Raw genomic sequence first — 112002 nt, 5'->3', positions numbered from 1 at the left:
CACGTTTTTTCTCTAGTGAGACGCCGCCTTCTTTGATTTGTTGAACGACAGAATCATAATCACGCGGGTCCACAATCACAGTGACGTCCTGATGGTTTTTAGAAGCAGCACGAAGCATACCCGGTCCGCCAATATCAATGTTTTCAATCGCTTCTTCATACGTGACATCGTCTTTGGAAATGGTCTCTTTGAATGGATATAGATTCACAACGACAAGATCAATTGGCTGAATGCCGTGCTTTTCAATCTGTGCCATATGCTCATCGTTTTCTCTCACTGCTAACAGTCCACCGTGAATGTTCGGATGAAGCGTTTTGAGTCGTCCGTCCATGATTTCTGGGAAGCCAGTCACTTCAGAAATACCAATGACATCAATGCCGTTCTCTTGAAGAAGTTTGTGTGTACCACCAGTTGAAATCACTTCAACGCCAAGTTCTGTTAGTTCTTTCACAAAAGGTACAAGATTTGTTTTATCGGAAACACTGATTAATGCGCGTTTGATCGTCATGCCTTTGTCACCTCATTAAGATAATTCTAAAAGTGATTTGATCACTTTTGGATATAGTGTATGTTCTAATTCATGCATTCTTTTTTCAATGGATTCAAGGTCTTCCCCTTGTTCAATATGAATGGCTGCTTGATCAATAATCGGGCCGGTATCCATGCCTTCGTCGACATAATGAACCGTGATGCCAGCCACTTTGACTCCTGCTTGATAGGCTTGTCCAATCGCATCGAGTCCAGGAAATGCTGGCAGTAAAGAAGGGTGGATATTCACGATTTTCCCTCTAAATGCATCAAGCAATGTCGGACCGATCAGTCGCATATACCCAGCGAGGAAAATCCATTCCACTTCATGCAGCTTCAGCTGTTCAATGATGGTTTGCTCAAAAGCGGCTTTACTCGGGAAAGCCTTCGGCGTAAAAGAAAAGGATGGAATGCCCTCTTTCTCTGCCCGCTCCAGCACCTTCGCACCCGGTTTATCACAGATCACAATGGCGGCTTTTGCCGGCCACTGTTCTTCTTTTAAAGTATCAATAATGGCTTGAAAATTTGTCCCGCTTCCAGAGGCGAAGATCGCAAACTTTTTCATGAGAGGCTTCCACCACCGAAAGTGACGCCTTCTCCTTTTTGAACTCGTCCGATAAGAAAGGCTTTCTCTCCGTCTTGTTCAAGTCCGCTGATCACATCGACGAGATCATCCTCTTTGACGGCTAGGACAAAGCCGATGCCCATATTAAATACATTGAACATCTCTTCTGCTTTCAATTGCCCTTTTTCTTGAATAAAGGAGAAAATAGGCGGGACCGGCCATGAGCCGTTATCAATCTCCACACCAAGTCCTTCAGGCAGCATACGTGGTAAGTTCTCAATAAAGCCACCGCCTGTCACATGTGCCATACCGTCAACCTTGCCAGCTTTCACTTGTTTAAGAACAGGCTTGACATAAATCTTCGTCGGTTCAAGCAGCTCTTCTCCAAGCGGTCTTGTAAAAGGTTCATACGTTTGGTGAAGGTCTAGACCTGCGTCTTCCAGCAATACTTTTCGTACAAGAGAATAGCCATTGCTATGAATTCCGCTAGAGCTGAGTCCAATCAGCAAATGACCTTCCTTGATGTTCTCTCCTGTGACGATTTCATCCTTTTCAACGACACCTACAGAAAATCCAGCAATATCATATTCTTCTTCTGTGTAAAGACCCGGCATTTCTGCTGTCTCTCCGCCGACAAGCGCTGAACCAGACTGCTCGCATCCGTCAGCTACACCTTTGACGATGGATTCAATTTTCAAAGGATCTGCTTTTCCAACTGCTAAGTAATCTAAGAAAAAGAGCGGCTCTGCCCCTTGTGCAAGTACATCGTTCACACACATAGCAACAGCATCTACACCGATCGTATCGTGTTGATCCATTAAAAATGCCAGCTTTAATTTCGTACCAACACCATCTGTTCCTGAGACAAGAACGGGCTTTTTGTATGGCAGTTCAGATAAATCAAACATACCGCCAAATCCACCTAGAGCCCCCATGACACCTGCTCTTTTTGTACGTTCTACGTGTGTTTTCATTCGTTTAACGGCTTCGTATCCTGCTTCGATGTCGACACCGGCGCTTTTATATGCTTCTGACATCCCATTCACTCCTTTTATCTGCTTGTCTTTCATGTATTTTCGGCAGAATGAAAGAGCAGCATATCAAATCACGTTGACTGCTGCTCCATTATTCGATTATTTCGTCAGGACTGTTTCCTTCACATGAGGAAGGACAGTATCTTCATAAATTTCGGTCGGGTATTTTCCAGTAAAGCATGCTAAACACTGACCACGCTGCGGATCATCATACTTTCTGCCAATCCCGTCCATTAAACCGTCTACAGATAAAAATGCAATGGTGTCTGCACCGATTTCCTGTCTAATTTCTTCCACTGAATGAGATGATGCAATCAGCTCTTCGTGTGTAGACGTATCAATTCCATAAAAACACGGATGAGCGATTGGCGGTGAACTAATGCGTACATGCACTTCCGTCGCTCCCGCTTCTCTTAGCATCGTCACAATCCGGCGGCTTGTGGTTCCGCGTACGATGGAATCATCCACCATGACGACACGTTTGCCTTCGACCACCCCGCGCACAGCAGACAGCTTCATGCGCACGCCCTGCTCACGTAATGCTTGAGACGGCTGAATAAATGTCCGGCCGACATAACGATTTTTAATTAAACCTAGCTCATATGGAATACCTGTTGCTTCGGCATAGCCAATCGCTGCAGAAATACTGGAGTCTGGTACACCTGTCACGACATCTGCTTCGACATGTGCTTCTTCTGCAAGCTTCTTGCCAAGATTCTTTCTCGCACTATGCACGTTGATGCCATTGATATTGCTGTCCGGTCTTGAGAAATAAATGTATTCCATGCTGCACATGCTGCGGTTAATGTTCATTGAGAAGCGCTCAGATTTTAAGCCTTCATCATTAATGATCAGCATTTCGCCAGGCTCTACATCACGTAAATAGGTAGCACCAACGACATCAAAGGCACATGTTTCAGAAGCGACAACATAAGCATCCCCAAGCATACCAAGTGAAAGTGGGCGTAATCCGTTCGGATCAAGCGCTACGATCATTTCTGTTTCCGTCATGATTAAGAAAGCATAAGCCCCTTTTAGCATAGACAGAGCATTTTTGATTTGATCCTTCAAATCCATATATCCGCTGCGCTTAATTAAGTGAGCGAGCACTTCGGTATCAGAAGACGTTTGAAAAATACTTCCTTGGTTCTCTAGCTGCTGTTTTAATTGCGTTGCATTGACCAAGTTTCCATTATGAGCAAGGGCAAGACTGCCATTGTTTTGCGAGCGGAAGAAGAGGGGCTGCACATTCTCAAAGCCGCCTCCGCCTGCTGTCGCATACCGAACGTGTCCGATCGCACCTTTTCCCTTTAAATCCTTAAGCTCACCATTTTGGAACACTTCCGTAATCAGTCCAAGGCCTTTGTGTGACGTCAGGTTTTCACCGTCTGTTGCAATAATTCCCGCACCTTCTTGTCCTCGGTGCTGAAGGCTATGCAATCCGTAATATGTGATTTGCGGGGCTTCTTCGTGTCCCCAAACCCCAAAGACGCCACATTCTTCGTTTAAGCCTCTGATTTCAGCAAGCATGGGATCGCTCCTTTCCATGCGCGTTCAAGCTCGTTGACTGCCGCATGAACCCATTGTTGTCCTTCTTGATTTTTGACAGTGAATACACCATCATTTGTGACCGTTCCGACTTCTTTTGCATCTTGCACAGCCGCAGCAAACGCTTCGCGGTTTTCTGGTTTCACTGTGACGACAAAACGTGACTGTGATTCACTGAATAGTGATGCAGCGCTGTTTAGATCGAGCTGGATATCAGCGCCAAGACCATCTGTTCCAAATGTACTTTCAGCTAGAGCTACACCAAGACCGCCTTCAGACACATCATGTGCTGACTGAACAAGTCCGTTTTGAATCGCTGCTAACAGGGCTTCTTGACGCGCCAGTTCTACATCCAAATCAATTTCTGGTGCTTTTCCGTAGATACGGCCTTCTGTCATTTTTTGAAGCTCACTGCCTGCGAATTCTTCCTTCGTTTCACCAATGACGAAAATCACATCGCCTGCCTGTTGGAACGATTGAGTCGTAATATGAGCTGTATCTTCAATCAAACCAACCATGCCAATAACTGGCGTTGGGTAAATGGCCGTTCCATTTGACTCGTTATATAAAGAGACGTTACCGCCGATGACCGGTGTGCTTAATGTACGGCAAGCTTCGCTAATGCCGTCAGCAGACTTTTCAATCTGCCAGAAGATTTCTGGTTTCTCCGGGTTACCGAAGTTCAAGTTATCTGTTACTGCAAGCGGACGAGCGCCTGAGCAGACAATGTTACGTGCGGCTTCTGCGACGGCGATTTTCCCGCCGACCTCTGGATCAAGGTAGAGATAACGCGCGTTACAATCAGTTGTCATCGCAAGAGCTTTTTTCGTCCCACGGATTCTGAGCACGCCCGCATCAGAGCCAGGTGCAACGACAGTGTTTGTACGAACCATATAGTCGTATTGATCGTAAACCCATTCTTTACTCGCAATCGTTGGCTGTTTTAACAGCTGTTTCAACGTATCTGCTGCATCTGTGATCGCTGGAGCTTCCACTTTTGTTTCTAAAAACTCACGATAGTAAGCAGGCTCACTTGATGGCTTGTGATAAACCGGTGCTTCTTCTGCAAGTGCATCAACTGGAAGCTCACACACTACTTCTCCTTGATGGAGTAAACGAAGCATTTTATCATCTGTCACATGACCGACTGAGACTGCTTCAAGATCGTATTTTTCAAAAATATCAATGATTTCTTGCTCACGGCCTTTTTCAATGACCAACAGCATTCTCTCTTGGGATTCAGACAGCATCATTTCATACGCTGACATGCCTGTTTCACGCTGAGGGATCAGGTCTAGGTTCATTTCGATACCTGAACCGGCTTTACTTGCCATCTCTGCACTTGAGCTAGTTAAGCCAGCCGCTCCCATATCTTGAATGCCCACAAGCGCATCATTTTTGATGACTTCAAGGCATGCTTCAAGCAAAAGCTTTTCCATGAACGGATCGCCGACTTGAACCGCTGAACGTTTTTCTTCTGATTCATCAGAAAATTCTTCAGACGCAAATGTTGCACCGTGAATCCCGTCACGTCCCGTTTTAGCACCAACGTACATGACCGTATTGCCAACACCTTTTGCCTGCCCTTTCTTGATGTCTTCATGGTTGATTAACCCTACACACATCGCGTTAACGAGCGGATTGCCTTCATAACTTTGATCAAAATGAACTTCTCCGCCGACTGTTGGAATACCGATACAGTTTCCATAGCCTGCAATCCCTGCCACTACTTCTTCAAACAAGTACTTCACGCGCGGTGAAGTCAGTTCACCAAAACGAAGAGAGTTTAATACCGCAATTGGACGAGCCCCCATGGAGAATACATCACGGATGATTCCGCCGACACCTGTTGCCGCTCCTTGATACGGTTCAATTGCAGATGGATGGTTATGTGATTCGATTTTAAATACAACCGCTTGGTTGTCTCCAATATCAACGATTCCAGCGCCTTCCCCAGGACCTTGAAGAACATGCTCTCCTTTTGTCGGAAATTTGCTTAAAACAGGCTTTGAGTTTTTATAACTGCAATGCTCTGACCACATGACAGAAAAGATGCCCGTTTCTGTGTAGTTTGGCAGCCTGCCAATAATGGATTCGATTAAAGCGAATTCTTCATCACTCAATCCCATTTGCTGATACAATTTCTCTTCTTTAATTTGCTTGTGACTTGGTTCAAGCAGTAGTGACATGAGTGTCCCTCCAATTTTTCACGATAGATTGAAACAATTTAAGTCCGTCTGCGCTGCCTAGTAATGAGTCAACCGCGCGCTCAGGGTGCGGCATCATGCCGAGTACATTGCCCTGTTCATTCGTTACACCTGCAATTCGATTGACACTGCCGTTAATATCGTCACCGTAAGTGAAAGCGATTTGGCCTCGTTCAATCATCTTCGCTAACGTGTCTTCGTCACAGTAGAAGTTACCTTCACCGTGTGCTACAGGAATCGTAATCGATTCACCTTTTTGATAACCGCTTGTAAATTGCGTTTCGTTGTTCTCTACAATGAGTTCAACTGGACGACAGATAAATTTTAGATCTTTATTCCGTCTCATTGCACCTGGCAAAATGCCAAGCTCTTGAAGAATTTGGAACCCGTTACAAACACCAAGAACAGGTTTTCCTTCCGCAGCTGCTTTTTTCACAGCCGGCATGATGTTAGAAAAACGAGCAATCGCACCGCATCTTAAGTAATCCCCATAAGAGAAACCGCCTGGTACGAGTACACCGTCAAAACCATCAAGACTCGTTTCGTCGTGCCATACATATTCAACTTGTTCACCTAACTCATCTTGAATCGCATGGTACATATCGATATCACAGTTAGAGCCAGGCAAGACGATCACTGCAAACTTCACTGTGCGACAACCTCCTCCACCTCATAGCGGTAATCTTCAATCACCGTATTGGCAAGCAATTTTTCACACATTTCTTTGACCACTGTATCTAAGTCACGTTCTGATTTCTCAATGACTAGCTCCATATATTTCCCGATACGGACATCCTTTACTTCCTGATAAGACATGCTGTGCAAAGCGTGCTGCACGGCACTTCCTTGTGGATCAAGAACGCTCTCTTTTAAGCTGACAAAAATTTTCACTTTATACATGTTTATGGCCTCCAAGTCTTTTGAAAATTTCTTCGTATGCATTTGTTAAGCCGCCCAGGTTTCGTCTGAACACGTCTTTATCAAGCTTTTCGTTTGTGTCTTTGTCCCAAAGCCTGCACGTATCAGGTGAAATCTCATCAGCTAGCAAAATACGATTCTCGTGATCTATTCCGAATTCAAGCTTGAAATCAATTAAATTCACATGGCAATCTGAGAAGATTTGCTTCAATTCTTCATTCACTTGTCTTGTGATTTGTTTCATTTCCTCGACCTGCTCAGGTGTCGCTGCATGTAAAATGCGAATATGATCTTCTGTAATGAGCGGATCGCCGAGTGCATCATCTTTGTAGTAAAACTCGATCAAAGGTGTGTCCAGTTTCGTTCCCTCTGGAATTCCAAGACGTTTTGACATACTGCCTGCCACCACGTTTCGCACAACGACTTCAAGCGGTACAATGTCTACCTTTTGAATGAGCTGTTCTGTTTCAGATAGGCGTTTCACAAAGTGATTGTTGATCCCTTTCTCATGTAGCATTTGAAAAATCAAGCTAGAAATTTCGTTATTCAGTCTGCCTTTTCCTTCAATTTCCGCTTTTTTTTCACCGTTAAATGCTGTAGCTGAGTCTTTATATTCGACATATAAAATATGCTCGTCATCGGTCTGATAGATTCTTTTCGCTTTGCCTTCGTAGAGAAGTTCTTGTTTCACAGTCATTCAGATTGGCCTCCTAATTTGAATGTTGGCAATTTTCAGGATTAGGCGCCTGACTAGCAGGCGGCCCATTTCTTACGCAAGACCTAGACGTTCGAAAATCATATCGACATTTTTCAAGTGATAGTTGTAATCGAAGCAGTCAGCGATTTGTTCAGGTGTTAAGCGTGAAGTGATTTTCTCTTCTGCTTCCACTAATGAACGGAATGGTACTTGTTTCTCCCAAGCTTCCATCGCCTTTGGCTGAACCGTGTCATATGCTTCTTCACGTGCCATGCCTGTATCAATGAGTGCAAGAAGAACACGCTGAGAGTATATCAAGCCAAGTGTGCGGTCCATGTTGCGTTTCATGTTTTCAGGGAACACCGTTAAGTTTTTCACAATGTTAGAGAAACGGTTCAGCATATAGTTCAGTGCAATCGTTGCATCTGGTAAAATGATGCGTTCAGCAGATGAATGAGAAATATCACGCTCATGCCAAAGCGGTACATTTTCATAAGCAGTCAGCATATAACCACGGATGACACGGGCAATCCCCGTCATATTTTCAGAACCGATCGGGTTTCGTTTATGAGGCATCGCGGATGATCCTTTTTGTCCTTTTGCAAAGAACTCTTCTACTTCACGTGTTTCACTCTTTTGAAGACCACGAATTTCAACAGCAAATTTCTCAATGCTTGTTGCCACTAAAGCAAGGGTTGCCATGTAATCTGCATGACGGTCACGCTGCAAGGTTTGGGTTGAAATTGGTGCAGCTTTGATGCCAAGTTTCTCACATACATATTGCTCAACAAACGGGTCGATGTTCGCATATGTGCCAACAGCACCAGAGATTTTGCCGTATTCGATGCCGGCTTTTGCTTGTTTAAAACGTTCTAAGTTACGCTTCATTTCCTCGTACCAAAGAGCAAGCTTCAAGCCAAATGTTGTCGGTTCAGCGTGTACACCATGCGTACGGCCCATCATGACTGTATATTTGTGCTCTTTTGCTTTTTCTTTTAGTATGTCAACAAATCTCTCAATGTCCTTGAGCAGAATATCGTTCGCCTGTTTTAATAGATATGAAAGCGCCGTATCCACTACGTCTGTAGATGTTAACCCGTAATGAACCCACTTTCTTTCTTCTCCTAGAGATTCAGATACAGCACGCGTAAAGGCAACCACGTCGTGGCGCGTGTCTTGTTCAATCTCCAAAATACGTCCAATATCAAAGCTTGCATTCTTGCGCATTGTCACAACGTCTTCTTTTGGAATAACACCAAGTTCTGCCCAAGCTTCACAAGCGAGAATTTCTACTTCAAGCCATGCATTAAATTTGTTTTCCTCTGTCCAGATTGCTGACATTTCTGGTCGTGCGTAACGTTCGATCATTTCCCGTTTCCTCCATCTCTTTCAGTCCATATCTTTGTGATGTTTGCCATCCATTCATCATCAAGCTGTTTCATAAATGTCATATGCCCCATTTTGCGGCCGGCTTTCACTTCATGTTTGCCATATAGATAAAGCTTCGCTTCCTTTAAAAGCTCAGGATGTTCTTTTGGGATGTCCACTTCATCGCCCAGCAAATTCACCATCATACCCTCTGATAAAAGAGCTGTTCCGCCAAGCGGCAAACCGCATATGGCGCGAATGTGCTGTTCAAACTGACTCGTCTCACATAAATCCAATGTGTAATGTCCAGAGTTATGCGGGCGCGGTGCCAGTTCATTGACGAGCAGCTTCCCTTCATTTGTCAGGAACAGTTCAACAGCAAGCGTACCGACCAGCCCTAGCTTTTCAGCAAGCGTTGTTGCCAGCTCTTTTGCTTTCTCCTGAATGCTGCCATCTACCCGTGCAGGCACGATGCTTTGGAATAAAATATTGTGCTTATGAATGTTCTCAGCGACTGGGAATGTCGCAATTTCCCCATGAACAGACCGCGTCACAATCACGGACAGTTCCATTTGGAAAGGAACCCAGCTTTCTAAAATGCACGTTCCATGCGTAAGAAGTGCAGCCGCTTCATGAAGCTGATCCTTCTCTTTGATGACGTACTGTCCTTTACCGTCGTAACCGCCTCTGCATGTTTTCAGCACAGCTGGCAAACCAAGCGCATTTACTGCATCTTTCAGCTCCTTCTCATCATGAACGATGCGATAAGGGGCGACTTCACAGCCTGCATCTACAATCCCTTTTTTCTCCGTTTCACGGTTTTGGGTTAAAAGAAGGAGTTCGCTTCCTTGCGGTAAATACGCCTCTTCCTTCAGCTGATTGAGTGCATCATAATCAATATTTTCAAATTCATATGTGACCACATCGCTGATGTCCGCCAGCTGCCTGATCGCTTCAAGGTCACTGTATGCGGCTGTGATTTCTGTATCAGCAACCTGTCCACAAGGAGAAAGTGTGACAGGGTCAAGGACTGCTGCCCGGTAGCCCATTTGCTTTGCACTGACGGCCATGTATCTGCCAAGCTGTCCGCCGCCGATGATACCAATGGTTGCGTTTGGAAAAATGGTCTGCTTAGCCAAGCTGATCACTGCTTTCTAATACAGTTTGTTTTGTTTGCTCTCTTCTTTCTTCAAGGCGTGCTGCAACGGCTTCATCGAATGCTGAAATCATTTGTGCAGCTAGAAGCCCTGCATTTGTTGCACCGGCTTTGCCGATTGCCACTGTGGCAACAGGTACACCGCCTGGCATTTGAACGATGGATAATAAGGAATCCAGCCCGTTTAATGCTTTTGATTGTACGGGCACACCAATGACCGGCAGTGTCGTTTTTGCTGCGACCATCCCCGGTAAATGTGCTGCGCCTCCAGCACCGGCAATAATGACCTTGAGTCCTTTACCTCTTGCTTCAGTCGCATATTCAAACATCAAATCAGGTGTCCGATGTGCGGATACAACCTGTTTTTCATACGGAATGTTTAATTCCTCTAAGATATCGCACGCATGTTTCATTGTTTCCCAATCAGATGTACTTCCCATGATGACACCTACAAGCGGCTTCATTTTGTCCCCACCTTTAAGCTATTATTCGATTTTGTATCGTTTGACACGCTTCCCAAACCTAAGTAGCTTGTCAAACGCCGAACAAAAAGGCCCGGTTTGTATTGCATTGTTAGGAAGCAACACAAACCGGGCCATGGTAAGCGCTGTTCGCTTTTAAAACGCCATGTCAGTTTTGTTCACTATCCTGCATAGTCCAGTCATTTACGGTAACTGGGTAGAAACTTATGGGCCATATTCCCAAGATTATATGAGGCTCGTGTTTTGATTTCATGTTTATCTTAACAACGGATGTTCATGATGTCAACGGATTTATCGAACAATCTATGAAGTCGTCGTTTTAATGTTCGGATTTAGAGTATTTTTCCCTCAAATACGATTTTTTTCCCAATCGGAATGATCTGAATCGACCCATTTTCCTTCTTTTCCTGAAAGATGGGCTCCTCCATTCGTCGGACAGGTGAGTAGCCTTCCTCCGCCATCTGAGACAACACTTGTTCAATCGTCATGTTGTCTTCCACGTAGAATTTCTTTTTCTTTGGTTTTGCGGTCATTCTTTAATTCTCCTTTTCTTCACAGCCTTCACCCAGAAGCCGCCATGAATCGTTTTGGGCTCATACGAAATGATAAACGCCTTTGAATCAAGCGTTTTAATCGTTTCATATAATTGCAGTTCATATTTTCTCGGTGTTAAAATTTGCATCGCTGACCGGTCTCCTTCAAGACCTCCTACTACCCAGTTGGTGACGCCATATCCTTTTTCTCTCAATTGTTTTGGGAGATCTAGATCGATTTCTTTTGTAATCACGTTCACAGTAATGTAGCCAAGTGCCAGCTTCTCTTCAATTTTCATCCCGACAATGATTCCAATTCCATAACCTAGCGCATACGCAATGACATTTTGTACTTGATCTAAGTTATCTAATACGATACTCAAACCAATGACATAAATCAGCATCTCGACAGTACCAGCAAAAGCGGCTGCATACCTTCTGCCTTTCATTGTTAAAATTAAACGCATAGTGGAAAAAGAGACATAGACAATGTTAATCACTAAAATAATCAAAACCATGGTGAACGCATTGGATAAAAGTTGTTGAAGCACGATTCGAACCCCCTGCACTAAAAATCAAATAAAGCACCCCATATTCTACTAGAGAACAAACCTTGATACAATCAAATTTGCGCGAGAAAAACACATATATCTTTCGACAACAAGGGGTGGTCTTTGTTACCAAGAGTTTACCCGTTTTTTCCTCTTCTCAACATGAAAAACCTCCTTTTTCAAAAGGAGGCTTTAGATGGTTGATAAAGGGCTAAAATATACTTTATTTTAACCCTTTGTCTTCTTTTCAGCGTGATAGAAACTTTTGAATTCTAAGAAGGACGAGTACCAGCGTGAAGCGAATTTCACATTCGTGAGCACCGTCACGCAGGATTACAGTCGATTCCAAAGATTTGTCTACACGCTGAAACGTGTTTTTATCCAAACCGAACTGGAACAAGTGATGGGATCAAATACTCTCCGACAATGCCCCATAAAAGGGCAATGATGACGAGCTCAATCAACAAAAAGACCCAGCCGGCATACATCAAGTCTCCCCGTACAGCATCTTGCTCTGATTGAATGGAGCGGAAGAGCACAATGGCAATCAGCTGAAGACCAAAAAACATCATGACGGATAAAATCACCGTTACATATGGAATATTCAGCATGGCAAATACAAGCCAAAGGATAGATAAAACCAAAACCGGCACAAGCACGGCACCAAACTTCATGATCACTTCTTTCAGCGATATGTTCCCTTTCAGCATGTACTTACCGAGCACCCAAACCGTCAGCATCATCAGTGTCAACAAAATGAGTGTAAAGACCGCTACCTTCAAAAAGGCGTCACCAAAAGAATAATGAATACCAAAACCTAATAAACGGGTCTTTGACGCCTTTAATTGAACGTAGTTGCCTAAAGCAAAAAACACACTGAATAACACAATTGAAATCCAGGCGTACTTCATGCGTAAAGTGTCCGCTTGATGGATCGCACGGCTCGGTGATTTTAACATTGCGAGCCCATATGAGCCATAGCGCTTAAACGCACCTCCTACACTTCTTGCAATGCGCTGAATGGCTGAACGCTCTTCATCAGCTGGCTTAGCCGTTCTTCCACGTTTTGCAGCGCTGCGGCTGAGGCGGGACTGCCTCGTTTCTTGATCTATTGATGGCTCTTCATTTTCGTTTTTCGTTTCAGATGTGACCTGCTCTTGATCTTTCTCTAACATCCCATATCAACTCCTATCTCAGACAATCCGCACAGGCTCAGGTGACCTGTCCGGATGACTCCTATTAAAGTAGCGGAGTCTCTCTATTCAGTCAAGATTCCTTGACGTTCATACGAATAGACGGATAAAAGAATGAAGAGGTTTTAAATGGAGAGAAAATAAGACAAAACAAAAAAGCTGATGAGTGGATCAGCTTTTCATCATCTTTCATAACTTTTCATGAACGATAGCGCCCCTGCTTTGCTTTCTGAATCCGAAGATTCTCCTGGTGTGCGGGGAAACGAGTCTTTTCTGTCGTATCGACTTGTGTAATTTGTCCATTATGAATGGTGATCACCACCGACCCGTATTCAATCCCTTTTAAGGCAGATAAAATAAAATTCAGCTTTTGTTCATCCATCGCTCATCCCCCATCCCACTAATTTTGCTTTCGCTCTTTTAAATAGAGAACCTCATTTTCCAGCTCATGAATCGTATAATGCATGAGCGCTTCATGTTTTTCTTCATGCCCCCATAAAAGGAGCTGCTCAATCAATACCTGCTTTTTCCGCTCAATCACCTGCCTAAGCCAGCGTGACAAGTCATCCCCTCCCGTTATGATGAATGCAAGAAAAAAGGCACTCTGAACCCTTCTATAGAAAAAAGGAAATCAAAGCGCCTTTGGTGATCCAATCAGCGAATTATGTCTTTTTATCATAAACACATAATTCCTATAAGTCAACTATGTTTTTAAAATTTCCCTACAAAAAACAGCAGCCTCCATGAGCTGCTGTTTCAGACAAACCATTAATGATTTAAGAAAGCAAAATATAGAATAAAGATGACAAACAGTCCGTACATAATTGGATGCACTTCTTTTGCTTTTCCTTTAAAGATCATGGTGATCGGGTAGAAAATGAAACCAATCGCAATCCCTGTTGCAATACTATATGTGAGTGGCATCATAATCATGGTTAAGAAGGCCGGTACCGCAATTTCAAAACGATCCCATGCGATCTTTGCAAGAGGTGCTACCATCAGTGCACCGACAATGATTAAAGCAGGTGCCGTTACATTCGATGTCACGACAGATAATAGTGGCGAGAAGAACATCGCAAGTAAGAAGAAAATACCTGTCACGACAGCTGCAAAACCAGAGCGGGCACCCGCAGCAACACCTGAACTAGATTCAACATAAGACGTCGTCGTTGATGTACCAAGAACAGAACCGACGACGATAGAAGAAGAATCCGCCAGAAGCGCTCTTCCTGCACGAGGCAGCTCATTATTTTTCATTAAACCAGCTTGTGTCGCCACAGCCACAAGTGTACCAGCTGTATCAAAGAACCCAACGAATAGGAACGTTAAAATGACCACAAGCATTTGAATGGAGAAAATGTCTGGTAAGTGAATCAAAGCTTGACCAAAGGTTGGAGACAAACTTGGAATGCTTCCGATAATTTGAGATGGAACTGGCACAAGACCAAAGATCATTCCAGCAATAGCTGTCACAAGCATCCCAATGAAGACACCTGCATTCACTCGAAGAACCATTAAAATGACAGTCACAACGATTCCAAATACCGTCAACAATACAGGACCACTATGAATGTTTCCAATCGAAACGAGCGTATTATCGTTATTGGCAATAATACCGGAGCCTTGAAGACCCACAAATGTAATGAACAAACCAATCCCTGCACCAACAGCCAGCTTCAGCTCACTCGGAATAGCATTGATGATTTTTTCACGAAAACCTGTTAAAGAAAGGGCAACGAAAATCAATCCTGAAACAAACACACCGGAAAGTGCTGCCTGCCATGAGATTCCCATACCAAGAACAACTGAGAAAGCGAAGAACGCATTCAGCCCCATACCTGGTGCAATCGCAATCGGGTACCTGGCGATCAATCCCATCAGGAAACAACCTGCCGCAGAAGCTAACGCTGTAGCTGTAAAGACAGCCCCCTGATCAATTCGTAATTTATCTGGAAAATCCGGTACTGCTACTAAAGCAAGTGTGATCGGATTGACAAACAAGATGTAAGCCATCGACAAAAATGTCGTTAAACCGCCGATGATCTCTCTGCGATAATTCGTACCTAACTCATCAAACTGAAAAAACTGTTTCAAAGCCAACTGACTCCCTTCATGTCCTTTTGCTTTAGTCTGCCCCATTCACAAGTCAAATAAAAAACGCCCCAACAGTTTTTGGGACGCTTGACTACAATGTGAATTCAGACCGTGACATCAAACAAGAACAATGCATGATTTATATCAAACGAGTGTGAATTGACGTAGTCAAGCCATTTACGGTAGCTTGGTAGAAACTTGCGGGCCATATCCCCGCCATTATACGACTTCTATCTATTTGATTTCTGTGTCTATTGTACCAACTTCATTTTTAAAACACAATACAAAAAGCGAACATTTTTCAAAGAAATGTCCGCTTCATTCGTCTTATTACACGAATTTGGAAAATCACATCTAGTTCTTTATACACCCATCACTGAATTCTGGCAAAAACCGTTTCTGCTACATCGAAAAATGCCTTCACAGCAGGAGAAGCTTGCGTGAGCGATGGACAGGCAAGCGCCACCTCACGATGATGCGATACATTCAGATGACTGATCTGCACAAGTTGCTGCGTTTTTAGGAATAATTCAGGACCTATCGTCACACCAAGTCCTTCCCCAACCATGCGGGCAATGGTCGTACAATCATGCACTTCAAATAAAATAGACGGCTTGATTTGCGCCTCTGAAAAAATATCCTCTACATGGGATTGATACATGCCAGTTGGCATAATAAATGGTTCATCTGCTAATTCTTCCATGTCTACAATTGGCTGCTGCTTAAAACGATGATTTTCGTGATAGGCGACCACCATTTTATCTTTCATAAGTGGCAATAGATGAAACGCTTCATCCGCTTTACCTTTTACAACAAACCCAACATCAATAATGCCAGAATCAAGCCACTCCAATATTTCTTCATAATTTCTGACGATCTGCGCATCTCCATCCCGGTTGCGGGACAGCTCATCACCATCTATTCTCTTTTTTATGCGGTGGGTGCCCTCTTTTTAGTCATGGCCACATCGAAATTGAATCGAAAAAAGGTTCTTTTATCGGCGATTTCCATGTTTATAGCAGGGAATGTGCTTGCCTTTTTTAGCCACCACTTTATGCTGCTCATGCTCTCACGGGTCATCATGGCCATGAGTGGCGGCTTATATATTGTACTCGCAACAAATTATGCAGCGCAGCTCGCCCCGCCAGAAAAAAAGGGGAGTGCGATGGCCACGGTGATCACTGGATTTACAGTTTCACTAGTACTCGGTGTACCGATTGGAACATTTTTAGCAGGATATGTAGATTGGCATGCCATTTTTCTCATCATTGCAATAGGAACCGCTTGTCTCTTGTTTCTTCTGTATCGATTATTACCGCCTATGGAGGGACATTCCCATGTGCCATTCAAACAGCAAATGCAAATTCTTCAAGACCGTAGGGTGTTAAGCGGCTTAGCCACGACAGCCTTTTGGATTTTAGGTTACACAATGGTATTTGCCTACATTTCGCCATTATTGCGACAGACATCCGGATTTACGCTCGAAATGACAAGCATTGCCTTGCTCGTCTTAGGGATTTCTGCTTTTATCGGATCACGCTTTGGCGGATACGCCGTCGATCAATGGGGACCAAACCGAACCATTTCAATCAGCATCACGGTTCAGATGCTCATGCTCTTTGCATTATCTTTTACACAATTTTCTGTAGTTGGCGTCTTCATCACGCTCGCCATTTGGGGCACCGCCACATGGACGACAACACCAGCGAAGCAATTTTATCTCATCTCCCTAAAACCCGAAACATCAGAAACTGTGCTGAGCTTTAATACAGCGATTATGAATATTGGCATGATGCTCGGCTCGTCAATGGGCGGTCTGATTATTCAATATACAAATGTAACGAATTTAAGTTGGATAGGCGGGCTAGCCAGTTTTGTTGCGTTGATGTTGATTCGGTACTCGTTCAATCGTCATCGACTGGCGCATCAACAGATAAAAAGCGAACATGTGTAATCATGTTCGCTTTCTTATTTATCGATTAGCTTTTGATGTTTCTTTTTTGACTGGAATGGTTACCGTTATCGCCTTCTGTGGTGCCAACATGTTCAGTTCAGTCAAATCAAGATAAAGCCCATATTCTTTAAAAGAAAAATGGTTTAATGATAAAGTCTCTAAATTCTTATCATCAAATTCAAAGGTGGATTGCATGGAAGCTGTCTTTAAACTCGTCACCTTCGCATGGTTCCCCTTCAAGTAATATCCGCTTTCATAGTCTGCTTGTGGATCGGGCCATGATTTCATCTTTTCAACATCGCCTAATCCAATGAATTCACCTATATTCTCCATCACATCCTGATCTAATTCTTTTTGATCTACTCCAGTAAATTGATAATCAACATTCACAGAACGGTCTTTTTGCTCTATCTTAATGATTTTGATTCCGATGCCATGGTGTTTTGTTTTGAACTGAACAGGCAGCTTTGTCTTGAGAGGAATGATGTGGCTGTATTCTCGTTTGTATCTCACATCTGTGTAAAATGTCAATTCAGTCGCCTTTGGATTGATCGGCTGATTCAAAATTGTCAAATGATCTTTTCTAGTTTTGTCAGAAGTCAGTTGTTTTTTTCTTAAAACGGTTCCAATCTCAAGCTCATACTCATTACCTAAATTATCCTTCATTCTATCAATACTAACTCTATCATCTTTGGCAAAACCATTGTAATCAATGGCATATTGAATAGCAGAGCCATTCACTCCATTTTCTACCTTTACATTTCTTATTTGATAACGGCCGTTTAAAATAGACACGTCTTTTTGTCCCACTAATAAGGTGGTTTTTTGCTTGACAACAGGTAATTTGAAGCGCCAATTCCCTACAATATCCCCAATCTTCGAAATGACAAGTGGCACTTGCTGACCTTGTTTGATCGTCTGTCCATTTGTATAGACTTCTGTCTGCCCAACATAGCGGCCATCTTTCATTTTTTTCAATCCTTGATTGTCGTAACTCGGTTGGAAAGTGTCATTTTTATGATCGAAGTTGTTGACTATGAATGGTATAGAATCTTCCTTTGTATTCAAGTTCTCCACAGTAAACGTATAAACAAGCCGCCCGGCATCATAATACACACTGTTCACTTTCACAGTAACCCCTCTTGATTCAGCCCCCTCATTGACATGCTTCACCAACTCACTCTGAAAAAGAGACATTCCTACTTTATCGTGAAACATCATATATAACTGTCCAACAATCGGGACACGTGCCATCGCTGTATTAAGAGAAGGACAAAGGAAGCCGGATGAAAAATAAAGAACGATTAGTACGATGGCAGAATATATTGGCGTTCTCCAATTCCATTTAAACCAATTTCTTTTCTTTTCCGTTTTCACATCTCCTATTGCTTGGCGAACCGCAGAGGTCACTTCAACCTTTGGTACATCAATCTCTTCATAAAGCTTTTTCATTTCTTTTCGTTCCATCGACACTCTCCTCCTTCTCCAATGTGTGCTTTAATAACTTTCTTGCTCGATACAAATGAGTTTTGATTGTTCCTTCGGGCACACCCATCTGTTCAGAAATCATTGAAATCGAATAATCTTGAAAATAAAATAGCTGAATCACGAGCTGATATTGCTCATCTAATACATCTAGTGCATTTTTTAAATCGAGCTTGTCTTCCAAAAAATCATGACGCTCAACGCTCTCATGATGCTGTTCAAACGGAACAACATCTTGCTGCTTTTTCTTCATCGCAAAAATCGTATGAATCAAAATTCTCGTCAGCCAGCTAGAAAAATAAGCCGGTTCTTTTAATCCAGATAGATGCTTAAACGCTTTAATGACCGTCTCTTGAACAGCATCTAACGAATCCTCTTTATTTCTTGTGTAGAGAAAAGCCGTTTTATATAAACGCTCTTGATACATCAGCATTAATGTCTCAAATGCCGGGACATTCCCTTTTTGTGCTTTTTTAATTAGACGCACTTGCTTCATCTCATCCACACCTCCTACACCTGTTAGAGCAAGGTTTCTCACAAACGGTTTCAACAAACAGAAATTTCTTTTACTTAGCATATGTCGGACAAAAATAGAGAAAGTGAAGAATGGAGTCGAAAGAACAAGTTGGATATTTGATATAATTGAAGAAATATCTACAAAAAGGAGTATGTCGATTGTTTCGATTCGAAGAACCCACGTGTGCTAGCTGTCAGAAAAAAATAGAAGGAAACGAAGAAGTGTACGTCAAGCTGGTCTATCCAAAGAGAAAAGGAATGACAGAGGTGAAGGCTTGGCTGAGAAATGAAGGGGTTTTTTATTGTAAGGCATGTTATGAAAAAACAGCATAAAGACGAGCATTTCAATAGAATGCTCGTTTTTACTTTCTACTATTTCACTCCCGCTTACTGCGAAGTTCAATGAGTGCTAGTGTCTCGTCATTGAAAAAGAACTCCAAAATGATGCCATTTGATTGATCTTGGTATTGTATACCTTTGCTATACCCTTCGACAAACCAAAGCTGCTTGAATTGATTTCCATACATTTGTATCACAGATGAATAATCTGCACCAATTGTAACACCCTTAGATGTTTGAAAACTTTTTTGAGTTGACTGATTGTAAATAGATGTTACTCGATGATGTCGATCAACTGATACGACAAAATCTTCATTTTCTTTTTCCATGTAGACCGTCTGTTTTTGATGAGAGAATTGAGAATTCTCAACAAAATGATGATCTCCCTTAAATGTTTGACCGATCTTAAAATGACCTATCGATTCATCTGTTAAAGTGATAGAGTGAAAATTAAAAAACATAGCTATCCAGACAACTAGTATGGCTCCACCTAAAACAGAACCTATTATCACTAACACCTTAGAACGAAAGGCTCCCTTTTTAAATAAATAAATCATTAAAGATACGGTGATCATCATGATACAAATCATGATCAGAAAAATGCCCATTTCTTTTATCCTCTTTTTTTTTAGTAAAATTCGAATGTAAATGATTACCCCAATGATAAATTCATATTATATCAGAGCATTCCACAAATTGTACCAATACAGGTATAATTTAAATAAAATAAACTATAGGAGATACATATGACTAGACATAAACTGATATTTCCACAATCATTTCCAACGATACAGACCGAAAGACTGATCTTAAAACAAGCAACGATCACAGATGCTGAGAATATGCACATCTATTTATCCAATGAAACCGTGTGCCGCTACATGGGTATTGATGCACATGAAACCATCGAAGACACAAAAGGAGAAATCAAGTGGTATGACAATATCTTCAAAGAACAAACAGGCATCCGCTGGGGCATTTCTCTAAAAGAAAATCCAGCCATCATCGGCAGCTGCGGCTTTCTCAATCTAGAAAAACAGCACCGCCGTACGGAAATTGGCTATGAATTACACCAAGATCATTGGCGAAAAGGCATCATGAAGGAAGCAATTACTGCGGTGTTGCGGTATGGATTCCAGGAGATGAACTTGAATCGGATTGAAGCGATCATTGATCCAGCAAATACGTCTTCTGTTCAATTATTGGAGAAGATACATTTTGTACAAGAGGGTTTATTAAGAGAGTATGAATTGGGTCAGAAGGGATTCGATGATGTGTATATGTATTCAATTTTGAAGAGAGATTACGAAAAATCCTATTAAACAGAGGAGAAACAAATGAAAACGGATATTCATTTCATCCAAAAGCCGCAACCAGAGTATGTTTCTTTTCACATTTATGAGCTGAATCCGGCGGTTGAAAAACTTGTCCAGCAAGTGGAGCAGTCAGCCCCCTATTTCTTAGCACAAGAACCCACGAAAGAAAGAGTGAAAAAGGTCTATTATCACGACATTTTATATATAGAAAGCGTTGATAAAAGGTCGTTCTTGTATACATCAGATGGAGTGTTTCTCTTAAAGGAAAAGTTATTTGAACTTGAAGAACGGCTTGAAGCGCACGATTATGTCAGGATTTCAAAATCGATGATTCTGAATATAGATTCTATTGCCGCTATTTCTCCTAAAACGAGTGGCCGTTTTGAAGCAAGCCTTACAAATAAAGAAAAAGTAATGATTTCACGTTTTTATATCCAAGCATTAAAAGAGAAGCTTGGATTACGGAGGAAGTGAACTGGATGAAACGTTATATCACAAATCTTTTGATCACATTTTGTATGATCTTTACTGCACTCGTATTGATTTACTGTTTCACGTTTGGAACGATGCCCATCTATATTTTACAAGCCATCATGTTCAGTTCCTTTTTTTCAAGCGCCCTGACCTTCTTGCTATACCCAAAACAAACGTACAGCCATAAACGGATTCTTTTTCAACAAATTCTATATATCGTCCTTGTGATGTGTATGATTATGACCACCATCATCATCGTCAGCGGTGAAATCAGCCCCCTTTCGTTTATCGTGAATTTCCTTGTGGTCATGGCTTTATTCTTTGTGATCAAGTACCTATTGTATAAAAAAGATCAAGCAACCGCTGAGGAAATCAACGATCTTTTACAGCAGCGAAAGAAACGAACAACATCTTAAAGCGCATCTTAGGGCTAAATATTGACATGTTAGGAAGATTTCATTGTGACTTCTGCATGATTCCACTACTCTGACGTTAGAGGAGGAATCAACACATGAAACCAATCACAATCATTCGAAAATCAGTACTTCTACTGCTCTTTTCTTTAATCATTCCAACAAGTGCAGGTGTCTATTTATCCATCAAAGAAGTAACCGACCCGATGACCATCTATCTCATCAATGGCTGCGCCATGCTAGCTGGGTGTCTTTTACTTCTATTCATTATTCAAAAAAGTCGTTTTCACTTGAAAGAAATAGGTTTTAGAAAAGGCTCTCTCGGGATGTGGATATTTCCGATCCTGATCATCGAGGCCATTCCGTTTATTGCTGGATTCAACAAGGATTTAACTGTTTCTTCCTTTCTAGCACTTTGTTTCTTCATGGTTTGTGTCGGTCTTTTTGAAGAAGGAATCTTTCGAGGCATTCTGTTTCAATATTTAAAACAAATTAACTTGAGCACTGCCATATGGGGCTCCGCCGTACTATTCGGTCTCGGTCATGCTGCGAATCTACTAAGCGGAAAAAGCCTCACATTAACAGTGGCACAAATCTTATTCGCCTTTTTATTTGGATTCGTCGCAGCCGAAATCGTTGCACTCACGAACAGCTTGCAATGGGTGATCGTATGGCATGCTGTTCATAATATCGTGGATCAGATGACAAATGGAAATACGCCTGTCGGAATGCAAATGCTTTTACTATGCATTCAATGTGTCATTTTGCTTGTTCTTGCGGTGGTGATGTGGAGAAGATTAAAAATGCGAACCATCGTCAATAAATTTATTTTCTACAATGATCGAATGCAGTAAGCAGGAGAAAAGAATTGATACGGCTTACTTTCACAATATTATTTAACTCAAAGATTTATATAATAGATATGATGACCTTCTAGTAATTCTGTCTTTGATTATTAGTAAATATAATAGAATAAATTATTAGATGTTACTTGAAACTAGTGACAGAAATGATATGTAACGCCTTTTCCTATGTATCGCTTTTATCTATTCTTTATGAGTTAAACAGGTCATAAATAAACCACTTAATTCACAACTAATTTAGATGATATAGGTAGAGATACGTTGGAAAAATCTGAATAGTCGCAAGTGTTTCAAGAAACTCTATACGGTTAAAAGAACAAAAAAAGCTACTATGGAGAGATAAAAATAGTCTGAAATATATTAACCTCAGGGTTAGATTTTGCTTTATGTGATGAACTTATTCCAAAGCACTCGATTTCAAATAACACATTTTCTCTGTAATTGATCTATTCTCGTCAAAACCTTAGTTTAACTCAAACTAGATGTTTATATTTTATTTTGCATCTAAGTTAAAAATCATTAAAAAAAGGCGTAGTATCATCGCCTTTTTTTAATTTACGATTTATTTTTAGGGAAGTCTCTCATTGATTTACCTGCGTACTTAGGATTGTCTGTCCAGCCACTACTTATGTTCCTTTCTTTACACGTTCGATAAGCTTCTTCTCCAATTAACAATCTTGTTTTCTCTAAATTTTCAGGTTTGGCGTTAGATTTAATACCATCATGAGGAATCCATTTTAAAAAATAAATTTTATTTTCTTCTTCAACAATTTTTCGATAGGGAGCAATATCTGCGGGAACAAGACGATTATTTTCTGATATATTATGAGGAACTCTGTCATTAATATGATTTAGAAAAGCATTAGTGCTAAATTTATTATTATCATCTCTCTTTAAACCTAATATCTCACATAATCGATAATACTTATCTTTTTCTATGTAAGAGTTAACTTTAAAACCTTGTTTAACTTCAAATTCTAAATAAAAATTCTTTCCTCTAGCTGCTAATATTAATTTAAATGGGGATTTATCAACAAGAAAAAGGCATTTAAATAGTACTCCCTTAAAAAAGAATTCAAATTTAGATCGATCAATATTTTTACTTTTCATATCCTTATAAAGTAATTTCAAATTATTTAATTCCAAACAGTCTACCTCCTATTTTATTAAAATCATTACGTTTATATTTTTACGTTTTAATTCCTTGAAAGGTTTCATTTGCATATATTTGGACTGAGCACCAAAAACTGAAAAAGCCAATTCCTTATATTGAAGGAATTGACTTGGCCAAAGCACCACAATTTTATATTTGTCACATAGGCCATAAAAGTGAATTATAATGTCTAAAATTAAATTATACTCTGTATATAAATCTTTAGTATATTCTTTTATCTGCTATATTTCATCTTTAGTACAACTTTATACTATTTTACGTTTCAATCCACAAATTAGTAAGCTTGATATCATCACTAGCTGGCCGGAGTGATTTCTCTTTATCAACTTTTACGAATACAGGAACTTGCATAGCATTACCTGTTATAATCGCTTCACCTTGTCCTAGACTAGGAATCATCTGATACGAACTTTTATCAAGTGTAGGCATAGTGTTTTCAAGCATTCTTAAATCTTTCTCATTCACTAAACGATGAATCAAATAATTATGTGTTTGTGAAAGAATCGTGGGTGAAATATCTGCGGGCCTCTGACTGGATAAAGTTAAGTAAAAACCAAACTTTCTCCCTTCTTTAATAATTTCTTCAAAAATAGTTAATCTATAATCTTGCCAGTCATCTCCATTATTCTTATACTCAGAATTTAAAATGTTATGAGCTTCATCAATAATTAAGTGTTTAGTTTGATTAACACTGTTTCCCGAAACTATTTTTTTTTGCTCATCATATATCATTTTAGATAATAGCATAGGGATTAAACGAGTGATTTCTTGATTTGCATGAACAAGTGAAATAATATTTATCATTTTATAATCGTCGATAGCCTTATCTTTTACTTCAATAACTTTCTCAAGACTCTGAAAAGATGAATTGATTCGGCTAAACAACGGATTTAAATGTTCACGATTTACTTTACCCCAAGCAGTTCGATGGACCCGCTGAAATTCTAAAAATATTTTCAATTGGTTTAGTGGTGTAATTTCCATACGCTTAAAACACATAGTAAGACTTTCAGATATTGCTTGAATTTTTGATCTATTAAGAGAATCTTGCGAAATTCCCTCTTCGGAACCACTATTGAACCAGATTTTTAATGAGGGAATACTATAATCCCCAGTATTATATTGCACAATTTGGTCTAATTCTGAAAACAGAGAGGAGTCTTGCAAATAGTTTTTTGCTGTGTCTATCCAGTCTTGCAAACTATCCTGATTAGCAGACTTGCCAGATGTTAATATCTTCTTAAGAGTTCCTGTTGCATATACACCAAAACAAAAATTGGTCTCATGAGAAACTTCATTAAATCTGGTTATCGAACTTCTTAGAAAAGGTACTTGTGTAGCCGGTCTTGCATCAAAAAGGATTGATAGAATGTCTGCATCAAAAAGGTATTTCTTTTTAACTGGTAATTTTCTCCCTTCGCACAGATTTCGAGTATTAATTTCAAAGATTTCTTTATCTTCTTCATCAACACCAAAAACCCCTTTTTGAGTCGCTCCATCAATTTCTGATGATGAATATTCTCCATTAAAATCAATTACAAAGAATTGAGATTTATTTATCATTTGATTATAAAATTTCGATCTAAACAGCTCCAAATATAATTTATGCAAACTATTAGACTTTCCACTTCCTGTGTTCCCAAATATACCTATGTGAGAAGCAAAAAACTTATTAATTGATAATTGAATTGGTTGATTTTCTAAAATTGATTTTCCAATTTTAATTGTTGATTCATTATTTTCAATTCCATAAATAATTTTCAACTCTTCTATACTAGTGAGAGAGACCTCATTACCAATCATGGGTACGTATTGACTTGTTACTTGAAATTTCCCATCTTCAATGACTCCTTTAGTTTTCACAGAAACAATTCTATTTATTGAATTTTTAGAATATCTGTTATCAAATTCAGTACTTTTTATTGAGTTTTGTTGATCAATTACTTTCTCATTTGAAACAGTTACTATTATTTTAATCTCATTTTGATTAATAGTAAGATAAGCTCCAATTTTGGGTCCTGCCAATATTTCACCATACCAAATGAATTCTGCGTCATTTGACATGCTGTACATTCCAACTTGTGATACATCACTATCAACAGAAGTAATTACTCCTAATTTTTTCTTAGGACTTTCCATCTTTTAAGTCCTCCAACCTTATACCAGAAAATAGATCAGTTAAATTTATTAAGTTAAAACTGTGCCAGATCTCTTCATCATTAATTATGTTTTTTGTTTTATATTCATCACAGAAATTTTCAGGAGTTAAAATAGTAAAATTACTTCGTTCACCCTTCCATCCTAAATTTGATAAAAAGGTTGCTCTATCATTATCACTGAACCCAAAAACATACACCATTAATTCTGGGTTTTGAATAGCTCTTTTAACCATCTTTGCAATATGCTTATCTTGAAAAGAAAATCCAATTACAAATAAAACTGCTTGTGGCTTATCTAGCTCTAACTGAAAAACCCTAAGCATCTCATGAAAATGATTATTATAAAACGTCTCTTGTTCTTCATATCCTGTAGGTTTTACAATAAGTGGATTATCAACAACACTATTTCTAATATACACTGAATCATTATTTATTTCCCAATTCATAGAACCATGAGGTTTTATTAGTGTAAGTGATGGTATTTCATTTGTATAATTATCGTTTAATCCCTTATATGATACAGTTCGATTATAATTAGAGCCATCAAGTTCTCTTTCAAAGTAACCACTAGCACCATCATTAACCACAAATCTATAATTTTTTAGTACTTTGTCAAAAGCTTTCTCAATGAATAAATCATAGTTTGTCGTAAAAAGATTTGCTGTACGAGTAGTTTGCCTTGAATTTGACATGTTAAGTATATCTATTATAGTTGAAAGAAAATTTATATAATTATTCAATGTAATAGATATTTCGCTACATTCTTCAACATTATTTAATAAATCTTTACTTACTGCTTTAACTTTTTGTTTTAATTTTTCATTTCTTTTTTCATAATCTTTCTCATCAATCATTCCCATTAAAGGTATAGCAGGTAAGGAGTTACCTGAACCAATTAAAAAATTCAACTGCTTTGTAATAGCCATTTTTCTAAGTGTTTTTACTAATTCATCATTGTTATTACTCATCCGTTCGTCAACCATATTGCCCTCCTACTCGACTATTGATTACCAGATTACTACAATTATACAACACTTCACAAAAATGAACTTACGTTGCAGAATATTTTTATGATAAAAATCACAAAATTTACACAGATGATCTTCACATAATATTGAAATTTGGTTGGAAATTCATAGATAACAAATTTATATTTGGAAAATCACCTTTAAACTCACAAATCTCCATTAAATATCATTAAATATCATTTAAGTTACCATCTTACTTCTACTCTATCGCGCAGGTCTTACTCGTTATATCATATACCCCGCGGTTATCATGCTTCCTTGACGATACGATTTGGTATCTTCTCAAGCACTTCTTCAAGGATACTCTTGCCCAGTCACTCGTCATACAGCGCGGAGGCCAATTGTGTAGTTAGTATGTTCTTTCGTCATCCAAGACCGAAGCTAAGGAAATTCCTTTACGTAGAATTGCATCCAATTCCCGGACGATATCTAATTTTTCTACAGAAATTTCAACCAGTCCACGGATACCTAGGACTAAAAGATCCATTCTACAATCGCAACATAGCACAAAAAGTGAAGTTTCCTAAAAAGCATTTCCGCTATACTAAACTCGTAAGGCAAGGATGTGCTCGGTTGTCATATCAAGAACATGAGAAAACGATTCAAGAAACATTGAATTATATTGAACAGCATCTGAAAGATGATTTAACGCTTCAAACTCTAGCGAAACACACTGGTTATTCTAGGTTTCATTTTCACCGTATTTTCAAGAAAGTGATTAAAAAGTCAGTTGTTGATTATATACGGGAACGTCGAATGACCCAAGCGGCGAAGGATTTAATTCATACGGACCAGAGGGCGATCGATATCGCATTGCAGTATCGTTTTGGTTCACAGGAATCCTTTCCTAGAGCCTTTAAGAAGATATATGACATGTCACCCGCACATTATCGGAAGTTATTAAGAAATGTCATTGATGAGGAGGAAACAAATATGGCTGATCATCAGAACACACCTGCTAGATGAATTATGACAAGGATACCCCACCTGACTATGAAACAGGTTTGGATAACAGAATTGTACACAGTGGGACTAACTCCGCTTATTTAAAATCAAAAGATGAAAAAGCTCGAGGTTTCGCAACATTGATACAGCAAAATAAGTCTGATCGTTACCGAAGAGAACGCCTTCAATTTTCTGCCTTTGTCAAAAGCGAAGATGTGAAAGGTTTAGCTGGTTTATGGATGAGGGTTGACCACTCTTCAGGTGAAATTCTTGCGTTTGACAATATGATAAACCGTCCTATTACAGGAACAACTGGATGGAATCATTTTAGTGTAGTATTGGATGTTCCAGTAAAAAGTGAAGTCATTGCGTTTGTAATATTACTACATGGTCAAGGTCACATTTGGATGGACGAACTTAGTTTTAAAACTGTAGATGAAAGTGTGCCAGTGACAGAACAAAACGCTGTGGATGATTTAGAGGATACACCCGTCAATTTAAATTTTGAAGGCTAGCAGACTGAAGTTAGGAGGAAGTTGATTGCTATGAAAAAGATTGGTGCGATTTTATTGCACTCTGTTAATTCACTCACCTTTATTTAGTGCTTTGGATTTTTATTTGGTGAAGAGAATACCACATTAAAACAGAAGTAACTTAAAGATAAGCAACCACAGGACAAAAAAAATCAATTAAAAAAGATATCCCTACCACTATCACTTTTTTGTCATCTTGGTATAATAGAAAAAATCAGAAAAATGAGAATGCGATGATAAGGAATAGTACTTGCCGAAATGTTTTCAGAAAGTTGCTGGTTGATGAGAAGCAATAACATAAAGGTAGGGAACTCACCTTAGAGTAGCCTTAGTGAAATGAAAATGATTGATGTAGTTAAGGTCGGCACCCCGCCGTTATACGGGAAGGATATAAGATCAAACAATCTGTATCCGAATAAGGGCATGATAATGTTTGTTTATCATGAAACAGGGGTGGTACCGCGTAAGAAGAAGTCTTTCGTCTCCAATGAAAATATTGGAGATGAAGGACTTTTTTTATTCTATTTACTAGGAGGAATCGATGATGTTTAACCACAAAAAATACGAAAAGAAATACTTTTTGCCACCGAACCTTACTTATGATTGGGTGAAAAAAGAAACATTAGAACGTGCTCCGATATGGTGCAGTGTGGACTTACGGGATGGAACTCAAGCATTACCTATTCCTATGAACTTAGAAGAGAAATTGGACATGTTTCAGTTACTAGTAGAGATCGGTTTTAAAGAAATTGAAATCGCATTTCCAGCTGCTAATGATACGGAGTTTAAGCTATTACGGACACTGATTGATCATCATATGATTCCAGACGATGTCACGATTATGGTGATCACACAAGCAAGAGAGCATATTATCCGCCGAACCTTCGAAGCCATTAAGGGGGTACCGAAAGCGATTGTTCATTTATATAATTCGACGTCAGAAGCGCAGCGCAGACAAGTATTTCAGAAAACAAAAGATGAAATTAAACAAATTGCCATTGATGGCGCTATTTTAGTAAAAGAACTGGCCGAAAAAACAGAAAGTGATATTTATTTTCAATATAGTCCTGAAAGCTTTCCAGGAACAGAAGTGGATTATGCATTAGATATTTGTAATAGTGTTTTAGATATTTGGAAACCGACACCACATCACAAAGCGATCATCAATATTCCGACAACAGTTGAATATTCAATGCCTCATATCTTTGCAAGTCAGATTGAGTATATACACAAAAATCTGTCTTACCGAGACAGTGTGACATTGTCTGTTCACCCTCATAATGACCGTGGCTCTGGAGTGAGTGATGCAGAATTTGGTGTGCTAGCTGGCGCAGAAAGAGTCGAAGGTACATTATTTGGTATAGGTGAACGTACAGGGAACGTAGACTTGATTACCTTGGCGATGAATATGTATTCACAAGGTTATGATCCAAAATTGAATTTCAATAACCTAGAAGCGATTCGTAAAAAATATGAAAAACTAACAAAAATCACTGTTCATGAGCGGCAGCCCTATTCTGGGGAGATGGTTTTCACCGCATTCTCTGGGTCACATCAAGATGCGATATCTAAAGGTATGAAATATAGAAAGGAACATCATGTTGATAAATGGGACGTTCCGTATATCCCAGTTGATCCAGTTGACTTGGGGAGGAATTATCAAACGGATGTAATTCGAATCAATAGCCAGTCTGGAAAAGGCGGCATAGGCTATATCCTAGAAACAAATTATGGCATTCAACTTCCTTATCAAATGAATGAAGCCATGGGATATGCAGCGAAGAAAGTATCTGATCAGACAAATAGGGAATTGTCTGTCGAAGAAATATATCATGTTTTTGAAGAACAGTATGTTGATTTTCACCCTCATTTCCAGCTGCTTGATTATCAATTTCATAAAGGAGAGAAGCAAGAAGTCACCTTAACTTTGCTGAGAGATCATCAGCAAATAGACATACAAGGAACTGGCACTGGAAGTTTAGATGCAATCAGTAATGCGTTAAAAGCACATTTTCATCTCGAGTATGATTTGGAAGTCTATGAACAGAATTCTTTGGGCAACGATTCTCAAGCAAAAGCCTGTGCACAGATTGGTATTTCAAATCAAGGAAAAATGCATTGGGGTGCTGGAATTGATAAAGATATTATTGAAGCAACAGTAAAGGCCCTGGTGGTTGCAGTAAATAAACTAGAGGTTTGGATGTAGATGGAAACAGATAAACTTGAAAAACATGAAGCGATGCAATATTTAAGAGAGTACAACGAACAAGAAATCTTTTATCAACAATACCAACAGAAAAAGCATGACAATGAATCATTGCAATTATTTTTGAAGGATTATGATCAAAACAATTTCATGCAAAAGCAAATATATATAGAAGAATTTTTGCTAAAAGGGCAAAACGAATTTGAAAAAGAGGATACCATGTGGTTAGGTCAGGAGAAAGATATCGAAGTGAGAAAGTATAGCCGTTTTATGCCTCAATTGTCGGCTATCCATGATTTCTTTGAGATGATCTATGTTCTGGAAAATGAGATGTATGTAGAAGTGGAAGATAAAAAAATCGTTTTAAAATCAGGAGATATTGCCTTTATTCCACCTGACACAATACACAAGCCACTTGTAATGGAGAATACAATCGCAATACAAATCATGATCCGTAAAAGTACTTTTCAAAAAGTGTTTTTTAAAATGTTAAAAGGAAATCATGTCATTTCAGAGTTCTTTTTGAATGCATTGTATATAAAAGAAAATAAACATATTCTTATTTTCCATAGTCACTTGGATAAAAATTTGCTAAACTGCTCTCTTCAACTATTTATAGAAAATCACAATCGATTTCCTAGTTACCAGTTGATTATGAATAATTTGTTTGAGATATTATTATGTCTCTTATTAAGATTCAAACCAAGTCATATGAACGTCATTCAGGTCAAACAATATAGTGATATACGTATGATTCAAATGCTTCAATATATTCAGCAATGTTGTGAGCATATAACAATTCAGGAGATGGCAGAGGAATTTAACCTTTCACAATCTTACCTGTCTAAATATATAGCTCGTAAACTCGGCAAATCATTTCGTGAAATTCGACAAGAAATAAGATTAGAAAAAGCATGCGAAATGCTAACCGGTAGTAATTTAAAAGTGGATCATATTTCGGGGGCCGTTGGTTATCAAAATGTAGAGCATTTCATTCGTTTATTTAAGAAAAAGTATCAACTAACACCACATCAATATCGTTTAAATAATAGAACATAATGAGCAGAATGTATGACACTTATCTTTAAAGTAAAATTTTTAAATCAAGAAAATGTCAAATCAATACGAATAAAAAGGAGACATCATCATGTCAATCAAGAAAGTAAAAGATTATTTTAAACAATATGAGATGGATACTCGAATTCAGGAATTTTCAGTATCTAGTGCAACCGTAGACTTGGCTGCTTCTGCATTGGGCTGCGAACCTGAAAGAATCGCAAAAACACTCTCCTTTTTAGTAAATGGACAAGCTATTTTAGTTGTGACCTCTGGCGATGCAAAAGTTGATAACAAAAAATTCAAGGAATATTTTAAAACAAAAGCGAAAATGCTGCCTCCTCAAGAGGTCGTTGACTTGGTCGGTCATGAAATTGGCGGAGTATGTCCTTTTGCTATAAAGAATGGCGTTTCTGTTTATTTAGATATGTCACTCAAACGTTTTGAGACAGTCTATCCAGCCTGCGGCAGCAGTAACAGTGCTATTGAACTCACAATCAAACAACTAGAAAAACACTCCAGTTATACACAATGGATTGATGTGTGTAAGGGATGGAATGATGAATTCATACAATAAAATGGAAGGAAAAAGTGCTGCAATTAAACATAAAAAAGAGCTAGAAACCCTTGATACACAAAGGTTTCTAGCTCTATTATAACTATTCCCACTCAATCGTAGCAGGCGGTTTACTCGTAATATCATACACCACGCGGTTCACATGCTTCACTTCATTCACGATACGAGTCGAGATCTTTTCAAGTACATCCCAAGGGATTCTTGCCCAGTCACTCGTCATACCGTCAATAGACGTAACAGCACGGATGCCGATTGTGTAATCGTATGTTCTTGCGTCACCCATGACACCTACGCTGCGGATGTCTGGGAGGACTGTGAAGTATTGCCAGATGTCGCGCTCAAGGCCGAAGTTGGCAATTTCTTCTCGTAGAATCGCATCCGATTCACGGACGATTTCTAATTTTTCTTCAGAAATTTCACCTAGTACACGGATTCCTAGTCCTGGACCTGGGAATGGCTGTCTCCATACGATGTCGTCTGGAATACCTAGCTCTGACCCTAGAGCACGAACTTCATCCTTGAATAGTGTATTGAGTGGCTCAATCAATTCAAACTGCATGTCTTCTGGAAGACCGCCAACGTTGTGGTGAGATTTGATTGTTTGTGCCGTTGCTGTTCCACTCTCAATGATGTCTGTGTAAAGTGTTCCTTGTGCTAAGTAGTCGATTCCTTTAAGCTTGTCCGATTCGTCATCGAATACATAAATGAATTCGTTACCGATGATTTTACGTTTTTGCTCAGGATCAGACACACCTTTTAGCTTGTTTAAGAAGCGATCTTTCGCATCTACTTTAATCACGTTCATGTTGAAACCTTCGCTAAATGTTTTCATAACCCCTTCTGCTTCGCCTTTGCGAAGAAGACCGTGGTCAACGAAAATACATGTCAGCTGATCGCCGATGGCTTTGTGGATCAATACAGCCACAACAGATGAATCTACACCGCCGCTTAGTGCGCACAATACTTGTTTGTCGCCTACTGTTTCACGGATTTTCTGCATTTCGATTTCAATGAAGTTCTCCATTGACCATTTGCCATCGCACTCACATACGCCGAAGACAAAGTTCTTCAATAGATCATTTCCGTACTCAGAGTGACGTACCTCTGGGTGGAACTGAACGCCATAGAAATTCTTCTCAGCTAAGCTCATCGCTGAGTTTGGACAATGTGCACTTGTTGCATCAACTGTAAAGCCTTCTGGTACTTCAACGACAAGGTCACCATGGCTCATCCAAACGACTTGATCCGTTGGAAGGTCTTTGAATAAAGCAGGTGTTCCGTTAATATGAATGTCTGCTTTTCCATATTCACGCTGGCTTGCCGCTTCTACTTTCCCACCTAAATAGTGAGTCATCAGCTGCATGCCGTAGCAAATGCCTAGAACTGGAATGCCTAGATCAAAAATCTTTTCGTCACAACGGAAAGATCCTTCATCATATACACTGTTTGGTCCACCAGAAAGGATGATTCCTTTCGGCGCCATTTCTTTAATTTCTTCAGCAGTTAAAGTGTGCGGATGAAGCTCACTGTACACACCAAATTCACGAATACGGCGAGTGATCAGCTGATTGTACTGACTACCGAAATCGAGAACCAAAATCATTTCATTTACTAAATTTGTCATGGTGTCACCTCTATGTCCAATATAGTTTTTATAAACGCACAGAAAAAATGAGAGGAGAAAACCTGCTCTCAGTGTAAATCACGCTTTTGAAGCGCCCAGACTCACATCCGAACGCTTCAATTTCATGTATTTTAGAAGGTTTTAATATTCACCTATTCTAACAACAGGAAGGTACGGGGTCAAGACTATCTCCTGTTTATTAAATTTTCCCATAACTTCACCGACTGCCGCCAAAGCGCCGACGCAACTTCTTGTCGATAGAGCGCCCGCTCATAGAACTGCGTTAGTTCAGACATGTGATGATTCCCTTCCTTGTCATCGATCAAAGAAGCAAATTCTCTTAGCGTCATGCCTGGCTTTTTCTCGATCCCTCTGCGCTTTAGCTGTTTTAATAAAGCAGCATATGCGTAGAAAAAAGCTTCCTCATCTGGCAGACGTTTTACCTTTCTCACAATAAAGATTGGCAGCCATCTTGCTCTGAACCGGTAAAGCATCCAGCCTATAAATCCAAGAAAGACAATTACACCTGCTGCGTAGCCCAAGATTGAACCAACATGAACCATACTTGGCTTTGCTTTAGTTGCTTGTTCCTCTTGTTTTGCCGCCTGTTCTGGTTCTTGTTGCTGCGGCTGTTGTGTCTGCTCGTTTTCTTGTTGATCAGATGCGGGCTGATCTTTTTCATCCTGTTGATCATCTGTTTGGTCGTTGTTAGCCGTGGTTTCATTCGTAAATGTCTCTGGGTTCGTGAACCCTTTTGTCGGTTCAAAAGTCACCCAGCCACGGTTTGGAAAATACACCTCTACCCATGAATGCGCATTGTTATTGGTCACTTCATACACATTGTTTCCATCCATCTGTGTTTCATATAACTGACCTGACGTGTACCCTTTCACCCATCTCGCCGGAATTCCAATCGAGCGAAGCATGACAATCATCGAGGTTGAAAAGTTATCACAATAGCCAATCATCGTATCAAATAAGAACTGATCCACATAGTCTTCGTCACGCCCAGGCACAGCGACATTTTGGGTTTCATATGAAAACTTCGCAGATCCTAAATAATCCTCAATCGCTTTTGCTTTATCATACATATTATCCTTCGTTTCCGTTAAGCTGTTCGCCAATGTTTTCACACGCTCTGGCAGCGAGGATGGGAGCTGCAAGTATTCACGTCCGACCTGCTGGTTCACTTGCTGCTTGGTCGGTACTTTGATCCGCTGTAAATCCTCTAGGATAAATGTAGGTGATAAGAAGCTGACTCGATAGTTCCCTAAATTTTTGGGCGGGTTTTGAGTAGACGGGACAATTTTCTCCGTTTTGCCCATCATTTGCAGTGGAATGTTTTCCATCGGCGTCAGCATAACCGTACCAATCGGATAAACAGCATGATTAAATCGATAATTTGATTCCATATCGACTCTCGTTTCATGCTCCTCTGTTTTCACGCGATTGGTAAACCACTGGTTCGGCACTTCATTCCCTTTTAACCGAGTAGGTTTCGTATCATTTGAAGCATCCTCCCAGCCTTTCCCCGTGTAAATACTTTTTGTTTCTACACGAAAATAAGACGGTTCTTTTCCGCTCCATTTAAATACCGGTGTACGGTCCTCACTAAACGGTCCCCCAAGCGACGAATCATCCGTACTATATCCCACCTTATTCTGCCCGGTGGAACCATCTTGATTCGTGACCGCTTTAAAAAACGGGACAGGGTCAGGCCATTTCGGATCAGATTTTGGCAAAGAAGCACCGAGTGATGCTGATACAAGAACAAGCGCCAGCATGGGTAAGAACCAATTGAGACGCGCTTTCTGTGACACCCGCACACCTTCAGCCGAACGAAGCCGGTCGAAATAGAGCAGGCCAAGCAAACAAAAGCCAAATACCATAATTCGAACGATCGCAAAAGTCGCATCATAAGGTGTAAACGTATCAAGAATCGTGACATATACAATCGTCATCAGTAAAAAGAAAAAGATACGCTGCTGATACACAACCCAATAATAAAGCAAATAAACAAGTAGCCAAAGCAAAATATAAAACAACAATGTGCGGAAAGACGGATACATGTCACTCCACATGCCCATGCTCATCAAAGAAATATTATCTTGAATATCAGCAAACAGCGCAGGCAGATAACTTGGCTCTGATTGATAAAAAATCAAGTATAATGCGAGCAAGATCAATCCAGCACAAATAGGAAACGTCACATACCACTTCAATCGAAAGAACGTAAACAAACACGTAAGCCCTATAAAAATGATGAAATAAGACGTATGACTCGTCTCTGTAAAATCTTGAAGCGGACGAAGCCACTCCCAAAGCAGCAGAAATGCGACAGCATAATAGATGAACAACTCAAAACGGCTTTGCCGCTGATGCATATGCAGCATAAATGTTTGTCACCTCACAGTTCTTTCGTGCAGCCGGTCCTCAAATAAAAGGGTCGTGTGTATCCCAGAAGCTTTAAACCGGTCCACAAGCTGTTTTTCTTTTGCCGTCAATCGATCAACGGCTCTCTTCACTAAAAGAACGGTGATGTTCTTTCTGTTTCGATTCCCAAGTAAAATGGTAGCAAGCTCTTCTTGCAGATGACCTGTCACCACATACTTTCCTGTCTGCTGGTGCTCACTCGCTGTTAATGATTGATAATCAGGTGCACGAGAAGGCTTATACTGCACCTTTGTTAAATAGTAGAGCATGTCCTGTAAATGCCACTCTCCTTGATCCACTCGAAATAAGTGCTGATCCCCAAGCGGGACAAGGCCTACCGGCACCCCTTTTTTCACAGCCGTTTGCAGAACAGACGCAGCCATAGACACAATCGTTTCAAAAGCGGCTTCATCTGTAAAATCAGCAAACACCACCAGATCCTTTGTCTGATTCTGTTCAAACTCCTTCGTCATAAGCTGACCTCTTCTAGCTGTTGTCTTCCAGTCCACCCAAGCGAAACGATCTCCTTGCTGGTATTCACGCACGCCTGTCGTCACATTTGTCGGTTCATTTAACCAAGAGTGCACCGCTTTGCCTCCATTTTCATTCACCGATGCAGCAGATTCTACAGGAATATTCAACATTTTCGGATACACAAGCAATGTTTTCTCTAATGGAAGAATCACTTCTTTTTCAACAAACCCAAACATATCACCCGTTTTAATTCTAACCGCCGTCAATTGATGCTCTCCCCGCACGATGTCATTGAATTGATATGAAAATCGCCACGTTTTCCGAAACCAAGGAAAGATCATTCGCTTCATTTCAATCTGTTCCTGTAAATGGAAGGTATCCGGCGGGTCATCCTCAAGTATGACGTACACGTACGGAAATAAATTCGTCCGCTTGATTTCAAGGTCAACAGACAGCACATCCCCTGCCTTTAACCGGGTATGCTGTAATGTCCTTTTGGCTGTTGCACGAAGTGGAACAAGGGCAAACAACAAAGCATACAAAGCATATGGTGAAAATGCATAAAAAAGGAACCAGCTCACAAAGCCGCCCTGAAACATGGCATAGCAAAAGGCTGCTGCTGTAAGGAGAAGGAGCATAAACACCCGTAACCATAGTGAAAAAGCGAAACGGTCAGTTGACTTCATTGAGTCATCGACTTTTGAACTGGTACGCCAATATGCTCAATCATCTGTCGCAACAGTGTCTCCGCCTTCTTCCCTTCATATGTTGCTTCTGATGTCAAAATCATGCGATGCGGCAATGTGTAAGGCGCCAAATACTGTACATCATCAGGAATCACATAATCCCGCCTGTTCAACAGCGCATACGCCTGAGCCGCTTTCATCAATGCAATTGAACCCCTTGGGCTCACGCCTAAATAGACAGACGGATGATTTCGCGTCGCTTGGGCGATTTCGACAATATATTCTTTAATCGATGCATCCACATGTACGGTCTGAACCGCTTGCTGCAAAGCATGGATATGATCTTTTGTCATGACTGCCTGAAGCGTGTCAATTGGCGATTGTTTCTCCTGCAAATTCAGCACCTCAAGCTCCTCCAGCATGGTTGGATACCCCATCTGCAGCTTGAACAAGAAACGGTCCATTTGCGCCTCTGGAAGTGGATAGGTCCCCTCATACTCCACTGGATTTTGCGTAGCCATCACAAAGAAAGGATCTGCCAGCGGCATCGTTTCTCCGTCCACTGTGACACTGCCTTCTTCCATCGCTTCAAGAAGGGCTGATTGTGTTTTAGGAGAGGTTCGGTTGATTTCATCAGCCAAAATAATCTGCCCCATAATCGGTCCTTGTCTAAATTCAAACTCGTTTGTCTTTTTATTATAAATCGACACACCTGTTACATCTGAAGGCAAAAGGTCAGGCGTAAATTGGATTCGCTTAAACTCACACCCAATGGATTTTGCCAGAGCACGAACCATCATGGTCTTCCCAACGCCAGGCACATCCTCTAATAGCACATGCCCTTTCGCCAAAATCGCAACAAGGCTTAATATCGCAATATCTTTTTTCCCCACCATCACTTTATTGATGTTATCTACGATTTTTTGTAAATCTGAATGCATCGGTTCATCAAATGCCATCCTGATCCTCCTATCACGTTTCCGTCAATTTTCATATAGTCTAACTTTACCATACAACACACATTTGCATGAAACATCAACACGTAGAAAAAAGAAGCCTTCTCACGATGGAAAAGACTTCTGCTCCTCTTTAGGCTCACTTGCTGGTTCCATATGAACATGAGAGTGTAAAATATCATGTTCCTGCTTCATTCTGCGTTCAATTTCATCTGCAATATCATGGCTTTCTGCGATGTTTAAATGCGGTTCTACTTCAACGACCACATCCACATGGACGGTGCTTCCAAGGTAACGAGCTTTAATGTCTTTCAAATCGCCCACTCCTGGTGTCGCTTCAATCGTCTCTTTATATTTAGACATATCTTTTATATGAAAACCGTCCGTTAACGAATGAGACGCATCTCTGAAAATCTCCCACGCTGTTTTACAGATAATTAAGCCAATCACAAACGCAGCAAGCGTATCAACCCACGCCAGCTGAAATTGAGAGGCGATAATTCCGACAAACGTCCCGATACTCACATAAGCATCTGATTTATTATCAGCCGCTACCGCATATAGCGCCTGGCTATTAATTCGTTTAGACAGTTTACGGTTATACATATACACGCCATACATCACAACAGCACTTCCTGCTGCCGTCCAAGCTGCAATCATATCAGGCGTTTGATGCTCTGATGAGAAAAGCGACTGGCCTGCACTAAGCAAAACCTGAAGCCCGACAAGCATCATAATAAAGGAAGCCACAAGTGACGCAATATTTTCAGCTCTAAAATGACCGTATGGATGATCCTCATCAGGTGGCTTCTGAGAAATACGCAGCCCAGTTAATACGGCCAGCGAAGCAATGATATCAGTCGTATTATTCAAGCCATCTGCGGAAAGGGCTTCTGAATGAAACACATACCCAATGATCAGTTTGACAGCAGATAAGATCACATAGGCTATAATGCTGACCCAAGCACCTGTTTCACCTTGTCTTAATTCGTTGTAGCGCTCCATACCGAACAGCGCCTCCTCACACATTACTTTTCTATATTTATCTTACAAAGCCAAGCCCGTGTGGGTCTACAGCAACATGATTCGCTTGAATCAGCAAAATAGGAGACATAGAAATGTGTTGACCTAAGCAAACTTATTTTTATAAGGTCAATTGACCTCAAGACCTACTCCCATCAATGTTTTTCAAAACCACCCCGAAAAATGAAAAAGAACAAAATGACTCTACTATCTAATTGTCAGAATAGTTTTATTTCAAAACACAACTTTTCTTTCTTCCTTCTTATGCTATTTTTAAGAATGGGCAGAGGAAAATGAGGGAACATAATCTCTCAAATCCTTTATACTTTTTAACATCATGTTAAGAGGTTTGAAATGTCAGTTTGATAACCTGTCCAATGCTGAATGACAATTCAGTATGATAAAATTTAAAATATTCTAAAAACAAACTCTCAAATAAAAGAGAAATGTTTGGAGGTAAAGAAATGTCCAACATGACAAACGGTCTTCAAAAAAACCTTAAGACAAGACATATTTCAATGATCTCCATTGCCGGGGTCATTGGGGCAGGGCTATTTGTTGGTAGTGGTGCTGTCATTCATTCTGCAGGGCCTGGATCGATTCTTTCCTATTCATTTGCCGGACTTCTGGTCATCTTTATTATGAGAATGCTTGGAGAAATGGCATGTGCCTATCCGACAAGCGGCTCTTTCTCACAATATGCGAGTGACGCCATCGGCCCGTGGGCCGGATTTACAATCGGCTGGCTTTACTGGTTCTTCTGGGTCATCGTGATCGCCATTGAAGCCATTGCCGGTGCTGCCATTATTCAATATTGGTATGGAGATGCACCTGTTTGGCTCACAAGTCTTATCCTCACAATCCTCTTAACTTTGACAAATATCTTTTCTGTTAAATCTTTTGGCGAATTTGAATATTGGTTTTCATTGATTAAAGTCGTCAGCATTATTCTATTCCTACTCATTGGTTTTGCATTTATCTTTGGTTTTGGCGGTCATCATACTGCAGGTCTTGCCAATTTAACGGGGAATGGCGGTTTCCTTCCAAACGGATTCGGCTCTGTACTCCTCGGGATTGTCGTTGTCATCTTTTCCTTCATGGGAACCGAGATTGTGGCAATTGCCGCAGGTGAATCAGCAGACCCGGTCAAATCTGTGACAACAGCTACCCGTTCAGTTGTATGGCGTATTATTGTTTTCTACGTCGGGTCGATCGCCGTCGTTGTCACGTTACTCCCATGGAATTCAGCGAATATTTTAACAAGTCCGTTCGTTGCAGTATTAGAATACATCGGTGTCCCATCAGCCGCTCAAGTCATGAACGTCATTGTTTTAACAGCCGTTCTTTCTTGTTTAAACTCCGGCCTATACACAACGTCCAGAATGCTTTATTCATTAGCTGAAAGAGGCGAAGCACCAAAACGTTTTATGAAAATCAGCAAACGCGGTGTCCCTGTAGCAGCGACAGTCGCAGGTACCTTCTTTTCCTATATTGCCGTCATGATGAACTACTTTTACCCTGAAACCATCTTTCTATTTCTAGTCAATGCCTCTGGTGCCATTGCACTTCTTGTCTACTTGGTCATTGCCGTTTCACAATTAAGAATGCGTCGTAAAATTGAAAAAGAAAATCCAGAACAACTCAAAATCAAAATGTGGCTGTTCCCATACCTTACGTACTTTACCATTTTGGTCATCTGCGCCATCTTGGCCTCTATGCTGTTTATCGAATCGATGAGACCTCAGCTCATACTGACAAGCATCATTACCATCGGTGTACTAGCCGCCTACTTCATCTTTAAACCGAATAAAAAAGTGCCTGCAAGTGCAGCGCTTGAAAATAAACACCCTTAATTCTCCCGCTGAAAAGCGGGTTTTTTTATTTTATTCACCTATTTGGATGTCCGCACTTATAATGTATCAAATTGATTTTAAGTGAGGATTAGTCAACATGAACCTAGAAAAGTTTGTTGACGAGCTGCCAATTCCAGAAGTCGCAGAGCCCGTCAAAAAAAACCCAAGACAAACGTATTATGAAATCGCTATGGAGGAGGTGTTCCTAAAAGTTCATAGAGATCTGCCCCCAACCAAGCTATGGACCTATAATGGCAGTTTGCCGGGTCCAACCATTAAAGCGAATCGAAATGAAAAGGTCAAAGTGAAATGGATGAACAAATTGCCGCTGAAACACTTCCTGCCTGTCGATCATACCATTCACGCTGGACATCATGATGAACCCGAAGTCAAAACAGTCGTTCACCTGCATGGGGGCGTGACACCTGCAAGCAGTGACGGTTATCCGGAGGCTTGGTTTTCGCGAGACTTTGAAGCGACCGGCCCCTTCTTTGAACGAGAGGTTTACGAATACCCTAATCACCAGCAAGCATGCACATTGTGGTATCACGATCATGCCATGGCATTAACACGATTAAATGTATACGCCGGATTAGCTGGCTTTTATTTGATCTCAGATGCGTTTGAAAAATCACTCGAATTACCGAAAGATGAATATGATATCCCTTTAATGATCATGGACCGGACATTCCAGGAGGATGGCGCACTGTTTTATCCAAGTAGACCAAATAACACACCAGAAGATAGTGATCTTCCAGATCCCTCCATCGTGCCATTTTTTTGCGGGGAAACGATTTTAGTCAATGGAAAAGTATGGCCATATTTAGAAGTAGAGCCTCGAAAATATCGTTTTCGTATCTTAAACGCATCCAATACAAGAACTTACGAGCTTCATCTAGATAACGACGCCACAATCTTACAAATTGGATCTGATGGCGGCTTTTTGCCAAGACCTGTTCATCACCAATCTTTTAGCATTGCACCTGCTGAACGTTTTGATGTCATCATCGACTTCTCAGCTTACGAAAACAAAACAATTGTTTTAAAAAATACGGCAGGCTGCGGTCAGGATGTCAATCCAGAAACAGATGCGAACATTATGCAGTTTAAAGTCACTCGTCCGCTCAAAGGAAGAGCAGCTAAAACATTACGTCCGATCTTCAAACCACTTCCACCGCTCCGACCGAGCCGAGCTGATAACGAGCGAACGCTAACGCTTACTGGCACACAAGATAAATATGGGCGCCCGATTTTATTACTAGATAACCGGTTTTGGAATGATCCTGTCACGGAAAATCCTCGACTTGGCAGTGTAGAGGTATGGAACATTGTCAACCCAACAAGGGGCACACACCCTATTCATTTACATCTTGTTCAATTCAGAGTGATTGATAGAAGACCATTCGATACAGACATCTATCAATCAACAGGTGAAATCGTGTATACAGGACCAAATGAAGCGCCTCCTTTGCATGAACAAGGCTACAAGGATACAATTCAGGCGCATGCCGGTGAAGTCATTCGCATCATCGCTCGGTTTGTCCCATATAGCGGACGATATGTGTGGCATTGTCACATTTTAGAACACGAGGATTATGACATGATGCGGCCGATGGATATCATTTAGTAAATATGAAACCTCCTCTCTCTTAATTGCGTAATATGAAAAGGGCTAACAGCTTCTATATATTAGCCCTCTATTTTCTTTTCAATCTCCATGAGAAAAAACGAACAATGTATCGCATGAATGGCATTTTTTTGAACATTCCACACTTAAAAAGTTGACGAAGTAAACCGATAATACTACTATATACCCATTACCTCTATCAAAAGGCACTTAAGAAACCAAGCACGAACAAATAGAAAATCGTCATAAAAAACGGAGGAGTTCAATTTGAATGAAGAAAAAGAGACTTGCCAGGTCAAGCAAGAAACAGTGGCAGGTAACAGGGAGAAGCTTTCAATTCATGAAAACGAGAGCATTCGATCAAACATTGAACAACTAACAATTGAACTCGGTGAACAAAAAGAATTCAATCACTTCATATTAGATGAAAAACAGAAGACCATCAGCACATTATCGGCTCTCATTGCAAAAGGTGATTGTGATGAAGAGTTAAAAGCTCATTTTGTACAAGCATTACATATCGGGCTCTCTGTTATAGAGATTATGGAGATCATTAAGCACTGTACAAAGGTTGTAGGATTCCCTCATTCCATTAATGCCTTGTTTATTTTTCAGAACTTACTAGATGAAAACAATAAATAAGAGAAAACGAGAAGTCTTCTGTCCTCTCGTTTTTTTATTTCCACTTACTTTACTCTCTTACGCTGATTCTGTCACAGTAGCAAAATATCAAAATACCACTCATTTCCTTGCTTAAAAAGTGATGTTCATTTCACAAACCGCATTTTTCACCGACACATCCCATGACAAAATAAAAAAACGTCCAGTTATATGAAATAACTGAACGCGCACCTTTTACCGATTGACAGTGAAATTGTTAACAATCCCGCCTTCTTTCTCCCAAGCGGTTTCTACTGTTTTCTTCTTAATATCATATTCAAAAATGGTTCTGACCTTCGCCTTTCGTCCTGTGTCATCCTTTAATTCCTTTGCGTTCTTTGCAACACCTAAGAAATAAACAGATGTACCATCCGCAGAAAATTGCGGCTGGGCAGCACTTAAAATACGCACATCTTGGCTGTTTTTAACAAGTGTCTTTGTTTTTCCTGTATCTACATCCATCACCTTAATAGATGATACTTCTTTTTCATTTCGAACCTTCACTTCTGTATAAATGAGTTTTTTATGATCTGGTGAAAAAGAAATATCATTGATGGTTTGAGAAATACGTGCAATTCGCTTACCCTTCTCACCTGTTTGAAGGGTAAGCTTCATGGTCGTTGGTTCAGGATCCATTCCTTTTTCATTTGCCTCATCCGTCTTTTTATAATCCTCTTTTAACGAATAATGCTGAATGGCCAACAGATTTGATGCTGGATCATAAGCAAAAGAACTCACCGTATCATCATCACTTTTTTCTGGATATAACACTTTCACTTTCTGTGTTTTCAAATCAAAAGATGCTACATAAAATTGCTCACCTGAATCCTTGTTATACCTTAAATATAACTGTTTTCCGTCACCAGAAAGTCTCATACTGTCGATTGAATCGTCACTCGTAAAGAGCGTTTTTTCTTTATCCGTTTTCACATTCAATTCTCGTATACTTACTTTTTGTGTGTCTTCATCTGTATACGTGTAGTATAAAAGCTGTTTCGCCTGATCATAAGCAATTGAAGGATATGCTGTCAGTTTCTCTGTATGAAGCGCCTTGTCATGCAAGTAATAAGTATTGTTTAACTTTTGATCCGTAAATGAAACAAGCAATTCGTCTTTTGCATCTTTATTTGTTTTCACTTTTCCTGCATGTTTTGCCTCTTGCCCTGGCTTCATCATGAAGAAGATGACGGCCGCAATCACTGCGACTCCAATTACTGTGATGATCCACCATGTTGATTTTTTCATTGACTTTCAGACCCTCTCCACAAGAAAAGAAGCCAGAAAATGAACTTTTCCCGCTTCTTTGCATGCCTATGTATTAATAAGTGTAATGCCCTTTGACGACACCTTTACTTGTTTTATACCCAAGTGCTTTGAATGCTTTCGGACTTACGTCTAATACTGCGTTTGGCATTCTACCTACATCATATTTATATACTGTAATCACTTTATGTGGTTTCGCTTTTGTTGTCACTCTTAGTTTTGTACCTTTTTTCGGTACGTCAAATCCCATTTTTGTTGCTGCATCCCAATGACCGAGTTTTTTTCCATCTGCGCCTTTTTTACCGACACCATTATACCATGTAATATTGCCGCTTACTTTTTTTGCACTTGCTCCATGTGAGAAACTAAACGCTAAAAATAAACTAGCTACTGTTACGATTGTCGCGATAAGCTTTTTATTCATTAAAAAATCCTCCGTATTTGGTTTCTGACCCTATTATACATGAAGATGCACCCAGTTATTTTACAGTCACATTACAATTCGAATACAAGTTGACCACTTAATGACCGATTTTGTTCATAAATTTCACCAAAAACAGCCAGAACATTGTCAGTAGATCCCTCCCTTTCGTTTTATATAATAGAAATGAATCAAAGATAAGGAGGTATTTTCATGAAAAAGTGGTTCATCGTTTTGAGTGTAAGTTTGATCTTCGTTTTGATGCTTTCAAGTATTCCTGCCTCTGCGGCTGGTCCTCGTCACGGCGCCATCGTGACACAAACGGATGAAGCCAAATGGTCAGGTATCTCGGCTGATATTGTGCTGCCAAAAACAGCCACTATTAAAAATGGCTATGCCGACTGGTATCTTGGTCTCGGTTCTGCCGTTGTTGAAAGCGGGATTTCAAAAACATCTTCTGGCTATAAGGTCTTCCTGGGCACCGGCTCCCAAGGCGGCAGTCAATATTGGAACAGCGAATACGATTCAAGTATTAAAGATGGTGCACGTGTCAACTTAAAACTCATCAACAATGGTGATGGCACAGTGTCACTATACGTCAACGGGAAACTGCGTTATAAACAGCCTGTTTTCAACCCTAGTCGTCTGAAAGACCTCGATGTCGTCAAAATGGTACACGGCGTACAAGATAATGGAACAAACAGCTACTCGCAAGCAAGTTTCTCTAATGTACAGCTCCGTGCAAATACATCTGGAAGTGTCTATAAAAAATGGGACGGCACCGTCAAATCATCTCTTTTACGCAAAAATCTAGAATCTGGTGCTCCGGCTCCAAAATTCACAGTCATTTCGTCTATCCCACTTAGTACAACCCTTTCAGCACAATAAAACATGAGCACCCACCTTTGGGTGCTTTTGATTGTTCACAGCTTATCAACACTTCTCTTTTAATCAAAACATCGATTCGTGGTAACATAAGCATACATACTTTGAAGAACAAAGGAGAAAGAACGTGAGAAAAAGTCTACTTGTTTTCATGAGTCTTGTTGCAACCTTCTCTATCCTAGCAGCTTGCTCAAATACTGCAAAAGAAGAAAAAACAGAATCTACGGCACTTCCAACGATTAATCAACGCATTCAAAATGAAACGAAAGAGGTCATGGAGCAGTCTAAGCTCGTAAAAGACACAACAATCACCGTTGATCAAAAGAAAAAAGTCATTTCCTTAAACGTGACAGCTTCATCTGAGACCAATAGTGATTACGCTGAAGTCATTGGTTTGAACTTTGCCAAAACACTAGCTATTGGTGCATCCACTGAAAAGGAAAACAACCTGCATAAACCGGAAAATGACAGCCTCGGCGCCCTCTACTCCTTTTATGACCTAAACATTACCGTGAAACAGGAAAACGGAAAAGTACTGGCAAAAGGAAAGAAAACAACAAATGAAACAAAGATTACCTGGGAGAGAGCCCAGTAATTGGACAAGAAAATTCTTTATGGATTTTCTTGTTTTTTTTAACAAAACTATTAACATTGTGAAAAGAATGCCGATGAGTAAGATTGTGTTGGTTCTTAAGTACCAATAATTCTTATTTACATATCGGAGGAAAGTATCATGAAAAGAACAACGGAATTTGTTTTAGGCTTAATTGGAGGAATTTTTGGGTTTTTCGGTGCAATGTTTGCCATTGCCTTTGGAGGGCTCGATGCCGCATTTAGTGAATCAGGTACGAGTCAAATCACAGGATTAGGCTGGGCAGCGATGCTTTTCTCTATTCTTGCTATTGTGGCATCTGTTATCGTGAAGAAAAAAGCAAAGCTTGGCGGGATTTTATTATTAGTATCTGCTGTTGGTGGTATTATTTCTATTTCTATGTTCTTTATCCTTCCAGCTGTATTAATCCTCATCGCAGGATGCATGGGTGTGTTTAGAAAAGAGCCTGTCGTCAATAACACAACTGCATAAGAATAGAGAATAAAGCTTGTAGAGATTGCTCTACAAGCCTTTTCTCTCTACTCTTTGTAAATCATATTGAATGGAATTAACTAACTCTATTATGTTTTCATCTGTCCAAAGATCCAATATAAACAATATATCATCCATCATGTGTGACAAATCTTCCTTGCACATCAATTCTTCTTTGTAAGCAGGGACAACAAAGAAATAGAGTAGATCAGCCAATTCAAGAGCGACACTTACATCTTTTTCATCCATGATGGCTTTATGCAAAGAGTGGATCAGCCATTTAAGGTCTTCATAATTTTCAATAGGAACATACATCAATTGATGAATTTCATCTACTTTCCTTTCCTTTAGAATCCTCTCAGCAAATTCCTTTGAAAGAGCCCCAACTGTATTTGAAGATATATTCAGAAACGAGAATTCATGTTGATCCTCTCTATTAACCATCTTGATTGACGAACCATCCATTTCAATCACTCCCAATCCCTTATAATAATTCTATTATAAGGAAATTCAAACCCGTTTTAAGTCATCAGAAGTGGATTTTATGTAATTTTAAGCTAACTGGTTTATCAAAAAAACATCTCAAAACAATTATTTTCTATTTTTATCATTTTTTGTTGATTTAAAGGTTCTTTTATCCTATTATAATAGTCACGGTCAATATATAAGCGCAAGACGCTTATATAAATTAAACAAAAGGGGATTTTCATTTTGAAGAAATTCTATGCTTTATTTTTAACTTTAGGGCTAACATTTACACTGGCTGCTTGCGGCTCAACAGAAGATGTGTCTACAGGTGCATCTAAAGAAAAAGAGTCTACTAGCACAAAAACACAATCAAAAAACAAAAAAGATGATGGTTCAAAGAAAATAAATGCGAGCAAACACAAAACAACTGCTCAAGGAATGAAAGTAAACCTTGGCGAAATTAAAATTATGAAGGATAGAATCAATGTAGGAATGAATATCGAAAATACGACAGATAAAGTTCTAAACTTCTATCCAGACCAAGGTAAAGTTGTAGCTGGAAGCATGCAATTAGATGCGAATATGTTTATGACTGATGGCGATATTGGTGGCGAAGTTGAAGGTGGCGTTAAACAAGATGGTGTTATTCAATTCTTAGCTCCTGAAGGCAAAGAGATCAACATTAAAAACATCAAAGAATTAAAGCTGAAATTTGGAAATGTCACAACTGACGATTACATGAATAGTAAAGATGTGACCTTCACAGTAAAAGTAAAATAAACTTTCACTATTGCCCTTGAATGATGAGGGCTTTTTTATTTATCACATTAAAAAACACTTTCCGAAAAGAAAGTGTCAGATTGTAGAGAAACTCATGTTTTTCTACAATCTTTTTTATTTTCATCGTAATGATGATGGATGAGATTGAATGAAAAAGGCCTCCCACACACCTAACCTAGCTTCGCTAGATGTGTGGCAATCTTCTTCATGTTCTGACAGGCAGCTGTGAGAAGAACTTGCTCACTCACATTTTGTTTTCCCCTCAACCGGCAGTAGCGAAGCCCGTGCAGTTGTTTTGAATCTGCAAAGCTTCGCTCTATTTTTTCTTTTCTTTTTTTATATAGCTCTTTTCCAGAGACAGATAGACGATTTTGTCTGATCTTTTCTTTATGTTCTTCCCATATGTGTCTTGAGATGACTTTTTGATGATTTTTCGACCTTGTGCATCTTTCAAGGAAAGAACACGATGCACATTTTTTAGGATCTGATTTGTAGAATCGATAACCCTTTCGATCAGTTGTTGTATATAATAGCTTCTCACCATTTGGGCATATGTAATGATCATGTTCAGAGTCATACTTGAATTTCCACTTCTCAAATAAACCTCTTGTTGGATGAAAGCGTCTATGTGCGATGACACCAAAAATACGGCGATCTGATAAACCTTTACAGATTGGGGTCGTCAAATAACCAGAATCAAGGGCAACAGCTTCTACTTGAAAACCAAATCGTGCGATTTGGTGATCCAACCGATCAAGATACGGAACAGAATCATGGACATTACCGGGCGTGATGTGGGCATCCGTGATGATATTGTACTTCATATCCGTTGTACGGTGGTCTAGGTAGAAAAAGCCTTCCGGTTTGTTTTCACGATAAAGATAGCCACTTTCAGGATCAGTCGTACTTTGACGAATGTCTTTTTCCGTTTTCACCTCCTCTTTTACCTTTAAGGGCTTTTTTCCGTGTGCCACCCGATCTTCTTGGATCGCTTCTTCTAAATCATTTATATAGTTCTGGGTATCTTGTTCAATCGTTTTTCTCATATATTTATGTTTATTGGCATTGGCTTTAAGATGAGTTGAAACAGTAAAAAGAACGCGGCCTCCTACCATATCATGATTGATAGCTTGAAGCACAATCTCGTCGAAAATGTCTTGAAAAATCGTTGTATCTTTGAATCGAGTACGACGATTCCAGCTAATGGTCGAGTGATGAGGAACGGGGTCATTGATGTTCAAACCTAAAAACCATCTATACGCCATGTTATAGTAAATTTCTTTTTCAAGTTGTCTTTCAGAACGGATACCGTACAGGTATCCGATAAACATCATTTTGAACAAAATAAGTGGATCAAGAGAAGGACGACCTTTATTCTCGCTATAATACGGTCTTACTTTATCTACGATAAATGAAAAATCAATGTACTGATCAATTTTACGAAGCAGGTGATCCTCTTCGACCAGTTGATCTAGTAATACAAATTCGGCTTCGTGCTGAGAAGAATTTCTAGTGTGGAACATGAGAAAAACACCTTCCTTTAGTATGCTTTTCTCTATTATAAAGTGGGGTAGTGGAAAATTTAAGGGAAAAAATAAAGCTGTCGAGATTTTCTCGACAGCCTGACACTTTCCGAAAAGAAAGTGTTTTTGTTTATAAGTAACGATTCATTCATTTTAATACTTCATAAGAATAACTGATTTTTCGAGAAGTCTCTTACATGGAACTCTTTTTCATCGCAGCCGCCATTTCCACTTCACCCTCTGCTTCCAGCTGTTCAATAATGCGAGCATAATCTCTTTCATGGCGATTTTGGCTTAACTTAAAAGCAGCTTGAACTTCATCAATGATGATTTTGAAGCCCACAATCCCTTTCATTTGTTTCTCTAACAGTTCCTCAGATAACGTATCCCATAACACTGGCTGATCTCTATGACTTTCATATGTCTCCAGCATCGCTGTTAATTCCTTGACCAGTTCTGATTTTTCGAGCAGTGCAGCCTTTCCATATACATGTACAGCTTGATAATTCCACGTCGGTACGGCTTCTTTCTCATACCATGAAGAGGATATGTAAGCATGCGGCCCTTGAAAAATGACGAGCACCTTCTCGTTCTCTTCAAACGTTTTCCACTGAGGATTTCCAATCGCCATATGCCCTGAGATCACATACGAATCGCCAATTTGATGAAAACTCACTGGAATATGGGTCGCAATGGGCTTTTCATTCGTTGTCGTCACAACTGTAGCAAATGAATGTGATTGAATAAATGATTTGATTTTCTCCATATCTTTCACTTGAAAAAATGATGGTATATGCATGTTCCCTTCCCCCTTTTTGATTACCTCAATGTTTTGGTCATAATGAAGTCCATTTGCTCCTCGTCCCCCATTTGGAAAGCATGCACTCCTGTTTGAACAAACCCAAGCTTTTGATAAAATGCCATGGCGGCTTTATTATGCTCCCACACACCAAGCCAAACATCACGTTTATGATGTTTCTCTGCAATTTCAAAGGCTTGATTCATTAAATATCGACCTAATCCTAGTTTTTGAAAGGACTGTTTGATATAAATGCGTTCAATTTCTAATGTGTCATCACCCATCTCTTCTGACTGTGCATCGTCCATATTGACCTTTAAATAACCAGCAAGGCGCCCATTTACTTGAACCAAATAAAATTGTGAAAAGGGATGTTGTAATTCTTTTAGCAGCTGGTTCGAATGAAAAGCTGTCTTCACATATGCGTCGATATGCTCCGCCTTGTTTTGCTCCTGAAACGTTTCTATAAAAGTATCGATTCCGATTTTTTGCAGATCTTTTATATGTTGTTCATTACACCGAATGAGCGTGACGGTCATGAAGTAACCCCTCCTTAGTCATTAGTAGCTTCTCTTTTTGCCTTTTTTCACATCTTCCCAATCTTTTTCGATATTCTTTCGCACCCTCAAAAGATACTGATAAATCTGTTCCGCTTCCTCTTCAGAAAACCCATCCAGCGCTACCCGATTTGAATGATCATGTTCTCGTTTGATCATTGGATAGACGGCTTTCCCTTTCTCAGTTGGAAACAATTTCTTGATTTTTTTATTCGCTGAGTCATGTTTCTTCTCAATAAATTCATGCAGCTCTAATTTTTGAATAGCCCGAGCAGCCGTAGTTCGATCCACCTTAATCATTTCCGCTAGTTTTTCCTGAATGATGCCAGGCTCCTCACAAATACGCACAAGATACAAATACTGCCCCTTCGTTAAATCATACTCTTTAAATTCAATATTACTAATGGAATCAAGCGCGCGAGCAATCACGCCGATCTCCCGCAAAATTTCTTTCATATACCTCGACTCCTTTTATTGCATTTACAACAAATAACTAAAGTTAGTATAATTGATTAATGTTGTATTTGCAACAAAAAACCCACTTCTTAATTGAAAGTGGGTTTTCAACTCTTTCTTTATTTATCACGCCTCTTCGATCCAAACAATCCAAATACGACAGCCAGTGCAACTATAATCGCCACCCAAGTCGTAAAGCCCATATGATCACCGCTTTTCTTTTGAAAATCATCTCTTTATGTTAGATAAAACCAAAAAAATCACTGTCTCTTTAGTTAACGGATGTAAAGCGGTGAAAGTTTCAATTCATTTAACGCTCTTAACCAAAAAATAGACAAAACAAAAACCCCTATATTTCAAGGGGTTTTCGGGGGTGTTACATCATGCCACCCATGCATTGCCTAGTTATATGTGCTTTTATGACCTTATACAAAATGAAGTGGAAAATTCCCTGAAGATGATTTATTACAATCACTTTTATTTCTCTATATTCTTTTATATAGCTTTTGACACCAAAAATGGCATCAAAAAAGCCGTCCTTTTGGGCGGCCAGGGTGTGAGTAATATAAGAAGTTAATCATTGAAATATATACGAATTTTTTAAAATCCCGTTTCCGCGGGTAAACCGTATACTCTAATTATACACCACACTTGCAAACCGAACAAACATTCCGTTAAAATGTTTCCGAGGTGGGAATATGACTGATCTCGAAAGAAAAATTTATCGAATCATTTATAATATGAGCCGGTTTCGCAAGAACCCGACAATCGATGACCTTAAAAGGAAAACAGGTAAAGATGAGGCGGCGATTCGCAAGGCAGTTAGGAACCTTATGTCTCGTAATGAATTAAAATGGGATATGGAGAAACGTGAGTGGAAATTTTAATTAGCAGCTTCTTGTCTTAAAGAATAAATTAAGTCCCAGCTAATTTATTGGCTGGGACTTTATAAGTAAGATTTTAAGCTCTTTGCAGACTTTTTTCTAAAATGGCCTGTACACGTTTATATTCATTTTGGAGTTCTTTATTATTTTTAAATTCTTTAATTCCTTTTAAGAATTCATTATGTTTCTTCTCAAAAGCATTTGTGTTAGCTAATTTTTGTTTTAATTGTTTTCCAATTGGCATGGAAATCACTCCTATCTCCTATACCTATATTATACAATAATTATAGAACTTTTGCTAATCCATTTTTTTTAGAAATGCTGCATAAAGTTCTGGTTCGTGTATTTTTTCTTCTTCTCCCTGTTGTTTTTCTGCAATTAATACTGGGTCACTTTTGCTGGTATCGTATAAAAAATATTCATCAGCATAATCTTTTAAGGAAATGAATGAAGCAGGAACTGCTTTATGTGTTTCCTTTAAAATTGTTTCAGGAACCATTCTCCCTGTTTGTTCAAACCTCACGTTATTTCTCTCAAGGGCTAGCTCAACTGGGACATCAACTATTAGGAGAGTTATAAAATAATCTTTTTTCTTTAAATCCTTTAATATCTCTTGATATTTTTCAATGTTACTCATTGTACCATCATAAATTAAAGCTATACCCAAATTAATTGCTTTCTTTAGCAGGAAGTTAGTTATATCCGAACTCTCATCATGAACATACCTAGCTGCAAGCTCTGGGTAATCCTTTTGATATTCTGCATATTCTGGAATGAATTTTTTTATTTCATCAGAATCGATTAAAAAAAGATCGTCAGGTAATGTGTTACTCATAAAAGATTTGCCTGAGTTACTGCCACCTCCTAAGATTACAGCATCAGTGACGTTTTCGATTTGTTGATTGTTAGTATCCCCAAACATTTTCTTAATTATTTCAGTATGAAGCTCTTTTCTTTGCTCAGTATATTCCCCTGATTCATCGGAATGAATCTTTTGTGTAATTAATTTTTCGTTAAATTCCATTGACCTACCCCATTTTTATAATTGTGCGCATCATAAGATTCATAATCTATGAAAATTTTACCACAATTCTTTGAAAATAGGCTAATATTCAGCAAAAAAAAACCATTTTTTTATAAAAAATAGCCATAGAACCGGGTTCTATGTCGAAGTTTTATCATTCATAAGGGCGGTACTTCTTTCTCCCTTCTTTTAATTCTTTTTTCAGCTGATCAATATCTGACTTTAAAAATAAAACAGTTTTACCCACTTTTTTTATCGGACTTACTCGACCATCTGTATGCAACTTACTCATGCGCTGCTTGTTTACTTCTAAAATCTCCTGAGCTTCTGTTGAGGTGAGGACCTCGTTTTTAATGAAGTCCTCAACCTGCTGCCGGCTCTTCAAATGAAATTCCATGTTATCTTCTCCTTACGTCTTTGATGACTACAAATAGCGTTGCAAGTATTAAAGCGGCCATGATTACCGTTGTAAAAGTATTTGTCCATATTGAACGCGTTACAATTGAAGCTGCGCTCAAGAGGATCATAAAGAAGATCAATTGTTTTTGGTTCATATTATATGCTAGACTGGTTATAATTATATTGAGAAGCGAGCGATTAACTCGCTTCCCCAGTGTTAGTCCTTCTTATTATCTTTGTTTGCGTCGTGTGATTGTTGGGCAATCCACGCTATAGATGCAACGTAAAAGATGATTTGAAGGACTTTTATCATGTTGTCTAGCATTTCCTCACCTCCTATATTTATTATACTACAACTGTAGACTTATGTCTATAGTTTAGATAAAAAAAGACCTCCCTTTTAGAGAGGTTTTTTCGCTTTTATTTCAATGCTTTTTCAATGGCTTTCTTTGTCTTCGGTCCATAAATGCCATCAGCAGCAAGCCCATGCATTAATTGGAACCGCTTGACTGCATCCGCTGTTTTTGGTCCGTAATAGCCGTCAATTCCATTGTTTTTTGCTCCCTTTTCAGGATAGAAGAAAAGAGCGGCTAGGGCTTCCTGAACGGCTTTTACGCCTGCCCCTTTCGTTAAGGGCTTGGTGACTTTTAAAATGCCAGAAGGTAGGTTCTTTTTAGAAACTGTTTTAGGCTTAGTTGTGCTTTTTGCTGGCGATGCTATAACTGGCGTTGTCTTTATTGGTTTTGCAGAAACTTTATTTGATAGTAATGACACCAAGACAGGACGCTTACCCGCTTGCAACTGTGATAAAGACATACCGCCCATCATTTCAAGGTGCGGGTAATCCTTAAAACTCTTCCAGTCTCCACCCCACGAAAACCCTAGTGATTTCCCAATTTGAGCTACTCGACGCCATTTCTCGTTAACCGTCCAAAGCGCTTTTTTCCCATCCGCACTTAAAAGAACGTAATCAATCGCTAAACCATAATTGTGATTTGATTGACCACCTTTAGCGTTGGTGATAATCTTCCCAGGAGCGGTACGACCTTGAGCGTAAAGCTTGTTTTGTTCTGCAAACGAACGGTAGCCAGAAGTAATCTGAACAAAGATACCTTCTTTATATGCTTGCTTGATCATTTCAATTGCGCTTTCTTTTACAACGTTGTGAATGCCAGCACCCATATTTCTAACAGATCGGTCTATAAGAGTTTGTAATCCAATTTTTTCACCCATGTTCATTCTCCTTTTTAAGTTTATTGAGCATTAAAAAAAGCCCCTGTTAAGGGACTCAGAAATTTGTACTTTTTTCTTCCGATTTTGGTTTAATGTATGATGCTATTTTTTTGATAGTATTTAGTGGGGACGTGATGAACCAACTCACAGCCGCAAAAAAATTTGAGCCTAATAAGCCAACAATTACAAATGTTAATGCAAAATACAAAACAAGTTGGGTATCCCCGCTCCATTCGTTCATAAATTCAGTTCTCCTTAACAAGAACACAAAAACAGGATGGAACAAGAAAATACCTAGTGAGTAATCTCCCCACTTTGTCAAAATGCTTTTCTTGCTATTTACCGAGATAAGTATGAGTAAACATATCCAAGCTGACAAGAGGTAATGAAGAAGCATTTTAAGCAGATAGCTTTCATTATTTGCTAAAAATCTCTTTATTCCGAAGCTACCACGAAAAAGCCATTCTAAGTTTGGTGTGTACTCAATCAACAAAATTGTTAATGATCCCGTCACTATGAGTAACACCTTTGCCATTGAGGGTTTTATAATCTTATAAACAGCATTCAGGCTTTCCTTTGTCATAAAAAAGCCAGCAAAAAAGAATGGTGCAAATGAAATTGTCCTTTGATAACTAAGAGTGTAAGAAGTAAAATTCGGATAAAAATCTTTTATTACATCTGCAACCACACCTGTGTACTGTCGTGAAATAAAACAGACAATGAACATAATAAAAAAGATACTTAATTTACCTATTAAACTTAATCTTAATTTTGACAAACCCCATGCCAGTGAATACCAAAAAATCATACTCACGATGTACCATAAGTGAAATTGCGGCTTACCGTAATGGAACGATAAGGTTTTATACTCTCCTATAAAATAGAGAAACCAGTCAAAAAACGACTGAAATATAATGTACAAAAGAAAAAGGTTTATTATTTTACTTAATTTAATTCTTTTAGCTAGATAGCCACTGATGAAAATAAAAAGTGGCATATGGAATGCGTAAATAAACACGAAAAGCTGATAATAATTCTGTTTATTGAGTTCTATTAAGTGTCCAAAAACTACTAAAAAAATCAACAAACCCTTTATATTACTTAACTTTAAATCCTTTTCTAACAACTGGCTTCCCTCCAACTCCAATTTTAGGATATATGAAGAAGGATGCCAGCGCAACTATACGTTTATTTTGTTAATCCTTTTTGTTTTAGGACTTCTTTTTGTAACTTGCCCTTGTCAGTCACATAGTTGTTTTTGAACCATGCGACAAGCGTCATGAACGTTGTAAAGAGTGTCGAGACAGCAACATATAAAACGTCTGCTAAATTGTTTACAGACTCTTCATCCAAGGGTAATGGTGTCTTTCCGAACATCACTAAAAACTGATTGATCAATGCAATTAAAAGAAGCACTGTTCGTATCACAGTGCCTTTATCTAAATTCTTCATATTAATTTCCCCACTTCATTTATTTTTGAATTAGCGTGTATACAAGGGCGATCCCGCCGCCAATTACACCCGTACAAACAGCGGTTATAAGCGCACCAGTAATAGTACGCTTAATCCATGTAGTGTTTTCTTCGATTTTGTTAAGCTGATTGTTCAAGCTAATGATTTGCTGATCGTGCTTGTCTTGCCCTCTTTCGAGTACAGAAACACGTTGTTCCAAAGCTTTTTGACTGGTCTTTAATTCCGACATATCTTTTTGTATGATGTTCACATCGTTAACCTCCGTCATTCCTGACATGAGTACGCCCCCCTAGTCCTTTTCAAGTTCCTCACCTCCTTAAAGAAGGTAAAATAAAAAAGCCTTTCTACTCGGCTTCTAGTGTTTCTTTATATGTTTCACCAGTTATTTCTTTGTATTGTTCTTGTGTAACATATTCCTTCTGAATACCCTCTTCTAAATCTTCAATAGTACAGTCATCAAAGGACATTGCTTGTTTGACCATTGCAGTTGTAGCCCATTTATAAAATAGAGCTAACACCCAAAAATTAAGATTCATCTGTAAACCCTCCCTTTAATTTAAGGATTTCTATTCGCATTTCTGCGAGCTGTTGCCCTAACGTTGCATTTACTCTTTCTGACTGTTGACGAACGATTTTTTCTAATGCTAATTGCTCTCCAAGCAGCAGCAGTTGTCTTTCAACGTTTGATAACGGCTTTTCATTACTCTCGGATAGATACTCATTCCAAGCGACCTCTAATACTTCATCTGAAGGTATAGGATCGTCTAGGGACCACTTGTCTATGAATTGTCCCTCTCCATCATCCCGAACCGAATAATCCTTACCTAGTTCAGCATTCGGGTATAAATATTTAATCGCGAGCGCTTTATTCATCTTTTCCCTCCTATCTCAATTGAGCCATCGTAACGTATGCTGTGTTTATTGCTATTGTTTTATTGGTGCCTTTTGGTGTTATATAGAAAGTTACCTTATCTCCTGCCTTAAATCTCTGTAATAAATAAAGAACGCAGGTACTTGATGATGTTGCTGGATTCCAGTTTCCAAACCTTTGATACTCTGACCCATTTACATAACAGGCTAAAATATTATCTGATCCTACTGTGATGTTAGTGCTAGTAATATAAAGCCTTATCAAGTAAAGACCGCTATTTTTAAGTGTGATTTCTGCGCGAGAGCGGTTATACTCTGATAAATCATCCGCTCTTGTCACACCAAAAACAAGTTTAGTTGCAACATTCTCAGCGGCGGAAACTGATGAATTATCTTGATCATAAGTATCAACAAATGTGCTGTTTGCTACATCTTCTGCCGTTAGCACTCGTTTCCATCCTTTGAAAACTCCATCAGTGTGGACAGTTCCAAACCACATCGTATTTCTGTAGCTCGCTACAGCTATAATCATTTTTCTACCCGATCCACTTTCGGACACATCATAGTTAAACCACCCAGTATCAGATGGATCAGGATTATTTAAAAGTCTGTTATTAATCCCAAAATAAAACCCAGGTGGTAAAGTGAGTAAATCAGAACCTTCTGGTATCAATTTTCGTGTCCCTGAATCTTGTGTCATTTTGTATAATTGACCATTATTCCATTTGTTTTTTTCGGCTTCGGAAGTGTGTAATATTTTATCAACAACATGGCTATCAAAATCTGCCTTTGAAGCTTGCTTAATGTTATCGACATTACCTAAACCGACCTGTGATTTCGTGACAGCATGGGGATTATTTTTCGCGTTAGAATGTGTTGTTATATCATTCGATAAGGCCTTTAATGCAGCTGTGACTTCTTCAGATGAAGCAGCACCATCTTGTAACTCCTTTAAGGCCTCATATGTCCTATTCATGTACCAGTTGAACCAATCGGCAGGCGGATGATCCAGTGGTTTAAAACCCTCGCTAATTTTACTTTGTGGCGGCTTTTGCCCTGCGTTTTCCCATTGTGGTAAATCTTTTGTAAAAGCCATGCTTTCCCTCCTTATTAGATTGGTAGTGGATAATCATCTTCCGGTTCAAAGATGCCGCCTAATGTGCCACCATCAGTACCATCAGATGAAAACCCGAATTGGCTTGTCTCAATTTCATCAGGAATAGATGAAAAGCTAAACGTTCCATTAAGATTTATATAGGCCACTCGTACACCAGCTGCTACAGTTTTTTGCACAATAGATGAAAATTGCGTGGCGGACATCCCAACTTTATTAAGTGCTTCAAGCGGTGCCTTTTTCACAATTATTGCAGCTGGTTCATCTTCATTATCTTCTTTGACAGTGTAGATATTTATCTCTTCATAAGCACAATTCAAAGTTTTCGCAAGAGCTTCTATAATGCGGTTTGTTGTTCCGTCAGAAATATTTCTTGCTACTTTACCGCGAATCAGAACACGGTATATTTCGTCTGTGGCTCTACCTCTATTTTGAGCAACGTTATCACCTATTAAATCAAGGCCACGACCTTTTGCGTTATCTATATCACGCCATTTTTCAGCAGTGATTAGTGTCTTCCTTGCTGCGGTCAGTTGTTCATCTACAATTAAAAAAAGCTTTCCGATGTTGCTCTTCTCATCTTTCTGAAAAGCATCGGTCAGCTTGCTGATTAAGTCCTTAATCATAATGTACCACCTCGATTTCCGAGAAGAGAACTTGCGCCACTTGTTTAGGCTCAATCTCTATGTTGGATTGTCCGAGAGTATCACGATTTTTCCCAATCTTAATCACAACATCATCAACACCAGCCACTTGATACACAGCATTATATAGTTGAGATAAAATAACATCGTCACCCATTTGAGATCCCGTGAAGGAAGACCCCGATTTGTCCACACCACCAATTTTATATACAACATTATTCTTGATCAGATCATCCCCATCAATGGGGAATGATGCATTTGTCTTTAATTCAAGACGGACATAGATTTTCACCTCTTGAGCGAAATCAAAATTGACCGTATGGTCAATGCCGCTTAAATCAGTAATGACAACAGATTGATTACCTACGGTTTCTATGCCTGCCGCTACACTATTAAAAAGCGAATCAGCCACATCTTCTTTTATACCTCCAAGCACATAAGCATGAATGCTTTTAGGTGGATTACCGTCAGCATCTACTTCCATTGTGTTATTCATTACAACATTAGCCGAACGGACCCCGGATGTTTTTATCAGCGCTGCAATGATCCCGCTGTGTGTAGATGCTGAACTACCTTCCACAGACCTCTTAATTCGCGCGCGGTATTCCGAATCTATTTCAATATCGGAACCGCCGGCGGCCGCTTCGGGATTGGTCACAGACGTGATATTTTCCGTTGGTTCAGCTTGTACAGTGATTGTATCAGCTGCAACATTGTTCATTGCGCCCTTATCGACTGATATGACATCGACTAAAGCTTTTCCATTGGTATCAATTGTTGCTTCTTCAAGTACCTCAAAGTAAATATCTGATTCCGTTGCAAACTGGGTTTCTTCTTCAATGATGTGACCGGGTTCGCCTGTGATTTCAAGAGTGGCGTATGATTCGCTTGCCGGCTCTCTTGTGATTCCGTTGTTATTTCCTAATCTATCAAGCTGCACTCCCTCAGACTTACTAACAAAGCCGCTGTTATATACTCTTTCAGCGATGTCCCAAACACCTGCCAGAAACCATGCAATGATCCTAAAAATGATTCCAAGAGGTGTCCGACTTGATGTATTTACATCCTCCCCGAACTGTTCCTTTGCCTTATCTTCCATTTCGTCTACAATGTCTGAATATGTTTTTCGCTGGAAGCCGTTTTCATTCAACAACGTCAACACCTCCTAACACCAATTCTTGGCCGTCTTCTTCTTTTATTAATTTCAGTTTGATACGACTAGAGCGTGCTTTTCGATCAAACTGAAATTCTATATCTTCTACTGTGGCAATGCGTTCTTCTTGAGCTATCGCTTCAATGATGTCATATTGTGCTTCTTCTTCATCAAGATTTTTACCGAGGAGATTTTCACGCTCGACTCCTAAAAACTCATCTAGTTCAAACTCTCCTAAACTTGTTTTCAAGATCATTTCTACAGCTTGTGCAAGCTCTGCATCGCCTTCAACCATTTCTAGTTCTCCATCTTTTAAAATAAGATCACCATTAACCAGTTTTAAAGTCTTCATCCCTCATACACTCCAATCACTACAGCATCCGTTATATCGTGTGTACGGGTACTATCAGGATCAAAAGGTTTGTTTGTTAAATTATCAAGCGCCCGATCTGCAAATGATAGAAATACCATTGCTCCAACCTTCATATCTGCTTCGACATGCTTGAGAACAAGAGCATCTTGTATCAATGGTTGTTCATATAAAGTGTCGTCGTCAGCGGTCATAAAGAGCGGCTTTACATCTGCCGTATGACTGGCAGCATCGTAAGAAACGACCCTACCAGGAGCGCAAACATGAATAGAATGCTTGATGCCTTTTATAAGATTATCGAAAAAATTCGTATCCGCCGCCATTAGATCACATCCGCTTCTGTGTAAAAATCGTTTCCATCGAACACATGCTTACCCTTTTTAACACGATACTTACCGTTGGCTGTTTTGCTCTTAATGATAATAATTGAAGCGGTGGTTATGCGGTGTTGTAATAAGCATTTAACCGAGTACCCTTTCAACTTTTCATCCTCAAACGCTTCAGGAGAGTCAAGCAAACCTGTTGATTCTTTCAATTCAAACCGCTCGTCATCCCCTTCTGTAATAGACCTGATAACAAGACGGCCACGCCTGTAATACAAAGAAGCACCACAATCATGCACAACTTCTTCTAATTTCTTCTCAATACTGCCTGTGACTGTGTACCCTTTCTTATATACCTTGTTTCTAGGCAAAGACAGCTTCGCAAGTTTTATATCAAGAATGCGGATTAAACGATTTATAATTGTGCGGGCCGTGGTTCCTTTTTTAAACGTGATTTTCATGGATTGTTTTCTGTATTTCGCCTCACGGACTGTTTTGTATTTGATTGTTCGTGTGCTTTTGCGGACAGATGTCTTACCCGATTTCAATTTGACCACTTTTTTTGTTTCAACCTTCAATGGTTTCTTCAGCTTGTACCGCTTGTTGGCATAATATTTCACAGGAGCATCAGCGGTATTTTGATCAACTTTAATATGAGAGTAATCGTCTCCCTCTTTCATGAAAATTGAAGTGATTTTATCGACCCCTGTACGCTTTGTCAGCACCTTTGTAACCTTTCCGATAGCTAACACCCCAAAGTCGCTTTTATACCCCGCCTGAACGGTCATAGTAGCGCCTTTTTTGATTTTGTTGATCGTGCTACTACTTAGGTTAAAAATCTCGACCTTTGTTTCATTCGGTTTGGCGTCATCATCGAACGGGACTTCAAACCTCACTTCTAAATCTTTATAATCAAAGGTTCCTTTATAAGCCCCACTATCAATCGTCACTTTTACAATACGACCAAATAACAGCTTGTTATTATTCGTCGCCATCTTCTTCACCCTCTTCACCAACATCGTCAATATACAGAAACACAGTTTTCATGAAGTTTTCTGATGAAATCCTAGTTTCTGTATTTGATTCGTCTAACGGTACTAACGAAGGAGCTGGCAAACGATCATCTATAATGTCATCCCACAATGGCACATTTAGAATCATTTTTTCACCTAGTACGATTGGCTCCATGTCCATGTCATAAAGGTCGATAGAATAGCTGTCATCTGTCTCGTTATAGTTGATTTGAAAAACAAATGTGCTGTCAGCAAGATCAATTTCAAACTGCTGCGGAATGTCTTCTATATCAATCGGAATATAGTCTCTCGTTGCCATTTTGCTCCCCCTACTTCACCCGTAATTTGACCCCTATAGGAATGCGGCGGTCAGGGTACTTATTCCATTTTCTAAGCTGTGACAGGCTCGTACCGTACCACATTCTCATGTGGCTGTATGTTTCGCCTTTCTTCACTTTGTGATAGACAGCTTTTCCTTTCTTAGTATTTGATTTCTTCTTTTTCCCTGCTGCTTTCACTTTCTTTTTCACAAAAGGACTTTTTGCAATACGGATTTCTTGTAACTCAACTGAGATAGCAAAACCGTTTTTGTATTCTCCAATATCACGAGATAGATTGGTAATGACAACGTTTTTCGCTACTTTTCTTCCTGTGTAGTTAAGCAGTTTGCCCGCATACATCTGCTTTTTAAGATACGCAAAATCTTTGTTTGGATTTTTGCCAAGCAAAAAACCCGAAATTGAAGTGATTTCGGGTTTTCGTTGTACATGATCAGTTATGGGAATGCCTTTTTCAACAGGGTATGATGTCACTTCCACCTCGGGATTGTCTGACTCTTTTTCGTTAACGATTTTGATTTTCCCTAGCTTCGCCATCAATATTCCCCCTCTGGCGCATACATTGGATTCAGTTTTTCCCACGTTTCTTTAAGAGCTTCTTGAACCGCTTGTTTAATGCTCTCGCTGCCTGTTGAAGTACCGCCAGAAACTTGGACATAAACTGTCGGTGAAAAACTATTACTGTTTGAAGAATTAGAATATGTTGTCGAACTAGATGAAGGTGTATAGGCTGCGTCACTTAACATGCTGTTTGTTCTACGGTTGTTGTAAATTGTTGACCCGCCAGACAAACGCATAAGCTCTGGTCCTTGTTCACCAACCATTGCCCATTGATCACCAATGATACGGCCACCTGTTGCATATCCCTTATATGGACCACCGCGCGCCATTGATTTTAAGCCCGGATGGTTATAGATCCCACCGTATCTTCTATTAAGATAGTTAATTGCTGCAATTATTTGATGAACTGGGTTCTTAATATTGCCGTAACCCGGTTCTTTGTATGCGGCGAATGTTGAAGGAATAAACTGCATAAGCCCTTGTGACGGATGCCCAGCTTTTGCGTTGCTATCCCAATTGTTTACTACATTGGGATTTCCGCCTGACTCTTTCATGGCGATCGTCTGTAAGGCACCAGCATAACTAGGGCTAATCCCTTTAATTGAAATAGCTTGAGCTACCCACTTTTTAACGGCAGCAGATCCACCGCCGCCAAACATACCACCAAAGCTCTCAATCTTTTTCTTTCCCCAACTCATTGCGCCATCTTTTACTTTAGTGAATAAACCCTTTGCTATATCACCAAAACCCCCAGATAATGAAGGTGCTTTTGCACCAAACATCTCAAAGGCTTTATTCATGAGCTTTGTAGGATTAGAAATGTAATCCCATACATCAAAAGCAGCGCTTTTCACTTTACCAACAACGTTTTTTGCTCCCTCAACAGCTTTACCAAGCCATCCTGATCCTTTTTTATTCCCTTTAGTTCCATCAGCATACATAGGAACATTTCCGAGAGTTTCAAGCGTTTGTTTATGTGATAAAACCTGTGTTCCTTTTGGAAGATTCATTAGTGTATCAGTACCCGGAGATAATCCCACATGGCCGGACGGTGTTTTATATAATTCAGGACCTCCACCGTCACCTAAAATTGCTGGCCCACCCGGATGACCATTTGTACCATTCGCATATTTAGGCGGTGTCCATTTTGGAATTTTCACATCTTTTAAACCGATCTTTCCTAACACCCAGTTTATACCGCCTGTCACTCCGTTCACAGCGGTTGCCAGTGCACCAGCTAGCATATTTCCAAGACTTTTCACGCCACTAACCGCTTTAGATGCCATTGATTTAATACCTTGACCAATCTTCCCAGGTAAAGCTTTTGCTCCTGAAACCATATCACCAAATTTTTTCTTAACTAGATCCCATAGAGCGCCTGCCAATCTACCGACGTTGTTTTTCACAAAACTCCAACCTTTTATTATAAAGCGTCCCATATTCACAACAGCATTCGAAGCGTGTGTCGCACCATTCACGAAGAAGCTTTTAACACTTGTCCACATTCCTGATACAAGTGCTCTTACACCATTAGCCAATCCTAAAACGCCTTTTAACAAGCGACCTATGAAAAGCAGTTGTATGCCATTCCATATAAATGCAATAGCACCGGAAAAGAGTTGCTTTACTCCTTCCCACATCTTTCCGAAATCTCCTGTGAATAAGCCTGTGAAGATTTTAACAACGCCCATGATGATATTAAGCGCACCAGTAATAACCCCTTTAATATTTCCCCAAACAGATTGAACAATATAGAGAATTACAGGCATCAAGAACACAAACACCTTTTGCAAGACACTAAAGACATTCTGAAGTGCTTGAACTATTTGTGATCCATTTTCTTTCCAAAATGCCGACACTTGATTTCCTATAGTCGCCAAAAAGCTAAACACTCCACCCAATGCTTGGCCTATGTATGGCGCAATAAATTGAACGGCTGACAATATCCCATTAAATATCGTACTAAACACTGGTGCCATACCTTTCATAGTTGAGACAAAACTATTTATGAAAGCCTGCACATATGGAGATATGCTAGAGATGGAAGTTTTAACGGTATCAAAAACCGATTTCACTTTATCTGTAATACCAACAATCATATCTACTGTGCTTGGAGGGAAAAGCTGTGACAATATGCCGTAACCTTCTAAACGATCTCCTGTGCCTTTACCTTGCATAACGCCAAATACGCCCATAATCGCTTGTTTAGCAGTTTGGGCTGGACCTGATATATTTTTAAATATAGAACCAATCGTATTGAAAGCTGGTTGCATTACTTTGCCAATGCCGAAAATAATATCAGGCAGTTTACTGAATTGAGTAGAAAACCATCCCATTGCAGCTTGAATATGAGGCTTTGCAGGCTCCATGATCTTTGCCATTGTTGAGCTGATTGACGATTTCATAGAATCGACAGAGCCTACCCAAGTATCTTTAGAATCTTTCATAATGCCGGCCATAGCTGCTGTTTGGCCCGCAGCTCCTTTGGTCCCTTTCTGCATTCCTTTTACAAGAGCGGCAATTGCTTCTTCACTTTCAAAACCGCCTTTAGAAATGACATTTTTCAACTCCATAACGTCTTGACCCGTTTCATTCGCCAATATCTTTAGAGCTGGTATACCAGCATCCATTAGCCGGTTCATCTCTTCCATAGACAAGGTTCCAGATACCTGCATGGCTCCAAAGGCGTCACTGATCTGTCTGAATCCTTCAGCACCTTTACCACTTGCGGCGGCAGCATCTCCAACAGCTTGCATCGTTGGTATTACATTCTTAACATCCATACCAAAAGCAATTAGGTTTCGGCCACTATTCGCGATGTCAGTAAATGCATAAGGCGTTGTTTTCGCAAAGGTCAGCATGTCATCTAGGAAACTTTGTGCCTTTTTAGCGTCTCCCATCAGAACAGATAAGGAGGTTTTAGCCTGCTCAATAGCAGATAAACGCCCCATACCTGTTGCGGCTAAAGCTCCACCTGATAACAGCCCTAATGCTCCTGCATAACCTTGTACAGCCGTTTTAGCTTCTCTGAATGGGGCTGTTATACCTGATCTAACACTATTTGCAACGCTTCGTGACATTGAACTAACCGATGATGGGATTCGCCCAAAAACTCCGCCTAACCTCGATGCACTTTGTGTCATCTGTTGAAACTGTCCACCCACTTGGCCGCCCATACGGTTCACTTGCTGAGTAAGTGCTCCTGCATTGCTTGTGCTGTCTTCTAATCTTGTCCGCATTGCAGATAGTTGACTGTTTGCTACTCGGATTGTTCTCGCGCTTGTATCAGTGGATCTTGTGAAACGCATTATACTGCGACTTGCTGTGTTGATATTGGTATTTGTTGAGCTGACACTTTGACTAGCTGTTCTCATTCCACGGGTTAGGTTTACAACCTGTCCGTTCGCTAGCCTAAGTTGTCTAGTTGCTCCAGCTGCAATCTGACTAGTATTGTTAAGATCATTACTCATTGCTTGAATTGGTCGATCTGCTCCCTGAATGCTACTGAGCATACTATTTACTTGAGTATTCATTTGTTGCAATGGTTTCGAGTTAGCAATAAGTTTTAGTTCAATCGCAGTGGTCCGCAAAGGTTGAGACATCTATTTACCTCCTTTCTGATTTGCTTTGTTTTTCGCATCAATATAGAGATCAAGGGCGGCATTAGCTTCGGCGATCTCGTCAGGTGTCATATATCTAGCAACATCAAAACTGATCACTCGCTCCATCACTAGCCGCCACATGTCCCACTCACTCTTTGCTTTGTTCTTGTAATACTTCCTGTCCTTCGTCTTCCGTTGTAAGAAACGTGTCACATTCGTTCATGACCTCCTGCAAGGCCTTCAATCCTTGCTCATCCCAATGAGACCAATCTACTTTAGGGCTGTGAATTACATGTTTCATGTAACCGTCATACAAGGCATCTAAATTAATAGAGCCATCACCAGTAGCTACAGATGATTGCAATTGAACTACCTTTCTTACTCCTGGATGGACAAGTGTATATGTGACACCTTTTACTGTTACTTCTTTCGATTCGCCGTATTTTGCCATTGGTTTTCTCTCCCTTAGTGGTTTTTTCATATGAAGAAAAGCAGCCTTTTCAGACTGCTTTCGTGTGTTCGTTTTCTTTTTTTGAGCCATGTCATTTCACTGTGTAATCAAAGACTTGAATTTCAAACTCTCTGTCTCCGACTTCGTCTGAATACTCTGCATCAGCATTCTTTTTAACAGCAGCTTTGGTTCCACCGATTGTTTCTTTTACCTCACCATTATTCTTGATCCAGATCGGAAATTGTTTACCGTTATTTGCGTACTGGTTGAGTAATGCAACGAATGGTGAACCTTGTGACAACGTTAAAGTGATTGTGCCAAGTCGATTGTTGGTAATAGCCATACTAGCTTCGCCTTTAGCACTCATTTTCGTTTGAAAGTTATCTTCATCCTTGGATGCAGAAACCATAGTGCCTTCTGAAAATCCTGTTACAATTTTACCGGCCACCGTTATGGTGACATCCATCGGATTATATGTGTATGCCATTGATTAAGCCCCCTTTAAATAATGATTTCCCCTGTGATTTCTGCCGTGTGAACGGCTCCGGCAAGCTCGAATCTAAACGACAAGCCGTCATACACACGGTTTTTGCGGTTTTCGTCTGTCATCTCGCTTCTTCCTTTAGACTGAACAGAATAGACAGGCTGTCCGTCCTCATCAGGTGCAATAATTCCGTTAGTAAATGCTGTTTCCAAAACGTTGATAATTTGTGATTCAAGCAACGCGAACCCTTCATTTGTGTAAGGGATTTTATCAGTAGTGCTTAGAGCGGTTTGAATAGAAGTCTCGATATTAAGCTTGACCCAATCTTTGCCGTGCAGCACGTCAATAAATTCACCCGAACCTGTAATACCCTCGCTTGTTTGATTGCGGCCAGCTTTAGTCACAAATGCAATGGCACCCGCCTTGTGGATGTTTTCCAACGTATCGACTTTGTAGTCTTGCGGTGTGACACCAATGAGAGACTTAAACTTCCACGTAACAGACCCGACAGGCTTGTTTGCAATTGCTCCAATAAGCGCGGCATCCGGTTCCTCATCAACAAGCGGATGATGGAATACAATGGTCCGATCTTTTCCTGTGTATTGCTCAAGCTCTTCAAATGACGCGACTTTCAAGACAACGAATTTATATGACTTCTCTTCAAAGAATTTAGACGCCTCAAGGCGGTCTTCTGCGTTAACAGCAGCCAGTAATACAAAATGAAAGTCTTTGTCAAAATACTCTTCTAATGCGTTTCTAACGCTGAAAACCTGTTTGGGGTTCTCTGTATCTCCTGTTTCAAATTCGTGCCCAAATGAAGCCACAGCGACCTTATTCGGCGCATTGTCACCTTGTGCAAAGATAGCCGCCGCCTTTTTGTAAGTAGCCGTGCTTTCCCCGTAGTTCTGCTTTAACGATTCTAGCGATCCGTATTCTCGATAAACACTTTCCGTAGCACTTGTGTTTTTAACCAAGATGAGCGGAATGCCAAGACCTACAAGCGTTGTGGGCTTTAAAATATCAATTTTGACTTTTACGTCTGATAAAGGCATGTAATTACCCTCCTACATTCTCGTTATTTATGGTGACGGAATCAAAATACTCTGACTCTGCCCCGTTATGTGTTACTCGTATTCTGAACCGTGCATCAAAGCCATGACGACGCTCATTTTCAATTGATATAAATGTATCTCTGTTACCTGTTCCCTCCGCTCGAATAAACGCGATTCCCTTATCATAAAGAACCTGCTTCGCCTTCATTGTTTTCAAAAGCGTAGCAGTCTGTTGTGTTAATGAAATCACTTCAATAGCATCATCGGAAATCCAAGTGAACGAAAAGAAAATATCTACATCTTCAGTGATCGCATCACCTTCGATAATTCCCCGATGTTGGGGAATGTATGGTGATGTAACGTTATATGTGCAAAAAGGATAAGCAGGCTGCTTTCCTGTTCCGTTTTCCATAATCACTTTGTGACCGGTACTATCTCTGATGACACCAATTACCGTGCTTATAATGGACTCGTAATCAATCAAAGCTGCTCACCGCCTTTAAGATGTAACTATTAAAATCTGCGTAATCCTCGAAAGGATTCATAGATTCAACATGGTATGTGTTCCCCTTGTAAACCACTTTAGATTTCAAAGGGATCTCCACAGATTTACTGATATAAAGTTGGCGGTCAAATGTCGTTAAACGGCCACCTGATTGATAGATTAATTGACTAGGTAGAACAACAAGCGCCCCTTTTTGCGTGGTGGTTACGACTTCACCATCTTGCCATCGTCCGAGATTATCGTAGTCTCCTTCACTCTGCACAACAAGATCAAAAGTCACGCTATATTTGCCTATGAGTTTCATGAAATTGAACTGACTCATCACTGAACCTCATAATCAATTGAACCAATCAGCTCACCTGTATCAACAAGCGGATTCGACGATCCTTTTTGTTGAGTGGTAAATGGTTGGTTTGCTGGTGATTTCAGATCCCGGGCGTATTTTTGTATTTTTCCCTTTGTCTCAAGACCGATAGAGTTCATGACGTTTCGAGTGCTAATACCTTTTTGAACAGCTTCAAGCAGAAATCGGTCTAATTTACGGAGTATTTCACGCTCGTTTTCATCCCATCCCGATCTAATAAAAGATCGTTCGGGGATCACAATGTGAGTGGTATCTTTTCGCAAATGCAGACCTTGAGAATGAAGATATGCACGCATCTTTGGCGTCACTGTGATACGTGTTCCAAATTCATGCACAGCTGCAATCATGGCTTCTTTTCCTGTTCCAAGAACACCCACTCTTGCTTTTCTCTCGCCATTTCCAAGTGCGTTGACAACTCTAGGGATTCGATTTTTGTCTTTGATCTTTATTCGCCCCATTTAATCACCTCAACGCTCGGAACTTAACTTTTCTGTATTTTCTCCACAGCTTATACACAGCCTCGTAACGTGTATAATCACTTGTGTATGTCTTGCTCATGCCGCCGATAGATTCGGAGGAAACACCGACCTCATTCGAGCGGTCAATCTTAATCATCATTGCAATTCCTTTTTTGACTGGTGACGGCAATTCAAGTAACCCCTCTTTGTTTAAAAAGGGGTTGTTGCAATATTCTTGTGCGTATTCAATGCCGTCTTGCAATTCCAGTTTAAGCTTTTCATCCTGTGACTCATCATCTAAAGGGATCTCTAAGCGGGTTTTCAACTCTATTAAGTCCATTATTCACCCCTCAATCCCACTACTTCATATGTTAGAAAGCAGCGGCAATGTATGTCATTGGCTGCGCTGCCTGATTGTCCAGGCGCAACTGCTGCGACACCATTTCCTAGATCAAATTGTTCATTGACCTTTCTACGCTGACCTTGCAACGCCTTATGATTCGCCTTCCGAGTTTGTCGGACCCGCTCATCATCAACGTTGTTCCATACCTTCTCCATAACTATGCCTTGTTGCTCAAATTCTTCAGCTTTATTGTGCGTGGCTTTTTCTCGCACTCTGTGGGCTTCTGTACGAGCGATAACGGTCGATCTATAGTAGGAGCTATCAAATGCGCTTCTAACTCGTCTAGCAATGTCTGAAAAGCGTTCACGCTCAATAAACCCTCTTTCTATTGCTTCGTTTATGTCCTTTACAATCATTGCACGATGCTTTTCCAATGCTTGCGTTAGCTTGAGTCCATACACAGCGTTCTTACGAGCTTCTTCAACTAATTTTGGCAAAGAAGGCGTTGCATTTCTTAGCTTTTGATCAATCATTGCTTCGACAACGGATGCCAACCAATCATAAGAGAAATCATAAGTATCTTCTAAGAGCCGTATGATTTCCTTTTGAGAGCGGGTATCCAGTTTGGAAGCCAAAGCAATTACTTGAGACTTCAAGGCCTCAATATCGTCAAACTGATTAATGTCAGCATATGAAAGGTCTTCACCTTGATCTAATTTCTCGTACAGGTCCGTAAGAGAACTCATAAATTCCTTTGAGGCTTCACGATACAGCTTTTTTAACCTTCTCATGGCCCCTCGTTCTTTAAGGTCCAACGGCTTCAAAAGCTCGTTTAAAAATTTCCCTTTATCCACCGTCATCCCCCTTATTCTTCTACTAGTTCTTCAGGAACTTCTTCAACTTCATCTTGTTCCTGCTTCTCGCCCTTTTTGTCGAGCTTATAGCCTAAGTCTTTGTAGATGACTTCAAATGCTCTTTCTGTGACATCGAGTGAGTGCTTACCTTTTTTAATTTTCATTACTCACCAGCAGCTCCTTTTGGTGTGATAGCAGCAAAAGCATCATCATTAAGAGTCATAAAGCCAACTTGTTGAGTAACACGTAAAGCCACTAAATCTTGCTCAAATAAGCTAATCGGTTTGCCATCGTTATCAAGAGTACCTTCAAGCGTAGCGTCTTCACTGATTTTGTATTCCATTCCTTGTGGGATGCCGTATCTAGCCATGCTCCAATCACCAGCAAACAATGAAGCTTTATCGTACTTCCAAGACTTAGAATCAACATATCCGATTGGTAGACCCAAAGCATCAGGTGTGGCTCCGCTCTTTGGATCATTAAAAATCGGCAAGCCATTTTCATCTTTTGCACCACGCAATTTTTGTTTAAAACGACGAGTTGTTGTAAAGCCATTTGCGTCTTTATCAGCTTCTTCTAAAAGCGCCATTACTGCGTTTAACTCGTCATACAGGCCTCCCAAAGAATCTAATTCAATTTTATTCCCTTTAGATTCAATTCTCTCCATGACGGATACACCTTTACCAAATGGAGAGCCAATGCCAAACAAAGCAGCTTGGTCAAATTTAATAGCGAAAGCTTCTGCAATTGCTGGCTGCATTTCTGCGAAGAAGTCCGGCACAGAATAACGTAAAAACTCCTTTGAAACAGGAATGATAACGCCTAGTTTTTTAGAAACCATCTCCGCTTTCAACCATTTCGCGCCATCCGTTTTAATTCTTTCGCCTTCACCTACCCAGTAGGCTCCCGGTCCTTCTGCTAAATAAGTAAACTCCTTTTTAGGCTTAGTCATTTCTTCATATTGAGCCAGCTGTGTCACTGCTGATTGTGTCATAAAGTCTTTTAATACTAATGTTCCCGTTTCTGTAGGAACCGCCCCTGTCTTTGCATCTTGTAGCATTACCATAATTATTTCCCCCTATTTTCTAATGTTTGCTTCTTGAGCAAGTGTTCTAATATCAATGTTTCCAGTAGAATTACCTGCTCCGTTACCTCGTTCAATTTCGCGGCCTGATTCTTTAAATTTCCCATCTACAGCTGCTTGCACGGCAGCATTGAATGATTCTTCAAGCTTACTTAGATTTTCCAGCGTAGAATCTTCGTTTTCTCCAATAAAAAAGTCAATAACGTCCTTTGGCAACTTCTTTTCATCAGCTGCTTTAAGGGCTTTATTGACTAAAGTTTCTCTATTTCGTGCCGCTTTTTCTGCTTCAATTTCTTTTCTGAGCTTTTCTACTTCAAGTTGTTCAGGTGTTTTAGAAGGATTCCTTTTTGAAACCTCATCTTCAACGATTTTTTCAAGGTTGTTCTCCTTCCATGTATCAAGGCTTTTGGTAAAGTGCTGATCTAAACGCGGCTGCAAGAGCTTCTTTCCTTCTTCTGTTTCTAGGAATCCTTTCACCTTGTCTGCTGACACGGCTGATAGTTCCCCTACAAACGCTTTTACTTCTTCATTCTCTTTATTTTGTTCAAGAAACTGCTTAATTTCTTCAATGTTCATTTTTTCATCCTCCAAGCCATGTAGTACGAGCCTACACGTCTAAGTTTTCCGTCTTTTCACGACTTCCGGCAGGTCGTTTGTCTAGCTCTTCATCTTCGTCCAAGTTGTAGATTGAATCTACTTTCGACTCATTCATTCTTTCTATTTCGTATTGGACATCGTCCACGAATGTAAGCTGTGACAACCTTGTTTCTTCACTTACTAGGCCTTTTAGTTTTGCTGTGGTTTCAGCTTCTTCAGTAATGTTAGCAGGAAGGTTACGTGTAAAAGTGAACCAAACTTTTAGATAATCGTCATTGGTTATAGATGCGTTTTTCCTCGCCCATGCTGAGCAAAGCAATTTGTACTGATACCGAAGGGCAGCAGTCATTTTCCGCTCCATCGTAATGCATTTGTTTTCTAATGCCATAAGCTTGTACCGCATTGCAACTCCTGTGAGATTGCCGCCAAAGGCTTCATCTGAGAAGTTAACCGATTTAGAGAACCGCATAATGTTTTCTTCCAGACGGTTTAGATGATTTTCGATCATAGTATCGTTAATATCTTTCGTCAGAAACTTTACGTCATCGTTGTCGCCAAAGAGCTGAAATACTCCGTGTTTTTTAAGATTCTCAAGAGTCTCATCATCGGCTCCCATACCTTTGAATATTAGATAAGCTAATCGCAATTGCTCAATCTCATTTGAGGCATCTGACAGCGTCCGATCATAAGCATCAATTAGAGAAAGGACCTTTTCAGCGTCGCCCATAAACTCATCATTGTTTGGCAAACCGAATAAAGGGCAGTGGTCGAATAGATGTTTATTAACTTCGATTTCTGTCCATCCATTCTCATTCTTCTCGAAATAATGAACGTGAGATGAGTCATAAAACTCAGCCTTTTCACGCTTAATCTGCTTTCCATCTACCCAGGTTGTCACCTCATAATATCGAAGAGCAAATTCAGGTTCAGTTATGTCATTGCCGCTACCAATAATGACCGCTTCCCACGGATCAATATTCACAGTCCTAACTTCTCCCGCTGTGTCGACATAAGCCAAGCGAGCGGCATACCCACAGATGGCCGCTTTCTTACCCAGTTCACTATCAGCATCCTCGATAGTATTTAACAGATTAAATCTATTGATCACTTCGACTAAAGCCCCTGAATCACTTACTTGGTTTTTATCCACCTCATAAGTGATTGGATGACCGAACATGTAACCCACTTTTGTATCAACAATCTCACTATCAAAACCATTGTTTAAGCGGTTATTAACTCGATTATCTATTCTGAGGATCGCCCCTGTCTCAAAGTCCTCTTGATGCCCCAACGTAAAAGCATCCCTTTGGAGAATTGGCACGCCTTCAATAGACGCTTTGTACCTCTCGTACTGATTGATCATTTTCTCTCGCTGTGTTTTATGAGAAGTTATAATTGCTTCAATGACTTTGCTGTTAACCTCGTTTTGCCTTAAATACTGTACAAATTCATTCATTTGCTCACCTCTCTCCTTTACGCCTCATCGGTTTATTATGTGTATAGAGGGCATAACGCACTGAATCAAGCACATCGTCCCATTCTTTAACTGGATCACCCGTCTTTTGATTCCACACATACATGAATATTTCTTGTTTGAAGCGCTCTACTTTGTCTTCAACAACAAAAAGACTGTTCTTCTTGAACAAGCCTGCCACCTCTTCTATACCAGACACTACAGCCTTATCAGCATTCAAGGCTCTTAACCTCTCACGCCTGAATCTAACAACATGTTCTGGCCGAGCGGTATCACAATAAAAATTCATGCTACCGTAACGCTCTTTTATATCTTTCGCCACTTTGACCCAATAATCTATTTCTTCATGCTGCGCTGCATGCTCTTCCAAGAGATAATAATTTTGCTTATCATCCTCTCCAATAACGACGATGGAACCAAAATGCTCATACCCCCAGTCAACGCCAGCGAAGTATTTTACAAAGTTGACGTTCTCTAATTGATCTGACCTGATGTAATGCACATCTTTGTTGAAATCTTTGTATATCACGCCTTCAGGCGCAACCCAATAACCATGAATATCCCTGTCCGTAAACATGCCGCTCGGTGTCGATGCCACTATACTTTCAACATATTCAGGATCAAGAAAGTTATTATCAAACAAAGAAAAGTGAAAAGCCCTGATGTTAAGACGGCCACTCTTTAACCTTTGCCCGTCTTTGTCGATGTAATCCTTTTTTACGGTGTGCATTGGGTTTTCAGGGTTTGTATCCATCAAGACCATTGCGCCCTTGTAGGAGCAACGGGATATAACTTCCTTCACGAATGAATCATGAAGAGCGGTTGCTTCGTTTAAAAATGCGCCAGCTGATGTAAAACCCCTTGCTTTTTTCCAAGCATCCACATTTGCACCATCGAAACAGTAGACCCGGTTGCCGAATATCTCAATGGCATTTGCTTTGTCTAGTTTAAGCTCTTTCTCTAATATCAATTCAAGGTCATTTAATACGTTACGCTTGATGGCTGCTTGAGTAGCACCACCGATAATAAATGAAAGACCCTTGTTTTGATATTTACTAATGTGAGCAAGGAATGCTAAAAGAAGCACGAATGTTTTCCCTGCTCTCTTTGCTCCGCTACACAAAAGGATTTTAGGACGCTCTTTTACGAAGCTGTCCCATACCTCTTTTTGTTTTTTATTCAATTCCATGTTCAATCACCATCTTTTGAAGCATTGAAGCAATTTTGTTTTCCCCGCTGCTTTCGCTACCGCCATCAATGGCCTTCTTAGTCTTCTCGATGTTCAAGCGCATTTGCTCCAGTTTAAGCCGTCTTTCGTCTGTCTCATGGGCTATGTTGTCAAACTGCTTTATCAAGCCCCTAAGCTCAGACATTGCCCTAGATTGAGCGTTTAGGAAAGTAGCATGACGATCCCAAGCAAACTGGAATTCGTATTCTTCTTCTTCGATGTCAGCTGAATCTGAAACAACTGATTTTTTCTTTTTCAGCTCTTTAATCATTTCGTCTTTGCTTTCAACGAACATGATTTTCTGTGCCCGCACAATTGCGGTGAATTGAATCTGTATTTGTTCCCACAGCAGATCAACAGGTGAAAACTCCTGAATGTCCTGCATGATCTCAAACGCTTCTGCCGGCATGTGCTTTGAGTAAAAGCCATGAGTCTTTGCGTTTTGGTTTCTTGCAGGAGCACCGCCGCTATTTCCTACAGCGTTTTTGTTCCCTTTTGGAGCACCACGAATAGGAGCGCTCCTTTTCTCAATCGGAGCGCTCCCTTTAAATTCTTCATCCCATTTGTCATTCGCTTTCCACTTTCTAATTGTGTTTGCAGTGACCCCTAATTCTTCCGCAATGTCTTTTAATAAGCGGCTTCCGTCACTTTCCTTCCACAACTGAAATGCTTTGTCTCGATTCGGATTTCTTGCCCTTGCCATGTCACATCACCGCCACTCCTTTCTTTGTGTTGTTTTGTAATTTTTATTCACTCTAAACTGCCGCCGCACTCTACCTTTAAGCCGATGCTTGGTGTAAAGAATTATCGGAAGCAGTTTACAGGGAACAAAAAAACACCCCTTAAGAGTGTTCTTCTTGACCTACCATTTGTTTTAAAGTGCTGATAACTTCATTGTTAAATCGTGAAGCTCTCATATATTCCTTCTCAACAGCTTCAAATTTTGAACTATCTTCTTCTGCTTGCTCTTTTAAGGTATGGATTTGAAAATGTTCTTTAAAAGCATCTGATTCTCCATACCCCATAATTTCTCTCTGCTGCGCAATTCTATCAAGAATATCAGCTTTTGCCCTTTTCAATTCATATTGTTGTTTAGCAGCTTCATATTGATCGGTTAACTCAAGATTATTATTAGTAATTTCATCTAACAATTTTTTGAGCAGTGTTAATTCAGTAGTCATATTATCACCTCCCACCTTTATATCGGCAGAAAGTAAGCACATGGAACTATTCGCAAAATTTGTCGAACGAAATTCACTTTAGACCTTTTTCTTTTCTAGAGTATATTTTCTCAAAAGTTGTTAACATCGAACCTGCAATGTCTCTATCATTTTTTTCTTGATTCAATATATTAAAAAGCCATAGAAGTGATCCCCCTGCAATTACAACACCCAGCCACTTGTATTCCTGAAATTGATATTGAATTATAAGCAACGTACCGATTAAAGAACCAATAATAGAAAAATTCTTGTGATTACGCTCTTTTCTATTGTCTATATGAGAAAATCTAAAAATTGCATATTCTAGACATTCAATATCCAAATCATAAAGAGTCGCTAAGCTCTTTTTATAATATTCCTTATCTTTACCATACTCAAATTCCTTTAAAAAATATTGAAGCAACTCGCTTTCTGGATATGTGTAAATGACATCTTCTAACTCCATTAACTTTTTAGAGTAAATTTCATTATCTATTTTTTTTATTTTTTCACTTCGTATTTTATTTTTTTTTGCGTGTTTCTTTTTTTTACCCAACTCTACTCACTCCTCAATATTATTATCGGATAAGATTGATAAAGTTGAGGAGTCTACGAAATTTGTCGAACGAATCCCTAGCTCGCAAGAGCAAGTGAAAATATATTAATTTGTGGTGACGCGGGAAAATTATGCCTCCCCGTCCTGCCTTCAAGTTTACACTGCGGTTTTAAGTGATTTCAAATGTTGAAGAAAATTGACTTTCTTGACTTCTTTGACGATGTTGCCGATTATTTCAGTTTTGATTTTTCTAATTGTGTCTCTTGAGCATTCAAGATGATCTGAAATAGCGGTGTAACTCATTCCAGTCATCATGCAGTCATACACGATTAAATGTCTTTCCTCTTGCATTTGGTCCACAGCTTTATTAAGAAAATTAGCAATGGCTTCGTATTTGAGCAGTCGCTTTTCTCTGCGGTCAAGATGTCTTAGTTCAGCTTGGCTTATTCCTGCTGATCCTTTAGGCATTGCAGCTTCATCACCGTATGTTGCCGTTAGCTTTTGACCTCCTGCAAACTCAACACGATTCAGGATCCTTGTGAGCCTGTCGATCTCTCGTAACATAAATTCATAATCTCTAATCCATTCTTCTACCTGCCAAGCAATCATTTGATCTGTCATCTATATTCCCTCCCGTTATTTACGCTTATAAGCCCCGCCTTTGGCTCTTTTGAGTCTTTGCATGTTTTGCCCCATGAGTTCACGTATCTCTCTTTCTGTAAGCTCCTGCGGTCGTTTTTTCGGCTTTTCCTTCTTCATGGCTGCTCCTTTTCCGACAAATAAAAAACGGACACCAACCAGCACCCTTAAAAGGTGTTGATCAGTGTCCGCAGGCTCTCCGTCTTGGACTTATTTATTTGTTTTATTAATTAAATTCCATTCCGTATTCATCACCATGATCCTCAATGAACTCTTTCAAAAAATCATCTAATTTATCGTAAAAGAACGAATCATCTTCCGCGCCGTTTATGAATTTCTCTATGTCTTTTTCATTAAGCTTTAATTCCGACAGACCTTCGCCGTTCTCTAACTGGAATTTAAAGAAATTCCTAAATGCTTGTCTTGGATTCATACTTTATTCTCCTTTTTGGCTCGTGCCGCTTTTTATAGTCATTCGAAGACCTTCGACCTTGCATATCTCAATAATTCGTAATCCTTTGCGCTGATATTCACATTTGCTTCACCACAGTGAGCACAATAGATGTTTCCCGGATGATTAAGCTCGTCAATATATGTCCACTCTTCGCATTCCTCACAATAGTAGCTGTGCAAGTCTTCTGCTGTCATTCCGTTACCTCCGTTTCTGGATACATAGCAGCTTCAACCTTTGCTAAGATCCCTTTTTCGATTTTCGTTAGCTTATGGCCATGCATTTCTGTATGGAGAATGTTATCCTTGATGGCTGCTAGTTCTGATCTATCAAAATTGATAAATTCCTCAACCTGTTTGATAAGCCACTCAACATGCTCTCTATCAAGGTGAACCGTACCGTGCATGCTATAAACTTGACCTGCAAATATTTTCTTAATATCGTTTAAGTGGCTCATTTTTTCACCTCGAATGACGGCGTATAGATGTAGCCCTTAATGCCTGTCCAGTTTTTGTTTTTATATATCGTCATTTTGATACGGTGCGTGCCAGCTGTATGGTTGACGATGTAAAACTCTTTTGCTGGCGTGGCGCTTTTAAACGATCCAACAAGACTAAAACGCTGATCTTTCCATTTGCCGCTCACCTTCTTTTGAAGCGTGAAGCGATAGTATACTGTCTCATTGCCTGTTTTACGTGCTGTCACGTCGATTGATTTAGCACGTGGTGTGTATGAATTGGCATCCGTTGATACGCTGACAGTATGCCCGCCAATTGTTTTATATCCGCTCGTTACTGCCGCAGCAGACGGCGCATAAAGCACCGCCGCAATAATAATAGTTAGTGTGATTAGTAGTTTTTTCATTTGAAAACCTCCCCATGAAATATATTTCGCTTTTTGACTTCAAAAATAATAGGTAAACCGTCATCAAAACCATCATCAAAATGTGTGCAGCTCCCAAATTGAGCAATCAATGCTTCTTCCATCTCGCTTTCTGTTGGATAGTGGTCCCATTCGCCACAATCTATCGTTTCTAAAACTTCTAAAGTAAAAACTGATTTTAATTTCATCTTTATTCCCCTTCCACTTTCAATCTAATGCCTGCTGTCAAAGCGTCTTGATAAACTAGGCTTGCACTCAATGCGTGATGATTTCTGGCATCTGTACTACTGCTCCAGCCTTCATAAAAACCTGCCATCGCTTCATATTTTTGTGATATATGGTGATCATAACGAACTTGAAAAGCCTGTTTTTGTTCCTCTAGCAACTGAATTGCCGTTTCAAGGTATGTCGCAAGATCCAACGTTTCTTCAAGTCCGTGCTGCAACCACCCTTTTAGATCATAGGAGGAGGTTTTGACATAAGCCCCGTACTTTTGAAGGCCTTTTTCCTGCTGCTTATGCAATTTCTCGATGACTGAATATACAATTGGGTTATTTTCGTTCATCAGTAACCCTCCTGCTGCCGCTTGTGATTGACGGCGTTCTTTTCCATGTACGCTTGTTCTATTTGATCCAACGTGAAGCCGAAGCCAACGACTCCAATCGCCAAGAACAATCCCCAAGCTATATGGAAGTGTTGTTTTTTACTTTCTTCATCCTTGAGCATTCGAGAATTCAATAAGCTCCATTGCATCTCCACGAAAACTCCTGAAAGCCCTCCGTCAAATCCTGCTTCTTTGAAATCCTCAATCGCCGCTTCTGATACACTTAACTCTTCTTTCCATCCCTTTTTAATCGCAATTGATAAGAAGAAGTGCAGGCAGTCCACATATTCTTCGAGTAATCTATCGCCAACGTACACTTCTTCGTGGTCTTCGCATTTTGGGCATGGTAGCGATAATATTTCACCCTCATGTATCACCTCATATCTTCCTGGTTGGTCTACGCATACATCACAATCTATATAACCTGTCCTATTTGGTTCTTGATTTTCACTCCAATGCTTGAACCAGCGCCCTTCATTAGCGAATTCGCCTAGTTCAGTAATTAGAGCAACATATGTGTTAGGCAGAAGGTCTTGACCTTCCAGCCCTTTTTCTCGGATGATTCGGCGGTCTAACTCCGCCTGCATTTCAAACATTTTTTCAAGATTCATTTCGCGTCCTCCTGAATATCCTTTTTGATAACTTTTAAGAAGAATGTCACTGTATCTTTAACATCCACTTTGTCAAAGCATGTTCTTTCATCTGTGTCGCAAAGAGGTATTCTTAATTGCATATTTGATTGTTCATAGATTTTAAAACTGGTAGTTTTTCTATTGCAAAATACACACGGTTTACTTTCATATGTTGACATGCTGCCTATTCTCACAATAATTCCTCCTGCTTCACATATTGGTTAAACTCAGATAGCTTCTTAAAACAATCCTTACAAAAGCGTGTGCTGGTTTGATTTCCCTTAACTTCGATAACTTCATCGTAAGGATATTGCACCCAATTCCCGTTCACTGTGGCTCTTTCGCAATAATTACAAGAACCAGCTTCTTTTCTTTTTTCGATTCGGATTTCCACAGGTATTCCTCCTAAGCCGCTAGGCTGTTAGTTTGCTTTGCTATAATATTTGTTCATATGTTCAGGTACGCACATCTCAGGGAGGTTAGCCCGCACCAGCTGCTCTGCGAATTGTGGCGGAACACTATTCCCCACCCTGCGTATTTGGTCTGATTTATTACCAATGTTGAATGTATATCCAGGTGGGAACCCCTGCCCTGCAAATAATTCGTTTGGTTGCAACATACGCAATCCGATGTCTGCGATTCTCTGACCATTTGTGCAAACAGTTGTTAAGGCAAAACGGTCTTTTGTTGTAATCGTATGCAATGGCTCGTCTAGTCGCTGTCCTACTCCTTGACCGTAATACTTCGTCAGAAAGGCTACGGTTACTAATCCGAATCTATTGCCGCCAGCTGTGATTGTGTGTAATGGACGATCAAGCGAAAGGCCTCTTACCTCTTTATCTGATTGCTCAGTGTAATAGCTAATCAAGAATGCCGCTTTGCTCTTATCCGGCACCATTACAGGACTTGGATTGTTTACGATGAATTTATCAATACCTCGTTTGATTCGCTTCATTGTATTTTCAACTAGTGGCCGTTTCCTACTGAATATGCTAGGGACCCCTATGGACCAATCTATAATTTCGTAAGACGTTCGCCACGGCTTGAGCTTCCCCGTTTGAACAAGAAGACTTTTAGGATCTCCATGCGTTGGCTTCGGCCATACGATTTCTTTTCCATCACACCTAGCAACCATGAAAAATCTCTTTCGTATGGTTGGCGCTCCATAGTCGCAAGCTGTTAATTCTCTGAACTGCACTTCATATCCAAGTGATTCCAGCGTTTTGACGAATGATTGAAATGTCTGTCCCTTTTGTTCTTTAATCGGTTTACCTTCTTTAGAGATAGGCCCCCAATCTTTGAATTCCTCAACGTTCTCAAGCATGATGACGCGTGGTTTTACCGCTATCGCCCATCTAACAGCAATCCACGCAAGCCCTCTGATACTCTGTTTTACAGGCTTGCCGCCTTTTGCTTTTGAATGGTGTGTACAGTCAGGGGAAAACCATGCTAGACCAACTTTTCGCCCTTTAACTGCTTGTTTAGGATCAACATCCCACACACTCTCACAATAATGTTCCGTGTCAGGATGGTTCACCTCATGCATTGCAATGGCAGCAGGATCATGGTTGATAGCAATATCAACTGATAAGCCTGTCGCAAGCTCAATGCCTGTGCTTGCTCCCCCACCACCTGCAAAGTTGTCTACAATGATTTCTCTAAATAGATCAATCTGTTTCATTGCATCAACCCAGCAATCGTTATAATCCCCATGAAAAACAGCAGCGTGAAGATGACAGGCCCGTTTGATTCCCTTTTAGCCATGACAACGTTACCTTCTATTACGAGATCATCGTTTTTTCTGACAAGCATCGGCACCACATAGTCAGGCACTCTAATTTCAGCAGCTGCATCATCTATTGTCATTGCTTGATTTTTGCAGGCTTTGACGGCCTGAGAAAGCTCGATATGTTTTGGTAGACTCATCATTTCCCCGCCTCCATCAGCAAAGATCGCTGTAAATTTTTCAGTTCAATGGTGACATCAGATAGTTGCTCAGTAGCTCTATTTGCCTGCGTTTCAGCCTTTCTCCATTCATTCAAATACTGCTCATTCTTTTTGTTTGAGAATCTCAATTCTTGCTTTAGACGCTGAATCTCGTTGTATAGGTCCATTTCTGACTCGATGACAGGTACGTCCACTTTTTGCAGAAATTCAACGGCGAAGTGTCCTGAAAAACCTTCTAAGAAAACAGCTGGTGCGCTTGGATTAAATTCATCACCTGCACATTTCCACACTCTGCCCTCGTTCAATTTCGCTTCTAAACATGTATGCATTACGACCATGTCGCCTTTTTTGAGTTTCTGACTCATAATCTCTCAACCTCCGATTATTTGATCTTGAATCCTATTTCATGGTCCACTCTCGCAAAGTGACCTTTAGCAGTTTGAATGATTGTTTTTCCGTGTTCAGGTGCGTCTGTGATGTGGGCTGTTCCTTCGTTGCCGTCAATCACGATTATGCGGACCTTCCCAGGTTCTAAATTCTGATCAATGGTTGTAGCAAAATCCTTTATTTCTTTTGGTTGGTTCATCCGCTCCGCCCCGCTTCCATGTGTTATAATTAAAGTGTGAGATTTAATTAGCACTGGAGCAGCGGCTTCGGTGTTTTTTTATGCCCATTTGTCCATTTGGAACGTTGGTGACGGTTTTAATTCTTCTCTATACACAATCGGGTGTTTTGCTAGATACGCCTCTAGCTCCTCTTTGGTCATCTTCCACTCGATGACTGGACCCGCAGCATATGGGTTGTTAGGCTTTCCGCTCATGCTTTCCCCCTCCAATCTTCGGTATTTCAACGCCGCCCATTCGCTTGCAATCTGCTCCAAAGCGGCTTGAGCATTGTTTGAACTGTGAACAACGTGTCATACAGGCCATAAGCTTATCTTCCTTTTGAACCCACAACGGACGATCGTCTGCTATTACCACGTTTAACAGTTGGTTTCCCCGCCTTCCGTTTAATCTTTTTGAGTTTGTCCAACTCTATGAATCCTAGCGACCGATCAAATGCGATAACCTTTAATGGCGTATCAAATTTGCGTTCATAAAGCTTCCGCTTGATGGCAAATTCCTTTGTTTCCATGCCTTTGATGTCGATTACTTCTTTTGATCCATCGAGATGAGTGATCTCGAAATCTGCAATATATTCAATCTTCCGAAAAGTCTTGCTGTTCTTCTTGAATGCTTCTTGAAGCTCGAAGCGTGGCTGCAATGAAAAATCTTTTATCTGCTTGGATTGCTTGAGCCATTTCAGCTGCTCATAGTATTTGGCTTCGGCTTTACTATCGAAAGTGATGCCATCTACTACCGTTTTACGTGCGCCGTATTTATTGGACATTTGCCCTCTCCTTTTTTTGCTGCCTAATATCCATTTCTGTCATGCCACAATCTACACAATAATAATAGTCAGGTTCCAACAAGTGTTCCTCTCCTGCCATAGGACAGTAGCTCATTTCCATGTGTTTATGTTCACAGGATTCCTGACGTTTCCTCTTTTCTCTCTGCCTAACAACAGAACAATACTTAGTTTCATGTAACTTAGCACCATGCGGCGTAAGAAGACGTTTTCCACACTCTTCACATTGATAGAGTGTTTGGTCTTTCAATACTTTTGCCATTTTTCCCCCTCGCTTTCCGTTGCTGGAAGTGCTTTTTCAGTTCGGCAACGAGTTTTTCTTTTTCCGATTCGTTTAGGTTGGTTCGTTTCAGTAGTTCAGTGATGCTAGGATTCATTATTTTTCCGTTAACAGCTCCGGATTTTCGTAGATATTGCCAATGACTTCATAATCTTCTTCACAGTAATTTATATCCCCAATCCAGCAGATGCCTTTTCCGTTTTCTTCTCCGGTAAAATCTGAGTAATAACGGCTTTTAATGTTCTCTAATGTAAACGATCCATCTCGAAACCCTACTGAAGCAGTAAAATGTTCTTCTATTTCATCTCCATTAAAGAACCAGTGAACACAATGGATGATATCCCCCTCATAAATTTCATTTCCCTCTGAATCCTTCAATCCAGTGTATTGACCCACAGAATCCCAATGAACTGGTACAACTCCGCTATAATCAGTGTTTATATACGCAAGTCGGTCATCTTTGTTTATGTAGATGCCCCCCTCAAACCAATTGAGATCATCATAATCTTCAATCGGACTACCTCTAAACTTGATTTCTCTCATTCGCTTACCTCCCGTCATCATGCAACCATTGCAGGACCTTCTTTTCTCTGAATCTAGCTGTTAAAGCGATAGTGATAAGTGAGGCTATCGTCTTCATGCTGTCTTTCCTTCCAGTGCTTGCGCTTTCGCCAGCATTTGATCTAGCATTTCAATGACTGGCTTTAAGCTCTGCTTACGTCCTGTGGTGTTACATTCAGGACAAGGGAAGAAGCCCGCCATGAAAGTATTTTCGTTTATGACGACTTTCTCGCCATTGCATGTGTTGCACATTTTAAACCGCTCCTTCTAACCGATGATTTAGTTTTATATTCTTCTCAATAGTGACCGTGTAGTTTTTTGCCATTTCATAGATTCTTGTTGCAAATGCTTCATCAATCTTCAAGAGCTGGTTCAAATCAAGCTCGCATGAAACCATGATCGGCTTGTAATTTAAATAACGGTAGTTAACGATCTCTTGTATCCGTGTAAACTGCCACGGTGTCACTTGAGGAACGCCATCCTTCGGCTTGAATAGGTCATCAATGAACAAAACATCGACTGTCTTTAAAAGCCTCAATTTTGCGGCTAAATCGTCAAAGTCTTCTCGTAAGTCGGTCATGCCCTCCAGATAAGGAAAATACATAACAGACAGTTTATATCGCTCTATAAATCCATTTGAAATGCTCGTGAGAAGATGTGTTTTCCCTGATCCTGACTGACCAAGTAGGGCAATGCTGTTTTGTCTCGTGTCTTTGATCTCCTTAAACTTTTGAGCATATTCAAATGCACAGTCATACAGCTCTTTAATCTCATTCGGCTTATTTTCGAGAAAGAAGTTTTTAAAGGTTAGTTTCCTGAATCCTTCTGAAATGTTGCTGGCACTCATCAGCTTCATTTGCTTCTTTCGTGCTGTTCTTTCAGCAACACAAGGACACTGGCGGGAAAAGGTTGTTTTCCATTCCTTTGCTTCTTGAGGGCTGCACACTTTGCCAGCGAGAAAATCTTCTTCGCGAACCATTTCATGATCCGCTAGATCAAAACGTTTGCCTGCATCTTTCATTCGCTTTTCTGTTTTTTCGTGAATCCGATACACGATGATTCCCTTGTCCTTGCATTCATCGCACTCATACGTTTCTTCTGAGACGACCAGTGCCGAAGATTGGCGTAACTTTAGATTTTCCTTCATTCTTTGAAACACTTCGTCCAGCGTTGCCTTTGGCATCTTGCTTGCCTCCTTTGTTGATAGGGTTGTACAACACCGCAGACACCCAACCTATTGATTTTTTGTTCTTCTCGACAGCTTCTTTCATGACTTCAATCACTTTTTCTTCTCCGTGGTCATCAATGAATTGACCAATTTTTTGGGCATTAATCGGGCTTAATGTTCCTCCAAAATGACTCTCGAAAAATTCAAATGGGTTTGGGTTCATTGGCTTGTCCTCCTGTCGTGTTGGTTTTTCTTCTTTTGGCTTTTCAGGTTCTTTAGGTGAAGGGGCAACGCTTGCTGTATTTTCAAAACTGACGATGTGATAACTGCCCGCCCCAGTGCCTCTAGGCTTGTATTCAATCCGGCCATGTTCTATCAAGATTTTCCGGTGCTCAATCATAGTCTTTTCGCTGACTCCTAACCGCGAATAAAGCCGACTGTTTGGCACCGTGAACCACTCTTTCCATGAACAACCGTTGTTTATATCCATCAAGTGAAACCACAGTGCTTGAGTGGTAGGTTTTAGTTCTGTTGTTTCGAGAAACCTCATGAAGCCGTTTATTTCTTTCAGGTAGTTCAAGCCTCTACCCCCTTTCACATAGTGCATACAAGCCCTGTATGCGTACAAAGCGCATATCAGGCTCATTAGTCTTGATGTAATCTTTCACATAGTCTTCTGCTAATTTGAAAGGATCGGAAGTGCCTTTGACCATCCATGTGTAGCAATAAGGGATAGGAACTTTAATCAAATGGGCTTCGGTTTTCATCCACTTGCTCCGTATTCGGGCTTTCTAAAGTTGGTTCTACACTGTACGGCATATCAAGGACTTCCTCGTCATAAACCGATTTTGCTTCTTGGGTAATATCTTTTCGTACCGTTTCGTCTTGCGCTGCGTATTGCTGAATTTCAATACTGATCGGCAGGTACTTCCACATACGGCGAATGACAGTTTTTTTCGCCATTTCTTCATAATCTGTTTGCCACGGGCCACTATCCTTTGACTTGCTTCGTTCACGAACAGCCTCAACATCTTCTTTGCTGAAAACCTCGAATTGATAGCCGCCATCTTTGAAGTGTGCCACTGCATATACATGAGTCATTTCACCTCTATGCCCTGTTGCTGGCTTGTGAATTAACTTTGGATTTAATCCTAGTTCATACTCGAATTGATCCTTTTCATAAACCACGTGAGAATAGATACTTTCGATGTGACCAGAACGTCTAGCAAGGTCGATCATGCCCTTATATCCGATGATGAACTGAACTTCTTTCGTCCACTTATCCTTCTCACCATTTTGCCCCTTGATCTTTTTGTTGAAAGGAACAAAGTAACAGTGACCAATCAATCCAGGTTCTAATCCTAGTTGTGCGGACTGCATGACAGCCCCCAGCAATGAAGCGGGTGAACATTGTTGCAGTTGCGGGTTACTCCTGATTGTCGTTAGGGCGATCCTTGTGAGTCTTTCAGGTGTCATATGTTCAGGCAATGCCTTTTGTAATTCAGGTTGCATTGAAGCTAGGTAGTCAGCAATTGTTTTGGGTTTCTCCTCCTGCTGCTGGACGTTATTGGCTGCTTTGTTTGCCAGCTGATTCCGAATATCTTCGTTTTTAGCCATTGTCTACGCTCTCCTTTACATAAAATCTTCTCTGCGGCTTTGTCTCGCTGAATTCCTCAAATAATTCAGGATGTTCACTGGCGAACTTCTTTGTATCAAAGCGGTTTGTTTGAATGGTCTTCCAAGTCACACGATGTTTTGTAGCAAGACCGATTTCGTTTTCTCCTAGCATGGCTTTGAGCTGGTTTTCATCCGCTTTAATTCGCTCATCAATTTCTTTCTTTTCTTCTTTTGCACTTTTTAGTCGAACTATGATTTCATCCGCTTTTAAAGGCAGGTTTGTTTCCTCGTCAATTCCAATTGGGTACATGTGGTTAAGCAATTCTGTTGATGAATCCGAACCATCAAACATTGGCGGCTCTTGCTTTTGAACGTGATTCTCCCAAAAATCTTTTTCAATCTGAATCAAGTAACCTATCAATTCCTCGTCACGATCGACTTTTTTATAAATGAACTTGTTTCCGCCGATCAGAACAGCGATCCACCATGCTTTATAACCCGTCACAGCCATGTAATGCTGGCACTGAATCAGATAAGCGTCTGGAATCTCTTCTCCCGTCCACTCTTCTTTCAAGTATTCAGAGGCCGTTTTGCATTCAAGCCCTACATTTTCACCGACAATTAGTCTATCAACGTTAGCAAGCATGAAAGGATATAGAGGGTGTTGTAATATAGCCTTTTTTCGTCGGACCTTCTTTCCAGTGCGGTTGCTAAACTCTCTTGCGACCACTTCTTCGAGTACATGACCCCAATATGCGGCTTCTCCCGCTTCATCTTCCTTTGGTGACTGACCCAATTTATCCAAGTAAACTGAAACAGGTGACTTCCATCTACTCATTCCAGCAATGGCGGCGGCATCTGAACCGCCTATACCTGCACGTCTAGCCTCAAGCCATTGCTCTTCTGTCATCTTCTCGGTTGAGATAAGGACCTTTGCTTGCATGGCTACATACCTACCTTTTGGCGATATGCCGCCTGCCCCAATTGAATGTATTTTTGTTTTGCTTGAGCATTTGGGAAGCAGAAGACCGGTAAACCTTTTTTGTAGTCGATCCAACCGCCTGCCTGCTCTAAACGCTCCTGCGCTTCACGGCGGTGATCAAAGCTGATTTGATATTTTGACATCATGTATACCTCCATTGAATTTTTGTTAAAGATTTGGTATACTGTCGGTACCTAATCGAAGCAGTACACCTTTTCAAAACTCGCTCTCCAAAGCGGGTTTTTTTATTTGTCATCCTCTTCTTCCTCTTCATAACCGTCTCTTTCTTGCTCGTCTTTCCAATGACTCTTCGGATATCCAAAGCAATTAATCTGCGTCACCATCGGATGCTCAATATTCAATGGTTTCAGTCCTTTCAGTACGTGTAACAAGCTCAAGCCGTACACCACTTTTTTTCTGTAACTTCGATGCGACTTCAATTAATTTTCCTAAATTATTCATCCGCACAAGATCCTCGCTGATATTTCTAATGCTTCCAGCTAGACTTGCAACTTCTTCATAATTTCCGTCTTTCAATTCTTGATGAGCAAGATATAAAAGCTCTTTCACACAATCAATTTTCGTCTTTGCTCTCGATACATCTTCACTAATGAATTGTTTTTCAATCATGCTAGTACAGCCTCCCTATCCTGTCTTTTGTGCATTGCCACCTCTGCGACAATGGCTTTTTTCGACCATTTTTCTGTTAGGTCTTGAATCTTTAAGTCAAATTCACGCGCCATTGAGTACATGAGTGTTTTATTTGCCTGTGTTAGATCATAAATCTGTTTTATCGCCTGCATTGGAAGCTCGCCATGCTTGCCCGGGCGGGTATTGTTTAACCACTCTGCAAGCTCACCGATAGCCTTTTGTGCGTCTTTCATTTCCTGCACCAAGTTGATCAGGGCCTTATGAGCGCAATTATTCAAGGCGGGATCAATCGGTGCTGCAGCAAGCGGATGCATTTTAAAGATGTAGTGTACGAGATCGATATGTTCATAGGCTCCACATGCTTTGAACCAGTTGATACACAATTCAGGTGTAGGTCTGACATAACCATTTTCAATGTCTGATACATTTCTCTGATCACGCCCCCCAATTAATTTGCCTAGCTGATACTGTGAATATCCAGCTTCCTTCCTTACTTTTCTAAGAATTTCAGGTAAATTCCGCTGATTATACGGGCTGTTCTGCATTTGTTCCCATCCTTTTCTATTCAGTTTTTGTTGCTAAAATATTAATGAAGGGATACAGCAGGCTAGGAAACCCTGCGTGGAACCCAGTTAACAATGTAATTCACAGCTACTTGCATATCTTTTCTCTTTAAATCCTTATAGCTGGATACGGCGAAACGGTCTTTAATTTCTCGATGCAGTTCGCTGAATAGCCGCTTACGTTCTGATCCATCTTCCGTAAAACTGTAGACCCTAGAAGCAACGGCTTTTTGAATCCGTCTTTGTTCACCATGATCAAGTGTGATCTGCTCATCCACTTTGGTGTCCAATTCAAGGATTTTCTTTTCGTGAGTGCTTATTTTCTTAGACAACTCGTCTTGCCGTTGTGATGTTTCTAATAAGAGTTTAAGAGACTCAATTCTCTGTTCTCTTTCGGTTAAAGGTTTTGGAACACCAAAGTGACCATTCTTTCTAATTGAAGGGATGACTTCAATTGCCAGCCAGTCTTGAAATTGTTCTGCAACTTCGTTAGATGCTTTAAACGCCAGCTTGTACACAAGTGGTTCAGGAATGAAATCACCTCTCCCCACTTCTGGGGAATTTTCCGGAAGGTATTCATTCACTCGCTCCCATCGAATGTACTGTTTGTTATTTTTCTCTTGGACAAACCCTAGAGATTTCGCAACTTGTTCAGCATCAAAAATGATTAGATCATTCTCGATTTTTGCTGATACTTCAAACATTTCATTTTTAAATAACTGTGGGTTGTTCATGCGGTAGTGACCTCCTGAATGTATGATGAATTATTCTTAATCCATTCAAAAACCTCATCTCTTGGGTACCTAGCTTGAATTTGAGTGAGTTTAGGAAAATCAGGTCTAGCTGTTATTTTTGATACCGTTGGTCTTTTGACTGAAAGAATTTGTATTAAATGATCGACATTTAAAACGGGTGGATATGAGTATTTTTTCATACCATCTTCAACGCCCTTTTCATAAGCTGCCTGAAACAATTTTTGCATTTGATCTTGAAATACGGTGGCTGTCATTTCATCAAAAGTGATAACTGTCTGTGGCATGATTCAACCTCCTACGCTGTGTTTGTATGAGAATCTTGTCCTTTTTGATTAAAAAAAAGAGCTTTTATATCCGTACCTAAAATTTCACTGACTTTAAACGCATCATCCATTTTAGGTTTAGAGTACCCGTTCTCCCAATTAGAAATAGTTGATTTCTTACAATTGAGTTTAAAAGCAAGCTCTTCCTGCGTTAAGCCTTTGGCTTTTCTGGCTTGAACCAATTTGAGGTTTTTCATGTTGCTCACCACCTTTGTATAAGATTCTTGTACTTGTTGATTTCATTATAAGTATAAGAAACTTGTATGTCAATATAAAAGTATGAATTTCTTATACTTTTGTTTAATAAGCTTTTCTTTATAGTACAATAAACTTGTACTTTTAAATTGGAGGAAACTGTCATGCTCTCTAAAAGATTAAAGAGTGTCAGAAAGAATAAAGGATTAACACAAGAAGAATTAGCTAGACGTGTTAAAACAACAAAAGGAACTATTTCAAATTATGAAAACGGCCATAGTACGCCATCTAATGAAATGCTTAAAGATTTGGCTGATGCATTAAATACAACTACTGATTATCTACTTGGCAGAACTGAAAACATTTCCTCGGAACAAGTTGAATACGATTTAAACGATCCTGATTTACAGATTGCTTTCAAAGATGCTTCTGACTTTTCTGAAGAAGCTAGACAAGAAACAATCAATTTCATTAATTACATAAAACAGAAGGAAAAAATGAAAGGTCGTAAACCAAAAGACTAAACTTATATTAATTATTCTTTTGTTTATATTTCTTTGTTTAGTTTTGTTTAATTAATGCTGAAGGTTCTGCTGTAATTTTTACAGTAATATCTTCAGTTGAACAGCTATTCAATTGTAATTTTTACAGCAAAGTCTTCAATTGAATGCCTGCTCAACTGTAAAAATTACAGCGATAAAAGGGGTGTTTTTACAGATGAGTGAAAAGAAGAAAAAGAATCACACTCAAATTATCGAAGAATATATAGACCATCACGGGCTTAAAAAAGGAAGTTTAACAAGTGGCAGTGTTAAAGGTTATGGCACGCTGGATATTGTTTTAATATCTGTATATGATACTGGTTTTGATATCTTTTTATTAAAAGATGAAGCAGTTAGTAATGTAGTCTCTTATAACTGGAACCAATTTTCTGAGGTAGAGATAGATAAATTTGCTCTTAGCACAGGGTTTTCATTGTTAGGAGAAAAAGAAATCACTTTAAAAATTACAGAAGACAAACATTTTTACTCCCAGCTTGAGAAACATAATATTAAAATGATTTTCAAAAAGAGAAATTGGCAAAATAAGCTTCTAGGGTTCCGCTCTCAAAACAAATTAAAGATGGTCATGGCAACGGCAATATACTTAATAACATTATTACTAATTGTTGTACCTATCGTTGCATACAACCTTCCAAGCGCAAAACAAGATCGTATAGACGTTGAAGCAGCTAAACTAAAAAAAGAAGCCACTGAAAAAGAAAATCGAGATAAAGAAGCTGCGGAAGCTGAAGAATTCAATAAAAAGCAGGCTAATAATAAGAAACAGCAAAAAGAAAATGATAGAGAATTAGTGACTAATACTATAGATCGCTTGCAAAAATATATAGATGACAGTAATGGTCAATTAATAAAAATAGAACCTATGACAAACAGTTGGGACAATGTTTATGCATTTGTTTCAGATTCCTTCAAAACTATGCCATTATCTGAAAAGGAATCTTGGGTTAATGAAACTGGATCAGATATTAAAAATAGAATTAAAGGCGGCGGTATAGCTGAAGATCCCCGAATTTATTTTGTTTATAAAGATCAGTCAAAGCTAGCAGTTCCAGACACATTCAATGAAACTTATAAAATTAAGGATTAGCCTGATAAAAGGCTTTTCTTTTAAAATAAAAACAGAACATATATTCTTATTTTAGGGGTGTTTTAATTGAAAGGACTATCACATTTGGAAGAAGAAGTGAAGAAAATTTACACAAAATTAAATATGTTTACTCCAGAGGCAATTGATATGGAACGTATAGCAGCTTCTTTAAGAATATGGCTTCATTTTGAAAAAAGGACTAGTTTTGTTATTTGCGTTAATGGTTCTTACAGCATGGTTATTGATAAACGTTTAAATAAAAAACAACAATGGGAAGAATTTGGTCACGAACTGTGTCATGTAATTAAGCACTATGGTAACCAATTTGATATGCATGAGCTCTTTCGAGAATTGCAAGAATACCAGGCTAATAGTTTTATGTACCATTTCTGTGTGCCCTCCTTTATGCTTCAAAAATTGAACCTGCCTTCTTTGCAATCTGAAGCAATAAAGCTAATTGGTGACACCTTTAATGTAACTTACTCTTTTGCTGCTGCCCGCTTGGAGATGTTTAGAAGAAAAAGCTTTGCTTTTGCTTTATACGAGAAATCCTTAAAACAAATTAATTGAGGAGGATTAAGTATGGGAAGACTTCAAAAATACGAGACTAAAAAAGGCGACCGCTGGATGTTTATAATTGAGGATGGAGTAAATCCGCAAACTGGAAAACGACAAAGAATTGTAAGAAGAGGCTTCACTAAAAGAAAACATGCAGCTGATGCTATGATTGATTTGGAATACATTCTAGGCAAGGCAAAATTGGACTTAAAAAATGATATTACATTCAAAGACATGGCCGCTGAGTGGTTAGATGTTTACAGTAATACAGACAGAAAAATTAGCACCATTAGAGTTAGAAAGCATGAAATTGGTCATTTAAATACATTCTTCGGTTATCGTAAGCTAAAGGATATTACTAAAAAAATGTATCAGGATGCTATAACCAGTTTGAAAGTCGAGAAGAAGCTATCAGAAAACACGATATCTGGCATACACGGTACCGCTAGAATGATCTTCAAACGAGCTTTAGAACAAGATTTGATCTTTGTTGATCCATCTGCATTTGCTTACTTACCAAAAGATAAGAAGACAGTCGAAGAAATCGAAAATGAAAAAATAGAAGAAAAATACTTTGAGAAGAATGAATTAAAACACTTTTTAGATACAGCATATCAATTAAATTTTGAATATTACGTTATGTTCTACCTGTTAGCTTGGACCGGTTTAAGAGCTGGTGAGCTTGCGGCTTTAAAGTGGTCAGATATTGATTTCAAGGAATGTACCATCAGCGTTACAAAAACTTATTACAATCCAAGTAACAGCACCAAAAAATATACTCTCCTACCTCCTAAAACTAGAGGCTCCATCAGAAAAATTGATGTTGAGAGTGAAGTTTTACAAGCAATTAATAAATTTCGGATTCAACAAAATGAAATAAAAATGCAGATGAAACATGAATGGCATGATAAAAATTTTGTTTTCGCCAGAATTAAGGGACCATATTGGGGATATCCTCACTTTATTAAGACTATTGAAAATAGGTTTAATGCAGTGCTAAAAAAGTCAGGGATACAGAAGAAACTAACTCCTCATTCTTTAAGGCACACCCATACTTCACTTCTTGCTGAGGCTGGTGTGGATCTTCAAAGGATAATGGATAGACTTGGACATACAGAAGATCAAACAACAACTAAAATATACCTTCACATAACAAAAGACCGAAAAAAAGAAGCTTCTCAAAAGTTCGGAGAACTAATGAAAAGCCTCTAATTTTTCTATATGGCATCAAAATGGCACCAAAATGAGTGTGACTTACGGATAAACCCTTGATTAATAAGGGTTTAAATCCGTTTTTACATCATTCCACCCATTCCGCCCATGCCGCCCATATCCGGCATTCCGCCGCCTGAGCCGCCTTCTTCTGGTTTGTCAGCTACGACTGCTTCAGTTGTAAGAAGCATAGCTGCTACAGAAGCTGCGTTTTGAAGTGCAGAGCGAGTGACTTTTGTTGGGTCAACGATTCCTTTTTCGATCATGTTTACCCATTCGTTTGTTGCTGCGTTGAAGCCTACGCCAATTTCTTCGTTTTTCAAGCGCTCAACGATGACTGATCCTTCAAGACCTGCGTTGTGAGCGATTTGACGAATTGGCTCTTCAAGAGAACGTAGAACGATGTTCACACCTGTTTGAACGTCACCATCAGCTTCGATGGAAGCGACTTTGTTGTATACATTCACAAGTGCTGTACCACCACCGGATACGATACCTTCTTCAACTGCTGCACGAGTTGAGTTCAGTGCATCCTCGATGCGTAGTTTACGCTCTTTTAGTTCTGTTTCAGTTGCAGCACCAACTTTGATGACAGCAACGCCGCCAGCTAGTTTTGCAAGACGTTCTTGTAATTTTTCTTTATCGAATTCAGAAGTTGTTTCTTCTACTTGCGCACGAATTTGGTTCACGCGTGCTGCGATTTGAGCAGAATCTCCTGATCCTTCTACGATCGTTGTGTTCTCTTTTGTAACAACCACTTTAGACGCACGGCCAAGCTGACCAATTTCAGTTGATTTCAGGTCAAGTCCTAGGTCTTCTGTGATTAATTCCCCGCCAGTTAGAACAGAGATGTCTTCAAGCATTGCTTTACGACGATCACCGAATCCAGGTGCTTTTACTGCCACTGCGTTGAATGTTCCACGAAGTTTGTTCACAACAAGTGTTGCAAGTGCTTCGCCTTCTACATCTTCAGCAATGATCAATAATGGTTTTCCTTGTTGTACGACTTGCTCAAGTACAGGAAGGATTTCTTGAATATTTGTGATCTTTTTATCAGTGATTAAGATGTAAGGATTTTCAAGAACCGCTTCCATCTTATCAGAATCAGTGACCATGTATGGTGAAGCGTATCCACGATCAAACTGCATTCCTTCAACCACTTCAAGCTCAGTTGTGAAACCTTTAGATTCTTCAATTGTGATGACGCCGTCGTTTCCTACACGCTCCATCGCTTCAGCAATTAGGCTGCCGACTTCTTCATCTGCTGCAGAAATAGACGCAACTTGAGCAATTGATTCTTTACCTTCGATTGGTTTAGAAATCTCGTGTAAGCCTTCAAGTGCTACTTTCACTGCTTCTTCGATTCCTTTACGAACGCCAACAGGGTTTGCACCAGCTGTTACGTTTTTAAGACCTTCACGGATCATTGCTTGAGCTAGAACTGTTGCAGTCGTTGTACCGTCACCAGCTACATCGTTTGTTTTGCTTGCAACTTCTGCCACAAGTTTTGCACCCATGTTTTCAAATGCATCTTCTAATTCGATTTCTTTTGCAATCGTTACACCATCATTTGTGATAAGTGGAGAACCGAATTTTTTCTCAAGAACCACGTTACGTCCTTTAGGTCCTAAAGTTACTTTTACAGCATCTGCAAGTGCATCTACACCACGTAACATCGCACGACGTGCTTCTTCACTGAACTTAATATCTTTTGCCATAATAACGAAACCTCCTCAGTCTTTTTAGAAATATATCTCAATCTTTGTTTATGTGATTAACCAATAACAGCTAAAATGTCGCTTTCACGAAGGATTAAATATTCTTTTCCTTCATATTTCACTTCAGTACCTGCATATTTTGAGAAGATAATGCGGTCGCCTGTGTTTACTTCTAACGCAACGCGCTCACCACTTTCAAGTACACGACCTGAACCTGCTGCAACAATTTTACCTTCTTGCGGTTTTTCTTTTGCAGAATCCGGTAAGACAATACCGCTAGCGGTTTTTTCCTCAGATTCAACGAGTTCAATGATTACGCGATCGCCTAATGGCTTTAACATAAGAAACAACCTCCTCAATTTTTATATGTAGTCTTTTTTAGCACTCATCATCAACGAGTGCTAACACATTTATTATAATAAAGAATGTCTTCTGTAATTTCAAGTAAAAACCTTTAAAAATTTTTACGCTTTCATGATCTTTTTTTATCACCGATTCTTTCCTTTTCAACGAAAAAGAAGACTTGTGTTACAATAAATCTAGTTCTTTTAGTAAAGGGGTTTTCGTTACTTGAAAAAACAATATTGGTACATCATCTTAACGTATATATTGGTGCAATTTTCTGCGTTTCCGTATGTGTTCATCATGAAGTGGTTAGGTTACATTCAGACACCGATGACACAAGCAGAGCTCTCCAAATTGTCAGGAACATGGACAATCATCAGCTTCTGTATTGGACTAATCATTATTCTGCTCATCCTTCGGACTGTACCAAAAGCTTCACTTCGAAATGAAGCACCGGCATCAGTCGGCGTGGCAATCGCTTGGATCATTGGCGGTTTCTTTCTTTCCCTCTTTGCACAATCCATTGCGGGGGCGATTGAACAATATGCATTTGGCATTAGCCGAGAATCCGAAAATACTCAAAACATTTTAGCCATTATGGATGCAGTTCCATGGCTTGTAATCGTCATCGCTCTGATTGGACCGATATTAGAAGAAATCATTTTTCGAAAAATCATTTTTGGTGTGGTTTATGAAAAAACGAATTTTTTCATTGGCGCACTTGTCAGTTCAGTGGTTTTTGCTGCTGTACACAATGATTTCCCACATATCTTGCTCTATACCGCAATGGGCTTTACATTTGCCTTTTTATATGCGAAAACAAAACGAATCATTGTTCCAATCGGCGCACACATGCTGATGAACTCGCTCGTCATTCTTGTGCAGATTGAGCCAGTAAGAAAAATGATTGAAGAACAATCTCAAACAATGCAAATGATTATTGGAGGCTTTTTCTCATGAGAAACCCTGTCGTATGGGGCATTATTTATTTTGCCGTAGGTGTGGCGTTCACCTATATGGCCATTCAAAATCCAGGTGACATGTGGTCATTTTACAGCATTTTGCTGATGGTGTTTGCGGCCTATAATATCAATATCGCGTTAAAAATGTTTGCTTTTTCTGTCAAAATGAAAAAACAGCAGCAAAAATAAAGCAAAAACCATTTTCCACCGTTTGGAAAATGGTTTTTTTATGGAGGTCATGTTTTCATGGAACACGAAAAACTGAACATCATGAACAATCAGCATGAAACGATTGGTACAGCCGCTCGATCTGATATCCATGCTGAGGGCCTTTGGCATGAAACCTTTCATTTCTGGCTTTTAAAAAAGGAAGATGACACAGTGTTTCTCTATTTTCAGCTGAGGAGTCCCTCCAAAAAGGATTTCCCTTCTCTACTTGATATCACCGCAGCAGGCCACCTTCTCGCAGATGAACAGCCTTCTGATGGCATCAGAGAAGTCGAAGAAGAGCTTGGTCTCTCCATCTCGTTTGAGAATCTTACCTTTGCTGGTGTCATGAAAGATGAAATCCATATGCCTTCGTTTACCGATCGTGAGTTTTGCCATGTGTATCTTTATATGGATCAAAAAGAGCACATGGATGTCCATCTACAGAAAGAAGAAGTTGCTGGACTTTATAGAGCAAGGCTGATGGATGCACAGCAGCTTTTAAATAGAGAATGCGAAAAAATGAACATCGAGGGCTTTGAAGTGGATGCAGACGGCAAGCGACGTGAGGAAAAGAGAGAGGTCCATGTACATGATTTTGTCCCGCATGAACCTGCCTATTATGAGCATCTCTTTCAAGCAATCAATCAATTTCTTTCACAATAGAAAAAGCATCGTGACCCCTATTTGGATCACGATGCTTTTTTATGAGACAACATCATTTTCTTTCTCCTCTGTCTCTGTTTGCTGCATTTTGCGATAGGTCACTCTTGAAATGACAATACTCACTTCATACAAAACGAGCATTGGCAAGGTAACCATGAGGTGAGAAACGAGCTCTGGCGGTGTAATCAGTGCGGCAATGACAAGGAGGACAAAATAGGCATACTTCCGTATTTTTGATAAAAACATCGGTGTAATGATACCAAGTCTAGTGAGAAACATCAACACGACAGGCATCTGAAACAAAAAGCCAAATGGAAGTGTTAACTGCATCAGAAATGTAAAATACTCATGAATCCCAATCACTTGCTCCACATGTAAATCATTTGACATCCGTATCATAAAATCGACGACAAATGGAAACAAAATAAAATAAGAGAAAGCCACACCGCTCAGAAATAAAAGCAGTGCAATCGGAATATAAGCAAGTGTCACCTTTCTTTCTTTTTCATATAAGCCAGGACTCACAAACGCCCAAAGCTGATATAAGATCACGGGACACGTCAAAACAAGAGCAATGACAAAAGCGAACTGCATAAACACGTACAGTGGATCTGTGAGCTTAAACGCGTTCAATGTCAGTGTGGCCGCTTCATCGGTATTTTGTAAATACACAATGACCGGCTTAGCGAGAAAAAAACCTGCCACCATAAAGGTGACAAAAAACATCGCAATGATCACTAAACGTTTTCGCAGTTCCACAATATGCTCCATAAGCGGCATATCTTTGACATTCATGAAGCTCATCCTATTCTACTGATCTTCTTTTTTCTTTTTTTCTTCCTGATCATCAGCTAAACCTTTTGTGGCATTTTTGAATTCACGTAATGTATCTCCTGCTGCTCTTCCTAATTCAGGAAGCTTTTTCGGCCCAAAAATAATGAGCGCAACAACCGCAATCAGAACCAAACTTCCAGGACCGATCGGACCCATTTGCTCCACCCCCTTTACCCCTTTTCGTCAGTCCTCCTGTGTAACAGAGTAATGCTTTAAGAAATACACAAGAGACTGAAGTTCAACCGCCAAATCTATATGATGAATTCGAATGTGTTCCGGCACATTCAATCGAGCCGGCGTAAAGTTAAGGATTCCTTTGATGCCAAGGGCAATCAAACGATCTGTAATGGATTGAGCTGCTACGGCAGGCACTGTCAAAATCGCAACAGGAATATCTCCTACCTCTTGCACATGCTCTTCAAGCTTATCCAAATCATAGACAGGCACGCCGCCTATCTCACTTCCTATTTTACTCTCATTGACGTCAAAAGCCATTGAAATTTTTGTATTATTATTTTTAATGAAATTATAGTGTAAAAAAGCAGTCCCTAAATTCCCGACACCGATGAGCATGACATTCGTCATTTCATCTTGGTCAAGGGTCTTTCTAAAGAAGGTCAAGAGGTAATCGACATTATAGCCATACCCTTTCTTCCCAAGTGCACCAAAGTAAGAAAAATCTCGGCGAATGGTGGCAGAATCCACTTTGACTGCATCACTAAGCTCTGCCGATGACACCCTTTGTTTTCCTGATGCATGCAGATTTTTTAAAAAACGGTAGTAAAGCGGCAAACGTTTGGCTGTCGCTTGTGGAATTTTTGACTGGTCTATATTCATATAAGATCCTCCAACTTAAATATCTGATGCTCTGTGAAAATCACCGTTTTTCCCACCTGTTTTTTCTACTAAATAGGTCGGGCCGATGATCATCCCTTTGTCTATTGCTTTGCACATGTCATAAACGGTCAGTGCACATACTGAGGCAGAAGTGAGCGCTTCCATCTCCACACCCGTACTTCCTTTTGTTTTCACCTGTACTTGTATGTTCAGAATGTACGCATTTCCGTCTTCCTCCCAATCAAAGGAGATATCGACACCTTTTAATGCAAGCGGATGACACATTGGAATGATGCTGGACGTTTGCTTTGCTGCCATAATGCCAGCTACCTGTGCGACAGACAGCACATCCCCTTTTCCAATGTCATGCTTTTGTATTTGATGAAATACTTCTTTTATCATACGAACGCTTGAAACAGCAACGGCAGTTCTCACTGTAGACGATTTGTCACTAATGTCGACCATCTTTGCTCTTCCTTGTTCGTTAAAGTGGCTAAATTGACTCATCTTTCAACGCTCCCTCACTCAAATCATACACTATTTTTTCCTATCTGTCTTTCATTTGACCATGGCAGCCGTATGTAAGATTTGCCGGTTTACTGCTGATAAGCTACACTTAACATATTATAGCAGAGGTGAAGTTACATGATGATTCTACAAGTGAATCAGCTGTCCAAATCGTTTGGCGCTGATACCGTTTTAACGAATATAAAATTGGAAGTCAAAGCGAGGGATCGTATTGCCATTGTCGGTCGTAACGGTGCAGGAAAATCCACGCTTTTAAAAATCATTTCCGGTCAAATGTCTTACGAACAAGGTGAGATCATCAAACCGAAAGACCTATCTATTGGATATCTCGCACAGCATACAGATGTGACGTCTACACGTACGCTAAAAGACGAACTACTATCCGTTTTCGATCATTTAAAAGAAATGGAACAAGAGATGAGAAGCATAGAAGAGAAAATGGCTTCTTCCACAGGAACAGAATTAGATTCTCTAATGAAAACCTATGACAGGCTGCAGCAAGCATTTAAAGATCAAGGCGGCTACCAATATGAAGCGGATGTCCGCTCCATTTTACACGGACTCGGCTTTAGTCATTTTGAAGACCATACAACCGTCCAATCCTTAAGCGGTGGTCAGAAAACTCGTCTAGCGCTTGGAAAGCTATTATTGATGAAACCAGAACTCTTGATTTTGGATGAGCCAACCAACCATCTAGATATTGATACCTTATCATGGCTTGAGCAGTATTTGCAAAATTATACAGGAGCCATCCTTATCGTTTCCCATGACCGATACTTCTTAGACAAAGTCGTGAACCATGTATATGAAGTGTCAAGAACAGCGATGAAAAAGTTCGCTGGGAACTATAGCAAGTATCTTGACCAAAAAGCTGAGCAGCTAGAGCGTGATATGAAGCTGTATGAAAAACAGCAAGAAGAAATTTCGAAGCTTCAAGATTTCGTGGATCGCAACTTAGCAAGAGCCTCCACCACAAAGCGTGCTCAAAGCAGGCGGAAACAGCTGGAACGGATGGATCGTTTAGATAAGCCGTTAGGAGATGAAAAATCCGCAAACTTCCATTTCGATATTATGAGGCAAAGCGGAAATGACGTGCTGAAGGTGCATGATCTCGATATTAGTTACGATAAAAAAACGCCGCTCCTCTCCTCACTCTCTTTTCATATTAAACGTGAAGATAGCGTGGCACTCATCGGTCCTAACGGTATCGGGAAATCAACTCTTTTAAAAACCTTAACGGATACGTTAAAACCAGTAAAAGGCGAGATCAGCTTTGGTTCTCATGTGACGATTGGCTACTATGATCAGGAACAAGCCAAGCTGACATCCTCCAAAAAAGTGTTAAATGAACTTTGGGATGATTATCCCCATATGACTGAAAAAGACATTCGAACTTGTTTAGGAAACTTCCTTTTTTCAGGTGATGACGTCTTAAAGCCTGTACATGCTTTAAGTGGTGGAGAAAAAGCACGACTTGCACTGGCAAAGCTGATGCTCCAAAAAGCCAATTTCCTCATTCTCGATGAGCCGACGAATCATCTTGATTTGGACAGTAAGGAAATATTAGAGAATGCACTAATAGATTATCCAGGCACCATCTTGTTTGTTTCGCATGACCGTTACTTTATCAATCGCCTGGCAACAAAAGTACTTGAGCTTTCACCAAATGAAACAAAAGAATACCTTGGTGACTACGACTACTATCTTGAAAAGAAAAACGAACAATTAGAGCTTGAAGCACTCCAAACTCAGGAGACGCATAAAAAACAAGCAGAAAAACCAGTAGAAACAGCAAAACTATCCTATGCAGAAGAGAAAGAACTCAAAAAGAAAGAAAGACAAAAGCAGCGCCGAATTGAAGAAATTGAAGAGCGTATCGCTGTCATCGAAGACAAGCTCGGTGAAAACGAAGAGCTTCTATGTGATCCTGCTATTTTCCAAGATCACGAGAAAGTACAAGCCATTCAAACAGAAAATGATGCGCTCAATCAAGAGATGGAATCACTTTTTGCGGAATGGGAAGATCTATCAGATGCATAAAGAGTGCCCTAACGGGTGCTCTTTTTTAAGGTGAGAATATTTATCCACAATGATACCCACAATAACATCTTGATTATTCTTAAATATTTTAAAGTTATCCACTTTATCCACAGTATTTTAATCACATATCCACATAAAAGATCACATTTATACACATTCTCTTCATTTTAAAACGAATTTTCTAACAATTGTGGATATATAACGCTTACATGTGAATAAATCGCTTTCATTTTAATAGAAAAAACTCCTGTATATCCACAGGAGTTCCAAATTTTTGACAAAGGGCTAAAATGAACTTGATTTTAGCCCTTTGTCTTCTTTTCAGCTTGATAGAAAACCTTTGAAGTCTAGGAAGGACGAGTACTGGCGCGGAGCGAATTTCACATTCGTGAGCACCAGCACGCAGGACTGACAAAGAATGCGAGGGTTTGTCTACACGCTGAAACTCCTGTATCCACAGGAGTTCTTATTCATAGGAGACAAGCGGCAGTCCAGGTTGACCGTTCATTGCCATGTCGCCTCTTATTCCCTTTTCAAATGCAATGGTTCCCGCAGCAGCAATCATGGCTGCATTGTCTGTACAAAGAGACAATGGCGGAATCATGACATTCACTTCAGGCAACTTCGCAAATGCTGAAGTAAGGGCTTCTCTAAGACCTTTATTGGCAGCAACCCCGCCAGCTAGAACGACTTGTTTCACACCATACGCTTCAGCCGCTTTTAAGGTCTTTCCAACTAGCACCTCAATCACGCTTTCTTGGAAACTTGCAGCCAAATCCTCTGGCGCAATGGTTTCGCCCTTTTGAGACGCATTGTGTAACGTGTTGATGACCGCTGATTTTAAACCGCTGAAGCTAAAATGATAGGATCCTTCTTCAAGCCACGCTCGAGGAAGCTTAATCGTTGGCTCCCCTTCATGTGCCAATCGATCAATATGAGGTCCTCCTGGATATGGCAGACCCATCGTCCGAGCTACTTTGTCATACGCTTCTCCAGCCGCATCATCCAACGTTTCACCAATGACCTCAAAAGACCCATGCTCTTTCATCAAAACAAGCTCAGTATGCCCACCAGAGACGACTAGAGCTAAACAAGGAAACACCAGTTCACCAACGAGCTGGTTCGCATAAATGTGTCCAGCAATATGATGAACACCAACAAGCGGAATTTGATGTGCAAAACTCAATGCTTTGGCTGCATTGACACCTATCAAAAGTGCACCAACTAAGCCCGGCCCTTCTGTCACAGCAATAGCGTCTAAATCCTGAAAGGACATATTGGCCTGCTCCATGACCTCTTCTAACACGATCGTCATTTGTTCCACATGATGCCTTGAAGCAATTTCTGGTACCACGCCGCCAAATCGTTTATGACTTTCTATTTGTGAGGCGACAACATTCGCTACGATCTCTTTCCCATTTTTCACAATGGACGCAGCTGTTTCGTCACAGCTTGTTTCTATACCTAATATGAATCGATCTTTTTTTTCACTCATTTATCTTCACCCACATGACTAATGCATCTTCCCCGTTATCCGTATAATAATTCTTTCGAATAGAAGCTGGTTTAAAACCTAGCTTTTCATAAAGGGATTGTGCTGGCGTATTTGATACCCGCACTTCTAGTGAAAGATGATCTGTCTTTTTTTCTTTGCAAAATTCCATGACATATCGAAGCAGCGTTTCCCCGTATCCTTTTCCCCGGTGCTCAGGGAGAATCGCAATATTCGTAATTTGTGCATCATCCATGACAATCCAAACGCCGCAATACCCAACAGGCTGACCATCTTCTTCAATGAGGAAATAATGGCTGTATTGGTTATGGAGAATTTCATAGACAAACGACTCTTTTTTCCAAGGCGCTGTAAACGAATGCACTTCAATCGTATATACCTCTGGGATGTCCTCTACTGTCATTCTTCGCATCTCTACTGTGTTGAGATTATTTTTGTCCTTCAAGCCATTTCACTTCCGCTTCTGCCAAACGAATATAATTAGGAACAAGCTGATGGACATCTTCAGCAGGACGGTCTGCCCCTAAAAATGCGAGCACTGAAGGTCTTGGGTTATGAAATGCCTCGTCTGCGATCACAGCAGTTTCTCCAAGTATGGAGAGAACATTCTCTTGATGAAGATGCACATCATGTCCAAGAAATAAAACAGAGTTCCCCTCCTTTTTCAGCTCTTGAAGCCAATCAGTGAGCAGGCTATTTTGATCTGGTTTCGCTTCTTTTATCTTTCCACCTTCAAATGTATATAACCCTGTATAAACTTGTCCTCTTCTTGCATCAAATATAGGAGAAATCATTCCATCAAAATATCGAGCATTTGCCGCCAGCGTTTCTAAACTTGAAACAGCAGTTATCGGGATAGACAGCGTCCAAGCAAGTGTTTTTGCAATGGTCACACCGATTCTAACGCCAGTGTAAGAACCGGGTCCTTTGGCTACAACAATTTTGCTTAATTCGTTCGGTGCTACGCCGCATTCTTTCATCAGTGCTTCAACTGTCGGCATTGCACGGACTGAATGATTCTTCTTTAAGTACGTAATACTTTCCCCAACCACAGTGTCATCACGGACAAGAGCTATTCCGAGTGTATGGTTTGACGTATCAATTGCCAGTATGGTCAATGTCTTTCATCTCCTTACAAAGGGCCTCATAGCGCTCCCCTTTTGCATAAAACGTGAGATGACGTTCTTCTTCACGTTCTGTTCTCAGCATTTCAATTTTTAAATACGATGAAGGCAATTGAGGTTCAATGAGATGTGCCCATTCAACCAAACATACACCTTCCCCCTCAAAATATTCGCCCAGTCCGATATCTTCTTCCGCATCTTCCATACGATACACATCCATATGATAAAGTGGCAGTCTGCCATCCATATATTCTTTAATAATTGTAAAAGTAGGGCTGTTGACGATACGGGTAATACCTAAGCCTTCTGCAAAACCTTTTGAAAAAGTCGTTTTACCTGCGCCTAAGTCTCCTTCTAATGTTAAGACATCGCCGGGCATCACAAGTGTAGCCAAGGCAGCAGCAATTCGTTTCGTCTCATCCGCACCTTTTGTTGTCCACGTTAACTTCATGGTGGAGTCACCTCATTTCTTAAAATGATTATATCCTTTTTTCATTAAAATTGTTTGTTGATCATGGTCTTTTAAAATAACGCTGGACGCTCGATCATCTTTGACTTGTCCAATACGCGTGACCTGAATGTGTTCTTTTTTACATTGCGTCTCAAATCGCTTCCAATCCGTTTCAGGGATCGTACCAGTTAAGACAAAATCCTCTCCACCGAACAAGACCCATTCAAGCCACTCTTTATGTAACAACGGTAGATGTGGATGTTTTGGGAGTTGATCAGCCTCAATTTCCAGCGTTACACGACTGGCCTCCGCTATTTCGTTCAGCTCACTCGCTAATCCGTCACTCACATCATTCAAGGTCACCCGGGGGAAGCTTGAACAAATAAGGCCAGCAGCAATATGCGGCTGCGGCATTTTGTGTCGCTCTAGAAAAAAAGCAGTGTCAATCGAATGTGCAGCATTTACTTCATTCATTAAAAGGGATAGCCCAGCAGCTGATGAACCTAGTTCACCTGTGACAAAGACAATGTCTCCTGTCTGAGCACTATGACGGTAACAGGCTGTTCCCTTTGGAATCTCACCAATGACCGTTACTGTGATGACAAAGTCACTGCGGGTGGCTACTGTATCTCCACCGATTAAATCCATATGATATGTGTCAGCCAATGCTTTCATTCCCTCGTAAAAAGCTGCGACAATTGCTTCATCCCCATGAGGCGGGATCGCAATTGATACAAGATAATACTTAGGGGTTCCTCCCATGGCTGCGATATCACTGATATTCACTGCCAGCGCTTTAAATCCAACCTCAAAGGGTGTGGAAAAATCAAATCGAAAATGGACATGCTCTACCATTGTATCAACACAAACGACCTCTTCACAATGTGAATGAGGTTGATAAACACTAGCATCATCACCGATGCCCATGATCAAAGAACGCTGATGCGTTTCTTTTGGTGTAATTCGGCGAATAAGATCAAATTCATCCATAAAAGACAGCCCCTTCATACAATCAACTGATTGAGCAAACATGATGTCAGACACAGTTAGTATTAGTGTAGCGAATATGAGCCTCGGTTCCAACTAAAAACGATATAAAGAAAGCCTGGTATAAAAAAACCAGGCGTTGTTTGTTGAAGTCATGATCTTTTCTTATCACATTTAGTGTAGCCAAACACAAGGAGTTTCATTGCATCTAGGATACTTATTGAAAGAAAAAGACATAAAAAAAAACGAAACTATACGTTTTCGTTTACAAGTCATAAAAATGGCGGTCCGGACGGGACTCGAACCCGCGACCTCCTGCGTGACAGGCAGGCATTCTAACCAACTGAACTACCGGACCATTTTGGCTGTACTCAATGAGTACTCCCTATTTAATAGGTAAAATAATTTGGTTGCGGGGGCAGGATTTGAACCTGCGACCTTCGGGTTATGAGCCCGACGAGCTACCGAACTGCTCCACCCCGCGACGATATAAAATGACAAGCTTGGCGGCGTCCTACTCTCACAGGGGGAAACCCCCAACTACCATCGGCGCTGAAGAGCTTAACTTCCGTGTTCGGTATGGGAACGGGTGTGACCTCTTCGCTATCGCCACCAAACCTGATGGAGAGAATGTTCTCTCAAAACTAGATAACAACGTTCATTTTTCACATTAGAATATAGGTTAAGTCCTCGATCTATTAGTATCTGTCAGCTCCACGTGTCACCACGCTTCCACCTCAGACCTATCAACCTGATCATCTTTCAGGGATCTTACTTCCTTGCGGAATGGGAAATCTCATCTTGAGGGGGGCTTCATGCTTAGATGCTTTCAGCACTTATCCCGTCCGCACATAGCTACCCAGCGATGCCCTTGGCAGAACAACTGGTACACCAGCGGTGCGTCCATCCCGGTCCTCTCGTACTAAGGACAGCTCCTCTCAAATTTCCTGCGCCCGCGACGGATAGGGACCGAACTGTCTCACGACGTTCTGAACCCAGCTCGCGTACCGCTTTAATGGGCGAACAGCCCAACCCTTGGGACCGACTACAGCCCCAGGATGCGATGAGCCGACATCGAGGTGCCAAACCTCCCCGTCGATGTGGACTCTTGGGGGAGATAAGCCTGTTATCCCCGGGGTAGCTTTTATCCGTTGAGCGATGGCCCTTCCATGCGGAACCACCGGATCACTAAGCCCGACTTTCGTCCCTGCTCGACTTGTAGGTCTCGCAGTCAAGCTCCCTTGTGCCTTTACACTCTGCGAATGATTTCCAACCATTCTGAGGGAACCTTTGGGCGCCTCCGTTACATTTTAGGAGGCGACCGCCCCAGTCAAACTGCCCACCTGACACTGTCTCCCTGCCCGATAAGGGCAGCGGGTTAGAAGGTCAATACAGCCAGGGTAGTATCCCACCGATGCCTCCACCGAAGCTAGCGCTCCGGTTTCCAAGGCTCCTACCTATCCTGTACAAGCTGTACCAACATTCAATATCAGGCTGCAGTAAAGCTCCACGGGGTCTTTCCGTCCTGTCGCGGGTAACCTGCATCTTCACAGGTACTATAATTTCACCGAGTCTCTCGTTGAGACAGTGCCCAGATCGTTGCGCCTTTCGTGCGGGTCGGAACTTACCCGACAAGGAATTTCGCTACCTTAGGACCGTTATAGTTACGGCCGCCGTTTACTGGGGCTTCAATTCGCACCTTCGCTTACGCTAAGCGCTCCTCTTAACCTTCCAGCACCGGGCAGGCGTCAGCCCCTATACTTCGCCTTACGGCTTCGCAGAGACCTGTGTTTTTGCTAAACAGTCGCCTGGGCCTATTCACTGCGGCTTCTCGGGGCTTTAACACCCTAAGAAGCACCCCTTCTCCCGAAGTTACGGGGTCATTTTGCCGAGTTCCTTAACGAGAGTTCTCTCGATCACCTTAGGATTCTCTCCTCGCCTACCTGTGTCGGTTTGCGGTACGGGCACCTCTCACCTCGCTAGAGGCTTTTCTTGGCAGTGTGGAATCAGGAACTTCGCTACTAAATTTCGCTCGCCATCACAGCTCAGCCTTCACGGGAAACGGATTTGCCTATTTCCCAGCCTAACTGCTTGGACGCGGATATCCAATACCGCGCTTACCCTATCCTCCTGCGTCCCCCCATTGCTCAAATGGTGAGGAGGTGGTACAGGAATATCAACCTGTTGTCCATCGCCTACGCCTTTCGGCCTCGGCTTAGGTCCCGACTAACCCTGAGCGGACGAGCCTTCCTCAGGAAACCTTAGGCATTCGGTGGACGGGATTCTCACCCGTCTTTCGCTACTCATACCGGCATTCTCACTTCTAAGCGCTCCACCAGTCCTTCCGGTCTGACTTCACTGCACTTAGAACGCTCTCCTACCACTGTTCGTAAGAACAGTCCGCAGCTTCGGTGATACGTTTAGCCCCGGTACATTTTCGGCGCAGAGTCACTCGACCAGTGAGCTATTACGCACTCTTTAAATGGTGGCTGCTTCTAAGCCAACATCCTGGTTGTCTAAGCAACTCCACATCCTTTTCCACTTAACGTATACTTTGGGACCTTAGCTGGCGGTCTGGGCTGTTTCCCTTTCGACTACGGATCTTATCACTCGCAGTCTGACTCCCAAGGATAAGTCATCGGCATTCGGAGTTTGACTGAATTCGGTAACCCGGTAGGGGCCCCTAGTCCAATCAGTGCTCTACCTCCGAGACTCTTACCTTGAGGCTAGCCCTAAAGCTATTTCGGAGAGAACCAGCTATCTCCAGGTTCGATTGGCATTTCACCCCTACCCACACCTCATCCCCGCACTTTTCAACGTGCGTGGGTTCGGGCCTCCATTCAGTGTTACCTGAACTTCACCCTGGACATGGGTAGATCACCTGGTTTCGGGTCTACGACCACGTACTCATGCGCCCTATTCAGACTCGCTTTCGCTGCGGCTCCGCATCTTCTGCTTAACCTTGCACGGGATCGTAACTCGCCGGTTCATTCTACAAAAGGCACGCCATCACCCGTTAACGGGCTCTGACTACTTGTAGGCACACGGTTTCAGGATCTATTTCACTCCCCTTCCGGGGTGCTTTTCACCTTTCCCTCACGGTACTGGTTCACTATCGGTCACTAGGGAGTATTTAGCCTTGGGAGATGGTCCTCCCGGATTCCGACGGAATTTCACGTGTTCCGCCGTACTCAGGATCCACTCTGGAGAGAACAACATTTCAGTTACAGGGCTGTTACCTTCTTTGGCGGGCCTTTCCAGACCTCTTCGCTTATATCGTTCCTTTGTAACTCCGTATAGAGTGTCCTACAACCCCAAGAGGCAAGCCTCTTGGTTTGGGCTGTTCCCGTTTCGCTCGCCGCTACTCAGGGAATCGCATTTGCTTTCTCTTCCTCCTGGTACTTAGATGTTTCAGTTCCCCGGGTATGCCTTCTCATACTCTATGTATTCAAGTATGGATACTACTCCATTACGAGCAGTGGGTTTCCCCATTCGGAAATCTCCGGATCAAAGCTTGCTTACAGCTCCCCGAAGCATATCGGTGTTCGTCCCGTCCTTCATCGGCTCCTAGTGCCAAGGCATCCACCGTGCGCCCTTTCTAACTTAACCATTTCTTACTTTAGAAAGAATCACTATGTGTGATGAACTTTGCATTGCATTCAATGTGAATGTATTACTTATTGTTATCTAGTTTTCAAAGAACAATCCTGTCTCGCTAGAGACATGTTTGAAGGAATGATCCTTCAAAACTAAACAAGACGAAAAACGTACGCTGCTCCATATATCCTTAGAAAGGAGGTGATCCAGCCGCACCTTCCGATACGGCTACCTTGTTACGACTTCACCCCAATCATCTGCCCCACCTTCGGCGGCTGGCTCCATAAAGGTTACCTCACCGACTTCGGGTGTTGCAAACTCTCGTGGTGTGACGGGCGGTGTGTACAAGGCCCGGGAACGTATTCACCGCGGCATGCTGATCCGCGATTACTAGCGATTCCAGCTTCACGCAGTCGAGTTGCAGACTGCGATCCGAACTGAGAACAGATTTGTGGGATTGGCTAAACCTTGCGGTCTCGCAGCCCTTTGTTCTGTCCATTGTAGCACGTGTGTAGCCCAGGTCATAAGGGGCATGATGATTTGACGTCATCCCCACCTTCCTCCGGTTTGTCACCGGCAGTCACCTTAGAGTGCCCAACTAAATGCTGGCAACTAAGATCAAGGGTTGCGCTCGTTGCGGGACTTAACCCAACATCTCACGACACGAGCTGACGACAACCATGCACCACCTGTCACTCTGTCCCCGAAGGGAAAGCCCTATCTCTAGGGTTGTCAGAGGATGTCAAGACCTGGTAAGGTTCTTCGCGTTGCTTCGAATTAAACCACATGCTCCACCGCTTGTGCGGGCCCCCGTCAATTCCTTTGAGTTTCAGTCTTGCGACCGTACTCCCCAGGCGGAGTGCTTAATGCGTTAGCTGCAGCACTAAGGGGCGGAAACCCCCTAACACTTAGCACTCATCGTTTACGGCGTGGACTACCAGGGTATCTAATCCTGTTCGCTCCCCACGCTTTCGCTCCTCAGCGTCAGTTACAGACCAGAGAGTCGCCTTCGCCACTGGTGTTCCTCCACATCTCTACGCATTTCACCGCTACACGTGGAATTCCACTCTCCTCTTCTGCACTCAAGTTTCCCAGTTTCCAATGACCCTCCCCGGTTGAGCCGGGGGCTTTCACATCAGACTTAAGAAACCGCCTGCGAGCCCTTTACGCCCAATAATTCCGGACAACGCTTGCCACCTACGTATTACCGCGGCTGCTGGCACGTAGTTAGCCGTGGCTTTCTGGTTAGGTACCGTCAAGGTGCAAGCAGTTACTCTTGCACTTGTTCTTCCCTAACAACAGAGCTTTACGATCCGAAAACCTTCATCACTCACGCGGCGTTGCTCCGTCAGACTTTCGTCCATTGCGGAAGATTCCCTACTGCTGCCTCCCGTAGGAGTCTGGGCCGTGTCTCAGTCCCAGTGTGGCCGATCACCCTCTCAGGTCGGCTACGCATCGTCGCCTTGGTGAGCCGTTACCTCACCAACTAGCTAATGCGCCGCGGGTCCATCTGTAAGTGACAGCCGAAACCGTCTTTCATCCTTGAACCATGCGGTTCAAGGAACTATCCGGTATTAGCTCCGGTTTCCCGGAGTTATCCCAGTCTTACAGGCAGGTTACCCACGTGTTACTCACCCGTCCGCCGCTAACATCCGGGAGCAAGCTCCCTTCTGTCCGCTCGACTTGCATGTATTAGGCACGCCGCCAGCGTTCGTCCTGAGCCAGGATCAAACTCTCCGAGGTATGCAGGATACATATCACACATGCGTTTCTACACGATGTAGCGAACTTAGCATGTGATCATTTCCTGCCTCGTCAGTTTGACTGACTACCTATGATGTATCATAGGATTTTTTTATAAAAACTCGAATTAACAGGTACGTTTTGTCTTGTTTAGTTTTCAAAGATCATTTTTTTAAAAATGGAGCGGGTGATGAGAATCGAACTCACGACATCAGCTTGGAAGGCTGAGGTTTTACCAC

Annotated in this window: 136 protein-coding genes, 3 tRNA genes, 3 rRNA genes, 2 pseudogenes, 2 riboswitches and 1 other annotated feature (2 of these 147 only partly in view); of the genes and pseudogenes, 27 read left to right on the top strand and 117 right to left on the bottom strand. The window is 40.6% G+C overall.

What is annotated here, in order from left to right; all coding sequences use genetic code 11:
* The 18 genes and pseudogenes from purH to M2353_RS03160 all read right to left on the bottom strand — a co-directional run.
* A protein-coding gene (purH, locus tag M2353_RS03245) for a bifunctional phosphoribosylaminoimidazolecarboxamide formyltransferase/IMP cyclohydrolase (protein WP_284724938.1) crosses the window boundary here: on the bottom strand, nt 1–508 show its 5' end (the start). The gene continues 1031 nt to the left of window position 1, outside the view; the window shows 508 of its 1539 coding nt (coding positions 1–508); it begins with the start codon at nt 506–508; its stop codon lies off the left edge, out of view.
* 15 nt (nt 509–523) lie between these two features.
* A complete protein-coding gene (purN, locus tag M2353_RS03240; protein ID WP_008344288.1) occupies nt 524–1093 on the bottom strand; it encodes a phosphoribosylglycinamide formyltransferase in 570 nt (189 codons plus the stop codon).
* Nucleotides 1090–2130, bottom strand: a complete 1041-nt coding sequence (gene purM / locus M2353_RS03235) for a phosphoribosylformylglycinamidine cyclo-ligase (protein WP_284724937.1) — start codon at nt 2128–2130, stop codon at nt 1090–1092. The genes purN and purM overlap by 4 nt, the downstream gene beginning before the upstream one ends.
* Before the next feature lie 96 nt (nt 2131–2226).
* On the bottom strand, nt 2227–3657 hold the full coding sequence (gene purF, locus M2353_RS03230; RefSeq protein ID WP_017359819.1) for an amidophosphoribosyltransferase: 1431 nt from the start codon (nt 3655–3657) through the stop codon (nt 2227–2229).
* A complete protein-coding gene (gene purL, locus M2353_RS03225; RefSeq protein WP_284724936.1) occupies nt 3633–5864 on the bottom strand; it encodes a phosphoribosylformylglycinamidine synthase subunit PurL in 2232 nt (743 codons plus the stop codon). Before purL ends, purF begins: the two co-directional genes overlap by 25 nt.
* Nucleotides 5848–6531 (bottom strand): phosphoribosylformylglycinamidine synthase subunit PurQ, encoded by a 684-nt coding sequence (gene purQ / locus M2353_RS03220; protein ID WP_284724935.1) that lies wholly within the window; start codon nt 6529–6531, stop codon nt 5848–5850. Before purQ ends, purL begins: the two co-directional genes overlap by 17 nt.
* Nucleotides 6528–6782 (bottom strand): phosphoribosylformylglycinamidine synthase subunit PurS, encoded by a 255-nt coding sequence (purS, locus tag M2353_RS03215; RefSeq protein WP_008344293.1) that lies wholly within the window; start codon nt 6780–6782, stop codon nt 6528–6530. Before purS ends, purQ begins: the two co-directional genes overlap by 4 nt.
* Nucleotides 6775–7497, bottom strand: coding sequence for a phosphoribosylaminoimidazolesuccinocarboxamide synthase (purC, locus tag M2353_RS03210; protein WP_007496901.1), 723 nt, complete (start codon nt 7495–7497; stop codon nt 6775–6777). Before purC ends, purS begins: the two co-directional genes overlap by 8 nt.
* A 72-nt stretch (nt 7498–7569) precedes the next feature.
* Entirely contained in the window at nt 7570–8865 is a 1296-nt protein-coding gene (purB, locus tag M2353_RS03205) for an adenylosuccinate lyase (RefSeq protein ID WP_008355754.1), read from the bottom strand.
* Nucleotides 8862–10004 (bottom strand): 5-(carboxyamino)imidazole ribonucleotide synthase, encoded by a 1143-nt coding sequence (purK, locus tag M2353_RS03200; RefSeq protein ID WP_025206860.1) that lies wholly within the window; start codon nt 10002–10004, stop codon nt 8862–8864. The genes purB and purK overlap by 4 nt, the downstream gene beginning before the upstream one ends.
* Complete coding sequence (gene purE, locus M2353_RS03195) at nt 9997–10485, bottom strand: 5-(carboxyamino)imidazole ribonucleotide mutase (RefSeq protein ID WP_017359824.1); 489 nt, start codon at nt 10483–10485, stop codon at nt 9997–9999. Before purE ends, purK begins: the two co-directional genes overlap by 8 nt.
* Before the next feature lie 169 nt (nt 10486–10654).
* A riboswitch (purine riboswitch) is annotated at nt 10655–10756 on the bottom strand.
* Between the two features lie 79 nt (nt 10757–10835).
* The gene (locus M2353_RS03190) at nt 10836–11036 is read right to left on the bottom strand and encodes an NETI motif-containing protein (protein WP_017359825.1); all 201 of its coding nucleotides are present in this window, start codon (nt 11034–11036) and stop codon (nt 10836–10838) included.
* A complete protein-coding gene (locus tag M2353_RS03185) occupies nt 11033–11587 on the bottom strand; it encodes a DUF2179 domain-containing protein (RefSeq protein ID WP_008344300.1) in 555 nt (184 codons plus the stop codon). Before M2353_RS03185 ends, M2353_RS03190 begins: the two co-directional genes overlap by 4 nt.
* Before the next feature lie 377 nt (nt 11588–11964).
* Nucleotides 11965–12762, bottom strand: coding sequence for a hypothetical protein (locus M2353_RS03180; RefSeq protein WP_113747736.1), 798 nt, complete (start codon nt 12760–12762; stop codon nt 11965–11967).
* Nucleotides 12763–12979: 217 nt separating this feature from the next.
* Nucleotides 12980–13162 (bottom strand): YezD family protein, encoded by a 183-nt coding sequence (locus M2353_RS03175; RefSeq protein WP_008344304.1) that lies wholly within the window; start codon nt 13160–13162, stop codon nt 12980–12982.
* Between the two features lie 18 nt (nt 13163–13180).
* Nucleotides 13181–13342 carry a hypothetical protein gene (locus M2353_RS03170; RefSeq protein WP_008344307.1) on the bottom strand — a complete coding sequence of 54 codons (162 nt, stop codon included), beginning with the start codon at nt 13340–13342 and terminating at the stop codon, nt 13181–13183.
* A gap of 206 nt (nt 13343–13548) precedes the next feature.
* Nucleotides 13549–14874 carry an NCS2 family permease gene (locus M2353_RS03165; RefSeq protein WP_024719393.1) on the bottom strand — a complete coding sequence of 442 codons (1326 nt, stop codon included), beginning with the start codon at nt 14872–14874 and terminating at the stop codon, nt 13549–13551.
* Nucleotides 14875–15019: 145 nt separating this feature from the next.
* Nucleotides 15020–15121, bottom strand: a riboswitch (purine riboswitch).
* A gap of 126 nt (nt 15122–15247) precedes the next feature.
* A pseudogene (locus M2353_RS03160) lies at nt 15248–15739 on the bottom strand (LysR family transcriptional regulator substrate-binding protein); the annotation flags it as partial.
* Here M2353_RS03160 and M2353_RS03155 point away from each other — a divergent pair.
* Nucleotides 15737–16828, top strand: a pseudogene (locus M2353_RS03155) (MFS transporter); the annotation flags it as partial. The pseudogenes M2353_RS03160 and M2353_RS03155 overlap by 3 nt on opposite strands.
* 18 nt (nt 16829–16846) lie before the next feature.
* Here the strand turns inward: M2353_RS03155 and M2353_RS03150 are convergent.
* Both M2353_RS03150 and M2353_RS03145 read right to left on the bottom strand, forming a co-directional pair.
* Nucleotides 16847–18295 carry a DUF4179 domain-containing protein gene (locus M2353_RS03150; RefSeq protein ID WP_284724934.1) on the bottom strand — a complete coding sequence of 483 codons (1449 nt, stop codon included), beginning with the start codon at nt 18293–18295 and terminating at the stop codon, nt 16847–16849.
* Nucleotides 18264–18809: a sigma-70 family RNA polymerase sigma factor gene (locus M2353_RS03145; protein WP_284724933.1), complete on the bottom strand. Its 546-nt coding sequence runs from the start codon at nt 18807–18809 to the stop codon at nt 18264–18266. The genes M2353_RS03150 and M2353_RS03145 overlap by 32 nt, the downstream gene beginning before the upstream one ends.
* Before the next feature lie 179 nt (nt 18810–18988).
* Between M2353_RS03145 and M2353_RS03140 the strand changes: the two genes are divergently transcribed.
* Nucleotides 18989–19162: a Fe3+ hydroxamate ABC transporter substrate-binding protein gene (locus M2353_RS03140; RefSeq protein WP_284724932.1), complete on the top strand. Its 174-nt coding sequence runs from the start codon at nt 18989–18991 to the stop codon at nt 19160–19162.
* A 44-nt stretch (nt 19163–19206) separates the two neighbouring features.
* On the opposite strand, the gene M2353_RS03135 is transcribed toward M2353_RS03140, so the two are convergent.
* A complete protein-coding gene (locus M2353_RS03135; protein ID WP_284724931.1) occupies nt 19207–19776 on the bottom strand; it encodes a hypothetical protein in 570 nt (189 codons plus the stop codon).
* A gap of 138 nt (nt 19777–19914) precedes the next feature.
* Here M2353_RS03135 and M2353_RS03130 point away from each other — a divergent pair, with 138 nt between their 5' ends.
* From M2353_RS03130 to M2353_RS03115, 4 genes are all read left to right on the top strand, one after another.
* Nucleotides 19915–20490: a GNAT family N-acetyltransferase gene (locus tag M2353_RS03130; RefSeq protein WP_284724930.1), complete on the top strand. Its 576-nt coding sequence runs from the start codon at nt 19915–19917 to the stop codon at nt 20488–20490.
* A 15-nt stretch (nt 20491–20505) separates the two neighbouring features.
* Nucleotides 20506–20958 (top strand): LytTR family DNA-binding domain-containing protein, encoded by a 453-nt coding sequence (locus tag M2353_RS03125; RefSeq protein ID WP_157292997.1) that lies wholly within the window; start codon nt 20506–20508, stop codon nt 20956–20958.
* Nucleotides 20959–20963: 5 nt separating this feature from the next.
* Nucleotides 20964–21374, top strand: coding sequence for a hypothetical protein (locus M2353_RS03120; RefSeq protein ID WP_046526935.1), 411 nt, complete (start codon nt 20964–20966; stop codon nt 21372–21374).
* A gap of 95 nt (nt 21375–21469) precedes the next feature.
* Nucleotides 21470–22225: a CPBP family intramembrane glutamic endopeptidase gene (locus M2353_RS03115; protein ID WP_284724929.1), complete on the top strand. Its 756-nt coding sequence runs from the start codon at nt 21470–21472 to the stop codon at nt 22223–22225.
* Between the two features lie 564 nt (nt 22226–22789).
* Here the strand turns inward: M2353_RS03115 and M2353_RS03110 are convergent.
* The 3 genes from M2353_RS03110 to M2353_RS03100 form a co-directional block, all read right to left on the bottom strand.
* Entirely contained in the window at nt 22790–23380 is a 591-nt protein-coding gene (locus M2353_RS03110; protein ID WP_113747727.1) for a DUF6037 family protein, read from the bottom strand.
* A gap of 283 nt (nt 23381–23663) precedes the next feature.
* Complete coding sequence (locus M2353_RS03105) at nt 23664–25547, bottom strand: ATP-binding protein (RefSeq protein ID WP_284724928.1); 1884 nt, start codon at nt 25545–25547, stop codon at nt 23664–23666.
* Complete coding sequence (locus M2353_RS03100; RefSeq protein WP_284724927.1) at nt 25534–26550, bottom strand: SIR2 family protein; 1017 nt, start codon at nt 26548–26550, stop codon at nt 25534–25536. The genes M2353_RS03105 and M2353_RS03100 overlap by 14 nt, the downstream gene beginning before the upstream one ends.
* 618 nt (nt 26551–27168) lie before the next feature.
* Between M2353_RS03100 and M2353_RS03095 the strand changes: the two genes are divergently transcribed.
* The 5 genes from M2353_RS03095 to M2353_RS03075 all read left to right on the top strand — a co-directional run bounded on the left by M2353_RS03095 (nt 27169) and on the right by M2353_RS03075 (nt 31912).
* Entirely contained in the window at nt 27169–27561 is a 393-nt protein-coding gene (locus M2353_RS03095; RefSeq protein WP_284724926.1) for a helix-turn-helix domain-containing protein, read from the top strand.
* On the top strand, nt 27558–28055 hold the full coding sequence (locus M2353_RS03090; protein WP_284724925.1) for a hypothetical protein: 498 nt from the start codon (nt 27558–27560) through the stop codon (nt 28053–28055). The genes M2353_RS03095 and M2353_RS03090 overlap by 4 nt, the downstream gene beginning before the upstream one ends.
* A gap of 242 nt (nt 28056–28297) precedes the next feature.
* Nucleotides 28298–28562 (top strand) — a binding site (T-box leader).
* A gap of 55 nt (nt 28563–28617) precedes the next feature.
* A complete protein-coding gene (locus tag M2353_RS03085; protein ID WP_284724924.1) occupies nt 28618–30279 on the top strand; it encodes a 2-isopropylmalate synthase in 1662 nt (553 codons plus the stop codon).
* Nucleotides 30280–31338: a helix-turn-helix domain-containing protein gene (locus M2353_RS03080; protein WP_284724923.1), complete on the top strand. Its 1059-nt coding sequence runs from the start codon at nt 30280–30282 to the stop codon at nt 31336–31338.
* A gap of 88 nt (nt 31339–31426) precedes the next feature.
* Nucleotides 31427–31912, top strand: a complete 486-nt coding sequence (locus M2353_RS03075) for a YbaK/EbsC family protein (RefSeq protein WP_284724922.1) — start codon at nt 31427–31429, stop codon at nt 31910–31912.
* An 82-nt stretch (nt 31913–31994) separates the two neighbouring features.
* On the opposite strand, the gene guaA is transcribed toward M2353_RS03075, so the two are convergent.
* The 5 genes from guaA to M2353_RS03050 form a co-directional block, all read right to left on the bottom strand.
* Nucleotides 31995–33536, bottom strand: a complete 1542-nt coding sequence (guaA, locus tag M2353_RS03070) for a glutamine-hydrolyzing GMP synthase (RefSeq protein ID WP_017366723.1) — start codon at nt 33534–33536, stop codon at nt 31995–31997.
* 185 nt (nt 33537–33721) lie between these two features.
* Nucleotides 33722–35929 (bottom strand): transglutaminase TgpA family protein, encoded by a 2208-nt coding sequence (locus M2353_RS03065; RefSeq protein WP_284724921.1) that lies wholly within the window; start codon nt 35927–35929, stop codon nt 33722–33724.
* A 9-nt stretch (nt 35930–35938) separates the two neighbouring features.
* The gene (locus tag M2353_RS03060; protein WP_284724920.1) at nt 35939–37129 is read right to left on the bottom strand and encodes a DUF58 domain-containing protein; all 1191 of its coding nucleotides are present in this window, start codon (nt 37127–37129) and stop codon (nt 35939–35941) included.
* Nucleotides 37126–38088 (bottom strand): AAA family ATPase, encoded by a 963-nt coding sequence (locus tag M2353_RS03055; protein WP_017366721.1) that lies wholly within the window; start codon nt 38086–38088, stop codon nt 37126–37128. Before M2353_RS03055 ends, M2353_RS03060 begins: the two co-directional genes overlap by 4 nt.
* A 102-nt stretch (nt 38089–38190) precedes the next feature.
* Complete coding sequence (locus M2353_RS03050; RefSeq protein ID WP_284724919.1) at nt 38191–39090, bottom strand: cation diffusion facilitator family transporter; 900 nt, start codon at nt 39088–39090, stop codon at nt 38191–38193.
* A gap of 482 nt (nt 39091–39572) precedes the next feature.
* On the opposite strand from M2353_RS03050, the gene gabP reads away from it, so the two are divergent.
* The 3 genes from gabP to M2353_RS03035 all read left to right on the top strand — a co-directional run bounded on the left by gabP (nt 39573) and on the right by M2353_RS03035 (nt 43230).
* Complete coding sequence (gabP, locus tag M2353_RS03045; RefSeq protein WP_024719380.1) at nt 39573–40961, top strand: GABA permease; 1389 nt, start codon at nt 39573–39575, stop codon at nt 40959–40961.
* A 97-nt stretch (nt 40962–41058) separates the two neighbouring features.
* Complete coding sequence (locus M2353_RS03040; protein ID WP_072367833.1) at nt 41059–42588, top strand: multicopper oxidase family protein; 1530 nt, start codon at nt 41059–41061, stop codon at nt 42586–42588.
* Between the two features lie 267 nt (nt 42589–42855).
* Nucleotides 42856–43230 (top strand): carboxymuconolactone decarboxylase family protein, encoded by a 375-nt coding sequence (locus tag M2353_RS03035; protein ID WP_168948585.1) that lies wholly within the window; start codon nt 42856–42858, stop codon nt 43228–43230.
* A 213-nt stretch (nt 43231–43443) separates the two neighbouring features.
* On the opposite strand, the gene M2353_RS03030 is transcribed toward M2353_RS03035, so the two are convergent.
* Nucleotides 43444–44493, bottom strand: a complete 1050-nt coding sequence (locus tag M2353_RS03030) for a TolB-like translocation protein (protein WP_284724918.1) — start codon at nt 44491–44493, stop codon at nt 43444–43446.
* 73 nt (nt 44494–44566) lie between these two features.
* Nucleotides 44567–44935 (bottom strand): RlpA-like double-psi beta-barrel domain-containing protein, encoded by a 369-nt coding sequence (locus tag M2353_RS03025; RefSeq protein ID WP_003213878.1) that lies wholly within the window; start codon nt 44933–44935, stop codon nt 44567–44569.
* Between the two features lie 210 nt (nt 44936–45145).
* Here M2353_RS03025 and M2353_RS03020 point away from each other — a divergent pair, with 210 nt between their 5' ends.
* The 3 genes from M2353_RS03020 to M2353_RS03010 all read left to right on the top strand — a co-directional run bounded on the left by M2353_RS03020 (nt 45146) and on the right by M2353_RS03010 (nt 46901).
* The gene (locus tag M2353_RS03020; protein WP_039170029.1) at nt 45146–45820 is read left to right on the top strand and encodes a hypothetical protein; all 675 of its coding nucleotides are present in this window, start codon (nt 45146–45148) and stop codon (nt 45818–45820) included.
* A gap of 124 nt (nt 45821–45944) precedes the next feature.
* On the top strand, nt 45945–46412 hold the full coding sequence (locus tag M2353_RS03015) for a hypothetical protein (RefSeq protein ID WP_008344358.1): 468 nt from the start codon (nt 45945–45947) through the stop codon (nt 46410–46412).
* A 138-nt stretch (nt 46413–46550) separates the two neighbouring features.
* Complete coding sequence (locus M2353_RS03010) at nt 46551–46901, top strand: DUF4064 domain-containing protein (protein ID WP_178929651.1); 351 nt, start codon at nt 46551–46553, stop codon at nt 46899–46901.
* A 30-nt stretch (nt 46902–46931) separates the two neighbouring features.
* Here the strand turns inward: M2353_RS03010 and M2353_RS03005 are convergent, their stop codons facing one another.
* Nucleotides 46932–47366 (bottom strand): hypothetical protein, encoded by a 435-nt coding sequence (locus tag M2353_RS03005; protein ID WP_282833945.1) that lies wholly within the window; start codon nt 47364–47366, stop codon nt 46932–46934.
* A 246-nt stretch (nt 47367–47612) separates the two neighbouring features.
* Here M2353_RS03005 and M2353_RS03000 point away from each other — a divergent pair, with 246 nt between their 5' ends.
* Entirely contained in the window at nt 47613–48149 is a 537-nt protein-coding gene (locus M2353_RS03000; protein WP_284724917.1) for a hypothetical protein, read from the top strand.
* Nucleotides 48150–48319: 170 nt separating this feature from the next.
* Here the strand turns inward: M2353_RS03000 and M2353_RS02995 are convergent, their stop codons facing one another.
* From M2353_RS02995 to M2353_RS02980, 4 genes are all read right to left on the bottom strand, one after another.
* Nucleotides 48320–49672 carry an IS1182 family transposase gene (locus M2353_RS02995; RefSeq protein ID WP_284724793.1) on the bottom strand — a complete coding sequence of 451 codons (1353 nt, stop codon included), beginning with the start codon at nt 49670–49672 and terminating at the stop codon, nt 48320–48322.
* 193 nt (nt 49673–49865) lie between these two features.
* Entirely contained in the window at nt 49866–50471 is a 606-nt protein-coding gene (locus M2353_RS02990) for an FMN-binding negative transcriptional regulator (protein ID WP_243173117.1), read from the bottom strand.
* A 20-nt stretch (nt 50472–50491) separates the two neighbouring features.
* Nucleotides 50492–51010: a spermidine/spermine N(1)-acetyltransferase gene (paiA, locus tag M2353_RS02985; RefSeq protein WP_041093265.1), complete on the bottom strand. Its 519-nt coding sequence runs from the start codon at nt 51008–51010 to the stop codon at nt 50492–50494.
* A 21-nt stretch (nt 51011–51031) separates the two neighbouring features.
* On the bottom strand, nt 51032–51484 hold the full coding sequence (locus tag M2353_RS02980) for a MarR family winged helix-turn-helix transcriptional regulator (RefSeq protein ID WP_039170043.1): 453 nt from the start codon (nt 51482–51484) through the stop codon (nt 51032–51034).
* 698 nt (nt 51485–52182) lie between these two features.
* On the opposite strand from M2353_RS02980, the gene M2353_RS02975 reads away from it, so the two are divergent.
* Nucleotides 52183–52371 (top strand): hypothetical protein, encoded by a 189-nt coding sequence (locus M2353_RS02975; RefSeq protein ID WP_144495768.1) that lies wholly within the window; start codon nt 52183–52185, stop codon nt 52369–52371.
* Nucleotides 52372–52444: 73 nt separating this feature from the next.
* Here the strand turns inward: M2353_RS02975 and M2353_RS02970 are convergent, their stop codons facing one another.
* From M2353_RS02970 to M2353_RS02655, 64 genes are all read right to left on the bottom strand, one after another.
* A complete protein-coding gene (locus M2353_RS02970) occupies nt 52445–52612 on the bottom strand; it encodes a hypothetical protein (protein WP_186300495.1) in 168 nt (55 codons plus the stop codon).
* A gap of 54 nt (nt 52613–52666) precedes the next feature.
* Nucleotides 52667–53392, bottom strand: a complete 726-nt coding sequence (locus tag M2353_RS02965; protein WP_284724916.1) for a zeta toxin family protein — start codon at nt 53390–53392, stop codon at nt 52667–52669.
* A gap of 154 nt (nt 53393–53546) precedes the next feature.
* Nucleotides 53547–53789 carry a helix-turn-helix domain-containing protein gene (locus M2353_RS02960; protein ID WP_284724915.1) on the bottom strand — a complete coding sequence of 81 codons (243 nt, stop codon included), beginning with the start codon at nt 53787–53789 and terminating at the stop codon, nt 53547–53549.
* Nucleotides 53790–54211: 422 nt separating this feature from the next.
* The gene (locus M2353_RS02955; RefSeq protein WP_284724914.1) at nt 54212–55024 is read right to left on the bottom strand and encodes a M15 family metallopeptidase; all 813 of its coding nucleotides are present in this window, start codon (nt 55022–55024) and stop codon (nt 54212–54214) included.
* Between the two features lie 55 nt (nt 55025–55079).
* Nucleotides 55080–56150 carry an acyltransferase family protein gene (locus M2353_RS02950; RefSeq protein WP_284724913.1) on the bottom strand — a complete coding sequence of 357 codons (1071 nt, stop codon included), beginning with the start codon at nt 56148–56150 and terminating at the stop codon, nt 55080–55082.
* Nucleotides 56151–56212: 62 nt separating this feature from the next.
* Nucleotides 56213–56476 carry a phage holin gene (locus tag M2353_RS02945; protein ID WP_284724912.1) on the bottom strand — a complete coding sequence of 88 codons (264 nt, stop codon included), beginning with the start codon at nt 56474–56476 and terminating at the stop codon, nt 56213–56215.
* 19 nt (nt 56477–56495) lie between these two features.
* A complete protein-coding gene (locus tag M2353_RS02940; protein ID WP_268418740.1) occupies nt 56496–56774 on the bottom strand; it encodes a hemolysin XhlA family protein in 279 nt (92 codons plus the stop codon).
* Between the two features lie 67 nt (nt 56775–56841).
* Nucleotides 56842–57033, bottom strand: a complete 192-nt coding sequence (locus M2353_RS02935) for an XkdX family protein (protein WP_144487684.1) — start codon at nt 57031–57033, stop codon at nt 56842–56844.
* Nucleotides 57023–57370 (bottom strand): XkdW family protein, encoded by a 348-nt coding sequence (locus M2353_RS02930; protein WP_284724911.1) that lies wholly within the window; start codon nt 57368–57370, stop codon nt 57023–57025. Before M2353_RS02930 ends, M2353_RS02935 begins: the two co-directional genes overlap by 11 nt.
* Nucleotides 57371–57380: 10 nt before the next feature.
* A complete protein-coding gene (locus tag M2353_RS02925) occupies nt 57381–58463 on the bottom strand; it encodes a hypothetical protein (RefSeq protein WP_144487686.1) in 1083 nt (360 codons plus the stop codon).
* A 14-nt stretch (nt 58464–58477) separates the two neighbouring features.
* Entirely contained in the window at nt 58478–59107 is a 630-nt protein-coding gene (locus M2353_RS02920) for a DUF2612 domain-containing protein (protein ID WP_144487687.1), read from the bottom strand.
* Complete coding sequence (locus M2353_RS02915; protein ID WP_284724910.1) at nt 59100–60278, bottom strand: baseplate J/gp47 family protein; 1179 nt, start codon at nt 60276–60278, stop codon at nt 59100–59102. Before M2353_RS02915 ends, M2353_RS02920 begins: the two co-directional genes overlap by 8 nt.
* On the bottom strand, nt 60268–60630 hold the full coding sequence (locus M2353_RS02910; RefSeq protein WP_284724909.1) for a DUF2634 domain-containing protein: 363 nt from the start codon (nt 60628–60630) through the stop codon (nt 60268–60270). Before M2353_RS02910 ends, M2353_RS02915 begins: the two co-directional genes overlap by 11 nt.
* A complete protein-coding gene (locus M2353_RS02905) occupies nt 60627–60971 on the bottom strand; it encodes a Gp138 family membrane-puncturing spike protein (protein WP_120207376.1) in 345 nt (114 codons plus the stop codon). Before M2353_RS02905 ends, M2353_RS02910 begins: the two co-directional genes overlap by 4 nt.
* Nucleotides 60971–61966 carry a phage protein gene (locus tag M2353_RS02900; protein WP_120207378.1) on the bottom strand — a complete coding sequence of 332 codons (996 nt, stop codon included), beginning with the start codon at nt 61964–61966 and terminating at the stop codon, nt 60971–60973. Before M2353_RS02900 ends, M2353_RS02905 begins: the two co-directional genes overlap by 1 nt.
* Nucleotides 61953–62303, bottom strand: a complete 351-nt coding sequence (locus tag M2353_RS02895; RefSeq protein ID WP_120207380.1) for a phage baseplate plug family protein — start codon at nt 62301–62303, stop codon at nt 61953–61955. The genes M2353_RS02900 and M2353_RS02895 overlap by 14 nt, the downstream gene beginning before the upstream one ends.
* Nucleotides 62304–62313: 10 nt before the next feature.
* On the bottom strand, nt 62314–62859 hold the full coding sequence (locus tag M2353_RS02890; RefSeq protein ID WP_120207382.1) for a LysM peptidoglycan-binding domain-containing protein: 546 nt from the start codon (nt 62857–62859) through the stop codon (nt 62314–62316).
* On the bottom strand, nt 62859–66485 hold the full coding sequence (locus M2353_RS02885; RefSeq protein WP_284724908.1) for a tape measure protein: 3627 nt from the start codon (nt 66483–66485) through the stop codon (nt 62859–62861). The genes M2353_RS02890 and M2353_RS02885 overlap by 1 nt, the downstream gene beginning before the upstream one ends.
* Entirely contained in the window at nt 66486–66611 is a 126-nt protein-coding gene (locus M2353_RS02880) for a hypothetical protein (protein WP_260856995.1), read from the bottom strand.
* A gap of 22 nt (nt 66612–66633) precedes the next feature.
* Nucleotides 66634–66936 (bottom strand): hypothetical protein, encoded by a 303-nt coding sequence (locus tag M2353_RS02875; protein WP_144487692.1) that lies wholly within the window; start codon nt 66934–66936, stop codon nt 66634–66636.
* 91 nt (nt 66937–67027) lie between these two features.
* Entirely contained in the window at nt 67028–67423 is a 396-nt protein-coding gene (locus M2353_RS02870) for a phage structural protein (RefSeq protein ID WP_284724907.1), read from the bottom strand.
* Between the two features lie 14 nt (nt 67424–67437).
* The gene (locus M2353_RS02865; RefSeq protein WP_144487693.1) at nt 67438–68472 is read right to left on the bottom strand and encodes a DUF3383 family protein; all 1035 of its coding nucleotides are present in this window, start codon (nt 68470–68472) and stop codon (nt 67438–67440) included.
* A gap of 4 nt (nt 68473–68476) precedes the next feature.
* The gene (locus M2353_RS02860; RefSeq protein WP_284724906.1) at nt 68477–68956 is read right to left on the bottom strand and encodes a phage neck terminator protein; all 480 of its coding nucleotides are present in this window, start codon (nt 68954–68956) and stop codon (nt 68477–68479) included.
* The gene (locus M2353_RS02855) at nt 68949–69299 is read right to left on the bottom strand and encodes a hypothetical protein (protein ID WP_144487695.1); all 351 of its coding nucleotides are present in this window, start codon (nt 69297–69299) and stop codon (nt 68949–68951) included. Before M2353_RS02855 ends, M2353_RS02860 begins: the two co-directional genes overlap by 8 nt.
* Entirely contained in the window at nt 69299–69799 is a 501-nt protein-coding gene (locus M2353_RS02850) for a hypothetical protein (RefSeq protein WP_284724905.1), read from the bottom strand. The genes M2353_RS02855 and M2353_RS02850 overlap by 1 nt, the downstream gene beginning before the upstream one ends.
* 4 nt (nt 69800–69803) lie before the next feature.
* The gene (locus M2353_RS02845; protein WP_047947199.1) at nt 69804–70139 is read right to left on the bottom strand and encodes a phage head-tail connector protein; all 336 of its coding nucleotides are present in this window, start codon (nt 70137–70139) and stop codon (nt 69804–69806) included.
* Entirely contained in the window at nt 70139–70996 is an 858-nt protein-coding gene (locus M2353_RS02840) for a phage minor head protein (RefSeq protein WP_284724904.1), read from the bottom strand. Before M2353_RS02840 ends, M2353_RS02845 begins: the two co-directional genes overlap by 1 nt.
* A gap of 11 nt (nt 70997–71007) precedes the next feature.
* Nucleotides 71008–71160, bottom strand: coding sequence for a hypothetical protein (locus tag M2353_RS02835; protein WP_173407917.1), 153 nt, complete (start codon nt 71158–71160; stop codon nt 71008–71010).
* On the bottom strand, nt 71160–72062 hold the full coding sequence (locus M2353_RS02830) for a phage major capsid protein (RefSeq protein WP_284724903.1): 903 nt from the start codon (nt 72060–72062) through the stop codon (nt 71160–71162). The genes M2353_RS02835 and M2353_RS02830 overlap by 1 nt, the downstream gene beginning before the upstream one ends.
* A gap of 12 nt (nt 72063–72074) precedes the next feature.
* On the bottom strand, nt 72075–72656 hold the full coding sequence (locus tag M2353_RS02825; RefSeq protein ID WP_284724902.1) for a DUF4355 domain-containing protein: 582 nt from the start codon (nt 72654–72656) through the stop codon (nt 72075–72077).
* A gap of 31 nt (nt 72657–72687) precedes the next feature.
* Nucleotides 72688–74133: a phage portal protein gene (locus tag M2353_RS02820; protein WP_284724901.1), complete on the bottom strand. Its 1446-nt coding sequence runs from the start codon at nt 74131–74133 to the stop codon at nt 72688–72690.
* 4 nt (nt 74134–74137) lie between these two features.
* Nucleotides 74138–75340 (bottom strand): PBSX family phage terminase large subunit, encoded by a 1203-nt coding sequence (locus M2353_RS02815; RefSeq protein ID WP_284724900.1) that lies wholly within the window; start codon nt 75338–75340, stop codon nt 74138–74140.
* Entirely contained in the window at nt 75327–76082 is a 756-nt protein-coding gene (terS, locus tag M2353_RS02810; RefSeq protein ID WP_284724899.1) for a phage terminase small subunit, read from the bottom strand. The genes M2353_RS02815 and terS overlap by 14 nt, the downstream gene beginning before the upstream one ends.
* Nucleotides 76083–76221: 139 nt before the next feature.
* Nucleotides 76222–76560 carry a hypothetical protein gene (locus M2353_RS02805; RefSeq protein ID WP_284724898.1) on the bottom strand — a complete coding sequence of 113 codons (339 nt, stop codon included), beginning with the start codon at nt 76558–76560 and terminating at the stop codon, nt 76222–76224.
* Nucleotides 76561–76633: 73 nt separating this feature from the next.
* The gene (locus M2353_RS02800; RefSeq protein WP_284724897.1) at nt 76634–77134 is read right to left on the bottom strand and encodes a hypothetical protein; all 501 of its coding nucleotides are present in this window, start codon (nt 77132–77134) and stop codon (nt 76634–76636) included.
* 156 nt (nt 77135–77290) lie between these two features.
* On the bottom strand, nt 77291–77755 hold the full coding sequence (locus M2353_RS02795; RefSeq protein ID WP_268456092.1) for a hypothetical protein: 465 nt from the start codon (nt 77753–77755) through the stop codon (nt 77291–77293).
* A gap of 15 nt (nt 77756–77770) precedes the next feature.
* Nucleotides 77771–77893: a hypothetical protein gene (locus tag M2353_RS02790; protein ID WP_258521774.1), complete on the bottom strand. Its 123-nt coding sequence runs from the start codon at nt 77891–77893 to the stop codon at nt 77771–77773.
* Between the two features lie 106 nt (nt 77894–77999).
* Nucleotides 78000–78206: a hypothetical protein gene (locus tag M2353_RS02785; protein WP_165379016.1), complete on the bottom strand. Its 207-nt coding sequence runs from the start codon at nt 78204–78206 to the stop codon at nt 78000–78002.
* A 38-nt stretch (nt 78207–78244) separates the two neighbouring features.
* Entirely contained in the window at nt 78245–78421 is a 177-nt protein-coding gene (locus M2353_RS02780) for a hypothetical protein (protein ID WP_284724896.1), read from the bottom strand.
* On the bottom strand, nt 78418–78681 hold the full coding sequence (locus M2353_RS02775; RefSeq protein WP_284724895.1) for a hypothetical protein: 264 nt from the start codon (nt 78679–78681) through the stop codon (nt 78418–78420). The genes M2353_RS02780 and M2353_RS02775 overlap by 4 nt, the downstream gene beginning before the upstream one ends.
* Nucleotides 78678–79088, bottom strand: coding sequence for a hypothetical protein (locus M2353_RS02770; protein ID WP_284724894.1), 411 nt, complete (start codon nt 79086–79088; stop codon nt 78678–78680). The genes M2353_RS02775 and M2353_RS02770 overlap by 4 nt, the downstream gene beginning before the upstream one ends.
* On the bottom strand, nt 79085–79294 hold the full coding sequence (locus tag M2353_RS02765; RefSeq protein WP_120207417.1) for a hypothetical protein: 210 nt from the start codon (nt 79292–79294) through the stop codon (nt 79085–79087). The genes M2353_RS02770 and M2353_RS02765 overlap by 4 nt, the downstream gene beginning before the upstream one ends.
* 2 nt (nt 79295–79296) lie before the next feature.
* A complete protein-coding gene (locus M2353_RS02760) occupies nt 79297–79671 on the bottom strand; it encodes a hypothetical protein (RefSeq protein ID WP_284724893.1) in 375 nt (124 codons plus the stop codon).
* Nucleotides 79671–80321: a dUTP diphosphatase gene (locus M2353_RS02755; RefSeq protein ID WP_284724892.1), complete on the bottom strand. Its 651-nt coding sequence runs from the start codon at nt 80319–80321 to the stop codon at nt 79671–79673. Before M2353_RS02755 ends, M2353_RS02760 begins: the two co-directional genes overlap by 1 nt.
* 211 nt (nt 80322–80532) lie before the next feature.
* Complete coding sequence (locus M2353_RS02750) at nt 80533–80736, bottom strand: hypothetical protein (RefSeq protein WP_284724891.1); 204 nt, start codon at nt 80734–80736, stop codon at nt 80533–80535.
* Between the two features lie 27 nt (nt 80737–80763).
* Nucleotides 80764–82023 carry a DNA cytosine methyltransferase gene (locus M2353_RS02745; protein ID WP_284724890.1) on the bottom strand — a complete coding sequence of 420 codons (1260 nt, stop codon included), beginning with the start codon at nt 82021–82023 and terminating at the stop codon, nt 80764–80766.
* Entirely contained in the window at nt 82020–82268 is a 249-nt protein-coding gene (locus M2353_RS02740) for a hypothetical protein (protein WP_284724889.1), read from the bottom strand. Before M2353_RS02740 ends, M2353_RS02745 begins: the two co-directional genes overlap by 4 nt.
* Nucleotides 82268–82654, bottom strand: coding sequence for a hypothetical protein (locus tag M2353_RS02735; protein WP_284724888.1), 387 nt, complete (start codon nt 82652–82654; stop codon nt 82268–82270). Before M2353_RS02735 ends, M2353_RS02740 begins: the two co-directional genes overlap by 1 nt.
* 17 nt (nt 82655–82671) lie before the next feature.
* Nucleotides 82672–82875, bottom strand: a complete 204-nt coding sequence (locus M2353_RS02730; protein WP_039962791.1) for an XtrA/YqaO family protein — start codon at nt 82873–82875, stop codon at nt 82672–82674.
* Between the two features lie 78 nt (nt 82876–82953).
* Nucleotides 82954–83109, bottom strand: a complete 156-nt coding sequence (locus tag M2353_RS02725; RefSeq protein WP_008348759.1) for a hypothetical protein — start codon at nt 83107–83109, stop codon at nt 82954–82956.
* A gap of 113 nt (nt 83110–83222) precedes the next feature.
* Nucleotides 83223–83678 (bottom strand): DUF1064 domain-containing protein, encoded by a 456-nt coding sequence (locus M2353_RS02720; RefSeq protein WP_268456068.1) that lies wholly within the window; start codon nt 83676–83678, stop codon nt 83223–83225.
* Complete coding sequence (locus M2353_RS02715; protein WP_267527888.1) at nt 83668–83958, bottom strand: hypothetical protein; 291 nt, start codon at nt 83956–83958, stop codon at nt 83668–83670. Before M2353_RS02715 ends, M2353_RS02720 begins: the two co-directional genes overlap by 11 nt.
* Before the next feature lie 114 nt (nt 83959–84072).
* Nucleotides 84073–84519 carry a YopX family protein gene (locus tag M2353_RS02710; protein ID WP_268456067.1) on the bottom strand — a complete coding sequence of 149 codons (447 nt, stop codon included), beginning with the start codon at nt 84517–84519 and terminating at the stop codon, nt 84073–84075.
* A 93-nt stretch (nt 84520–84612) separates the two neighbouring features.
* Nucleotides 84613–84789 (bottom strand): hypothetical protein, encoded by a 177-nt coding sequence (locus M2353_RS02705; RefSeq protein WP_268456065.1) that lies wholly within the window; start codon nt 84787–84789, stop codon nt 84613–84615.
* 1 nt (nt 84790) lies between these two features.
* On the bottom strand, nt 84791–85720 hold the full coding sequence (locus M2353_RS02700) for a DnaA ATPase domain-containing protein (protein ID WP_268456063.1): 930 nt from the start codon (nt 85718–85720) through the stop codon (nt 84791–84793).
* Nucleotides 85623–86285 (bottom strand): DnaD domain protein, encoded by a 663-nt coding sequence (locus M2353_RS02695; protein WP_284724887.1) that lies wholly within the window; start codon nt 86283–86285, stop codon nt 85623–85625. The genes M2353_RS02700 and M2353_RS02695 overlap by 98 nt, the downstream gene beginning before the upstream one ends.
* Nucleotides 86286–86446: 161 nt before the next feature.
* Complete coding sequence (gene recT / locus M2353_RS02690; RefSeq protein WP_284724886.1) at nt 86447–87322, bottom strand: recombination protein RecT; 876 nt, start codon at nt 87320–87322, stop codon at nt 86447–86449.
* Nucleotides 87315–88265 (bottom strand): YqaJ viral recombinase family nuclease, encoded by a 951-nt coding sequence (locus M2353_RS02685; protein ID WP_284724885.1) that lies wholly within the window; start codon nt 88263–88265, stop codon nt 87315–87317. Before M2353_RS02685 ends, recT begins: the two co-directional genes overlap by 8 nt.
* Nucleotides 88266–88267: 2 nt before the next feature.
* Nucleotides 88268–88447, bottom strand: a complete 180-nt coding sequence (locus M2353_RS02680; RefSeq protein ID WP_098676743.1) for a hypothetical protein — start codon at nt 88445–88447, stop codon at nt 88268–88270.
* A gap of 208 nt (nt 88448–88655) precedes the next feature.
* Nucleotides 88656–88934, bottom strand: coding sequence for a YqaH family protein (locus tag M2353_RS02675; RefSeq protein ID WP_284724884.1), 279 nt, complete (start codon nt 88932–88934; stop codon nt 88656–88658).
* Nucleotides 88931–89500: a helix-turn-helix domain-containing protein gene (locus M2353_RS02670; protein ID WP_284724883.1), complete on the bottom strand. Its 570-nt coding sequence runs from the start codon at nt 89498–89500 to the stop codon at nt 88931–88933. Before M2353_RS02670 ends, M2353_RS02675 begins: the two co-directional genes overlap by 4 nt.
* A gap of 62 nt (nt 89501–89562) precedes the next feature.
* Nucleotides 89563–90252, bottom strand: a complete 690-nt coding sequence (locus M2353_RS02665) for an ORF6C domain-containing protein (RefSeq protein ID WP_284724882.1) — start codon at nt 90250–90252, stop codon at nt 89563–89565.
* Nucleotides 90249–90557, bottom strand: coding sequence for a helix-turn-helix transcriptional regulator (locus M2353_RS02660; protein WP_113768144.1), 309 nt, complete (start codon nt 90555–90557; stop codon nt 90249–90251). Before M2353_RS02660 ends, M2353_RS02665 begins: the two co-directional genes overlap by 4 nt.
* A gap of 11 nt (nt 90558–90568) precedes the next feature.
* Complete coding sequence (locus M2353_RS02655; RefSeq protein WP_135009140.1) at nt 90569–90793, bottom strand: helix-turn-helix transcriptional regulator; 225 nt, start codon at nt 90791–90793, stop codon at nt 90569–90571.
* 162 nt (nt 90794–90955) lie between these two features.
* Here M2353_RS02655 and M2353_RS02650 point away from each other — a divergent pair, with 162 nt between their 5' ends.
* From M2353_RS02650 to M2353_RS02635, 4 genes are all read left to right on the top strand, one after another.
* A complete protein-coding gene (locus M2353_RS02650; protein WP_144495903.1) occupies nt 90956–91315 on the top strand; it encodes a helix-turn-helix domain-containing protein in 360 nt (119 codons plus the stop codon).
* Nucleotides 91316–91508: 193 nt separating this feature from the next.
* Complete coding sequence (locus tag M2353_RS02645) at nt 91509–92441, top strand: hypothetical protein (RefSeq protein ID WP_284724881.1); 933 nt, start codon at nt 91509–91511, stop codon at nt 92439–92441.
* 66 nt (nt 92442–92507) lie between these two features.
* Nucleotides 92508–93011, top strand: coding sequence for an ImmA/IrrE family metallo-endopeptidase (locus tag M2353_RS02640; protein ID WP_284724880.1), 504 nt, complete (start codon nt 92508–92510; stop codon nt 93009–93011).
* Between the two features lie 12 nt (nt 93012–93023).
* Nucleotides 93024–94211, top strand: coding sequence for a tyrosine-type recombinase/integrase (locus tag M2353_RS02635; RefSeq protein ID WP_284724879.1), 1188 nt, complete (start codon nt 93024–93026; stop codon nt 94209–94211).
* Nucleotides 94212–94294: 83 nt separating this feature from the next.
* On the opposite strand, the gene groL is transcribed toward M2353_RS02635, so the two are convergent.
* Both groL and groES read right to left on the bottom strand, forming a co-directional pair.
* Entirely contained in the window at nt 94295–95929 is a 1635-nt protein-coding gene (gene groL / locus M2353_RS02630; RefSeq protein WP_007496015.1) for a chaperonin GroEL, read from the bottom strand.
* A gap of 56 nt (nt 95930–95985) precedes the next feature.
* Nucleotides 95986–96270 (bottom strand): co-chaperone GroES, encoded by a 285-nt coding sequence (gene groES, locus M2353_RS02625; RefSeq protein WP_003214120.1) that lies wholly within the window; start codon nt 96268–96270, stop codon nt 95986–95988.
* A 229-nt stretch (nt 96271–96499) separates the two neighbouring features.
* Between groES and M2353_RS02620 the strand changes: the two genes are divergently transcribed.
* Genes M2353_RS02620 through M2353_RS02610 form a run of 3 tightly spaced genes read left to right on the top strand, consistent with a single transcriptional unit; the run spans nt 96500 to nt 98109 of the window.
* The gene (locus tag M2353_RS02620; RefSeq protein WP_024719333.1) at nt 96500–97234 is read left to right on the top strand and encodes a CPBP family intramembrane glutamic endopeptidase; all 735 of its coding nucleotides are present in this window, start codon (nt 96500–96502) and stop codon (nt 97232–97234) included.
* Nucleotides 97231–97425: a YdiK family protein gene (locus M2353_RS02615; RefSeq protein ID WP_017366710.1), complete on the top strand. Its 195-nt coding sequence runs from the start codon at nt 97231–97233 to the stop codon at nt 97423–97425. The genes M2353_RS02620 and M2353_RS02615 overlap by 4 nt, the downstream gene beginning before the upstream one ends.
* Before the next feature lie 57 nt (nt 97426–97482).
* On the top strand, nt 97483–98109 hold the full coding sequence (locus M2353_RS02610) for an NUDIX hydrolase (protein WP_284724878.1): 627 nt from the start codon (nt 97483–97485) through the stop codon (nt 98107–98109).
* Nucleotides 98110–98148: 39 nt separating this feature from the next.
* Here M2353_RS02610 and tatC read toward each other — a convergent pair whose 3' ends face one another.
* Genes tatC through moaC form a run of 4 tightly spaced genes read right to left on the bottom strand, consistent with a single transcriptional unit; the run spans nt 98149 to nt 100287 of the window.
* Nucleotides 98149–98913, bottom strand: a complete 765-nt coding sequence (tatC, locus tag M2353_RS02605; RefSeq protein WP_096881072.1) for a twin-arginine translocase subunit TatC — start codon at nt 98911–98913, stop codon at nt 98149–98151.
* Nucleotides 98914–98919: 6 nt separating this feature from the next.
* Nucleotides 98920–99099: a twin-arginine translocase TatA/TatE family subunit gene (locus tag M2353_RS02600; protein ID WP_008344374.1), complete on the bottom strand. Its 180-nt coding sequence runs from the start codon at nt 99097–99099 to the stop codon at nt 98920–98922.
* 27 nt (nt 99100–99126) lie between these two features.
* Nucleotides 99127–99780 carry a redox-sensing transcriptional repressor Rex gene (locus tag M2353_RS02595; RefSeq protein ID WP_008355687.1) on the bottom strand — a complete coding sequence of 218 codons (654 nt, stop codon included), beginning with the start codon at nt 99778–99780 and terminating at the stop codon, nt 99127–99129.
* Between the two features lie 15 nt (nt 99781–99795).
* Nucleotides 99796–100287 carry a cyclic pyranopterin monophosphate synthase MoaC gene (gene moaC / locus M2353_RS02590; protein WP_026050052.1) on the bottom strand — a complete coding sequence of 164 codons (492 nt, stop codon included), beginning with the start codon at nt 100285–100287 and terminating at the stop codon, nt 99796–99798.
* Between the two features lie 138 nt (nt 100288–100425).
* Here moaC and M2353_RS02585 point away from each other — a divergent pair, with 138 nt between their 5' ends.
* A complete protein-coding gene (locus tag M2353_RS02585) occupies nt 100426–102348 on the top strand; it encodes an ABC-F family ATP-binding cassette domain-containing protein (RefSeq protein ID WP_284724877.1) in 1923 nt (640 codons plus the stop codon).
* 466 nt (nt 102349–102814) lie between these two features.
* On the opposite strand, the gene tsaD is transcribed toward M2353_RS02585, so the two are convergent.
* The 11 genes from tsaD to M2353_RS02530 all read right to left on the bottom strand — a co-directional run.
* On the bottom strand, nt 102815–103843 hold the full coding sequence (gene tsaD, locus M2353_RS02580) for a tRNA (adenosine(37)-N6)-threonylcarbamoyltransferase complex transferase subunit TsaD (protein WP_212361007.1): 1029 nt from the start codon (nt 103841–103843) through the stop codon (nt 102815–102817).
* Nucleotides 103836–104264 (bottom strand): ribosomal protein S18-alanine N-acetyltransferase, encoded by a 429-nt coding sequence (gene rimI / locus M2353_RS02575; RefSeq protein ID WP_284725982.1) that lies wholly within the window; start codon nt 104262–104264, stop codon nt 103836–103838. Before rimI ends, tsaD begins: the two co-directional genes overlap by 8 nt.
* Nucleotides 104265–104289: 25 nt before the next feature.
* On the bottom strand, nt 104290–104979 hold the full coding sequence (gene tsaB, locus M2353_RS02570; protein WP_284724876.1) for a tRNA (adenosine(37)-N6)-threonylcarbamoyltransferase complex dimerization subunit type 1 TsaB: 690 nt from the start codon (nt 104977–104979) through the stop codon (nt 104290–104292).
* Nucleotides 104960–105436, bottom strand: coding sequence for a tRNA (adenosine(37)-N6)-threonylcarbamoyltransferase complex ATPase subunit type 1 TsaE (gene tsaE, locus M2353_RS02565; protein ID WP_284724875.1), 477 nt, complete (start codon nt 105434–105436; stop codon nt 104960–104962). Before tsaE ends, tsaB begins: the two co-directional genes overlap by 20 nt.
* Before the next feature lie 12 nt (nt 105437–105448).
* Nucleotides 105449–106426, bottom strand: a complete 978-nt coding sequence (gene thiL / locus M2353_RS02560; protein WP_284724874.1) for a thiamine-phosphate kinase — start codon at nt 106424–106426, stop codon at nt 105449–105451.
* Between the two features lie 278 nt (nt 106427–106704).
* Nucleotides 106705–106781, bottom strand: a tRNA-Asp gene (locus tag M2353_RS02555).
* A 49-nt stretch (nt 106782–106830) separates the two neighbouring features.
* Nucleotides 106831–106907 (bottom strand) — tRNA-Met (locus tag M2353_RS02550).
* Between the two features lie 17 nt (nt 106908–106924).
* A 5S ribosomal RNA gene (gene rrf / locus M2353_RS02545) occupies nt 106925–107040 on the bottom strand.
* A 61-nt stretch (nt 107041–107101) separates the two neighbouring features.
* A 23S ribosomal RNA gene (locus M2353_RS02540) occupies nt 107102–110032 on the bottom strand.
* 182 nt (nt 110033–110214) lie between these two features.
* Nucleotides 110215–111763 (bottom strand): 16S ribosomal RNA (locus M2353_RS02535).
* The 16S, 23S and 5S rRNA genes sit together here with 3 tRNA genes alongside, the layout of an rRNA operon.
* Before the next feature lie 179 nt (nt 111764–111942).
* Nucleotides 111943–112002 (bottom strand) — tRNA-Gly (locus M2353_RS02530); it runs 14 nt beyond the window's last position.

It is taken from the genome of Bacillus aerius, assembly GCF_029894105.1.
In the GTDB taxonomy this organism is placed as follows: domain Bacteria; phylum Bacillota; class Bacilli; order Bacillales; family Bacillaceae; genus Bacillus; species Bacillus altitudinis.
The sequence above is the reverse complement of the archived record's forward strand: the minus strand, read 5'-3'. Positions and strand labels throughout refer to the sequence as shown.

What these genes read in the sequence shown, in the direction of transcription:
- M2353_RS02825 (WP_284724902.1), bottom strand. Translation starts at nt 72,656, where the DNA reads ATGAACATTGAAGAAATTAAGCAGTTTCTTGAACAAAATAAAGAGAAT.
- M2353_RS03090 (WP_284724925.1), top strand. Translation starts at nt 27,558, where the DNA reads ATGAATTATGACAAGGATACCCCACCTGACTATGAAACAGGTTTGGAT.
- M2353_RS02830 (WP_284724903.1), bottom strand. Translation starts at nt 72,062, where the DNA reads ATGGTAATGCTACAAGATGCAAAGACAGGGGCGGTTCCTACAGAAACG.
- M2353_RS02600 (WP_008344374.1), bottom strand. Translation starts at nt 99,099, where the DNA reads ATGGGTCCGATCGGTCCTGGAAGTTTGGTTCTGATTGCGGTTGTTGCG.
- M2353_RS02740 (WP_284724889.1), bottom strand. Translation starts at nt 82,268, where the DNA reads ATGAGTCTACCAAAACATATCGAGCTTTCTCAGGCCGTCAAAGCCTGC.
- M2353_RS02700 (WP_268456063.1), bottom strand. Translation starts at nt 85,720, where the DNA reads ATGCCAAAGGCAACGCTGGACGAAGTGTTTCAAAGAATGAAGGAAAAT.
- M2353_RS02885 (WP_284724908.1), bottom strand. Translation starts at nt 66,485, where the DNA reads ATGTCTCAACCTTTGCGGACCACTGCGATTGAACTAAAACTTATTGCT.
- M2353_RS02975 (WP_144495768.1), top strand. Translation starts at nt 52,183, where the DNA reads ATGACTGATCTCGAAAGAAAAATTTATCGAATCATTTATAATATGAGC.
- M2353_RS03005 (WP_282833945.1), bottom strand. Translation starts at nt 47,366, where the DNA reads ATGGATGGTTCGTCAATCAAGATGGTTAATAGAGAGGATCAACATGAA.
- guaA (WP_017366723.1), bottom strand. Translation starts at nt 33,536, where the DNA reads ATGACAAATTTAGTAAATGAAATGATTTTGGTTCTCGATTTCGGTAGT.
- terS (WP_284724899.1), bottom strand. Translation starts at nt 76,082, where the DNA reads ATGGCAAGGGCAAGAAATCCGAATCGAGACAAAGCATTTCAGTTGTGG.
- M2353_RS02900 (WP_120207378.1), bottom strand. Translation starts at nt 61,966, where the DNA reads ATGGCGACGAATAATAACAAGCTGTTATTTGGTCGTATTGTAAAAGTG.
- recT (WP_284724886.1), bottom strand. Translation starts at nt 87,322, where the DNA reads ATGGCTAAAAACGAAGATATTCGGAATCAGCTGGCAAACAAAGCAGCC.
- M2353_RS03125 (WP_157292997.1), top strand. Translation starts at nt 20,506, where the DNA reads ATGAAAACGGATATTCATTTCATCCAAAAGCCGCAACCAGAGTATGTT.
- tatC (WP_096881072.1), bottom strand. Translation starts at nt 98,913, where the DNA reads ATGAGCTTCATGAATGTCAAAGATATGCCGCTTATGGAGCATATTGTG.
- purE (WP_017359824.1), bottom strand. Translation starts at nt 10,485, where the DNA reads ATGAAGCCGCTTGTAGGTGTCATCATGGGAAGTACATCTGATTGGGAA.
- M2353_RS03120 (WP_046526935.1), top strand. Translation starts at nt 20,964, where the DNA reads ATGAAACGTTATATCACAAATCTTTTGATCACATTTTGTATGATCTTT.
- M2353_RS02655 (WP_135009140.1), bottom strand. Translation starts at nt 90,793, where the DNA reads ATGAAAAACCTCAAATTGGTTCAAGCCAGAAAAGCCAAAGGCTTAACG.
- M2353_RS03060 (WP_284724920.1), bottom strand. Translation starts at nt 37,129, where the DNA reads ATGAAGTCAACTGACCGTTTCGCTTTTTCACTATGGTTACGGGTGTTT.
- M2353_RS02650 (WP_144495903.1), top strand. Translation starts at nt 90,956, where the DNA reads ATGCTCTCTAAAAGATTAAAGAGTGTCAGAAAGAATAAAGGATTAACA.
- M2353_RS02765 (WP_120207417.1), bottom strand. Translation starts at nt 79,294, where the DNA reads ATGAAATTAAAATCAGTTTTTACTTTAGAAGTTTTAGAAACGATAGAT.
- M2353_RS03065 (WP_284724921.1), bottom strand. Translation starts at nt 35,929, where the DNA reads ATGCTGCATATGCATCAGCGGCAAAGCCGTTTTGAGTTGTTCATCTAT.
- M2353_RS02965 (WP_284724916.1), bottom strand. Translation starts at nt 53,392, where the DNA reads ATGGAATTTAACGAAAAATTAATTACACAAAAGATTCATTCCGATGAA.
- M2353_RS02585 (WP_284724877.1), top strand. Translation starts at nt 100,426, where the DNA reads ATGATGATTCTACAAGTGAATCAGCTGTCCAAATCGTTTGGCGCTGAT.
- M2353_RS02990 (WP_243173117.1), bottom strand. Translation starts at nt 50,471, where the DNA reads ATGCATATACCATCATTTTTTCAAGTGAAAGATATGGAGAAAATCAAA.
- M2353_RS02685 (WP_284724885.1), bottom strand. Translation starts at nt 88,265, where the DNA reads ATGCAAGCAAAGGTCCTTATCTCAACCGAGAAGATGACAGAAGAGCAA.
- M2353_RS02735 (WP_284724888.1), bottom strand. Translation starts at nt 82,654, where the DNA reads ATGAGTCAGAAACTCAAAAAAGGCGACATGGTCGTAATGCATACATGT.
- M2353_RS02710 (WP_268456067.1), bottom strand. Translation starts at nt 84,519, where the DNA reads ATGAGAGAAATCAAGTTTAGAGGTAGTCCGATTGAAGATTATGATGAT.
- M2353_RS02895 (WP_120207380.1), bottom strand. Translation starts at nt 62,303, where the DNA reads ATGGCAACGAGAGACTATATTCCGATTGATATAGAAGACATTCCGCAG.
- tsaE (WP_284724875.1), bottom strand. Translation starts at nt 105,436, where the DNA reads ATGAAGTTAACGTGGACAACAAAAGGTGCGGATGAGACGAAACGAATT.
- M2353_RS03050 (WP_284724919.1), bottom strand. Translation starts at nt 39,090, where the DNA reads ATGGAGCGCTACAACGAATTAAGACAAGGTGAAACAGGTGCTTGGGTC.
- purM (WP_284724937.1), bottom strand. Translation starts at nt 2,130, where the DNA reads ATGTCAGAAGCATATAAAAGCGCCGGTGTCGACATCGAAGCAGGATAC.
- M2353_RS02660 (WP_113768144.1), bottom strand. Translation starts at nt 90,557, where the DNA reads ATGCCACAGACAGTTATCACTTTTGATGAAATGACAGCCACCGTATTT.
- M2353_RS02775 (WP_284724895.1), bottom strand. Translation starts at nt 78,681, where the DNA reads ATGAGCCACTTAAACGATATTAAGAAAATATTTGCAGGTCAAGTTTAT.
- M2353_RS02940 (WP_268418740.1), bottom strand. Translation starts at nt 56,774, where the DNA reads ATGTCAGGAATGACGGAGGTTAACGATGTGAACATCATACAAAAAGAT.
- M2353_RS02615 (WP_017366710.1), top strand. Translation starts at nt 97,231, where the DNA reads ATGAGAAACCCTGTCGTATGGGGCATTATTTATTTTGCCGTAGGTGTG.
- M2353_RS02705 (WP_268456065.1), bottom strand. Translation starts at nt 84,789, where the DNA reads ATGTGCAACACATGCAATGGCGAGAAAGTCGTCATAAACGAAAATACT.
- M2353_RS02665 (WP_284724882.1), bottom strand. Translation starts at nt 90,252, where the DNA reads ATGAACAACCCACAGTTATTTAAAAATGAAATGTTTGAAGTATCAGCA.
- moaC (WP_026050052.1), bottom strand. Translation starts at nt 100,287, where the DNA reads ATGAGTCAATTTAGCCACTTTAACGAACAAGGAAGAGCAAAGATGGTC.
- M2353_RS02795 (WP_268456092.1), bottom strand. Translation starts at nt 77,755, where the DNA reads ATGACAGATCAAATGATTGCTTGGCAGGTAGAAGAATGGATTAGAGAT.
- M2353_RS03115 (WP_284724929.1), top strand. Translation starts at nt 21,470, where the DNA reads ATGAAACCAATCACAATCATTCGAAAATCAGTACTTCTACTGCTCTTT.
- rimI (WP_284725982.1), bottom strand. Translation starts at nt 104,264, where the DNA reads ATGACAGTAGAGGACATCCCAGAGGTATATACGATTGAAGTGCATTCG.
- gabP (WP_024719380.1), top strand. Translation starts at nt 39,573, where the DNA reads ATGTCCAACATGACAAACGGTCTTCAAAAAAACCTTAAGACAAGACAT.
- groES (WP_003214120.1), bottom strand. Translation starts at nt 96,270, where the DNA reads ATGTTAAAGCCATTAGGCGATCGCGTAATCATTGAACTCGTTGAATCT.
- M2353_RS02890 (WP_120207382.1), bottom strand. Translation starts at nt 62,859, where the DNA reads ATGGCGAAGCTAGGGAAAATCAAAATCGTTAACGAAAAAGAGTCAGAC.
- M2353_RS02725 (WP_008348759.1), bottom strand. Translation starts at nt 83,109, where the DNA reads ATGAGCGGAAAGCCTAACAACCCATATGCTGCGGGTCCAGTCATCGAG.
- M2353_RS03040 (WP_072367833.1), top strand. Translation starts at nt 41,059, where the DNA reads ATGAACCTAGAAAAGTTTGTTGACGAGCTGCCAATTCCAGAAGTCGCA.
- purB (WP_008355754.1), bottom strand. Translation starts at nt 8,865, where the DNA reads ATGATCGAACGTTACGCACGACCAGAAATGTCAGCAATCTGGACAGAG.
- M2353_RS02875 (WP_144487692.1), bottom strand. Translation starts at nt 66,936, where the DNA reads ATGGCAAAATACGGCGAATCGAAAGAAGTAACAGTAAAAGGTGTCACA.
- purC (WP_007496901.1), bottom strand. Translation starts at nt 7,497, where the DNA reads ATGACTGTGAAACAAGAACTTCTCTACGAAGGCAAAGCGAAAAGAATC.
- M2353_RS02790 (WP_258521774.1), bottom strand. Translation starts at nt 77,893, where the DNA reads ATGAAGAAGGAAAAGCCGAAAAAACGACCGCAGGAGCTTACAGAAAGA.
- M2353_RS02960 (WP_284724915.1), bottom strand. Translation starts at nt 53,789, where the DNA reads ATGGAATTTCATTTGAAGAGCCGGCAGCAGGTTGAGGACTTCATTAAA.
- M2353_RS02645 (WP_284724881.1), top strand. Translation starts at nt 91,509, where the DNA reads ATGAGTGAAAAGAAGAAAAAGAATCACACTCAAATTATCGAAGAATAT.
- M2353_RS02850 (WP_284724905.1), bottom strand. Translation starts at nt 69,799, where the DNA reads ATGGGGCGAATAAAGATCAAAGACAAAAATCGAATCCCTAGAGTTGTC.
- M2353_RS03080 (WP_284724923.1), top strand. Translation starts at nt 30,280, where the DNA reads ATGGAAACAGATAAACTTGAAAAACATGAAGCGATGCAATATTTAAGA.
- M2353_RS03030 (WP_284724918.1), bottom strand. Translation starts at nt 44,493, where the DNA reads ATGAAAAAATCAACATGGTGGATCATCACAGTAATTGGAGTCGCAGTG.
- M2353_RS02930 (WP_284724911.1), bottom strand. Translation starts at nt 57,370, where the DNA reads ATGAATAAAGCGCTCGCGATTAAATATTTATACCCGAATGCTGAACTA.
- M2353_RS02610 (WP_284724878.1), top strand. Translation starts at nt 97,483, where the DNA reads ATGGAACACGAAAAACTGAACATCATGAACAATCAGCATGAAACGATT.
- M2353_RS02675 (WP_284724884.1), bottom strand. Translation starts at nt 88,934, where the DNA reads ATGATTGAAAAACAATTCATTAGTGAAGATGTATCGAGAGCAAAGACG.
- M2353_RS02715 (WP_267527888.1), bottom strand. Translation starts at nt 83,958, where the DNA reads ATGGCAAAAGTATTGAAAGACCAAACACTCTATCAATGTGAAGAGTGT.
- M2353_RS02730 (WP_039962791.1), bottom strand. Translation starts at nt 82,875, where the DNA reads ATGAACCAACCAAAAGAAATAAAGGATTTTGCTACAACCATTGATCAG.
- M2353_RS03135 (WP_284724931.1), bottom strand. Translation starts at nt 19,776, where the DNA reads ATGGGCATTTTTCTGATCATGATTTGTATCATGATGATCACCGTATCT.
- M2353_RS03075 (WP_284724922.1), top strand. Translation starts at nt 31,427, where the DNA reads ATGTCAATCAAGAAAGTAAAAGATTATTTTAAACAATATGAGATGGAT.
- M2353_RS02720 (WP_268456068.1), bottom strand. Translation starts at nt 83,678, where the DNA reads ATGTCCAATAAATACGGCGCACGTAAAACGGTAGTAGATGGCATCACT.
- M2353_RS03190 (WP_017359825.1), bottom strand. Translation starts at nt 11,036, where the DNA reads ATGACCGCAAAACCAAAGAAAAAGAAATTCTACGTGGAAGACAACATG.
- M2353_RS02870 (WP_284724907.1), bottom strand. Translation starts at nt 67,423, where the DNA reads ATGGCATACACATATAATCCGATGGATGTCACCATAACGGTGGCCGGT.
- M2353_RS02880 (WP_260856995.1), bottom strand. Translation starts at nt 66,611, where the DNA reads ATGGAGCGAGTGATCAGTTTTGATGTTGCTAGATATATGACACCTGAC.
- M2353_RS02760 (WP_284724893.1), bottom strand. Translation starts at nt 79,671, where the DNA reads ATGAACGAAAATAACCCAATTGTATATTCAGTCATCGAGAAATTGCAT.
- M2353_RS02745 (WP_284724890.1), bottom strand. Translation starts at nt 82,023, where the DNA reads ATGAAACAGATTGATCTATTTAGAGAAATCATTGTAGACAACTTTGCA.
- purS (WP_008344293.1), bottom strand. Translation starts at nt 6,782, where the DNA reads ATGTATAAAGTGAAAATTTTTGTCAGCTTAAAAGAGAGCGTTCTTGAT.
- M2353_RS03085 (WP_284724924.1), top strand. Translation starts at nt 28,618, where the DNA reads ATGTTTAACCACAAAAAATACGAAAAGAAATACTTTTTGCCACCGAAC.
- M2353_RS03100 (WP_284724927.1), bottom strand. Translation starts at nt 26,550, where the DNA reads ATGGTTGACGAACGGATGAGTAATAACAATGATGAATTAGTAAAAACA.
- M2353_RS02910 (WP_284724909.1), bottom strand. Translation starts at nt 60,630, where the DNA reads ATGAAGACTTTAAAACTGGTTAATGGTGATCTTATTTTAAAAGATGGA.
- purL (WP_284724936.1), bottom strand. Translation starts at nt 5,864, where the DNA reads ATGTCACTACTGCTTGAACCAAGTCACAAGCAAATTAAAGAAGAGAAA.
- M2353_RS02680 (WP_098676743.1), bottom strand. Translation starts at nt 88,447, where the DNA reads ATGTCAAAATATCAAATCAGCTTTGATCACCGCCGTGAAGCGCAGGAG.
- purF (WP_017359819.1), bottom strand. Translation starts at nt 3,657, where the DNA reads ATGCTTGCTGAAATCAGAGGCTTAAACGAAGAATGTGGCGTCTTTGGG.
- purN (WP_008344288.1), bottom strand. Translation starts at nt 1,093, where the DNA reads ATGAAAAAGTTTGCGATCTTCGCCTCTGGAAGCGGGACAAATTTTCAA.
- M2353_RS02980 (WP_039170043.1), bottom strand. Translation starts at nt 51,484, where the DNA reads ATGAAAGAAATTTTGCGGGAGATCGGCGTGATTGCTCGCGCGCTTGAT.
- M2353_RS02770 (WP_284724894.1), bottom strand. Translation starts at nt 79,088, where the DNA reads ATGAAAAAACTACTAATCACACTAACTATTATTATTGCGGCGGTGCTT.
- tsaD (WP_212361007.1), bottom strand. Translation starts at nt 103,843, where the DNA reads ATGAGTGAAAAAAAAGATCGATTCATATTAGGTATAGAAACAAGCTGT.
- M2353_RS02820 (WP_284724901.1), bottom strand. Translation starts at nt 74,133, where the DNA reads ATGAATGAATTTGTACAGTATTTAAGGCAAAACGAGGTTAACAGCAAA.
- M2353_RS02865 (WP_144487693.1), bottom strand. Translation starts at nt 68,472, where the DNA reads ATGCCTTTATCAGACGTAAAAGTCAAAATTGATATTTTAAAGCCCACA.
- M2353_RS02955 (WP_284724914.1), bottom strand. Translation starts at nt 55,024, where the DNA reads ATGGGTGAAAAAATTGGATTACAAACTCTTATAGACCGATCTGTTAGA.
- M2353_RS03105 (WP_284724928.1), bottom strand. Translation starts at nt 25,547, where the DNA reads ATGGAAAGTCCTAAGAAAAAATTAGGAGTAATTACTTCTGTTGATAGT.
- M2353_RS03150 (WP_284724934.1), bottom strand. Translation starts at nt 18,295, where the DNA reads ATGGAACGAAAAGAAATGAAAAAGCTTTATGAAGAGATTGATGTACCA.
- M2353_RS02855 (WP_144487695.1), bottom strand. Translation starts at nt 69,299, where the DNA reads ATGAGTCAGTTCAATTTCATGAAACTCATAGGCAAATATAGCGTGACT.
- M2353_RS02815 (WP_284724900.1), bottom strand. Translation starts at nt 75,340, where the DNA reads ATGGAATTGAATAAAAAACAAAAAGAGGTATGGGACAGCTTCGTAAAA.
- groL (WP_007496015.1), bottom strand. Translation starts at nt 95,929, where the DNA reads ATGGCAAAAGATATTAAGTTCAGTGAAGAAGCACGTCGTGCGATGTTA.
- M2353_RS03130 (WP_284724930.1), top strand. Translation starts at nt 19,915, where the DNA reads ATGACTAGACATAAACTGATATTTCCACAATCATTTCCAACGATACAG.
- M2353_RS03180 (WP_113747736.1), bottom strand. Translation starts at nt 12,762, where the DNA reads ATGTTAGAGAAAGATCAAGAGCAGGTCACATCTGAAACGAAAAACGAA.
- M2353_RS02970 (WP_186300495.1), bottom strand. Translation starts at nt 52,612, where the DNA reads ATGCCAATTGGAAAACAATTAAAACAAAAATTAGCTAACACAAATGCT.
- M2353_RS03020 (WP_039170029.1), top strand. Translation starts at nt 45,146, where the DNA reads ATGAAAAAGTGGTTCATCGTTTTGAGTGTAAGTTTGATCTTCGTTTTG.
- M2353_RS03025 (WP_003213878.1), bottom strand. Translation starts at nt 44,935, where the DNA reads ATGAATAAAAAGCTTATCGCGACAATCGTAACAGTAGCTAGTTTATTT.
- M2353_RS02670 (WP_284724883.1), bottom strand. Translation starts at nt 89,500, where the DNA reads ATGCAGAACAGCCCGTATAATCAGCGGAATTTACCTGAAATTCTTAGA.
- M2353_RS02785 (WP_165379016.1), bottom strand. Translation starts at nt 78,206, where the DNA reads ATGAATCCAAGACAAGCATTTAGGAATTTCTTTAAATTCCAGTTAGAG.
- M2353_RS03055 (WP_017366721.1), bottom strand. Translation starts at nt 38,088, where the DNA reads ATGGCATTTGATGAACCGATGCATTCAGATTTACAAAAAATCGTAGAT.
- M2353_RS02905 (WP_120207376.1), bottom strand. Translation starts at nt 60,971, where the DNA reads ATGGCGGCGGATACGAATTTTTTCGATAATCTTATAAAAGGCATCAAG.
- M2353_RS02595 (WP_008355687.1), bottom strand. Translation starts at nt 99,780, where the DNA reads ATGAATATAGACCAGTCAAAAATTCCACAAGCGACAGCCAAACGTTTG.
- thiL (WP_284724874.1), bottom strand. Translation starts at nt 106,426, where the DNA reads ATGGATGAATTTGATCTTATTCGCCGAATTACACCAAAAGAAACGCAT.
- M2353_RS03145 (WP_284724933.1), bottom strand. Translation starts at nt 18,809, where the DNA reads ATGAAGCAAGTGCGTCTAATTAAAAAAGCACAAAAAGGGAATGTCCCG.
- M2353_RS02845 (WP_047947199.1), bottom strand. Translation starts at nt 70,139, where the DNA reads ATGGACTTAATAGAGTTGAAAACCCGCTTAGAGATCCCTTTAGATGAT.
- M2353_RS02935 (WP_144487684.1), bottom strand. Translation starts at nt 57,033, where the DNA reads ATGAATCTTAATTTTTGGGTGTTAGCTCTATTTTATAAATGGGCTACA.
- M2353_RS02920 (WP_144487687.1), bottom strand. Translation starts at nt 59,107, where the DNA reads ATGATTAAGGACTTAATCAGCAAGCTGACCGATGCTTTTCAGAAAGAT.
- M2353_RS02805 (WP_284724898.1), bottom strand. Translation starts at nt 76,560, where the DNA reads ATGACTACTGAATTAACACTGCTCAAAAAATTGTTAGATGAAATTACT.
- paiA (WP_041093265.1), bottom strand. Translation starts at nt 51,010, where the DNA reads ATGACCGTCACGCTCATTCGGTGTAATGAACAACATATAAAAGATCTG.
- M2353_RS02635 (WP_284724879.1), top strand. Translation starts at nt 93,024, where the DNA reads ATGGGAAGACTTCAAAAATACGAGACTAAAAAAGGCGACCGCTGGATG.
- M2353_RS02995 (WP_284724793.1), bottom strand. Translation starts at nt 49,672, where the DNA reads ATGTTCCACACTAGAAATTCTTCTCAGCACGAAGCCGAATTTGTATTA.
- M2353_RS02925 (WP_144487686.1), bottom strand. Translation starts at nt 58,463, where the DNA reads ATGGCTTTTACAAAAGATTTACCACAATGGGAAAACGCAGGGCAAAAG.
- M2353_RS03175 (WP_008344304.1), bottom strand. Translation starts at nt 13,162, where the DNA reads ATGGATGAACAAAAGCTGAATTTTATTTTATCTGCCTTAAAAGGGATT.
- M2353_RS02755 (WP_284724892.1), bottom strand. Translation starts at nt 80,321, where the DNA reads ATGAATCTTGAAAAAATGTTTGAAATGCAGGCGGAGTTAGACCGCCGA.
- M2353_RS03010 (WP_178929651.1), top strand. Translation starts at nt 46,551, where the DNA reads ATGAAAAGAACAACGGAATTTGTTTTAGGCTTAATTGGAGGAATTTTT.
- M2353_RS02945 (WP_284724912.1), bottom strand. Translation starts at nt 56,476, where the DNA reads ATGAAGAATTTAGATAAAGGCACTGTGATACGAACAGTGCTTCTTTTA.
- M2353_RS02780 (WP_284724896.1), bottom strand. Translation starts at nt 78,421, where the DNA reads ATGACAGCAGAAGACTTGCACAGCTACTATTGTGAGGAATGCGAAGAG.
- M2353_RS02835 (WP_173407917.1), bottom strand. Translation starts at nt 71,160, where the DNA reads ATGAAAATTAAAAAAGGTAAGCACTCACTCGATGTCACAGAAAGAGCA.